Below are 115,343 nucleotides of genomic sequence, written 5' to 3'. Positions count from 1 at the left end.
AAGGTATAAAAGCAGCACTTAGAGCGGGTGTTGATTCAATCGAACATGGCTCTTTTTTAGATAAAGACACGGTTAAGCTTTTCAAAAAGCAAGACGCGTATTTAGTTCCAACCTTACTCGCTGGCGCAACAGTAAAAGAAGAGGTGCTAAATAACCCTAATATGCCAAAAGCAATTGCTGATAAGGTCGAAGTAGTAGCGCCAAAAATGGAAGCATCGTTTAAATTAGCGTTAAAAAACAAGGTTAAAATAGCCTTTGGTACAGATTCAGGCGTATCTAAGCATGGTGATAATGCTAAAGAGTTTGAGTTATTAGTTAAATACGGCATGACACCAAAGCAAGCAATTAAATCAGCCACCGTTGAAGCTGCTAAACTATTAGGTCAAAGTGATAACCTCGGTGACTTGAGTGTTGGTAAACAAGCAGATATTATCAGCGTGAATATGAATGTGCTTGATAACATTAGTGAACTTAGTCAGGTTCAGTTTGTTATGAAGGGCGGTAAAGTGCTCAAACAGTAAGGGTTACTATGGGCGGTAAAATTAAAGAGACGTTATTTAATCATTTAATTGATGCAGAGCGGCAGCTTCTTGAGCCAGAGGTACGGCAATCTGCTGAAGCGCTTGATGCATTACTTGATGATGATTTTATTGAAATAGCCGCTGATGGCACGTCATTTAATAAGTTCCAAGTTTTAACCCGCCTGCCAACTGAGGTGGTACCGCAGTTTTATAATCAACATTTTAAAGGCCGAATGCTCAGTGATGATATTGCACAGCTAAGCTATCAAGCGGCCTTTAGACGTTCAGCTCGCTCAGAGTTTAACTACTCAGTTCGTATGTCACTGTGGCGTTTTAATGGTAAACAATGGCAAATGGTGTTTCATCAAGGAACGCCTTGTGCTGTTTTTACAATTTCAATGGACGATGATTAAGCTTTAAAGAGTCCGTTATGCAAACCGATCCGGCGATCAGTCGCCTACTAATTTTAAGAAGCGCCGCAATCGCCGTGCAGTTTGTAGCTGTTATTGCGGTATATTTTCTTTTTGAATACCAAATCCCCTTACTGCCTTTACTTGCTGTAATTTGTATTGAAGCAATCTTTCAGCTGTTAAGTATATTCGCTTACCGAAATGTCACGAAAGCCAAGCCTGCAGCTGTGTTGATGCAGTTGACAGCCGACTTATTGTTTTTAACTATTTTGCTCTCCTTAAGTGGTGGAGCAACAAATGCATTTGTTTCGTTATTACTGTTACCGATAATGATAGCGGCGGTGACTGTTAATGCGAAAGGGCTTGCTTATACAGCTGTGCTGGCAATCGCAGCTTATAGTTTTTTACTGATAAAAATGCCCGAACATACCATGCACCAAATGCAGATGACTCATCATTTTATTGGTATGTGGATTAACTTTGTTATCAGCGCCATCGTTATTTCCTTTGTAATTGGTACATTAAACAGCACGTTAAGAGCCAGAGAAGCTACTATTGCACGTACCCGCGAGCAACAATTAAGGCATGAGCAGTTATTAACGCTTGATGGGGCAGCAGCACAAGTAACGCACCAACTTGCAACGCCGATAGCAAACTTACAGTTATTATTTGAAGAGCTAAAAGAGCAACAAGCTGATGACCCTATTGTGCAAGAAATGGCTAAGCCATTAGCACAGTGTAAAGAGCAACTTGCTCATTTTAGGTCACTTTCAAATGCACTAAGAACCGGTGAAACACAACAAGTGATTAGTGCTAAAACACTACAAAACACGATTCAAGATGCGATGACTCTGCATTTTCCTGAGCAAAACTTACAATGGCTAAATGAGGCCCCTGAATGTTCGATTTTAAGTGACGCCATGCTGTTACCGGCTATTTTAAATTTACTGCAAAACGCCGTAGCGGCAAACAACCATAATCAGCAACACAACATTGAGGCTAAGTGGCAAATCGATAAGCAAATACTTTCATTGTCGTTACGTGATTTCGGTCAAGGATTTAGCGAGCAACAAATGGCATCATTAGGCGGTCAGCTCATGCCAAGTAGCGACGGAATGGGAATGGCAGTTATGCTTTCTAATGTAACCTTAGAGCGCTTAAATGGCTCATTAACACTAAGTAATCACCCACAGCAAGGCGCGATTGCGATGGTTAGTTTAAAAATTGTATGAAACTTTTAATTATTGAAGACGATGTAAACCTAGCCAGCACGCTTGCGAGGCGCTTTACAAAACAAGGCTTTACATGTGAGCTCGCTCATAACGCTGAGCAAGCTTTACAAAAAACAACCACTTTTGAGGCAAGCCACTTTCTGGTGGATTTAAAACTTGGGGATGATAACGGCCTTGCGCTAATTAAACCTTTAAGAGAACAATTTCCTTCAGCTCGTATCGTATTGCTCACGGGGTTTGCCAGTATTGCCAGTGCAGTAGAAGCGATACGTTTAGGTGCTGATGACTACTTACCAAAGCCTGTCGATTTTAATTCATTATTAAAAACAATCTTGGGTGATGTTGAATCAGGCGTTTCGTTGGAGAGCACAGAGCCAAGCCAAATAATGTCGCCAGAGCGTCTTGAGTGGGAGCATATTCAACATGTATTGCATAGCAACAATGGTAATATCTCTGAAACTGCGCGCCAACTGAATATGCACAGAAGAACCCTACAGCGTAAATTGCAGAAAAAACCCGTACAACACTAAATTGATTGTTTATTAAACTGAAATAATTCTGCGGTTAATCCTAAAGTATGGTTTAGATATTAATAGGTACAAAACTCAGCCTTTTTGATTTGCTGCATCGCTGATCCTTAACTAAAGTCAAATTAAACCTGTTAGTTGTATGAGTCTGGCGTATGCATTTTTCAGAACTTAATTACTTCGCGATCTTTTTTGCTGCCCTTGCATCTTTCTTATTGGGCGCTGTGTGGTATTCACCTTGGCTTTTTAAACGTATTTGGATGGAAAGCTGTGGTTTAACTGAACTTGACCTTCAGAGCATCAATCCGGTTATGGTGTTTGGCGGCAGCTTTGTTTTATGTTGTTTAATTGCATTTAGTTTATCGTTATTTATTGGCGCAAATGTCAATGTGGGAGTGGCTGTTGGCACAGGGTTTATTATTGGCTTGTGCTGGGTTAGCTGTGCCTTAGGTATTGGCTATATTTTTGAACAACGCCCATTAAAATTGTTCTTAGTTAATGCAAGTTATTCAATATTACAGTTTTCTGTTATCGGCTTAGTTTTGGGGCTTTGGCCTTAACATGTTAAGGTAAGGTTTTATTTTAGCAATGTAGTTGTAATGGCAAAACCAAACAAAAAAGGCCCGACCAAAACAGTCGATATTTTTTGCTCACAATGTAAAACCCAGTTATTTAAATACCGCAAAGGCGGAAAAGGGGCGTTGGTTAAGTGTTTTGTTGAACGTATTAGCCAAGACTTTACCAATGAAACAGGTATCTGCCCTGACTGCCAACGTCAATTCGCCCGTGAAACCATGATCCGCGGCGCACCTGCTCTAAAAATTATCGGTGGTAAGGTGACCCATAAATAGAATTAAAATACGGACATTTATCCTCGTTTATCCCTCATGCTCTGATACTATTGACCGGTTTGCTGTTTCAATGAATGAAAACAACCCTCCCCATGGATTGGGCCAGTTGTATGGGTATAAACACATGAACAAAATGGACTCACGCACGTGATAGCACTTTTATTTGATATTATTGGCATGACAGGCACATTCTTAGTGGTTGGTGCTTTCTTTTTATTACAACTGAATAAAGCATCGCCAACCGGCCTTGTGTATAACATGATGAACTTAACAGGCGCGATTCTGTTACTAATTAGTCTTTGTTATAACTTTAACCTTGCTAGTTTTGTTATCGAAATTTTCTGGATAGCGGCGTCACTTATTGGTTTATATAAGTACATCAAGGCAAAGCGTACTGCTAATGTTGAAACAGCTTAATTAAGCTTAGCTCAATAAAATTAAAACCCATTTTTAGCTGAAAGTGGGTTTTTTTGTATCCACTTTCGAGAACTCTTCAACTAAAACTATAAAAACATTGCAAGCTTGCCAATCTTTTGTATTAATAGTGTAAACAAGGTGTTGCTTTTGCAGCATAGGCTATTAGTACAGGTATCTCGCAGCGTGAAGCTTTTAAGATGTTCAGCACTTTTTTCAATTGCAGTTGCCTCAACCATTCCATTGGTTGCAAACGCGACTGACGAGCAAGACTTATTCTCTTTAAGTTTTGAAGACTTGCTTAATGTGCAAGTCGATATTGCTAGTAAAACCAGCGAAACCTTGTCATCTGTTCCTTCAACCATGAGTGTATTTAGCCGTAAACAAATTCAAGCGCTTGGTGTTGATAACGCCTATGAGGTAATGAACTTTGTGCCAGGTATGCAATCAACCCGTGGAGATTGGGTGGGTGCTGTGCCTAAAGATCATGCTCGGGGTGTATACCTTGATAGCGGCAATGTACTGGTGATGATCAATGGTGAGCGTGTCAATGAATCATCATTTGGTAAAGCCTCTGTTTACATGCCTTATATTCCTATTGAAATCATTGAAAAAATAGAGTTTATTCGCGGTCCTGGCTCGGCGCTGTATGGCAGTAATGCGTTTTTAGGGGTGATGAATATTGTTACCTCTAAAGAGCGAAATACTCTGCAACTTGTGGTTGGCAACAATGGTCGCTACGGGGCAACAGGGCAGTTTAATACCTCTTTTAGTGATGATACCGCACTCTTCGCGAGTTTTTCTTATGATCAAAAAGACGGCGAAAGCTACCCGCAAGGTGTAAAAGATCCTCTTGAAGCAATATACCTAGAAGCAGGTGTTGATTACAAAAAGCTGCAATTACGTGCTCGTTACAACGAAACATCCCTTGATGAATTTTTAAACCTTGCTGGCTATTCAACACAAAATCAACACACCAGTGATAACACTTTTGTTGGCATTAAATATAACTGGATTAATAACGACAAGTTAAAGCTGGATTCTAGTTACTCGTACACTAAACATAATATCTCTAGTGCTGGTTTAATCGCTGCTTTTGACGATATACCTGACTTTTTACTTGGCCCAGCTTGGCAAACAACTGATAGCAAATTTGAGACTGAACTGAGTTATCAATTTGAAAACCAATGGCAGCTTGCAGCAGGTATAGAATACGCAGAGGCTAAACAGGTCGAGGCTGGGGTGCGTACTAATTACTATGATGATGAGTCGATGTTAGTCATTATTGACCCCGCTTATTATCAGCAAGGTATTGTGACTGTGATGGACTTTCCTGAATTTGCATCACTTAAATATACCTTCGAAACATATAGCGCCTACGGGCAGTTAAAAATACCTTATTCAGATTCACTTACTTTATTTGTAGGGGCACGCTATGACGATGTGAAAGACATCGACAGTAAACTTTCGCCTCGCCTTGCGGGCGTTTATGTAATAAACCCAGAGCATACCGTAAAAGTGCAATATGGCGAATCGTTCAGAACTCCGGTTACTAATGAGCTTTTTTCAAATGATGATGTCACCGTAGGTAACTCGTCACTTCGCTCTGAGTCGGTCAAAACCACTGAGCTTGTTTGGCATTATCAAACCTCAGAGTTACAAGCTAATGCGGTGCTTTTTTATAATGAACTCAATGATTTTATAAACATTGAGCCAACGCAATCTAATGATGCCTTGTTTACTTTTACAAACTCATTTAATACTCAAAACAGTGGTATCGAGCTTGATGGTACTTGGCAATCAAGTAAAGAGTTTTCTGTAACGGGCACTTACACGCAATACTTTGAAGATCCAATTAATGCGAGCTTTAAGCGTTTTGCAAGCTTAGTGAGTAGTTATAACTTATCTGACAGCTGGCAAGTGAGTTTAAACTTATTGTGGCGTGATAAAGTTGAGGTAAGTTCGGTTACCGGTGCTCACTTCAAACAGTCTGCCTATAGCTTATTAGGTGGCAGCTTAAAGTGGCAGTTAAACGCTAACAGCCAACTTATGCTGAAAGCAGAAAACCTGTTAGGCAAAAAATATAACGTGTTTGATCCACGAATGGACAATGGCGCTGTCGCTGGTACAACAGAAGATTTATCGTTACACTACCAGTTCAATTTCTAGTTGCGCTGCTCGCAAAGGTTTGAATGTCGTCATTAAGTAAAAAGTTAGTTATTGCAGGTGCAATGCTTTTATTGTTGCTTGTGTTAGTTTTTTACGTTGGACGCGCTCACGACTATCAACAAGCAGAGCAACAAAGCCGTGTTCAAGCTACTCAGTTAAGTCATTACTTTTCAAGCGAATTAGCCCGATTTAAAACAATTCCGACCTTAGTCAGTGCCAATGATTTAGTTAAATCTTTTGTGGTTAAGCAAGGTATAGGCGAGCAGGCTGTTAATTATTATTTAGAAGATATCCAACGTGCTAGTGGTGCATCTGACGTCTATTTAATGGATTTAACAGGCTCGGTGGTGGCAAGTAGTAACTGGCAAGTTGATTACACCTTTTTGGGTAGTAACTTTGCTTTTCGACCTTATTTTTATTTAGCCAAGCAGGGTGAAAAAGTAGCTTATTTTGCTTTAGGTATGCGCTCAAGTGAGCGGGGCATTTACTTTTCAGAGCCGGTTATTGATAAAGGCAAAGTTATTGCCGTTGTCACTTTAAAAGTGAATGCTAAAAAGTTTGAACAAGACCGCCAGCTACTTAATGCATCAGACAGCACCCACTTTTATATTGCACTAGAAGATAGCGTTATTGTGATGTCAGACGTTGAGGACTGGCGATTAAAGTCACTTGAATCGCTTAACGACGAACAAATGACTGCTTTGGTTAAGTCGCGCCGCTACTTGTCTCATAAACCGAGTTTACTTAATCACAATCATAAGCCTTTAAGTGAACAAACCGCACAGCAAAATATTCAGCTTAATAGCAAGCAAGCGCGCTTTATTAGTGCCACAGAAACAATAGACATTATAAACGCCAAAGCCAGTGTGCTGGTGGATGTAACTAATGTGGAGCTTGCGCAAATACCTCGACTGCTTTGGTTTAGTGTGTTTTATGCTATTGCTGTTGTGCTTATTCATATGGCGATGGTGCGCTTTGCAGGTTACAAAAAGCTCTTGTTTTCAAGACATAGCCTTGAGCAAGAAGTAATTGAACGAACCCAAGCGCTCGAAAAAGCGCAAAAAGCACTGATCCAAACAGCTAAGCTTGCAACGATAGGTCAATTAAGTGCGGGCATTAACCATGAAATCAATCAGCCCTTAAGTGCCATGAACACTTATTTAGTAAGTGCAAAGAGGCTGCTTATTAAAGGCAATATTGAGCAAGCCAGCGAAAATTTAGTGCTGGTGCAATCTCTAATAGAGCGTGTTCACAAAATTGTCGCTCAGCTTAAGCATTTTAGTAAACCCGCACAAACCCAACTTAGGCAGCAAAGCTTAGCGAGCATGTTAAAAAATGCGTTAATGATCGCCAGCGCCCAGTTAAAGCAAGACGATATCGAGGTAAAAGCTGCTGATATTGATGCAAATATAACAGTGTGGGTCGATAGCGTTAAGTTTGAACAAGTCTTGGTTAACGTGATCACCAATGCTAGCCAAGCAATGAGTGAGTCTGAAAAGCGTGAATTAAGTTTTGATCTCGAACTATTCGACGATCGAGTGAAGCTATCAATTCTTGATACAGGACCAGGTATTGATCAACATGCATTGGGTAACATCTTTGAGCCATTTTACAGTACTAAAACCAGCAACGGTTTAGGTTTAGGTTTATCTATTTCACGGCAAATTATCGACTCATTTAACGGTCGATTATCTGCGCATAACCGCCCTGAAGGCGGCGCACAATTTATAATAACCTTACAAACAAATAAGGAACCATCATGAGTGTAGTTGCATCGACCTGTAATCAGGTAATCGTTATTGATGACGAAGCGGTGATACGCGATTCATTAAAGCAACTCCTTGAGATTGAAGGTTATCAAGTTCAGTGTTTTAGTGAGCCAACGGCGGCACTTTCAAAATTGAGTCGTCGCTTTGAGGGAATTGTATTAAGCGACATAAACATGCCCAAAATGGACGGTTTGGCATTTTTAGAACAAGTTAAGGCCTTTGATAGTGAGCTACCGGTTATTTTTCTTACCGGCTTTGCCGATGTATCAGTGGCTGTTAAAGCCATGCAACTTGGCGCTTATGATTTATTCGAAAAGCCACTCACAGAGCAATTGTTAGATTGTATCGCCCGCGCTTCAGAAAAACGTGCTTTAGTGATGGAAAACCGCGCATTAAAAATCGCAGTAGAAAAAACCTCTGCGCCCGGTGTGCGAATTTTAGGTGAAACTGAGCAAATGCAACAAATGATGCATTTACTGAATGCGGTTATCGATACTCCCGCTGATGTTTTAATAGAAGGTGAAACTGGCACAGGTAAAGAATTAGTTGCCCGTTACTTGCACGATCAAAGTAACAGATCAGCGGCTAATTTTGTTGCCATAAACTGCGGCGCAATCCCCGAACAGCTAATCGAAAGCGAACTCTTTGGTGCAGCCAGTGGCGCATATACAGGTGCTACGCAATCTCGCCAAGGTAAGTTTGAATTTGCTAAAGGCGGTACTGTTTTTTTAGATGAGATAGAGTCAACGCCTGCAAGTTTACAAGTAAAGTTATTAAGGGTGCTTGAAGAGCGTAAAGTAACGCCTGTAGGTGATAACCACGCCATTGATTTAGACGTGCGTATTGTTGCTGCCACCAAAGTAGACTTAATGACACTAGTCGAAGCGGGGGAGTTTAGAGCCGATTTATATTACCGATTAAACTTAGTTAAAGTGAGTATTCCGGCATTACGAGACAGAAAGGCCGATATTCCACTGTTGTTTAAACATTTTAGCTCGATAGCGGCAACACGTTTTCATAAACCACCTGCACCACTAAGTAGTGAAGCAAAACAACGACTTCTTGCCTACGATTGGCCGGGTAATGTACGAGAGCTTAGAAATCAGGCCGAACGTGCGGTATTGCTAGGCTCTGATCTGGCCTTTGCCTCGTACAGTGATGCAAACAGTGACAACGAGCTTGCTCAAGACTTAAGCCTTGCCGAGAAGATTAGCTTTTATGAGCAGTCACTTATCGAAGAAGCGCTAGAACGAAACAACGGCAGCATAAAAGAGACCATGGTCACATTACAAATTGCACGTAAAACCCTCTACGACAAGATGACCAAATACGGTATTAATCGCGAAATGTTCAAAGACTAAGCAACTCTTTCACATTAAACTCTTCACAATGGGTGGAACTGGTGACAGCACATTTTTAAAAATGTGTGGATATCCACCCATAAAAAACAGCCTCTTTTACGTCAATAAAGTTAATTTACTGTTATTTAACAGCTTTTTTAAAATTAACTAAGTTGGCAACCAACTTGCCTTAACAGTTAGGAACAACAATTTGAACCTAATAAGGGGCGCATAATGACAACAATATTCACTCAGACAAAAACACGCGTAGCAGCGGCTGTGATTTTAGCGAGCACAGCTGGCTCAGCAATGGCAGCAGACTACGCGGTATACGGTAAAGCAGAAGTTCAAATAGCAAACACAGATACAGGCGTTATGCGCTATGCAGATGAAGGTACGCAAATCGAAGCACCTTTTTCTCGTATTGGTATTAAAGGTAGCCACAAACTAACTGAGTCGCTAAAAGCAGTATTCAAATACGAAGTTCAAGTAAAAGGCTTTGAGCATGACGATACCAGTGAGCCATTTTCAGCTCGTAATACCTACTTAGGCCTTGCAGGCGATTTTGGTGAAGTGGTTGTCGGCCGTAACGACACCCGTTTTAAATACTCAGAAGGTAAAGTAGACGGTTTTAACGAAACCCAAGCTGATATCGCTCAACTGATCCCTGGTCAAGACCGTATCGGCGATACCATTACCTACAGCTCAAAAACATACGGTGGCGCATCTCTAGCGCTAACTTATGCACCTAAAGATGACAGTAGCAACGATGAAGATGGTTTTGCGGCAACGGTTATTTATGGTGACCGTGCATTAAAATCTAAAGACTATTATGTTGCTATCAGCCATGTTGATGCACTTAATAAGTTAACAGCAAGCCGCGTTGTTGCAGCATGGAAACTTGATAACCTACAGCTAGCGGGTTTATTCCAGCGCAGTGAATCAACCGACGGTACGAAAGAAGGCAATGGCTATGCACTTAGCGCAAGCTATGCAATCGATAAATGGGTACCTAAGCTGCAATATGTTAAAGACGACTCAAAAATTCGCCATGCTGAAGAAGGTAAACAATGGACAGCAGGTGTAGACTATGTTTTTGATAAACAAACCACAGCATACTTATTCTATACTGATTTAGATTTAGAACTTGAATCAGACAATAGCGTTGCAATTGGCCTTAAATACAAGTTCTAAGGAGTCGGTATGTCATTAGTAAATCAAACAAAAGATGGCTCACAGCCACGCCCATTAATGAGCACAGTAATGTTACTGCTAGGCCCATTAGTGATGTTATTAACTTGCTTAATCGATCCACCAGCGGGTATGAGTGTATCAGCATTACGTACCGCAGGCCTTGCATTTTGGATGGCTACTTGGTGGGTAAGTGAAGTTGTGCCAATTCCTGCTACTTCATTATTGCCACTGGTTATATCACCTCTTGCTGGCATTGCAGCAATCAAAGGGGTCGCATCACCTTATGCACACCCTTTGATCTTTTTATTCTTAGGCGGCTTTTTGATCTCAATCGCGATGGAGCGTTGGGGTTTACATAAGCGTATTGCGCTTAATACCATGCTTCGTGCTGGTACTAAGCCAAGCCTACAAATTTTAGCCATGATGTTAGTAACGGCATTTTTATCAATGTGGATGTCAAATACAGCAACTGCTGTGATGATGTTACCGATTGCTATGTCGATTACTATGTTGGTTAAACAGTCTAACCCTGAAAATGATCAATTTGGTAAAGCGTTGTTATTATCAATCGCTTATGGTGCAAGTATCGGTGGTATTGCTACTTTAATTGGTACCCCACCAAATGCACTTATGGCTGCGTATTTATCAGACAGCTACAAAATTGATATTGGCTTTGCACAGTGGATGAAAGTAGGTGTACCACTTGCAACTGTTATGCTGGCTTTATGTTGGGTTTGGTTAACTAAGTTTGCTTATAAAGTAGATACCGATTGTGCCAAAGCAGCAAGTAAAGATACTAAATCGTTATTCTTATCGCAGTTACAAGAGCTTGGTGCAATGCAGCGCGCTGAAAAAGGCGTAGCAGCCGTGTTCGTTTTAGCGGCAGTATGCTGGATCTTCAGACCTGTACTTGCCGACTTATCGGGCTTAAAAATCTCTGATACCGGTATTGCTATTGCTGCAGCATTATTATTGTTCGTGTTACCGGCAAACAAAGGTGATGGTGAGCGTATTCTTGATTGGGAAAGTGCCGCTAAAGTACCGTGGGGCGTGTTACTACTATTCGGTGGTGGTTTAACACTGGCTGCGCAAATTAAATCATCTGGTCTTGCTGAATACATTGCTCACATGATTGAAGGGGCGAGTGCAATTCCATTGGTGTTAAGTGTTCTAGCAGTGGCAACCTTAATTACTTTCTTAACTGAGATCACTAGTAACACAGCTACAGCGGCAGGTTTCTTACCACTATTAGGCCCAGTTGCTGAGTCAGTATTTGGTACACCGCTGGTATGGGTAATTCCTGCGGCTATTGCGTGTAGCTGTGCGTTCATGATGCCAGTTGCGACACCGCCTAATGCAATAGTGTTCGGCTCTGGGCAAATTCAAATGCGCGATATGATCCGCTCAGGCTTTGCACTGAACATAATTGCTATTGCGATGATCACGGTAGTTACTATGACTATTGCCGCATTGGTATTTGGTTTTTAGTTAAGCCTTTAAGTTTTCAACCTATTCCAACCAATAACAGCGCTCACTATGAGCGCTGTTTTTACATTTATTAAGTTGCTCAGATAAATATAGCTAGTTATAGTGGCTAAAATCGTTTATCAAGAGATGATGTTTTGACTGATATACACGCACAATTACAGAGTGAATTTATAAAACTCAACGATGCTTTTATGGCCGAGCCTTATTTAGCGATTGATAAGCGTATTAAGCTGTTAAAAACGATTAAATCCCGCCTAATTGAAAATGAGCAAGCCCTAGTTGCAGCAACAAGCAAAGACTTTGGTTACCGTACTGAGTTCGATACAGTACTGGGGGATTTACTGCCAACGGTAAAATCATTAACTGACATCATCAAGCGCTTACCCAAATGGTCACGAAACGAATCACGCAGTGTGGGTATCAGTTTATGGCCTTCATCGGCACACATTCATTATCAGCCTAAAGGAGTCGTGGGCGTTATTGCGCCGTGGAATTACCCAATTCAATTAGCATTAGTACCGGCTATTAGCGCATTAGCGGCGGGTAACCGCGTGATGTTAAAACTGAGCGAATTCACCCCACATACCAATACTGTTATTAAGCAGGTAATGGAAGGTGCACTTGCTGAGCACTGTATTATTGTTGAAGGCGAAGCCGACACTGCCGCCTCTCTTTGTGATTTACCTTTTGCTCATTTACTATTTACTGGCTCAACATCAGTAGGGCGTAAAGTGATGCAAGCGGCCAGTAAAAACCTCACCCCAGTTACCCTTGAGTTAGGTGGTAAATCACCGGTTGTGATTCTTGATGGTGTGAATATCAAAGAGGCTGCAAAAACCCTGTTATTCGGCAAGCTAAATAACGCAGGGCAAATATGTGTTGCTCCTGATTATGTGTTTGTACCTAAAAAGCTTGAGCATCAGTTAGTCTTACAACTTAGTGAATTGTATAAAAAGCATTTTAAACAAGGTGTTGAAGGTAAGAACCTCACCTCGATTGTCTCTGATAGGCAATATCAACGTTTAATTGCGACATTAAATGATGCAAAAGACAAAGGGGCTCAAGTATTTGAGCCAATAGAAGGGCATCAAGTCGATGAACTTAAACATCGCATGGGTTTGCATATTTTAACGCAACTAAATGACGATATGCGGGTAATGCAAGAAGAGATCTTTGGCCCTTTACTGCCAATTATGAGTTATGAATCACTGCAACAGGTGATTGACACTATCAACGCCGATTCATCACCGCTTGCCTTGTATATTTTGGGTCATGACAAAGACAAAATCAGTAAATTAAGTTCATCAATCAGAAGTGGTACATTGGCAATTAACGATGTACTGATGCAGGTAACAGCCGATCAGTTACCATTTGGTGGTATTGGTGAGTCAGGGATGGGGCACTATCATGGTATTGAGGGCTTTAAAACCTTTAGCCATGCACGAAATACCCTAGTATCAGGTAAGTTTAATCCACGTACCAGCTTGTTGCTAAAGCAAAATAAGTTGCTGATCAAACTATTAAAATGGATGTACTTGCGCCGTTAAGCGCAAGTACACTGCTTGTTATAGACGCCCATCAGGTGCGTATAAACCAGCCTGAATTTTTGCATAAATCGCGTCTGCTTTTTCTTTTGCAGCTTCAATTTCTGCAGGCATCATATTGCGCTCATCAAGCTTACGGCTATGGCTTGCATCCATGTTGCCGTTGTATTCAGCAATGGTATTCCAAATGTATGATTTCTCGAGATTCTTAGGAACACCTAAACCCTCGTAATACATCAACGCCATATTAAACTGAGCAAGAGTAAAGTTATTTGCTGCCGCTTTTTGGTACCAGCTAAGCGCTGTTCGGTAATCTTGAATTACCCCTTCACCATTAGCGTACATAACCCCTAAATTAAACTGAGCTGCTGGGTGATTTTTTTGTGATGCCATTTCATATAATGAAATGGCTTTTTCTTTATCAAGTTTTACACCTTTACCTTCTTGATAAAGTACACCTAATGCAAACATTGAATCAGCATGTACTTTTTTTACTGCCTTCTCGTACAACTCTGCTGCTTTACGGTAGTCGCGTTGCACACCAAAGCCACCTTCGTACATTTTAGCAAGCTCATACATTGCAGGGGCATAACCTCTGTCTGCAAGGTAATTAAATTCATGAAGCGCTTCTTCAAAACGACCTTCATTTGCCGCTAATTGGGCATCTTCAAGACTGGCATTTGCTAAAGGTGACAAGATTAACGTGCTAGCGAGCAATAGTGATTTAAAATTAGGCTTGATCATAGTCTGCCTCCAAATGTGTGTTAGGTATCAATAACAAAGCATTGAGCTATTGATAAAATGCATTGCCAAACAGCCACTGAGCAAAACATCACTTTTAGTTTAGACCCAACAGCTGCAAATGCCCAATTTATAGACAGCGGCAAGCTTTGCAATTAACAAGTAGGCTTAAGATACAGATTTTACAGAAAAATTAAAGAAATAAAAAAAGCCCGTAGCGGGCTTTTTCGTGTCATATCTACCGTCACCGATATGAGCAATGTAGCAAGTAAAGTGTAACGTTTTATGTCTATGTTTGGGTCGAGGAAACAGGTGACAATCAAGAGTTACGTCTTGAACTAACTTGGTTAAACAGCATCAAAGCCTTTAACAGTATGATGTTGCTGTGAGAATAGTTTAGCTAACCAAGTTGTTGATAACGATTATTACTTAGGTTTAGCTGTTCGTCAATACTTAAATGATAATTAATTTCATTTAATTGCTATTGCTGAATATTTGTTCTCGGTGGTATGTTTACTTTGTTTTGAAACAGGATTTGAAAAAACTACAATGAAAAAGCTATCAAAGTATCTAATCGTATTTAGTTTGTTGTTCACCGTTGCTGGGTGTTCTCCTAGCTTCACTTACAATAACTTAGGTTGGTTATCAGGGTTTTGGATTGATGATTATGTTGACCTCAACAGTGACCAAGCTGATAAATTTAAGCATATCGTCAAAACCAGCCGCGATTGGCATCGAGAAACACAACTCCCTTTATACAAACGTGATCTTGAAAGCTTAAAGTCCATGTTAGATAAGCAAGTTGATCATAACGAGCTTAAAGCACACTTCGTACAAGCAAAGCAGCATTGGCAAACGCTGGTTGATAAAATCGAGCCTGAACTTATTGATTTAGCAAACTCTCTTTCATATGAACAGCGAGTTGAGTTTGTTGCTGCACTGCAAGAAAACATTAACGATGAGTACAAAGAACACGAAGAAAAATCGCCTGAGCAACATAAAAAAGAACGTTTAGAAGAAAACCTTGAAAACTATAAAGAGTGGTTCGGTACCAAGCTATCTGCACAGCAACAAACACTGATAGAGAACTCATCAAATAATCGAGTCAGTACATTTTTACTGTGGATGCAATACAAACAAAAGCGTTTAGATACATTAAAAACGCTGTTTATGCAAAAGCAAAAACCAGCAGATTTTAACCAACAACTTGCTGTTATTATTAATGATCGTTTTGCATTTATGAGCGATGAGTTAATTGCTGCCGATGATAAAAACCTTGATAACTACGTTAACTTGTTATTGGAGCTAAAGCCTACATTAACCGACAAACAGCGTAGTAACGTACGCGATGAGTTTGATGAGTTAATTGAAGAGGTTAGTGACTTGATTAATGATTAGCTGCTAGTTGATCGCTGTGTTTGGACGCGCTTTAAAATCGCTTCTTGTTAGCATCGTGTACCTCATTGCACATTTTCTCATTTGAAAATCAAAGTTAAAAAGTATTAGTTTTTCTGGTGTTTATGTAAACGTTTGCATTTTTATGCAAGTTTGCTTAATAACTTGTTCCTATAATTCTTGTTTCGCGTTAAAATTAGGCAACTTAAACAATAACGAGAAACCTGATGGATATTGGGGCGCTAAGAGGCACTCAAGCATTACGAAATAACGTTCTTAAATGGATGGGCTTTTGTTTGGGTGCATTGGCAGGAATATTCGCCGGTTTTAATCTTTTTATTAATGACTTTTTTGTCCTTGGGGCATTAGAAGTCGTTTTTGCATCGTTTTGTTTTTATATCTTTTTTTATACTCGAAAACGCAATGGCCATCTTTGGCAGTCGCTTACCTTATGCGTGTTTTTAACGCTACTCATCACATTGGGCACGTATCTCAGCAATGTTAAAAGCTTGCTGTTTATTTGGACTTGCTCATTACCGGTTTTATTTTATCTATTATTAGGTAAACAATACGGCAAAGTCTTGTCGCTGATAGTGGCTGTGCTACAAGGTGTTATTCTATTAACCAAATCAAGTCTTGAACCTCTCAATAGTGTCAACTTTTTACTTAATTTTTCATTTACTTACATAAGTATTTGGGCAGTGTCTCATACCTTTGAAAATAGTCGTGCTGAATATGGTAAGCGGCTCGAAAACTTAGCATTACTTGATCCTTTAACCGGGGCAGGTAACCGCTTGGCGATGACCCATTATTTTGAAGTTGAACTAAAAAACAAAAATGGTTTGTTCATCTTAATGCTCGACTTGGATTACTTTAAGAATATTAATGATCAGTATGGCCACGATGTGGGCGACCGCATTCTCATTGAAGTCACCAGTTTCTTTAGGCAACGCATTAGTAAAGGCTACGTATTTCGTATCGGCGGTGAGGAGTTTGCTATTTTCTTACCTGACAGTGACCCGCAAAGCGCTTATGAATTTGCAGATATGCTGCGCGAGCACTTAGCAACAACCATCCACAACATTGATGAGGAAGCAATCAATCTGACCATTAGTATTGGTGTTGCTTGCTACATGCCAAATCAAACCCTAAAAAACTTTATTAAGCGTGCTGACGATGCGCTATACCAAGCCAAACAGCAAGGTCGAAATAGAGTGGTAACGGCTTATGAGTTAAGCCAACAAAATAAAGCGAGTTAACGTTTTAAACTTAACCTTTGTACATAGTGTCAAAGTCAGGAATGTTTGCTTCCCATACTGGAATATCTTTGCCTATGTATTCACGCATAGCATCAAAGAATAAACGTGTTCTTACAGGCAAGTCTCTGTGTGGGTAAACCGCATACACCGCGCTGTAATCGAGTAATTCCATATCGGTTAAAATTGGTACGAGATCGCCACGTTTAACTTCATCATCAAGAATAAAGGCCGGTGCTAAAACATATGCATTGCCTGAGATAGCCTTCATCAAAAGTACTTCGGCATCGTTCGCACGAAAGACGCTTTTGATATTTTGCTCAATAATATCGCCGTCGCCATTGCGATAACGAATACCACTAATACGTTTACTCGGGCTTGAATAGCTCGCAGCAGGTAGCTCTTTTAAATCCTCAACATGTTTTGGCATACCGTAGGTTTCAATAAACTCAGGTGAAGCAAGCAATAACATACGATTGCGGGCAATTTTACGGGCAATAAATGATGAGTCTTTTGGTTCGCCAACACGGAAAGCCAAATCATAGCCCTCTGATACTAAGTCAATCAGTCTGTCGTCTAAACGAAGCTCCACTTCAACTTGCGGGAAACGTTTTTGAAAGTCGTTAATGACTGGTTGGATATAACGCTTACCGATAATACTTGATGAGGTAATTTTTAACGTACCACGGGGTTCTTGGTGGTAATTCTCTGCCAGTCTTACGGTATCTGATAACAAATCTCTGAGTTCAGCTGCTTTTTTTACCATTTCTGCGCCAGCAGCAGTCAATGAAAAAGATCGTGTAGTACGATTAAGTAAACGCACCCCTAATTCATCTTCAAGACGGCTAATTTGTTTTGAAATGACTGAGCGGTCTATATTTCTAGACTCAGCAGCTTTAGCAAATGAGCCTCGTTCAATCACTTCAAGCAACATTAATAAACGGCTGGTGGTATCCATAGCAGTTCCTCAAACTTTATTGGTGCCATTCTGGCATTAATGAATTTAAAAATCTATCATTTTTATCCGCTAATTAGTTCCGTAACATTGTCTCCAATCTATTAACAGGAGAGTCGTGATGAACAAATCTATTCTTGCAGTGGCAGTGACCATTGCGAGCTTAACGCTTGCAGGGTGTGGCACAGAAGCCAATCAAGCAGCGCAGCAACAGCATTTACAACCAATCGATGTAGCACAAGTGCTTGTTAAGCCGGTACAAAATTGGCACACCTATACAACGCGTTTAGAAGCACCACAAGAAGTCGCGCTTATGCCGCGTGTTTCGGGTGTTATCGATAAAATTAACTTTAAAGAAGGTGACAGCGTTAAAGAAGGCGATTTGCTTTTCACCCTTGATGCTCGTCCATTTGCTGCCGTAGTAGATAGCTTAAAAGCGCAAATCGAAAGTGCTAAGGCAGCACTTGAGCAAGCTAAAAGCGAAGCAAAACGCGCAGATCGCTTAACTGAGCGTAAAGCGATTTCAACGGAGCAAGCTGAGTCTCGTAAATCAACACTAAGACAACGCGAAGCGCAATTGTTAGCTCTTCAGGCTGAGCTTACTGCCGCAGAGCTTGATTTAGCATTTACGCAAGTGCGCTCGCCAATTGATGGCGTTGTATCGCGCGCGAATATCACCAAAGGTAACAACGTGCTTGCAGGTCAAAGTGTATTAACAAGCATTGTTTCAAACCAGCAAATGTATGCTTATTTTGATATTGATGAACGCACGTGGAATCGGTCATTTGCTGATGTGACAGCGCAAAGTGAACAAGCTGTTGTGATGCAAAAAGTGGGTCAAACCAGCTTTAACTACAATGGCAAAATCAACTTCATTGATAACCAAATCAACGAAACTACCGGCACTCTTCGTGTACGTGCAGTGTTTGAAAACGATGAACAACAATTACGTGCAGGTTCATTTGCTCGTATCAAACTTGCTGCCAATAAAGTGAGCGAAAAAGTAATCGTGCCAGAACGTGCAATTGGTACTGATTTAAAGAATCGCTTTGTACTTACCGTAGGTGAAGGCAATGTTCTTGAATATAAATTAGTGACTGTGGGTGAGCGTTACGGCAGCTTACGAGCGATTACATCGGGTCTAAACGAAAATGATGTGATTGCTGTGAATGGCCCGGCGCGTGTTGGTCCTGGTATGCCTATTTCACCAAACACAGTCACTATTAATAGCGATGGAATTGCATTCACTCTTTCAAATAATCACTCAGATTTGGTTGCTAAACAGTAGGTCAAAATGAAATTTTCACACTTTTTTATCCAGCGACCCATCTTTGCAGCGATGCTGTCGCTTATCTTTCTCATCGCAGGGGCAATCTCGTTATTTCAATTGCCAGTGAGTGAGTACCCAGAGGTAGTGCCTCCAACGGTTGTTGTGACGGCAAGTTACCCGGGTGCAAACCCAACAGTGATTGCCGAAACGGTAGCAACGCCGCTTGAGCAAGAAATCAATGGTACTGAAAACATGTTGTATATGTTTTCGCAAGCGACCAGTGATGGCCGTATGACTTTAACAGTAACCTTTGCATTAGGGACTGATTTAGACCGTGCGCAAGTCCAAGTGCAAAACCGTGTTAACAGTGCGCTTCCACGCTTACCGCAAGAAGTTCAGCGTTTAGGTGTTGTAGCTGAAAAATCATCACCAGATTTAACCATGGTGGTGCATTTATATTCACCAGAAAAAACGCATGATACGACCTACTTAGCGAACTATGCTGATTTGTATATCAAAGACCAAATTGCACGTCTTCCGGGTGTGGGTGATGTTCGTATGTTTGGTGGTGGTCAATACTCAATGCGTGTTTGGCTTAACCCTGATGCGTTATCGGCACGTGACTTAACAGCCATGGACGTAGTAAATGCATTACGCGCGCAGAACCAACAGGTTGCTGCGGGTAGTTTAGGTGCACAACCAACTTCGAAAAGTAATCAATTTCAAATTCTGATGAATGTAAAAGGGCGCTTAAGCTCACAAGAAGAATTTGAAAATGTGATCATCAAAGTAGGTGAGCAAGGTCAGCTTACACGTTTAAGTGATGTTGCACGCCTAGAATTAGGCCAGGACACTTATGCACTTAGAGCGATGTTAGATGGTCAACCAGCACTTGCTATGCCTGTATTCCAACGCCCTGGTTCTAATGCGATAGAGCTTTCTGATCAAGTGCGTGAAACCATGAAAGTATTATCAAAAGACTTTCCGGCAGGTGTTGAATACGACATTGTTTATGACCCAACTGTATTCGTACGCGGCTCAATTGATGCTGTTATTAAAACGCTACTAGAGGCAATCGCGTTAGTGGTTATTGTTGTAGTGGTATTCTTACAAACGTGGCGTGCATCGGTTATCCCGCTTATTGCGGTACCGGTATCATTAATTGGTACGTTTGCGGTAATGCAATGGCTGGGGGTGTCGATTAATACGTTATCGTTATTCGGCTTGGTACTTGCCATTGGTATTGTTGTTGATGATGCCATTGTTGTAGTTGAAAACGTTGAGCGTAATATCGAGCAGGGCTTATCACCGCTTGAAGCAACCCGTGTCGCGATGACCGAAGTAACAGGGCCAATTATCGCCATTGCACTCGTACTGTGTGCCGTATTTATTCCTACAGCTTTCATTACGGGTTTATCTGGTCAATTTTATAAGCAATTTGCCTTAACTATTACAATTTCGACGGTTATCTCAGCGTTTAACTCGTTAACTCTATCACCTGCATTATCAGCGCTGTTACTAAAAGGTCATGATGCAAAACCAGACCGTTTAACTAAGTTATTAAACCGCGTATTTGGTAACTGGTTATTTAAACCTTTTAACCGCTTGTTTGATAAAGGCGCTAATGGCTACGAGAAGCTCGTGCAAAAGCTAATTCGTATGAGTGTTATTGTATTAGTTGCGTATGTTGCGCTTGTTGGTGGCACAGTTAAATTGTTCGATGCTGTACCAGGCGGCTTTATCCCACAGCAAGATAAGCAATATTTAGTGGCTGTGGCACAGCTACCCGATGCGGCAAGTTTAGACAGAACTCAAGAAGTCGTGCAAGAAATGGAACAAATTGCATTACAAGTACCGGGTGTTGCAAATACAGTATCGTTTCCTGGCTTATCGGTGAATGGTTTCACAAATAGCCCTAATAGCGGCATTGTATTTACACCGCTTGCCCCTTTTGAAGAGCGTCAAGATCCGAGTATGTCGGCAATGGCTATTGCGGCTCAGTTAAATCAAAAGTTTGCTAGTATTGATGAAGCGTTTGTTGCGGTATTCCCGCCACCGCCAATTCAAGGCTTAGGTACTACGGGTGGCTTTAAACTACAAATTGAAGACCGTGCTAATAAAGGTTTTGAAGCACTCTTTAATAGTTTACAAGCAACCATTGCTAAAGCGCAGCAAGACCCTGCATTAATGGGGCTTTACTCGAGCTTTAGAATTCAAGTGCCACAAATGGATATAGACATTGACCGCGAGCAAGCACTTATTCAAGGTATTCCACTTGATGAAGTATTCAATGCCTTACAAGTGTACTTAGGTTCTGTGTACGTAAATGACTTTAATTTGTTTGGTCGTACATATCAGGTGAATGCGCAAGCTGATGCCGATTACCGTCAAGATCCTGAGCAAATTTTGAATCTTAAAGTACGTAACCGCATGGGTGAGATGGTGCCATTAGGCTCTGTATTAACGGTCACACCAACAACAGGCCCAGATCGTGTGATGCACTATAACGGTTATCCAACAGCTGAATTAAATGGTAGCCCAGCGCCAGGTTATAGTTCAGACCAAGCACAACATGCGATTGAGGTAATCCTTGCCGATACACTACCAAATGGTATTGAGTTTGAATGGACAGAAGTAACGTATCAGCAAATATTAGCGGGTAATACCATGGTGTATGTTTTCCCACTGGTTGTATTACTTGTGTTCATGGTACTTGCTGCGCAATACGAGAGCTTAAGATTACCACTGGCTATTATTTTGATTGTACCTATGACGATTTTCTCGGCCTTGTTAGGTGTGTGGCTTGTTGGTGATGACAACAATATTTTCACGCAAATCGCATTAATAGTATTGGTTGCACTGGCAAGCAAAAACGCCATCTTGATGGTTGAATTTGCACGAGATCAGCATAAAACGGGGCTGTCTCATCTTGAAGCTATCATCAAAGCGTGTCGCTTACGACTTCGCCCAATTTTAATGACGTCAATTGCTTTTACAGCAGGTGTTGTCCCCCTTGTTTTAGCTACTGGTGCAGGTGCAGAGATGCGTCATGCCATGGGTAACGCGGTATTCTCAGGTATGATTGGTGTAACCGTGTTTGGCTTATTGTTCACCCCGGTGTTTTATATGTTAGTCACTAAAAAATCGCAGAAGGAGCAACATGATGCATAAGCCTCTTCAAGCAATCTTTAAACACGGCAAACTAGTTAGTGCAATGCTGTTAGCCGGAGCACTGGCAGGCTGCGCACAAAGCGTCGATATGCAAGAGCAGCAAGTGAGCCTGACACAATTTGTTAGCGATACACAAATTGGTGAACAAAACGAAGGTGCGAGCGAGAATAACTGGTGGCGCCGTTTAGATTCAACCCAGTTAAACAATTTAGTGACTGATGCATTAGCAATGAATCACGACCTAAAAACCAGTCAACTTCAACTTGATGCAGCCATTGCCCGTTTAGGTGCAGCCCGCGCGGATTATTATCCGCAGGGCAGCCTAAGCGTGGGCGCAGAGCGCAGCAGCTTAGATGGGGCAATTACGCGCCAATCAAACGCTGGTGTTAATGTTAATTGGCAGCTTGATTTGTTTGGCCGTATTACAGCGTTAGTCGATGCTGCTAATGCAGGTGCACTAAACCAAGCAGAGCAGTTAAGAGCATTACAGGTTGAAGTGGTTTCAGCCGTGGTGCAAGGCTATGTAAGCTATCAAGGTAATGTGCAAAAGCAAGCTATCATTGAAATGCAAATCGAGGCGCTCGAGCAAAGTATTGATGTGCTCAAAGCGCGAGTAGAAGAGGGGGTTGCGAATGAGCTTGATCTTAACCGTACTCTTGCGCAGTTAAAGCAGCAACAAGCGCTTATTCCTGAGCTTAGTTATTTGCAATATCGTGACCTCGCAACCCTTGCGGTACTAACTGGTCGACTTGCAAGCGATATAACACTGATTGAAGAGCCTGAGTTATTAAGCCACGAATTTAGCGTGTCGTTTAATAAAGCCAGTGAAGCAATGGCACTGAGACCAGATATCACCAGTGCTTTGTATCAGTTTAGTCAGGCTTATTCGCTAAGTGTTGCCGCCTCAAAAGCATTACTGCCAGATATTAGTCTGGCAGGGTTTGCAGGTGTGGTGAGCTTAACCAGTAATGGCTTAGAAGATACCGTGCAACAATGGCAAGTAACGCCAAAACTTGAATGGTCATTACTAAGCTATCCTGCATTATTAGCGCAGCGTGATGCACAGCAGTTTTTAAGTGAAGCCGCTTACAGTGACTATCAAAGTAAAGTATTAAAAGCCATTAGCGATAGTGAACTTACTTTACAAAGGCTAGTCAAACAACAGCAACAGTTAAGTTATGCTGATCAACGTTTTAATTATGCGAATAAAGCATTTGGTCAAGCTCAAGCAATGTATCAAGAAGGACAAATTCCTTACTTAGAGTTGTTAGATGCGAGACAGGATGTTTTAATAGCGCAAGAGAACGCTGTTGATTCAACAATTGCTTTATTACAGGCCAAAGTAAGTGCTTATCAAGCATTTAATGGTCGTTGGAGCTTTGAACTAAACAACCTTTAACCCAGAGTATTAAATGTCACATATTCAACAAACTACAGATCTTCCGTCAACAATGCGCGCGCTTGCACTGCTTGAGCCAAATGACGCGATTGCGTTATCTGAGCTCTCTGTGCCAGTACCGAGCCCTGAAGGCAACGAGCTCTTGATAAAAGTTGAATATGTGGGCTTAAATCATGGTGATGCCAACTTTGCAAAACAAGGCTTTTGCAAATGGCATTACCCCCATGTATTAGGCCATGATGCTGTTGGGGTGGTTGTTCAAGCCAATAAAGGTGTATTCCCTGGTGTGGGGGCACGTGTGGTATGGCACGCCAGCCTTGGTGATCAAGGCGTGTTATCTGAATACACAACGGTACCAAACTATGCGGTATCGGTTGTGCCAGATAACGTATCACCGGCAGACGCTGCAACCTTACCTTGTTCAGGTATGACAGCATTAATTGCTCTTGATAAGTTACAGCTAAGCGAAGGGGATTCACTGTTTATTGATGCAGGTGCAGGCGGCGTTGGCCAATTCGCTATTCAATTTGCTAAGCAACGTGGTGCCACCGTGTTTACGACTGCAAGCAAACACAATCATAAGTTACTTAAGCAATTAGGTGCTGATGTGGTGTTTGATTACAAAGACCCAAAACTTGAAGATAAAATTCGCCGTGAATTAGGTCCGCAAGGTTTTGATGCAGTGCTTGATTGTATTGGTGGCGATACCACCATTCGTAATGTTGAGCTAATGCGCTTTTGTGGCCGTATTGCCTGTTTAAATGAATTACCTAAATTTGAACAAGAACTAATGTTTAGGCGCGCACCAAATATTGGCATTGTATCGTTAGGCGGAGCATGGCTTGCAAATAGCTTATGTGCACAGCAAAAGCTGAGCTTTATGGGTAACTTATTACTCGATAATGCAGCCCGAGGCGAGATCAAACTGCCACAAATTCATGCCGTTGATTTTTCCGCAGAGGCTGTTTCAGCAGCTTTAAATAAACAACTTGCTGGTGGTTTTACCGGAAAACAAGTAGTGCAAGTAAGCGGTTGATTTTGCAAACTCACTGCCCAGTCATCTTGTTTGATGGTCAGTGCAACCTGTGCCATTTTTGTGTGCAGTTCATTCTTCGCTTTGATAAGCAAATAACCTTTAAGTTATGCCCCATGCAAAGCGATAAAGGTGAACGTTTATTAAAGGCGTATCAAGTTGACGATCCACTTTCCTCAATGTTAGTGATTGATAAAAACCAGCTATATAAACAAAGTGACGCTGTGTTATTTATCGCAACTCAATTAGGTTTTCCATTCTCTTCGGCTAAGGTGTTCAAGCTACTGCCAAAAGGTTTTCGCGATCGTATCTATGATTGGGTTGGCCGTCATCGTTATCGTTTTTTTGGCAAAAGGACACAGTGTAAGTTACTGACCGAAAAACAAAAGCAGCATTTTTTATAAACATTTAGAGTAAAGCTTGTTATTCTCGTTATTGGGAACAAATCACAATAATAAGAATATGAACATACTCTTTCTAATCTTTAGTTCGGTCTACATTGCTTTATTGCTATTACAACCAGCATTACCTCAGCCTTTTATGGCGCTATTTAAAACATTACCAATCGGCCTGTTGATTGTGGTGGTGTTAAAAGAGCGCAGTCAGTTACAAAATCGCACTTTTATTACTTTATTATTCGCTCTTAGTTTTTCAGCACTAGGTGATGTGTTGTTAGCCCTTGATACGGGGCAACTGTTTATAGGCGGTTTAGCGGCATTTTTTGTCAGCCACGCTTTTTATACCATTACAATGTTGCCAATTAAAAACTGGCGACTAGACGTTGTATTTCTTTATCTATTTTTGGCTATCATCGTTTTTTGCTTATTCTATCCAAACTTAAATGACCTGCTCATTCCCGTGCTTTTTTATATGTTGGTGCTGACCATAATGGCAAGCCTTACTTGGATGACTGATAAATCTAACGGCTTTTTAGTGTTAGGAGGGGCATTGTTTGTTGTATCAGACTCTATTCTTGGCCTTAACCGTTTTTATTTAGAAATAGCACATGCAGATATCGCAATAATGATAACGTATTACATTGCACAGCTTTGTTTGGTGACAGGATTTTTGCAAGCAACCGGTAAACATAAATAGCCGCAGTGGCTCAGTGGTGATTGCCGTGATAAAATACGCGCGTTTTAATTTTCGAGATTTCCCATGGCAAATACAGCGCACGCACTGCACATTCTTGTTAAGCACAAAGAACAAGCTGAAGACATTATCAAGCAACTAAAAAAAGGTGCTAAGTTTCAGACTTTGGCTAAAAAATATTCAACATGTCCGTCAGGTAAAAAAGGCGGCGATTTGGGTGAATTCAAACGCGGGCAAATGGTGCCACAGTTTGACAAAGTAGCTTTCAGCGGCGAAATCTTAGAGCCACATCTAGTGAAAACTCGCTTTGGTTGGCATGTAATCAAAGTGCTATACAGAACTTAAAGTTTAAAGCCTGCCTAAATAGTGTAAGACATGTTGTTAGTCTTATACTTTTCATCTCAGTGAGTTAAAGCGCTAGGTTTAACTCACTTTGCCCAAAATCAGACCGTTATAGTTTGTAATTCAAAGGGCTATTTTAAGTCCTTTATTTTATTAACTTGTTATATTTCTTTAAACTCAGGTTTTATTAAACCAAAACACTTTAAATCATGGAATTCGTTTTTCCAGAAACCACTTGAACGCCTAATTCCTTCCTCTTTGAAACCTAGCTTTTTTAACACTGACTCAGAAGCAGCATTTCCAATCATAATGTCACCTTGGATCCGGTAGAGTTCGCCTAAAGGTTGGTCATTAGAGAATGCAAATTGGATAATCGTGTTAACAGCTTCGCAAGCATAGCCAAGTCCCCAATACTTTGAGGATAACTCATAGCCAATACCTGCATTTTTCATCTTCAAGTTTATTGAGTTAAATCCACACGTACCAATTAGTTTTCCCGAACTCTTAACTCGAATAGCCCAACGAACACCTACTTTGTCAGCAAAGCGTTGATTAAAAAAATCAATTAACTCCAATGATTGTTTTTCTGAATTAAAAACATCGATATCGTAATATCTAACAACGTTTTCATCAGTGAAAATATCAAGTAAAGCCTGTCCGTCACTTTTTGATAACTTATTAAGAATTAAACGAGATGTTTCTAACTCTGGAAATTGCACTTAGTCTTCCTTGAAATAAAACGCCGTTTTAAGCGGCAAAAATAGTTGGCTATAATTTGTGACGAATGAGCACAAGCCAGTTTTTTTAATCAGCTCTTGATTGCTTCGTTATGCTACTAAAACGCTTTAAACTGTATATCACTAAAAAACTCTTCTGCATTTTGAGCTAATTCAGGATATTCTTTACCCTTATAGTGACGTAGAGAGTATTCCGTATGCACACCAATAGATTTTTTAAATGGGTGTATGCAATTATATCCAAGATACTCTATCAGCATTACGGCTGTTTTATTGCCACCGACTTTAGCACTGTTATCTTGAGAAATAGTTTTGTGCTTGATGCACGTTGCACCATTAAGTTGTACCAACTCTTCTGAGTTTTCCACAAGATCAAACCTGCCAATATCCGGTGAGTTTGCTCGATGTTTGACTACATGCGAAAGAAACTCTTCACCGGAGGCAAACTCGGGAATTTGATAGAGTGACAAATTTATAATGCCACTGCTGTCATCATTCAGCTTAGTTCCGAGAGCAAGCTGATACCCTGTTGACGTAATGACAGACCAACTACCATTTTTAGGTGATAACGAAGAAACACCATAAATATTAACAGGAGTACCTGAATTAAGCTGTGGGGAAGTTGATGCGCACGACGTCACAAACAACAACGATATTAAAATAGTGGTAAATTTATACATTTAACTCTCCTTGTAGCACAACCTGTTTATAGCGAGCGAATCAGGCGTTTTTCTAGCATAGCGTCGGCGGAAAACCAGAGCGAAGCGGTGGTTTTGATGTCGGGTGCCTTTACTCGTTAAATCTGCACTGGAACGAAGCATTGAAATACTCAGCTTTATAAGAGCAATTTGACTCTAATACTTTTATGAACTCCTGCATTTTGCTGAAAGAGTTTAATGCTAATTCACATTCGGGTGCAGTGTGAACTTGCATAGAATATAGCTCCAATGAACTATACCTATTTGGCGCTGCAGTAAATGCATACTCATTTGTTGCCAAATCAGTTACGAGTAACTGATTTGATTCTACGACTTTACCAGACAAGCCAATTTTCTCTAACTCACCAATAGCGCAATCCCAGCCACCTTCATATTTTGGTGTTATTGGAACTATTAGGCCATAAGATGTATCACAGCCGGCTACAAATAATATGCTTAACAGTATGATGTATTTAATTGTGCACTAACTCCCTTGTTAATCGGCAAAATTTAGTTGGCTATAATCTTGAGCGATGCGACTTCAGCCAACTGGTTTTTGTCCGCTTTTTTAAGTAGTTTTGTTATATTTCAACTACACCATAATAGAGCATGATTATTGCCATAGATGTTACTACTAATGGTGAATATTAATATACCAACCACTTACGCATAGCTGAGACTTGACCCTTTCGGTAAATTTTATAACTTTTAATTGAGTAATTAATACTGCAACAATGCAGGCTAAAAAGCTAAATGTAAATAGCCCTGACCAAATGTTTGGAATGGCGAAACAAAGCCAACGTAATTTTATCCACTTTAAACAGTTTGTTAGGCATCTTCATCCGGCTCGGCATCGAAGGACCCAGGAATATGCTCGTCACATGTTTCATAAGCAAAAATATCTTCCGCATCCCAGATATCAAACTGTTCTATTACACTTAAATAGCAAGCAGATTTACGAACATTGATAGTTAAATATGTTTCATCCCATCTTTCCAATGAACAATCCAAATTGCGAATTTTTTCGATATAAAAATCTTGTTTATCTCTATCAATTGATTTGTCAAAGATTATTCTCAGCGTGCGGTTACCGCTTCTTGTTATGACATTTTCAATTTCCAAAATGCCGTTGTCGCCTTTAAAAGCTTGTACTTCATCCTTGAAATTTAACGAGTATGCAAAGAAAGGGACATTTTCAAGCCGAAAAATATTATTCCCTAGGGGCTCTGCCCACATAGACTCGCCGCCAATCATCCAATGATTGGGTAAAGATACGTGAACTTTAACTAATCCTTCATTGCTCATTTAGATGCCTAACAATTTAATAGTGCGCAAATCGCGTATATTTCTACCAAAAATCTACCCGTTTTATCATTTCTATATTTTTATCAAATTAGCCAACCATTTGCTAGCTAACAAAATATTTTTATATTGGTAAAGTGGCCTGATGACAAATATGCGCTAATTGCTCATTTTCCTGAATATAGGGGAAAGTTGTAACTTCAGAATCTAAAAATGTATAATAGAAAATATTCAATGTCCGCTCATAGCAGACTTTTAAAGTAATTACGTTAACTCATCCTGGGGTAGAAGCAAGTTACGGCTTATTTTCTGATTTGTGTACAGAGCCACCCTTCAATACCAACTCATTTCTAGCTAAAAACGTGTTGCTACAAATTAGTTTATATGAAATAAAAAAGCGCCAGGGCGCTTTTTAAAATCAACTAAGTTAATTTAGTGTGGGCTGTACATCTAAGCCATAGCCAAACATTACAGCTAATACTAATACAACCGATGCTGCGACCATTAGTTTGATCAGTAGTGGTAAACAGAATCTAAACCAATGGCCGTAAGGCACACCTGCCATCCCTAAAATACCCATAAGTACGGCGTTGGTTGGAATGATCATATTTGAAAAGCCATCACCAAATTGATAAGCAAGCACGGCAACTTGTCTTGGTACACCCACTAAATCACCTAGTGGGGCCATTAATGGCATGGTGACATAAGCTTGCCCTGAACCAGATGGAATAAAAGTATTGAGTAGGGTTTGAATAACCAGCATACCAATTGCAGATATTTCAGCTGATACATAAGAAAGCGGTAACGACATGCCATGTACAAGGCTATGTAAGATTTGGCCGTCTTCTAAAATAAGGGCGATACCCCGTGCAACACCAATTAACACTGCGGTGGTAACAAGATCAGATACGCCTTCTATAAATTTGTTTGCTGCTTCATCAGCAGATAGTTTGCCTAAAATGGCGACAACCACACCCCAAGCAATAAAAACACCACCTAGCTCGTATAAGTACCAGCCCTTAGTTGCGATGCCCCATACTGCAATTGCTAAAGTAATAATAAAGCTACCTAAAACTAGTTTATGGCGCAGGGCAAGTGCTGGGTAACTTGTTGCTGTTTGATTTTCCAGTGGGCAAGGCACGCCAATCATCATCGATTTAGACGGATCGTTAGCTACTTTTTTGGTGTATTGCCAAACATGATGAAAACCAATGAGCACAAATGGAATGAATATAGCTAAACGTAACCATAGGCCAGAGTAAACTGGGATACCTGCAATTTGCTGTGCGATTAATACCGTAAATGGGTTAAATGCCGATACCCCATAACCAATACCATAACCAGCGACTATCATACCTACGGCGGTCATTGCGTCTAATCGCATTGCCTTACAAAGCGCAACGAGAATAATAACAAAAGGAATATATTCGCCGGCGGTACCAATACTGCTTGATGCTAAGGCAAAGCAAAACACCACCATAAAGATTAATCGTTGCGGTTTTTTACCGTGTCGCTCTAAAAGCCTACCAATGAGAGCATCAACAGTGCCTGTGGCACGTGCAACAGCTAATACACCGCCAACAATTAAAACAAAGAAAATAACATCTTGAGCAGCAGCAAAAGCGCGAGGTATGGCTTGTAATAAATCCCATGGGGTTAAGTAATGGCGCTCAGCAACTGTTTGATAGGTGCCCGCAACAACCATTTCACGGCCTGATTCACTTAATGTAGTAGTGAAAAAACCTTGTGGTACTAACCAAGTAGCAATAAGCGCAACAACCATCATGCCCAGCAGCAGTATCAGGGTATGTGGAACTTTAAAACGTAAACCCATTTATTCTCCGTAATTATGTTAGGTTAAATTCTTGAAATCATAACATGATAAAAGCGGATTGGTTGTCTCTAAAATATACACACTGTTAATGATTGTAATAATTCAGATACAAAAAAGGCCAGAAAACTGGCCTTATAAAGTTTATTTGAATTTTATTTAGCTAACCCAAATGGGTCATCAATGCTATGAGCAGGCTCGGTAAACCAGCGCGGACCTTCGTCTGTCATATAAAAGTGATCTTCTAAGCGAATACCAAACTCATCCGGTATTACTAACATGGGTTCGTTACTAAAACACATACCTGTTGCAAGTGGGGTAGGGTTACCACCAACAAGGTATGGCCATTCATGAATATCTAAACCAATGCCATGGCCTGTTCTGTGTGGACAGCCTGGTGTTTGATACTCTGGCCCCATGCCATTTTCGGCAAGATACTGTCTTGCAGCATCGTCTACTTTGCCACATGCCACACCATTTTTTGCGGCAGCAAAAGCAGCAAGTTGGGCATTTTTCTCGTGCTGCCAAAACATGCGTTGGCGATCGGTTGCTTCACCAAATACATAGGTACGGGTAATGTCAGAGAGGTAATCATGTACTTTACAGCCAGTATCAATCAGTACCACATCACCTTTTTTAAGGGTTTGCGGATCTTTAACACCATGTGGGAAAGAAGACGCAACACCAAATAACACAATACAAAAATAGTTACCCGGCGCGCCGACTTTTTGGTGCGCTTTTTTAATAAAGGCTTCAACCTCAGTGGTGGTGATACCTTCATAAAGCATACTTGCCGTTGCTTTGTGTACTTCTAAAGTCATGTCCATAGCACGTTGCATTAAGGCAAGTTCACTGGCTGATTTATGCATGCGGCAGTGAGCTGTTACGCACTGTGCGTTAACAATGCTGTAATTGCCGTTCGCTTTATTAATACCGTCGTAGATAAAAAACTGTGCGCTTTCATCAATACCAAGGGTGCCATTTTTGCTAATGCCCATTTCTGTAAGAACATCTACACACAATTGATAAGGGTTTTCGTGCTCTTGCCAGCCACGAATTGGGCCATCAATCACCATAAAATCGTTTAAGCTGCCGATTTCAAAAAACGGTGCTATGTATTGCACATCACCTTTTGCAGGTAAAATAGCGCCAACTAAACGCTCGCTTGCGTACCAACGCATACCCGTAAAGTAGGCTAGGTTAGTGCCTGCATTTAAGTATATTGCGTCAATATTGTTTGCTTGCATATACGCTTGTGCTTTTGCGATACGCGCATGAAATTCGTCATTTTGAATAGGGGTTAAATCTGTTGTCATATCTGACAAAGAGTCAAGCGCCTGCTCTGGCGTTTGTGTGCCAATACCATATGTTGTCATTGTGTACTCCTTGGTTTTTTGTGCATTGTGGCTTGAGTAAACAGTTGATGCAAACTCACTGCGACTAATCGCATAATATTCGTATTTATGGACATAACTGTTAGCATGCGCAAAAAATAAGGAGCGACAATGCAAGTTAATTACTTAAAAAGACAAGCTGAATTTAAAGCCTTGCTAGAGCAGCAAGGTTACAGCGCGATGTTAGTACTTGGTCATGAAAATATTCGTTACTTAAGTGGATTTAGCGGTAATGCTGCTTATGCATTAATTACTCAAAATGCGTGTGTGTTGATCACTGATTACCGATACCATCAACGTGCAATTGCTGAAACAACAGGATTTGAAGTTGTTTGTCGAGACAGAGACAACGAAACCCTTGGCCATTGTATAAATAGACACCTTAACCCAAACAGCCATCTCGCATTTGATGCAAGCTATGTCACGGTAGCAATTTGGCAAGGTGTGGCAGATGAGCTAAGCGGCCACACTCTAACAGCGGTAAACGGTTTAATTGAAAAACTAAGACGCGTTAAAGATAGCTGGGAAGTGGCGCAAATTAAAGCTGCTGCAGCCATCGCTGATGAAGCATTAGCACAAACGCTACCTTATTTTAAACCGGGTGTAACTGAGCGTGACCTTGCCTTAGAGCTTGAATTTAGAATGCAAAAACTCGGTTCAGAAGGTATGTCGTTTGCAACCATTATGCTGTTCTCAGAGCGCTCTGCCTTGCCGCACGGTAATCCATCAGATCAGGTTTTAAAGCAAGGTGACTTTGTAACCCTTGATTTTGGCGCGGTTGTAAATGGCTATCGCTCTGATATGACTCGTAGTTACATTATTGGCGAAGCATCAGAAAAACAAACCCGTATTTATAATACTGTTCTTGATGCGCAAAATGCGGCACTTGAAATGGTCAAACCGGGCGTTAATTGTTTAGATTTAAATACCATGTCAAACAAGGTGATTGCTGATGCAGGTTTTGGCGAATACGCGGGTAAAGGCCTTGGCCATGGTTTAGGGCTATTTTTGCATGAAGTACCATTTATCAACACACTGACAGACTACAGCCTTGAAGTTGGTAATGTGATCACCATTGAGCCTGGCATTTATATACCAGGCTATGGTGGTGTGCGCCTTGAAGATGACATAGTTGTCACCGAATCTGGCTTTGAGGTGTTAACCCATGCGCCTAAGCCATTTGTAATCTAGTTCTTAAATTAAAGGTTATTTTTTAGCATAAGCTAAGCGGGCTAAACGTTCAGTTACATGGTAACTATCAAGCCCGCTCACTGCGACTGTATCAATAGCTTCAATATCGACAAAGCCATCTTCTTGCAAGCAAGCCTCATCTAAGTAGATATCGGTTATTTCACCTATGATCAGCTCCGTGCCATTGATGGCAAGGTGGTGGTGTTCTTTCAGTTCAAGTGCATATTTAAGCTTACTTTCTTTAACAAAAGGCGCTGTAAATTCATTTAGGTATTCAGTACTGAGCCCTGTTGCATCAAATTCAGACTCGTCTTTGTCGTAGCGTGCCGATGTTTGATGTGCTTTGTTGTAAATGTCTTTGTTTACATGATTAATCGTGTACTGCTTGGTGGCTAATAAGTTTTCTAGGGTATGGCGAGGCACTGAATGGGGCCTAATTATCATACCCACTAAAGGGGGATGTGCCCCAAGGTGAAATACTGAACTTACAATCGCTAAATTAGTTTGGCCATTATTATCTTGTGTGCCGACTAAGTTGGCACTTTTAAACCCCGACAAACTATTAATTAGATGGGCGCGGTAGCGGTTTTCTAAATTAGCAATGGCTTGTTTTGTTAAATGCATAAATTTCCTGTTACCAGTCTATGGGTTTTCCTTGCCAGTCAAAGTAGGCAGGGTTGTGTGATTGTTGTAAATAGTCAGCATCACTTATCAATGAATACAATTGCTCGGCTACAAACTCAGGGGTAAATAGCTTTCCTTTGGGCACATTTGCCTGAAAAGGTTTTGATAATGGCGTATCAGTAGTACCTGGGTGAAATAACACGCAGTGGCATTTTTTATAGCGTCTGCTAAGTTCAATCGCTGCAGATTTAAATAACATATTTAATGCCGCCTTCGATGCCCGATAGCTATACCAACCGCCTAACTTGTTATCACTAATGCTTCCAACACGTGCACTAAGAGCACACACCACAGTTGAAACTTTTGGCTTCAAAAGCGATGAGAATAAAGTCACACAGCGAATTGGTAGTAGAGCATTTGTCGTCATGCTATTTATAAAGTGCTGCTCAGATATTTGTTCAAGTTTACGTTCAGGGGCATTATCTGGATCATGCAATAGGCCGTTAAATATCATCAACTGTGCCAAATCATAGTGGCCACTGGCTAGTTCTTTAGCAATGCCACTCAAGCTTTGCTCTGAGTAGTCAGTAGTAAAATGCTGGTGGCTTATCTCATTGCTTGATGACTTATTAAAACTTGCCTTAAATTCACCTCGACTGATGGTTACGATATGACCCCTGTTTATTTGTTTATTTAGAGTGGTGAAATAGGCATTTGCAATTTCACTGCTTGCACCGCACAAAATATAGAGTTGCATTTTTGACCTGTTCTAAAAATATTTGAAAATTTTTTCGCTCAAACTCTCACCAACTAATAAAATGATAGTAGCTCTGTTTGTCTTGATCTAACCCTATAAACACATAAAAAAGGCTGGTAAAAATTTGACCATGCGAACTTTAAGGATGCCTTAAATTACGGGGATTTTACCTTTTAAATTGGTAAGTCCATTTTACCAATTGAGCTAGCTTTAACGCTTTGTAGCTGACTAAGCTGCGTATTTATTACACTTTTATGTTTATAGATTGGTTATTCTTTTTTACGAGTATGTTAGAAAATTCGATCTATTAAATTAACGCTGACAATGATATTAATAAAAGGGATCAGTATTTAGCTGCGTTCGTGCTTGGCTAAATACTGTGCAGTAAGTACTTTCAACTTAGTTAAAGAAAGGAGTATGAGAATGAGTGAACAATACGCTGCACTTCGCGGTAATGTTAGTATGCTTGGACAAATGCTGGGTCAAACCATTAAAGATGCACAAGGACAAGCCATTTTAGATAAGGTAGAAGAGATTCGCGCTTTATCTAAATCGTCACGTAGTGGTAACGAAGCCGACAGACAAGCGCTTATCGAAGTACTACACGCTCTCACAGATGAAGAACTATTACCGGTTGCACGCTCATTTAATCATTTTTTGAATCTTGCTAATGTTGCTGAACAATTTCATACCGTATCACGCTTTAATGATGTTGGTTTTTGCCAACTAAACCCTCTCACTCAAACATTAAAAGCGTTAGCAACAGCATCAAAGCAAGGTCAAGTTGATCCTAATCACTTGGCGCAAACACTCTCAAAACTCCACATCAATTTAGTTCTGACGGCTCACCCAACTGAGGTGACACGCCGTACAATGATCAATAAACACGTAGAATTAAGTGATTGCCTTGCCTCTTTAGAGCGTAAAGACAACTTACCTAGTGAACGTGCAGATTTATTAAACCGCATTGCCCAGCTTATTAGCCAAGCGTGGCATACTGACGATATCCGTCGCTCACGCCCAACGCCAATTGATGAAGCTAAATGGGGTTTTGCGGTTATTGAAAATAGCTTATGGCACGCTGTTCCGCGTTTTTTACGTGAGTTTGGCGAAGACGTAAAAGCAGAGCTTGATTTAGAGCTACCTATTGATTTCAGTCCAATTGAATTTACTTCTTGGATGGGCGGCGACCGCGATGGTAACCCGTTTGTAACTGCTGAAGTCACACAGCAAGTACTTGATCATGGCCGCTGGATGGCGCTTGATTTGTATTCTCGTGATATCGAAACGCTAAGCAATGAGTTATCTATGTCGGATGCAAGCGATGAGCTTATTGAGCTTGCAGGTCAAGACTTTGAACCTTACCGTGCGGTACTTAAAAAGTTAAAGAATCAAATTGCTGAAACTGTGACGCATTTGGGCGCTAAAATTAAGAAAAAGCGCACTGATTCTGAAGATTTAATTACTGATATCGCGCAAATTAAACACCCAATCGAAGTGTGTTATCGCTCGCTTATTAAAACCAACATGAAAGTAGTTGCCGATGGCTTGTTGCTTGATGTTCTGCGCCGTATTAATAGCTTTGGTCTACGCCTTGCAAAACTCGATGTACGTCAGGATTCATCGCGTCATGGTGATGTTTTCTCTGAGTTAACACGTTATTTAGGGTTAGGTGATTACCATCAATGGCAAGAAGAAGACAAACAAGCGTTTTTACTTGCTGAGCTAAACTCTCGACGTCCGCTAATTCCAAAACATTGGCAACCAAGCCCAGAAGTACAAGAGGTTCTAGATACATTCGATGTAATCGCAGCGCAAGATGCTCAAACATTTGGTTTGTATATTATCTCGATGGCACGTACCGCATCTGATGTGCTGGCAGTACAGTTACTGCTTAAAGAAAGTGGTTGTAAGTTTAACTTACCGGTTGCGCCATTATTTGAAACGTTAGACGACTTAAATAATGGTAAAGAGGTTATCGAATGTTTACTTGATAACACTTGGTACCGAGGTCATATTCAAAACCAACAAAATGTCATGATCGGCTACTCAGACTCAGCAAAAGATGCAGGCATGATGGCTGCTGGTTGGGCACAATATGAAGCTATGGATAAACTGGTTCAATTAGCCGAAAATCGCGGTATTGAGCTTATTTTATTCCACGGCCGTGGTGGTACGGTTGGTCGCGGTGGCGCGCCAGCTGCCCAAGCACTGCGCTCACAGCCTCCAGGTTCATTAAAAGGTGGCCTACGTGTAACAGAACAAGGTGAAATGATCCGCTTTAAGTTTGGTTTACCTGCTGTTGCTCTGCAAAGCTTAAATATTTATGCCGGTGCAGTTCTAGAAAGTAACTTGTTGCCGCCACCAGAGCCAAAGAGCGAATGGCGTGATGTTATGGAGCTTATTAGTGCAGATTCGTGTGAGCATTACCGTCAAGTTGTGCGCCATGATGAAAACTTTGTTCCTTACTTTAGAATGGCAACGCCAGAACAAGAGCTTTCTAAACTGCCACTTGGTTCTCGACCTGCGAAGCGTAACCCGAACGGTGGGGTAGAAAGCCTTCGTGCTATTCCATGGATCTTTGCATGGAGCCAAAACCGTTTAATGCTGCCAGCTTGGTTAGGTGCATTAACAGGCCTTAAAGCTGCGTTAGATAAGTATGGTATCGAGACACTTCATGAAATGAGCTTAAAATGGCCATTCTTCCGTGCTCGTTTAGAGATGCTAGAGATGGTATTTAGTAAAGCTGATACATGGTTAAGTGCGCATTACGATGATGCACTAGTAACTGAACAATATAAGCCATTAGGCGTGAAGTTACGTCAAGAATTGAGCGAAGCTATTGAGCTTGTTCAATCGCTTAGCCCACAAAAGAGCCTGCTTGCAGACCAACCTTGGATCAAAGAGTCAATCGCGCTACGTAACCCGTACACAGATCCACTTAACTTATTACAAGTTGAGTTACTGCGTCGTTCACGCGAAGCAGATGAAAGCTCTGCAGGCGATATTGATAATGCCTTGATGATCACTATGACAGGTATCGCTGCAGGTATGCGTAATACCGGTTAATAGCTAGTGTCATCGATTAACCTTGCATCAATTGGCAAGCTAATCACAAAACGAGCGCCGTGTTTACATGACTCGGCGCTTATTTTCCCTCTAAGATTATATTTTACCGCATTAAATACTACGTTTAAGCCAAGCCCTAGATGGTTTCCACCTAGATTTGTTGTATAAAAAGGCGTAAATATTTCATGTAGGATCTCATCATTGATACCGACACCGTTATCTTGGTAGGTAATTTCAACCACATGTGTATAGGCTTTAACTGTTACCTCGACAACACCTTGATCAGAATTCACAAAGCCATGCTCGCAGGAATTAATAACCAAGGTTTTTAATACATCACTTAAGATAGTTGGATATGACGTAATAACTGCTTCATCGCCATGAATTTTAAACTCAATTTGTTTACCAAGGTGTTTACTCAAAGGGTATAAACGATGACTAATAAAGCTTGGCAGCTGTATTTTGCTCATTGGTTTATCAAGGTGAATAGACACATTGAGCGCTTTGAATTCTTCGACGATGCCGGCAAGTCGATTAATGCTACTGATCACTAGCTCTTTAGCGCTATTGGTATCGGTAATAAACTTATGAAAATGTTTGCTAGAGAGCTCTCGGGCTTTAAATTTTTCTTCTAAACCTTCCATGTAATCATCTATTAATGAACTTGCTGTCACTATGGTGCCAATAGGGGTATTAAGTTGATGCGCCATACCAGATACCAGTGCTGTTAAAGAGGCTATTTTTTCGATTTCAATCAGATGATCTTGTGTATCTTTTAACTGCTCTAATGCTTTAGTTAATTTTTGTTTTTGTTTGTCTATGCTGTTAATGGCGATAAGTGAGCCAAATAAAATAACAACTAAACAGATGCTTACTACAATCGTGAGATCTTTAAATGCATTGGCTTTAGTGGCTTTTATTTGCTCAGCACGAGTTAGGTTAGAAATTCTTACTTCTTTTGCGGCAACATCGGCTTCTGCAAGCGCTTTTGCTAAATTCACTTTGGCTTGTCTGGTTAAAATAGCTGCGTTAATGAACGAATATTGTTTATAAGCGCTAAGTGCATTTACATAATTTTTTTGTTGCTCGTAAAGCTCTGCAGTTAATTTGGCAATCGATAACAGGGCTTCAAAATTAGTATGGCTAACAGTGTGAGTATCAACGGATGCAAGCGTTGTGAGTGCTTTATCAGTATGTCCTTGTGCTTCATACGTTTCTGCTAAACATAAAATAATATTAAGTTGCTCATTCTCAAGCTGTTTATTTTCAATAAGCGTCGAAGCTTCGTTGAGTACCTTTTCTGAGTCTTTTAAAAAACCCTGAAAACGTAATACTTTGGCTTTTAGAACCAGGCTTGAAGCAAGGTGAGTGGTGTAGTTGTGTTGGCTTTGCAGCCCGATAGCTTCATTGATAATCTTGAGTGCTTCTGGATACTGTTTTAACCCAATTAAAGCTAGCGCTAAATTATTACTTGCAAATGATTCGTTGAGAGTTTGATTTTTACTGTGGGCATAATCTCGATAGTATGTGAACGAGTCGGCAGCTTCTTTATAACGGTTTAAACGTAGCTTTACCAAAGCGATATTATTTTCGGTTTGATAAACTAAACGCTCATCTCGAGATTGTGCAAATGGCATGGCATCGCGATAGTACGCTAAGGCTTCTTCATATAGACCTAAGCGTGCATAAATCCCACCAGAAATATTGAAATAGCCATACATGAGGTCTTTTTCATCAGATTGAGAAACCATATTCATGTACTTAACAATGGTTTCCATGGCTTGTTCAAGCCTGTCAGTCTCAAGCAAAAACCAAGCTTTATAATTAGTGACTATAATCTTTTGTTCTAGCGTTAGTTCGGTAGTTTCAATTAGCGCATTGACAAACTCAAGCCCTTCTTGAGGTGAACTGGCGTAGCTTTGCCTTATTGAGGTTCTAAGCTTTTCAAATTCTTTAATGGGCATCGCTTTAGGTGTTGTTGAAATTAATAAAATCAACAAGGTAAAGCCAAATAATATAACCAATCGCGCTTTCATGACACACCAATCCATTTAAAAGTGAGCTTAAAAAATGCTCACCCATTTTGCTGTCTAAATAACGCTAAATATTATAAATTTTAACTAAATATAGGTTTATCTGAAAAAGCTGATTCTATGAAAGGAAAACTCATACTTGTGTCTAAAGTAAATAAGATATGAATTTGCATAACAACTCTTTAAAGTAGATCTAATCCTAAAATCTGAATTTTACAACTGGTCATACCTATTTTATTGCTAGGTATTGACTAGAGAGGCGATATTAATAAAATAGCCCAGCTTTTTGATTCAGCTACCGTTAAGCCAAATCAACCCCACGCTTTTTTTAGAGTAACTTATGCCAAACGTGTCTACTTGCATCACTTATGATGCATCGACGTCACTCGTGATGATGACGTTAAGAGGGACTGCTAGTGCACAGGATGTGATAAATTTTTACCAAATTGCCCAACAATATTCAGAATTACATGGGTCAGAGAAAATACTCGTTGATGTGTCTGAGATGACGCACAATTTCGCACCTGCTGATTTATTCACCATTATGCCGGAAGTGGCAAACTCTTTAAAAAAAGCTGTTGTAGCAATAGTTGTAAGTTTTGATGGTTTTATGCACGACTTATTTATGCAAAAAGCAAAGCGCTATAACTTACAAGCTGAAAACTTTGAATGTTTTAACAAAGCAAAAAATTGGCTGGTTCGTCAATAATTGGTCGAGCTAGTCATCGCTATTTTGTTGTGTATATCTGGGCTTACAAATACCGCTAATTTTTAGCTTTTATTGTGCGATTTACCTTGATGTTTACTCCCAAAACCTAGCAATTCATTACGTAACCTTTTAAACTGTTTAGCCAATTAATAATTATAATTTGTTATGACAGCAACTAGGATAGATGCAAGCAAACTAGCTCAAAATTCAGAGCCGTTTAGCTTCAATGATCAACAAAAAAATTCTCTTTTTGCCCAGCTTAAACAGCAACGTGGCATCTTATCTCAATCTGATATTTCTTCTCTTTGTCAGCAGTTTCAAGTTAGCCAACTTGAGTTACTAAAAGCCTGTGTACCCGTCGCAAGTTTATTTTCTGTCGCGCCTATTTCTAAATTCTATGTTGGCGCTATTGCTGTAGGGTTAAACAAGCAAGGCGAAACAAATTTCTATTTTGGCGCAAATGTTGAGTTTTCTCATCAAGCATTGAGTTTAGTCGTTCATGCTGAGCAATCAGCCATTAATAATGCATGGCTTAATGGCGCGCAAGCAGTGTTAAAAATTGCTATTAGCGATGCACCTTGCGGTTACTGCCGTCAATTTATGAATGAACTGAGCACCGCAGATTCACTTGAGATTTTATTGCCTGAACGCGATTTTAATCTTCATGAGTTATTACCTTATTCATTTGGCCCGAAAGACCTAGGCAATGAAGCGTGTTTATTTTCTAATAAGCAAAGCGATAAACAGTTTACTGAGCTTTCGATTGATGATGCTAAACTTATTCAACTGGCACTCAATGCATACGTGCCTTACACAGGTAACTTTAGTGCGGTTAAATTAACGACTTTTGATGAAGGTGACTTTTACGGAAGTTATGCTGAAAATGCTGCCTATAGTCCCAGCCTTTCGCCATTACAAAGTGCATTGAGTCAGTTTTATCTTGCGGGCTTAACCTTTGATGATAAAACAGTTAAGTCAATCACCTTGTTAGAAACACAAGGGGCAGAAAATCAATATGAGGTGGCTAAAAGTGTGCTGGCAAGTTTTGCAAACCCACCAGCATTTGAGCACTGTGTTGCTGAACTAGTTGAAGGTTAGTCTAGCAATAGTTTTGCAGCTTCAATGACGACGGCGACTGATTTTTTCTCAATCTCGCCGTGGTCAACATTCGGAATTTCTTGTTTAGTCCGATTTACTAATACCCCTGCAACACAGGCTGCGCGTAAGCCAAGAGCAGCACACATAGTAAATAGTGTTGCTGATTCCATTTCGTAGTTCATCACGCCTAGTTTTTGCCACTCTTCACAGCTGCCTTGGAATGAGCGAGGAACATAGCCAGAATAAGTATCGTAACGTTCTTGACCCGGGTAGAACGTATCACTCGATGCAGTAATACCAATGTGGAAATTAATTCCTAGCTTATCACATGCATTTACCATCGCTTGTGTTGCAAAGAAGTCAGACACAGCAGGGTAGCTTAGTGGAGCGAAATGCTGGCTAGCACCATCTAAACGTACTGAGGCTTGGCTAATTAAAATATCGCCTTCGTTAATGTGTGGCTGAATTGCACCGGTTGTGCCAATACGCAAAAAGGTATCAATACCTAGCTGAGCAAGCTCTTCAACAGCAATTGATGTAGATGGGCCGCCAATACCGGTAGAACAAACTACAACGCTGTGCCCGTTTAGCTCACCTCGGTATACATGAAATTCACGGGTCTTCGCTAAGCATTCTGGTTTATCGAGAAGTGTTGAAATGCGTGCTGAGCGGTCAGGATCGCCTGGGACAATCGCAAGGGTTGCGCCGTTTAAGTCCTGACGAGTAAGCCCTAAGTGAAATACCTTTTCCATTATTAAACCTTATTTTTGTCTAAAGCGTAATACTTTAATCATATGTGTTTAAAGTACAGGACAGATGTCCTATTAGATCACCAATGTTGCAAGAATTGCACAGATAACCTAAACCTAAAGAAGTAACGATAAAAGAGGATATATTATGCCTGCTTCATCTTCTATGAGTAAACACCATGAGTTTGCACGCTGTTTAGAAAGCTCGAAAATTTCAATTGGTGCGCCTTTTCATTGGTTAGCACTTGCATTTAAAGATATCGCGAATGCACCCATACTGAGTCTAGTCTACGGATTAGTATTTACCTTGATACCTGCCACTATCATGTATTTTGTTTATCAGTTTGATACACACTTAGTTATATTACCTGCTGTAGTGGGCTTTGCATTAATTGGCCCTGCCTTTGCTGCCGGACTTTACGATGTTGCTTGGGAGCTTGAAAAAGGCCACAAACCCACCTTGATGCACAGCCTTAAATCGATGTTTAGAAACCCAGCAGGTGAATGGGGCTTTGCAGTGTTATTAATGGTAATTATGATCGTTTGGATGCGCTTAGCTGCGCTTATTCATGCATTGTACCCGAACGTTGTTAACCCAAGTTTCGAGCAGTTATCTGCGTTTTTAACGCTCGGTAGTATTGTCGGTGGTATCTTACTGGTCACTGTATTTGCTATCTCAGCGTTTACTCCACAAATTATGATGGAACGCCGTGTTGATATTATGACTGCGGTAATATCTTCGATGAACGCGGTTAAAACAAATTTTGGTGCCATGGTTGTCTGGGCTGGTTTGATACTATGTTTGGTATTTGTCGGCTTTATTACAGGCACTGCTGGGTTTATCGTTATTATGCCTTTATTGAGCTACGCCAGCTGGCATGCATACATTGCCGTTATCAAAACTAAGAAGCCAAGAGGCTACGAATAATGAGTATTCACTTCGTTTGAATATAAATCTATAGCGGCAATCACCTAGGTTGCCGCAAAATTTGACTTTCTTTTCGCGCATGTTATACCTGCCAAAATACAGCGCTCTTATTTGACTAGAGCAGTTTAAATTCATCTGCATTAAAATTATAACCATTTAATATCAGTAAGTTATAGGTTTGGTTGAGCAAGTGATTGTTGAGTCTCAAAAATCCAGACTATACACAAACCTGATTGCGTAAGTTTTTTAATTACGCATGAATATGCAGATAAAGATCAGCGGAGTAGAGATGAGTAACACACAAAAAGCCTTCCACGAAAAACTAAGTCAGTGTCTTTGTCCTCCTGGCGATGGCGTATTTACAGTTAATACAGCAAAAGAACGTAAAGATGCGCTGCGTACTAAATTATACGGCCAAACAGATAATGTTGATGTGCTTTGGAAAGAGTCACTTGAAACACTGGCAGAGTCTGAACACAAAGCGGTAATTTTAGGTATTAGCTCTGATTGTGGCGGTGGTATTTTACGTGGTGCTAACTGGGGTCCACTATTTTTACGCTCTACCTTGATTGATCAACAACCACAAGCGCGCGCTTTTGATTTAGGTGATGTTCGTGTGATCCCGCATTTATTACATGATAAATACCTTAACGATGCAACCATTACAAACTGTCAAAAAGCGTTATATGCTGATGAAGACAGCCAATATCATGTATCGCCTTTGTCTATCACTGAAGATGTCTGTGATGGCTTTTATGCAAATTACCCAGATAAGGGTATTTTTGGTATCGGTGGCGACCATTCAATTAGCTACCCGCTGACTAAAGCTTACTTAAAAGCAAAACGTGACGCAGGAAAACGCACTGCAATCATTCACTTTGATGCTCATACAGACTTATTAGTTGAACGTTTAGGTATCGATTTATGTTTTGGTTCGTGGTGTACACATATTCTTGAGTACTTACCAGCTCCACGTAACTTAATTCAATTTGGTATTCGCTCTAGTGGTAAGCCTAAACAACACTGGGAAGACACGTTTGGCGTTAAACAACATTGGGCACACGAAATCATCGAACGTGGCGCTAAAGCTGTTGCTGAAGAAGTTATTGCGCAGCTAAAAGCAGATAATGTTGATGAGCTTTATGTGAGCTTTGATATTGATGCACTTGATGAAAGCTTTGCTTCAGCGACAGGAACACCAGAAGCCGGTGGTTTAACACCTCAGCATGCATTAGACATTCTAGTTGCATTGGCTGACGAGTTCCCAATTACTGGTGCTGACATGATGGAAATTGCACCATTCACAGATAGCTCATTAATCGGTCAGACAAGTTCTGAAACAACTCTAAGAGAAGGCGCTAAAATCTCAGCATTTTTAATAAATGCAATGAATAAGTAATTGACTCTAGAGCGGAAACACCCTGTTTCCGCTCATTCCTTTTTACTAAAAAATATTTCAATATCTGCAACTCCGAGCTATATTATTATAAAAAATAATTATAATTTATTTGGTATCGCTCATTATGCGCTCAATTATCACCTTGTCATTGCTGCTTTTTCTGCAACCTTGTTTTGCAGCAATTACTGTGGTGACCGAAAATTTCCCTAATTTCCAATACCTAGATGAAAATGGCGAATTAACTGGCACTGTAGTTGATAAAGTTAAATCAGGTTTAGATAAAAGTGGCGTGGATTATGAGGTGTCAGTAAATTCTTGGTCAATTTCGTATAACGCTGCATTGCGTGATAGCAATACCTGCATCTTTTCTATGGCAAGGCTTCCGGCACGCGAAGATAAGTTTACTTGGGTAGCGAAAATTGGTGGCTTTTCAGCGTCATTCTATTCGTTTAAATCTGAGCAAGTAAAAATAGCGAGCATAGACGAAGCTAAGAAATACCGAATTGCTGTATTAAAAAATAACTATTCACATATTTACTTAAAAGAAAACGGCTTTGATGAACGTAATCAGCTGATCTTACTTGATAGTTTTGACAACATTTATGATGTACTGAAAAGCAGACGCTCAAGTATCGATTTAGTCATCCTTAGTGATGAGCAGTTTAAACATGAACGTAATAATGATAGCACCCTTGAAGATTTAAAACCGATATTTAAACTGCCCGTTGGCACACCTCAGTTATACTTTGCCTGCAATAAAAATATCAATCCTGTGACTCTTGAAAAATTAAATAAAGGCTTTGCTATTAACGATTAAAAATAGCACTTGTTGATTACTACAAAGTGGCTATAATCAGCTGCTTTTTGTCCATTCTCGCCAAACTCTCGCCAGCCTAAACGAGCAAAAAGTTGTTTGCATTCAACACTCTGAATGCGCTTAATTATTAGGAGCTACAATGAGTGATTTACTCATTATCATGATTTTAATTTTGATCAGTGCATTGTTTGCAATGAGCGAAATAGCGATTGCGGCATCTCGTAAGATCAAATTACGAGTGATGGTAGACGAAGGGAACAAAAAAGCCCAAGCAGTGCTTAGCTTGCAAGAGCAACCTGGGGCATTTTTTGCCATGATACAAATTGCCCTGAACGCAATTGCCATTTTAGGTGGTATTGTTGGTGAGCAAGCATTATCTCCTTACATAGAACAAATCTTAGGCATGATTTATCAAGGCCCGTTATTGAGTCAAATCAGCTTTTTGATTTCGTTTTTGAGTATTACCTCTTTGTTTATTTTATTTGCTGACCTATTACCTAAACGGTTAGCCATGATTATGCCAGAGGCGGTTGCGGTAAACGTGGTGTCCATTATGCGCTGGGTGACCTTTGCGCTCACTCCTTTTGTTGTTTTCTTTAATGGTATAACTAATTTGGTTTTACGCGCTTTTAAAGTACCTGCTGAGCGAGAAGATATTGTCACCACAGAAGACATCGTTGCGATGATGGATGCAGGGGCAGAGTACGGCAGCTTACAGCAACAAGAATATGAGCTAATTGGCAATGTATTTGATTTAGAAGCACGTTTTTTATCGAGTGTGATGACTCCTCGCGATCAAATTGTGTATTTTGATGTAAAAGCTGATGCTCAAGAAGTTGCAACCAAAATTATTGAGCACCCTCATAATCACTTTTTAGTGTGTGATGGTAGTTTAGATAAATTAATTGGCTCGGTTGAATCAAAAGATATCCTACGTAAGGTGCTAAAAGGGCAAACCGCTGAAATCGACAATGAATTAATAAGCCAAGATATTTTTTATCTGCCAGAAACATTGAGTCTTTCAGAGGCGCTAAATACTTTCAAAAAAGCGGCAGAGCCGTTTGCCGTAGTGGTTAATGAGTACGCGCTAATGGTAGGTATTGTTACTGTTAAAGATTTAATGAAAGGATTTATGGGCGACTTAATTAGCCACCAGGGTGAAGAGTTAATTATTCAACGTGATAATTCATCTTGGCTGGTCGATGGTTTAACACCTGTGGTTGAGCTTGCTAAAGTCCTTGAAATTGAAGAGTTCCCTGAACAGTCTCATTACGAAACAGTCGCAGGGTTTTTGATCTACACCATGAAACGCCTGCCTAAACGCGCCGAGTTTATAAACTATGCTGGCTATAAGTTTGAGGTTGTTGATGTTGAAGGGGTGAAAGTCGAGCAACTACTCGTTACTCGCATTTCGGAACATGTTTAGCATAGTGTTTAAGGCCGCCGATTGCGGCCTTATTCAAAGGCGCCTTTAACAAGTGCTTTGCCTTTGCTTATCATATGAACACCCTTTGACCAGCATTCTGTTGGCGCAAGCGTTGTTTTATTAAGTAACACAAGATCGGCATCTGCATTTTGCTTAATTACACCTTTATTGATACCCAGTATCTGTGCAGGGTTTGATGTAATCGCCATTAAAGCGTGTTCAATCGAAACATTGTATTTTTGCACAGCTTCTACAAACGAGCCATGCAATGTGGACTCTTTGCCTACTTCAAGGCCAAGCAGGTTAAAGCTTTTGTCAAAAATAGGAAGGCTTGCATGGCCATCTGAGCTCATGGTTAGTTTTGTTGGGTCGACTTTATTCTCTAGGCAGTAAGCTAGTGCGTGTGCGGCAGAGTATTCACCATGAGCAAGGTCATACTCGGTTGTACTTGTTGTAAAGTCGATAGTGCCACCGGCTTTACAAAACTCTACCCCAGCATTAAGTAAGTCAATATTGCGATTCATGTGAGTTGGGTAAAATTGTGCTAGCGAAATATCGGTTAGCTTATCAACCTCATGCAATAACGATAAATGTGTATCAACAGGGCCAACATGAATGCTGACAGTGCCTTTTTTACCACTTAACATGCCAGCTACTTTTGACTCAGCGGCAAGCTCTGCCAGCTGTTGCACTGTGGGTTGGCTGCTACGATGATCCGATATAGCAACTTCTCCCACGCCAATAAACTCATCTATGTACATTAAATCGCTGGTGATAGAGTCTGTCAGTGTTTTCGCAGGTAAATGATATGAGCCCGAATGACAAAAAACGTTGAGCCCAAGCTCTTTCAGCTCTTTTGCTTTAGCAATCAAATTACTATGAGTTCGGCTACTTGAGTCAGTGCCAAGAGCTGCAATAACGGTTGTTGTACCATGCAGTGTTGCATCAGTCAGGTTCATTTCTGGTGTTCTACTTGCAAAGCCAGCTTCGCCGCCTCCGCCAGTTATATGAACGAGTGAATCTACAAACCCCGGGGCCAAAATACAATGAGTGCCATCAATCGTGGTAATCCCCTGATAAGTATCGATAGTTATTTCAGGCTGTATATCAACTATTTTAGTGCCAGCAATCAGAACATCTTGAATACCTAAAGGTGAGGGGGCGAAAACGTCTGCGCCTTTTATAAGTGTTAACATAATTAAATCTTTTACTGATAGTTAATAAAGTGTGCGAGAAAAATAAAACCACTGGCAAGGCCGAACAAAGCTAAAGTGAAGCGCCAAATAAAACGTGCCCATTCACTCCAATCTAATTTAACAATACCTAAACAGCCAATAAGGCTAGCAGAAGTCGGAATAAAAATATTCGTTAAACCATCACCCAACTGAAATGCCAACACCACAATTTGACGTGAGATATTTAACAAATCACCAAGCGGCGACATTAGCGGCATTGTTATGGCTGCTTGTCCTGAACCTGACGAAACAAAGAAGTTAAATACACTTTGAAATAATAGCATGCCCCAAGCAGCAATATAATCGGGCACAACTGAGATGCTGGTGGCACTATAATACAGCAAGGTATTAAGGGTTGAAGGCGACGTTAAATCGCTACCGCCAAGTATTAAAATAACGCCTTTTGCCAAAGCAACCAAAAGCGCTGCAGGTAAGAGCTCTTGGGCACCTTGTTTAAATGCGTTTGCGCTTTCATTGGCAGTTTGTTTTTTGAATAGGCTGGCGATTACAGCGCAAGCAATACCAAGACAAAAGAATTGCGCTGATAATTCAGGAATATAATACTGCCTAGCCATCACACCCCAAATAACCCAAATAATGCCAGCAATAAAAGTAAGTAAGATTAGTTTATCTGCGTTATCTAAATTTATTGCACTGTCTTTGTGTTGGTTAGATTGTTGTTTAGTTGCTCTGATAGAATTGGCATAGCGAATGGTGAATACAAGGCCAAATGAAGTAAAAACAAGCCAAGCAACCATTCTGAACCCCGCGCCAGAAAAAACGGGAATTTCAGCTATAGACTGAGCTATGGCAATGCTAAATGGGTTCATCCATGAGGTGGCAAAGCCAATTTGTGTAGCAACATAGGTTGTTAATACGGTAACTTTTGCGTCATAACCAAGTTGCTTCATAATCGGGAATAACACAATACAAAAGGCGATGGCTTCTTCACCCATGCCGAAAACCGCACCCCCTAAAGAGAAAAGCACAAACAAGAGAGGAATGAATACCCACTCAATATGTTGTGTTTTATTAATGAGTGCCATTATGCCGTTATTTATCGCACCGGTTTTTAAGATAATCCCAAACGCACCGCCAGTGATTAAAATAAACGCCATCACACCAATCGCTGCGCCATACTTATCACCTGACACTAACCCTTCAAATAAAACATTAGCGAGGCCAATTTCACCACCTTCTGCAAAAAATGCTGGCGGGGTATGATCTGAGGCTATTTGATATTGTGATAATTCAACGCTATGGCTATCTTTTTCGGCATTAAACACACCAGGGGTTATAAATAGGCTGGCAAAATAGGCGATAACGGCGACGCACAACAAAATGATGCTCGCATCTGGCATCGCAAACTGTTTGTTTTTCATAAAGTCACTTAAAGGTCATTCGACGTTTATAAGATAAGCAAGGTATTGTAGCCCTTGCTAAGAAAGAATAATACTGAGAGTCGTTAGTTTAAGATAACGTAAGCTCAAAAGTGTGGGCGACTATTAAGTCGCCCATACCTTGCTAAAAGCGATAGCTCAAACTTAACGTATAGCGACTACCATAAGCATTATGATTTATAGAATCAAAACCTCGGCTTGAACCATATAGTTTAGGCGGTTCTTTATCGAAGATATTATCGATACGAGCACGGATTGATAATGCATCATTGATAAAATACCCGGCAGATAAATCCCATACTAGCCAGTCATCAACATCGCGTTTTAACTCATCATTAAGCTCGCCAAGTTCTTCTAACTCATCTATTTCACGGCCACGTAGCCCTTCAATATCATCCTCATAACTACTGGTATAATTGGCACCTAGATTTATGTAATAACTCTCGGCATCCCAATCGATAGAGAATCTGCCTACATTTTCAGGGTAGCGATAAGTGCCGATTAACTTTTCGATTGCATCTGAACCGGGTTTGTTTCGCTCAAACTCTAAATAGTGTGTACCATCGAAAGCGAGTGTTAAGTTGCCTGTTGCAAAAAGAAAACGATGATCGAACTTAAAGTCGATACCCGCTAAGGTTTGTGTGCCGGTATTTTCCAGTGGAATAACATGGTCTCTAAATAGCGGCAGGAATAGCTCATCTTCTCGCGGATTAAACTCACTAATATAGTTTGTTAGGATCTCTGAAAGATTAGCGCCATCATTTTCGATATTAAGGCCTGCATTATCGGTTACTTCACACAGCTGCTGCTCGTACGAAATACCTTGTTGGCCTAGTGGTACTAAGCCACAGTGACGAAGAGAAGCATCCGTGATTGCTCTATCTAGTACGGCAGTCATATTGGTATCGATGACTTGCTCATGATCAAAATGCCAATAATCGACAGTGAGATTGGTATTTACAGATGGGCTCCATGCAAAGCCAATACTGAGCGCTTCAGACTCTTCGGCTTTGAGTGCTTGATTACCTAGTTCTAGGCTGTTAACACTGACTTCTGTACCATCGCCCATACAGTATAAATCTGCAACAGCCTGATTTGCGCCACAATCAAAGCTTGATTGTGTGGTACGTAATTTTACGCCAGCTTGAGTTAATGAAGGTGCTCTAAACGACGTTGACCAAGAGCTCCTAATAATTAGAGAATCTGAAGGGCGGTAGCTTAAACCTACTTTAGGGTTAAACGTTCCACCAAAGTCATCGTAATGATCGTAACGCCCAGCAACTTGCAGTTCTAGCTGCTCAGTAACTGGCATATTCAACTCTACAAATGCAGCGTACTGCGTACGGTCTGCTTCTGATAAGCTCGAGCCAAAACCAAAAACATCGACTAAATAACCATTTTCAGCACGCGCTTGTGAGTCTAAAGACGGAATATCTTTTAACTCTTCTCGGCGAGCCTCAATACCAAATGCAGCATAAATGGGTAACTCATTAAATGTAAATAAATCGCCATTAAAGTTTAAGTCCCATCCGTAGACTGTACTCTCACCATTTCTACTTGGGTTTGCTTTTGCAAGCTCAAGCACCGCATCATTATTAGCATCACCCTGTAAAAAAGGGTTGTAGAATGGCATTAACTGACCTTGCGCACAATTGAGCTGTGTTCCATCGTATGTAGCAGTTGAACCGTCGGAGCATAATTCACCAGTGATTGCAGCATGAAATTGGTAGCGGTTGTAAATACCATCAATCGCTTCTTGCTCTGACTTAGAACGAGAAAATGTTATACCTGACTCCCAACTCCAGTCCCCAATGTAACCAGCTAGGCTACTGACTAAGCGAAAGTTTTTAGTTTCAACTTCAACTGTACGCGGTGAATTAAAACGTGCATCAAATGCAAAGGCATACACTTCTCGACCCGCTTGAGTGGTAAATGGATCAATATAAAGCTGGTCCATTAAGTCGTTACTGCCATCAGCGTTATCATAAATGAATAGCGCATCCTCTATGATATACGGACCATCATCGTCGTTTATTTGATTGATTGGTGCAGGTGATGAATAGGCTTTTGATTTAGTTTGGCTATAGAAGAAATCGGTATGCCAATCTAAATCACCTAAGGTGCTGTTAAACATAAAGCCAGTTGAAAGGCTTTCAAATGGGGTTTCTAGGTAATCATCTTGGTTTGCATAGTAAGCACAAATTTGCTCACCATACTCAGTCGTGACAAGCTCTGTTTTACAGTTTGGCGCTGGTAGTTCATTGCCATCTCGGCTGCTGTAATAATAAATGTTTGGTGAGTTCTCAAGTTTCGGTAAATATGAGTAACCATTCACTAGATTAGGTGTTGCGGTATAACTTCTGTCTGTCGCTTTAAAGGCATTGCGGTCGTAAATATCAGCAAATACCGTTAAGTTACTTTCACCGATAATGGTTCCGTAGACTAAGTTAAGTTGTTTCTTAGCTTCGTCATGACTGTCAAAACTATTGGTGTAAGAAGTGTTTACTTCAGCTCCTTGATAGTCATCTTTGAGAATATAGTTAATAACACCAGCGACAGCATCAGCCCCATAAATTGCTGATGCGCCAGTGGCTAAAATATCAATGCGCTCGATTGCAGCAAGTGGAATTGAGTTCACATCGACAAAGTTTTCAGTGCCTGCTGCGAACGAGCTTGGTGCAACACGGCGGCCATTAATCAGCGTTAATGTTGCAGAAGGACCCATACCTCTTAAGCTTGCAGCGGATTGACCCGCTGGCGTTGAGGTTGATGTACCACCACTTTCAGATGTTGAAAAGGTACCGGATCCGCCTTTAAAAACGGATAAATCTTTTAATAATTCATGAATAGTGTTCGCTCCTGAGCGCTTTATTGCATCTTGGTCAAGCACTGTAAGCGGGATGGTTCCTTCTAAATCAACCCCTTTAATTCGTGATCCTGTTACTTCTACTCGTTCAATTTTTTCTGATTGTTGGTCGTTTTGAGCATACACAGCTTGTACTGGGCACAGCACAGCACTGATTGCTACAGCAATTGATAACTGACGAAACATATTGATTTACCTTTGTCTTAAAAAACACACGGCAAAACCGTGACGTTTTGAATAATTGTTATAATTTTTTAGACAGGGCAGTGGGTTATAGACACAACTAGCCCCTCACAGGAAGTGAGGTGTGGCTACTCGTCAAACCACTCCGAAAGGTAGTGTGGAGAGTAGAAATATGTGCAAAGCGATAATGCGTTTTTCAACATAATTCCAATCCGTAAGGTCTTTTGACAAAGCTAGCGATACAGTGCTAGCTTACTCGCGTTTTTAAATGTTCCATTTTTTTATAGCAAGCAACAAAAAGCTGCGCAAGCAATTTTCTAATATTTTTTTACAAGAGTGTAACAATATGAACATCCTTAAGGAGCAAAAGACTAAATATCAAACTTCAGCTTTTTCTTTGGTATTTGGTTTGTTTTTCGCATCATTTGGCAGCAAAGTCTATGCAAATGATCAACAGCAAACGCTGGTCTTAGTCGGCGGATCTTTGACCACCTGCTCAAGTATGAGCCCTAAAAACTGTCTTTCGAGTAAACAGATTAGTGGTAAACAGAATAATCAATTTCGATTAAATAATGATGCTTTATCTGCAATAAAGACAAATTGGCCAACCAAGAATAAAAAAAATCGTCAGCAAACGCTTAAGGTATTAGCACAGATTGCACGTGAAAAGTCAGGTGTGATCACTAAAAGTGATATTTTATGGGCATGGCGTGATTTAGATAACAAGTTACTAAACGAACTCACAGATTCCGAATACAACTTTGTCATAGACTCACTTGAAGTTGCTGTAATAAATACAGATTCTACCCGTCAAAAAGAGCAGGTTAGTACAAGCGATAATAACGAACGTGCAGCCAATGATATTTTAGACTTTGTTGCTGCCTCATTAAAAACAACCACCGAATCACCAACAATTTTAGCGGTTACGGCTTCAAGCAGAGACCCATATGAATCAGCTGACTTTTATGAAGGGTTATTAAACTTTAAGGGTGTTGAATCAAGCTGGTTACCTCTAACCCCCGCCTTAGCAAAAGCGATTACCAGTAAGCAATGTGAGAGTTTGGATTCTTTACGCACTGACTCTATGGGCGTTTTTAATCGTGAGACAATTTACCCTGATCGAATTAAGGCCGAAAAAGCGCTTTGTGATAAAGGGGTAGATCATTTAGTTAAACTGATTGAAAACGCGACGGGTATTATGTTTAACGGTGGCGATCAGAGTTTAACCAGAAAAGTACTGTTTGATGATAACGGTAAGCAATATCCTTGGACTCACGCAATTTTGCAAAGACCATTACTTGTTGGCACAAGTGCAGGTACAGCGGTACAAAGTGGTAGTAAAAATGCCTATGGCACAGTGCCGATGATTTCAAATGGTACAAGTTTATCGGCAATGAGAGAAGGCTCGTTTGCGGTGTCTGCGCCGAGTGAGCGCTGTGAAAATGAATGCGGTGATAAGATTTCGGCTGACAGTCTTACCTATGAAAAACAAGGTGGGCTTGGCAGTTTTACTTATGGTGTCCTTGATACACACTTTAGCGAGCGCAACAGAACAATGCGTTTGGCAAGATTACTGGCAGATACCGGGCAACAGCATGGCTTTGGCATTGATGAGACCACCGCCCTTGTATCAATTCGTGCTGGTGAAACCGCACTAATGACGGTGATTGGTAAAAGCGGTGTCGTGCATGTTAAATCTGACGCTAAAAACAACGGAGCAATCAGTTATTGGCCTGCTGGTGCAGTTATTGATGTAACAAAGGATGGTTTTACTCTAGCTAAACGAACTGTTGATAATGCACTCCCTAGTATTAAAATTCCGCCACTGCCGATGCAGCGTTTTGGCACTATTTTTTCAGATGCTAAATTACGTTCGCTTGTACAAGCTATGTGCTTAACACAAGAGCAACAAGCAGTCGCTCAGCATGATGAGTTTTTATTAGATTTAAATGCCACAGACAATACTCATTATTACCGTGTAAACACGAGTAGTACAGGCTGTGCGGTAGAAAACCTAGCCTTTAAAGTTAAGACATTTTAACGATGTAAGGTATTGAAAAAGTAGTGGATTATTTGTTCGTTATTAGTTAGCGTAAGGCTAATAATGAACAAACCATGGAATGGGGTTATGAAATATAACGTACTACTTTTATTTATTTTTGGCTGTTTATTTGCCTATTTATCTATACCAGTCATAGGTTATGGCTCGGCTATTGCGATTCCAACCGAAGTACTTTCAGCCCTTTATGACTTGTCACCTAACTTTGCTTTATCAATGGTTGATATCGTGACTTTAGGCCTTCCTTTGTTAGCGTTACTTTTAGTATTTTTACTCATTAGTAAGTCTCTGTACCTTAAAGATAAAGCGTATTCATACTTTATATTGCTGACACCATTTTTAGCGCTGCATTTATATTTTGCTGTTAACACCTTTTCTGCAAATATTGATAACACCACTTTACTGACTAGTCTGCCTAAGTATGTATTACTAGTGCTATTTGTTGCGCTTTTTTCTACGCATAAAAAACCAAGTTTTAGTTGATGTAAGTCATACGCGAAACTTCAACATATAAGCTAATCTGTAATTAATCAGTGAACGAAGTTGGTAACACAATGAAAAAATTACTGCTATTAACAAGTGGGGGTGATTGCCCTGGGCTCAATGGGGTGATCAGAGCGGTGGTTAAAGCAGCCGAACATGATGGCAATTGGCAGGTGTATGGTAGCCGAAGAGCATATTGTGGTGTGCTTGAAAAGCCATATGATATTATACACTTAACCAGTGAAGTTGTGGCGGGTATTCATGTTCGTGGTGGAACAATTCTCGAAACTGTTAATAAAGGGAATCCTACCGCATTTCCTGCTGAAATAGCGGGTGAACAAGTGTTTATTGACCGCTCTGATGAGTTAATCAGTATTATTAAGCAACTTGGTTTTGATGCCGTTATAAATATTGGTGGTGATGGTTCACATAGGGTATCTCAGCATTTATTTGAGCATGGCTTAAATATCGTTGGGGTACCAAAAACTATTGATAATGATTTATATGGCACTGATTACACAATTGGTTTTCAGACTGCTGTCGACACCGCCACCGAAGCCATTGATCGTTTAATACCAACAGCGCAAAGTCATAACCGAGTGATTGTGACTGAAGTAATGGGGCGCGATGCCGGTTGGATTTGTTTGCATTCAGCCATTGCAGCTGGCGCAGAAGTCGCACTTATTCCAGAGATTCCTTACGATATTGAAGCGATTAAAGCCAAACTAACATCACGTTTTGATAAAGGTCACGGATTTGCCAATATTGTCATTTCAGAAGGAGCAAAACCTGTTGCTGGTGGTGTTGTTAGTAAACAATCAAATGAACTTGGTTACGAAAACCCAATGCTTGGTGGCATTGCTGAGCAGCTTGCTTCACAAATACGTGTGGCGCTTGATCTTGATGTAAGAGTAACCGTATTAGGGCATATTCAACGTGGAGGCACACCTAATGCGTTTGATAGGGTGCTTGCAGCAGAGTTTGGGGTGCAAGCATTCGAGCTAGTAAAGAAAGGCCAGTTTGGTTTTATTCCTGTCAGTAAAGACGGTGAAATTAAACCAATCAGTTTAAAAGAAGCTACTTCTGAATATCGCGTCATCCCTCTAGAACATTGTTTAATAGCAAGTGCCCGCGCAATGGGCATGTGTTTAGGCGAATAATCTGCGAATTGATATAACTTCAATTCGCATAACTAATAGTTTTAAAACAACTTTCTCAGTTACATTCGTAATAATTCAATTAGCAATTTATTTATTGCGCAAAATTCATGCGTTAAAGCAAGCATTTTATTTAATGTAAAGTTCTTTAAAGATGGTTGATCTGTGCCTTTTTTGGTTTAGAATGATCGTTCACTCTAAACTAAGGAACTACACATGCAGCGCTCTCGCATTCCATTTTTTGCAGTGTCAGCTTTGGCTGGTGCTGTTTTATTATCAGGCTGCGGCCAATCAGAATCGGCTCAAGGGCAAACGCAGGCAGCTCAAGCTGTTCCTGTTGGTGTTATTGAGATGCAAAGCAAACCACTTACGCTAACTAAAGAATTACCGGGTCGTGTGGCTGCTTCACGTATCGCGCAAATTCGTCCGCAGGTTAACGGTATTATTCAATCACGTATGTTTGTTGAAGGTGCTGAGGTTGAAAAAGGACAAGCTTTATATCAGATTGACCCATCTACATTTGAAGCTGAAGTAGCGACTAGTAAAGCCGCTATTACTAAAGCTCAAGCAAGTATTGCAAATGCCAAGGCAAAAGCAGAACGCTATAAAGAGCTATTGAGCATCAAAGCAGTAAGCCAACAAGATTACGACGAAGCTGATGCAGCATACAAAGGTGCAAAAGCAGACTTACTAACGGCTCAAGCACAGCTTAAAACCGCTGAAATCAATTTAAACTACAGCAAAGTGTTAGCGCCAATTAGTGGTCAAATTGGTAAATCAGATGTCACTGCCGGTGCCCTTGTGAGTGCTAATCAAGCAACAGCATTAGCAACCATTACTCAATTAGACCCAATCTATGTTGATTTAACCCAGTCAAGCAGTGAACTAACACGTTTGAAAAAAGCCATTGCTGCGGGTGATCTTGATAAAGATGCCGCTTTACATTCAAAAGTTGAATTAAAGATGGAAGACGGCAGTACTTATCAACATAAAGGTACATTGCAATTCTCTGAAGTGACTGTTGATCCAAGCACAGGCTCAGTAACCTTACGTGCTGAATTTCCTAACCCAGAAAAATTACTACTACCAGGTATGTATGTTCGTGCAGTGATTGTTGAAGGTGTGAAAAGTGATGCGATTTTAGCACCGCAACGTGGCGTAAGCAGAAACACAAAAGGTGAGCCTACTGCCATGGTAGTAAGCAAAGACAATACCGTAGAAGCACGTGTGCTTAAAACTGATCGTACTGTTGGTTCAAACTGGTTAGTGACAGACGGCCTAAACAGTGGCGATAAGTTAATTGTTGAAGGTTTACAGAAAATCCGCCCAGGTGCACCAGTCAATGCAATGCCTGCAGAATCAGCAGCTAACAGCCAGTAACGGAGAAACTTAATGTCACGATTTTTTATTGATCGGCCCATATTTGCTTGGGTGCTTGCTATCGTTGTTATGCTGGCAGGTATCTTAGCAATTAGAAGTTTGCCGGTTGCGCAGTATCCATCAATTGCACCACCTGCAATTAGTATTCAAGCCACATACCCTGGTGCGTCGGCCCGTACTCTAGAAGATACGGTTACACAGGTTATTGAACAAAAAATGAAAGGGCTAGATGGCTTGCTCTACATGTCTTCAACTCTGAGTCTAACGGTTCAGCGACGTTAACCTTAACCTTTAGTGCAGATACAGACCCTGATATTGCACAGGTTCAAGTACAGAACAAATTGTCGCTTGCAACACCGTTATTACCAGAAGAAGTACAACGTCAAGGTGTGTCGGTTGCAAAATCTGCTCGTAACTTCTTAATGGTTGTAGGCTTTGTATCTGAAGACGGCAGTATGAACAACATCGATATCGGTGATTATGTTTCATCAAACGTGCTTGATATTGTCTCGCGTGTAAACGGTGTAGGTGAAGTGCAGCTGTTTGGCTCTCAATATGCAATGCGTATTTGGTTAGACCCAGCTAAATTACTGAAGTACTCATTAACTCCTGCTGATATTAGTGCTGCAATCAGTGCTCAAAATGCGCAAGTTTCAGCAGGTCAATTAGGTGCGTTGCCAGCAGTAAGTGGCCAACAATTAAATGCAACGGTAACTGCACAAAGCCGCTTACAAACACCTGAGCAATTTCGAAATATTTTTGTAAAAACCAATGCTGATGGTTCAGTTGTTCGTTTAAGTGATGTTGCTGATGTTGAATTAGGTGGTGAAAACTACGGTGTTGTTGCGCGTTTTAACGGCAAACCGGCATCAGGTTTAGGTGTTAAGCTTGCCAGTGGTGCTAATGCACTTGATACAGCAGATGGCGTAAAAGCGGCCCTTGCTGAACTTGAGCCTTTCTTCCCTGAAGGTTTAACAACGGTTGTTCCTTACGATACGACACCATTCGTATCACTTTCGATTGAAAAAGTTGTCAGCACTCTAATCGAAGCTGTTGTGCTGGTGTTCTTGGTAATGTACTTATTCTTACAGAACTTCAGAGCAACACTTATTCCGACTATTGCAGTACCTGTTGTATTGCTAGGTACGTTTGCTATCTTGCAAGTGTTTGGCTTCTCAATTAATACCTTAACCATGTTTGCGATGGTACTTGCCATCGGTCTGCTTGTAGATGATGCAATCGTCGTGGTTGAAAACGTTGAACGTGTAATGACCGAAGAGAACTTATCTCCTCTTGAGGCAACACGTAAATCAATGGATGAAATCAAAGGTGCCCTTGTTGGTATTGCGATGGTGCTTTCTGCAGTATTTGTGCCTATGGCGTTCTTCCCAGGCTCAACAGGGGTTATTTATCGCCAGTTCTCAATTACCTTGGTAACTGCGATGAGTTTATCAGTGCTTGTTGCATTGATTTTAACGCCAGCTTTATGTGCGACAATGCTAAAACCAAGTCATGTACATAACGATAAGTCTTTATTTGGTCGTTTCTTCCTTGGCTTTAACCGTGGTTTTGACAGAACGAACTCGGGTACACAAGGTTTTGTGTCTCGCATGATCAAGCACAGTAAACGCTACTTACTTATTTACGGTTTAATCGTGGGTGGCATGGTGTTTATTTTCTCACAATTACCATCGGCATTCTTACCAGATGAAGACCAAGGTATTTTGTTTAACCAAGTAAGCTTACCTGCCGGTGCAACAACAGAGCAAACTTTAAAAGTTGTTGAAAAGATGGAACATCACTTCTTAGAAGAACAATCAGAAGCGGTTAAGTCTATCTTTACGGTAACAGGATTCAGCTTTGCAGGTTCTGGTCAAAACGCGGCAATCGGCTTTGTGGGTTTAAAACACTGGGATGAACGTCAGCGTCCTGATCTAACCGTCGGTGCGGTTGCGGGTAAAGCCATGGGATACTTCTCAACGATTAAAGAAGCGTTCGTATTTGCTTTCCCACCTCCTGCGGTTGTTGAGCTTGGTACTGCAAACGGTTTCACCTTGTTCTTACAAGATAGGGTTGGTCTAGGTCACGAAAAACTACTTGAAGCACGTAACATGTTTTTAGGTATGGCTGCACAAAACCCGGTGTTATCAGGTGTACGTCCAAATGGTCAAGAAGATAAACCTGAGCTAGAGCTTGATATTGATTTGGCAAAAGCCGAAGCATTAGGTCTTACTCAAGCAGATATCAATAATACGTTATCAACGGCTTGGGGTAGTAGCTATGTAAATGACTTTATTGACCGTGGTCGTGTGAAAAAAGTGTACTTACAAGGTACGCCTGAATCACGCATGGTGCCAGAAGACTTAGATGAGTGGTATGTACGTAACGCCAATGGTGACATGGTGCCATTTACTGCCTTTGCTCATTCTTATTGGACATATGGCTCACCACGTCTTGAGCGTTATAACGGCTTTTCAGCGATGGAAATCCAAGGTGCGGCTGCACCGGGCTACAGTACTGGTCAAGCGATGGCTGAAGTTGAGAAAATGGTTAAGAAATTACCACCGGGCGTATCGTTCGAATGGACAGGAATTTCATATGAAGAACGTTTAAGTGGTGGTCAAGCGCCATTACTTTATGCACTTTCATTGTTGGTGGTATTCCTATGTTTAGCGGCGTTATATGAAAGCTGGTCAGTTCCTGCTGCAGTTATGCTCATTGTACCGCTTGGTGTATTTGGTGCGTCGATTGCGTCATTTGTATTTAATTTATCAAACGATATTTATCTCCAAGTGGGTCTATTAACCACCATAGGTCTGGCATCAAAAAATGCCATCTTAATTGTAGAGTTTGCTATTCATAAAATGGATGAAGGTATGAAACTTGTCGATGCCGCGGTAGCAGCTATTCGTCTACGTTTACGTCCAATCTTTATGACATCAATGGCATTTGTGTGTGGTGTACTACCACTGGCAATTGCATCAAGTGCAGGCTCAGGTGCACAAAACGCACTCGGTATTGCTGTTATTGGCGGTACTCTTGCGTCATCGACCATTGTAGTAATCTTTGTGCCGTTGTTCTTTGTACTGGTGCGCAGAGTATTCCCAGGCAAAACAAAGTCAACTAATGAGGAGCAGGCATAATGAAAGCAAAACTTATCTCAGTGTCTGTTGCTGCACTTATGTTATCTGCCTGTAATATGGCGCCAGATAGGGAGCAACGTGAATTACCCGTTGCTCAAAACTATGATATCCAAGGGACAGCGGGCGATATAAATGCGCTCAATTGGCAGTCATTTTTCAGTAATGCGCAACTTCAACAGTTGATTGCGCTAACGCTGGAAAACAACAAAGATATTAAAACTGCTGCACTGAATGTGCAGCAGGTTAGAGCAATGTACCAGATTGAAGATTCAGCGCTTTACCCAAGCATAGACCTAAATGCATCGGGTACACGTCAGCGTCTTCCGGCAGATTTATCTGGTACTGGTCAAGCAACTATCTCTGAAAACTATTCAGCAACTGTAGGCCTAACCGCTTATGAGATTGATCTTTGGGGCAAAGTACGCAACCAATCAGAGCAAGCATTACAAAACCTATATTCGGCTGAATACAGTTTGACTAGTGTGCGCATTAGTTTGATTTCAGAATTAGTGAATGCATGGCTTAACTATGCGACGGACAAAGAGCTTTTGGCACTTGCAAACGAGACTTTAAAGTCTCAGCAGGAGTCTTTAGAGCTAACCCGTAAAACATTTGCTCTAGGTGCTGCTTCTCAGTTAACGCTATCGCAACTTGAAAGTACAGTAGCAACCGCTAAGGTCGATATTGCAAATTATCAGCGTTTATTAAAGCGCGATAAAAATGCCCTCGATTTTCTAGTGGGTAAAACCGTCACTGCAGATTTATTACCGAGTGAAAGTATAGATGATGTACTTAGTTTGCCTGATGTGCCAGTAGGGTTACCGTCTGAGCTATTGACTCAGCGACCTGATATCAAAGCTGCAGAGCATGATTTATTGGCTGCCAATGCAAACATTGGTGTGGCAAAAGCGGCTTTCTATCCAAGCATCAGTTTAACCGCGAATGCGGGGACAGCTTCAGCTGACTTGAGTAATCTTTTTGATTCAGGTTCTGGGACTTGGAGCTTTGTGCCTTCGGTAAACTTGCCTATTTTTAACATGGGTCGTAATCAAGCTAATCTCGATGTTGCAAAAGCTCAGCAAGAAATAGCTATAACCAGTTACGAGCAAACCATTCAACAGGCATTTAAAGAAGTATCTGATGCCCTTGCTGACCGTGAAGGTTATATGCATCAGCTAGATGCCCTGAATGACTTGTATCAAAGTAATGAGCTATCTTTTACTTTATCGGATGCACGTTTTCAAAAAGGCGCCGACAGCTACTTGCAAGTATTGGATGCACAACGAAATTGGTACAGTGCAGGACAACAGTTAATTTTGGGTAAGCAAGCGTATCTGGCGAGCCAAATTAATTTGTATAAAGCACTAGGTGGCGGCTGGAACGCACAAAAAACTGTGCAATAAATCAGCAAAAGCATAATTTATTTAAGGTTTTGCAGGTTCTTAGTTGTTTTGACTCTCCTCAAAGATTAAGATCCTGTAAACCTTGTTTAAATTAAAGTTAACCCTAGTCAGTAAAGCTTGGAGAAACCATGACGCAAAAAACGAAAAGACACAATGACCCTGCGCTTGCTGAGGCAAGACGTAATCAAGTGCTTTGTGCCGCAGCGGATTGTTTTCGACGTAAGGGTTATCATGGCGCGGGAATGGCCGAAATTTCTAAAACCGCGGGTATGAGTGCTGGCCACATCTACAATTACTTCGCCAGTAAAGAAGCGATTATAGAATCGATTGTTGAGCGTGATATGGAAGAAATGTTCTCAATCTTTAAAGAGTTTGCTGATAAACCCGGCGATCGTGTCACTGTATTGCTTGATGGTCTAGGTAGAGGCGTTGAGCGCCATACCGATTTGAATCAAGGTGCGCTTGATTTAGAAATGCTCGCCGAAGCTGCACGCAATGAAAAAGTGGCTAACTTATTACGTGAGTCAGATAGCCACGCTCGTGATTCTATGCGTGAATTATTAGTGGGTGAAAGAGGGCCATTACAAGGTACTGCACTTGAAGAAGTGAATGCCCGTATTGAAGTGATGTTTTCAGTAATGGGTGGCTTGTTACTGCGCAAAATGCTCAACCCTGATTTAGATATTCATGAGTTACTTAAAGCGCTACGTCCAACAATGAAAACCTTATTGTTACCCTTTGAATAAAGCGCTTATTAAAAGCGCTCTATAGACCATTGGATTGCCATAATGGCAATTAGCACTGAACCTGCTGGCATAATGGCTTTTTTGTACCAGGGACTATTTCTAAGTAGCATTAGTAGTGGTAAACAAATTGCTAAAATAACCAGTTGACCAATCTCAACCCCTAAATTAAAGGCTAAAATACTCATTAGCTGGTATTCATTTGATAAACCAAGCTCACCTAAAACACTCGCAAACCCCATACCGTGTAATAGTCCAAAACAGAATGTGATCCAGCCTAAGCGCACAATCATTGGCCAAATATTATTTATTGCAGCAAATAATACAGAAAGCGCGATACCTAATTCTACCCATCGGGTGTTTGGCGATATGATATTCATAGCAGTCGCTGTTAGGGTAATTGAGTGAGCAAGTGTAAAAGCGGTGATGATCCAAGCTGTATCAATTAGAATTTGTTTTTTAGACTCGACACGTTGCCACTCGCCTTGCTTACGAACTAACACACAGCCCAGTAATAGCGCGATTAAAAACAAAATATGATCGGTGCCCATCCAAATATGTAATATGCCTTGATGTACATATTTAATAAACGTTGTGCTGAAGCTTTGCTCTTTAAAGTTTATAACTTGTTTTGGCGTATTTTGTTCAAATACGCGGCTTGATTTAGCAATGGCAGCAATTGCTTGATGATGCTCATCTATATCAAATAGGGCTGTGTAATTAACTGTTATAGAACTATCAGATGGACAATCAACTTGTAGTGGCACATGGATATACGACTGATTAAAGTGGTTATCTATACTGAGTGCACCATCAATCGTGACCTTGCAGCTTTGATTTTGTTGTAACACATTAAAATGGCTATTTAGATAGTCTAATACTGCTTGCTGCTGTGATGTAATTTCATGCCATGTAATTACATTATCCTGATTTTTATCGAAGTTGAGCGCTTTATCGAGATCATTCACCGAGGCTTGCCAAGAGCCTACTAGCAATAGCTTATTGCTCGTTTGTTGTTCTAAATTAAGATAAGCGGTGCTTTGCTGGTGGGCGTGACAGATAGAGCTAAAAATTAATAGAAATAGCGTAAACAACAACGACTTTTTCATTTTTATTCCTAAGATAATACAAGGAGATGAGTCTAATACTCGAATTACCGCCTATTTTTTAAAGCGGATATAAAAAGAGGCTGTAACTATAGCAAGTACAAAGGTTTATCGAATAGGTCGTTTATCTTAGAAATAATGGCTTTGCTCGTATTTATATTGTTTCTAGTCTGTGTATGATTAGTTCGCATCGAGTACGGCTGTATAAATAATTTCGCTTGGGCTACCTGATTGTGAGCCGCCAATTGGCTCACGGCTTATTGCAAGTAAAGTGATATTTTGTGGTTTAAATAATGCATTTCGGGCAATTTCTTTACTATCTGATTTTGGTAGTAAAGCAATAGGGATGGCGCTCGGGTAGCCTTTTAAACGGATCCACAACTGGTAATCATAATCAGTTTGTAAACTCATGCCGCTAGCTGCTTTAAGTAAAATACTGTGATCGCTTATATCTAAATTCCAAACTGGCTTATTTGCTGAGTCATAAAACGTTACCGAGTGATTTATTTTATCACTAAACGACTCTTGCGGTTGCCAAGTAATTAATACCAACACAATACAAACCGCTGTTGCAATAGCAGCCCAAGCCTTAAATATTCCATATTTAGGTTCTTTTGCTTTCTTCTGTGTTGGTAAAAAAAGTGGGTCAATCCGTTTTGTTATTTTATCCCAAACTTGCTGATCAGGTGGGTTAGATTCAATCGCGTTTTCTAGGTTTTTTATATGTCTTTGCCATAAGGAGGTTGCGTATCGGGCTCGAGGAGAGGTACGCATTAGGCGGCTAAATCTATCTCGGGCATGGCCATGTAAAGTGCCTAAAACATATTCTGCTGCAAGTAAATTAAGTAGCGTTTGGTCATCGTATTTCATAACGAATTAGGCTCGGGTTGATTTAAATTTTTAACGAAAGCTCTACTAAAAACCTGTCATTATTAGGCATGGCTTTTAACTTAGACTAGCAGGGAAAGAGTACTTGGCAAATCTATCAAATTGGTTCTATGTAAATTATTGTAAGTTATTCATAAAATTGTGAAAAAATGTCCTAAACTAAAATGGTAAGCTTTTTTATAAATGCTAAGTTACTGATTTTAAATAGCCAGTAGGGGTAATTGAACGGCTTTTACTGGAGTGAAACTTGCAACGTGGTATGCAATTAGAATAACAAGGAGTGATTATGTGGGCAGCATTTAGTTACTTAGCTTTAGCGATTGTATTTATAATTGCGGCTATTCGGGTAGAAACTGTTTACTTTGCGCTGTTTTTTTATTGGACGGCTTTGTCGTTACTTTTGGTTAGTGGCGCATATTTTTTTAATATTGCACGTATTTTTAGAAAACGTGAAAATGGCGTTATTCCTATCTATATTCGTTGGGCTTTTATTCCATTTTTATTGGGTGCACAACTTTACAATGCTTGGTCGAGAAAACACGATAAAGTGCCACCATTACAACAAATTAATGAGCATTTATTTTTAGCCTGTCGTTTATTTCCTTCAGATATAGACACCATGAAAGAAATGGGTATTACAGCTATTTTAGATGTAACTTGTGAGTTTGATGGCCTTGAATGGTCTTCTACGCAAGAGAATATTCGTTATTTAAATATCCCTGTACTTGATCATAGCGTGCCAACACGCGCGCAACTACACCAAGCGATTAATTGGATTGACCATCAAGTAAAAGCAGATAGACGTGTCGTAGTACATTGCGCCTTAGGGCGTGGCCGTTCAGTTTTTGTGATGGCAGCTTACTTACTTAGCCAAAACAAAGATGCCGATGTACACCAAGTACTCGCACAAATTAAAGAAACTAGAGAAACTGCAAATTTAAACAAGCGCCAGCTGCGTCATCTTGTGCGTCGCCATCGTAGAGGTGACTTGTTAATCAAAAATAAAGCTGTGCTCATCGCTAATCCTGTTTCTGGTACAAAACTGTGGGAAGCTAAACGTAAGCAAATTACCTCTCGTTTGTCTGAGTATTACGATTTAACTGTTTACACCACGTCAGAACAGGTAAATGGTACTGAGTTGGCCAAAGAAGCACTTGAATTGAACCCTGATGTAGTCATCGCCTGTGGTGGCGATGGCACAGTAACAGAGGTGGCAAGTGTACTTGTAAATACAGAGTGTAAACTGGGTATCATTCCTTTAGGTACTGCCAATGCGCTCGCTCATGTGTTGATGGGTATACAATCGAAGCTTATTCCGGTTGAGCAGGCTTGTGAGCTGATAATTGAAGGGCAGGCGAGTCGGATAGATACCGCTGTGTGTAATGGCGAGCGTATGTTATTACTTGCAGGAATTGGTTTTGAACAAAAGATGATTGAAAAAGCCCATCGTGATGCTAAAAATGAGTCTGGGCAATTAGCTTATTTACAAGGATTTTGGCAAGCATTAGGTGAGCATGAAGCGCAAGACTATGTTGTTACTCTTGATAATAACGATGAGCAAACAATCAATACCACCAGTTTAATCATCGCCAACGCAGCGCCATTTACTACTTTACTTGCTCAATCTGCAGGTCAGCCAGATCACCAAGATGGTTTACTTGATGTTAACTGGCTAACACCTAGTGCCGATTCTAAAGCGAGTACTTTAAGTATTGCGGAGTTAGTGTTCTCGAGTATTACGCAAACTAGTTTTGCTATTAACAGTCACCACACAAATGCTAAACGAGTGACAGTAAGCGCAGAAAAAGGGTTGACCTATGTTATTGATGGTGAAGTTAAAACTGCAGATAAACTAGAGGTGGAGATATCACCGAAATCGCTTTCGGTGATTGTAGCAGCTGAAGATTAAGTGGTTACCTTTTGATGCTTTTCCATTGGAAAGTGCCATCATCAGCTTGGTCATTATCGATAAAGGTATCAATATATAACTGCTCTACTTTTTCTCGTGCCCAAGGGGTCTTTCGTAAAAATTTAAGACTCGACTTCACACTTGGGTCATTTTGAAAGCAGCGTACGTCTACGTGCGCTGCCATACCTTGCCAACCAAGTTTTTCTTCAAGTTTAGTAACGATGTCGGCTAGTTTAACGCCATGTAACGGATTATTTGGTTGATTGTCCATGATAAATCTTAGGTTATTTGCAACCGCGCAATAGTACCCTATCTGTGCGTTTTAAGCTAATTGACGTGAATCGTTTTCGCTTGTTTAGGGTAAATAATCTCGCCATTAGCATTTAGTCTGAGCCAAGCCAAATCACTGTTTGAAAAATTAGGCTGTTTAGCAGTGCAAATTAACGTAATATCGCCAACGGCAATATAGGCACCTTCGGTATAGCGTTTATTTTCATACCAACACACTTTTTGATTGTTTAATGCCTCTTGACCATCAAGTACGATTAGTGGTTTTTCCTTTGCTAGTGCTTGGTTTAGAAACCCTAAAGTAAACAAAGTACTTAACAGTAAAATTTTCTTTAACAAAATACGCCTCCCGTTGGGCAGATCTGTATAACTACACTAAGCTTATGACAAGGAATAAATAATAAAAAGGTGAACACATGCAATTTGATAAAAATATGATCGACGAACTAACCCTGCTTGCAAAATTTCCTCGCAACTCTCAAATGCAGGGAATTAAAATTCATTCCGATGCCGAAAGCTCAATTAAAGATGCAGCAAAACGTCTTTATGATAAAGGTATTACAGATAGTCCTGATGGGGGCTACTTAACCGACTTAGGGCTCGATTTAATAAACCATGTGAGTGTGATTAACTCAGCGCTTAGATAACAAATAAAAAAGGCCCGAAGTGTTCGGGCCTTTTTAACTACAAATCTTAAAGCTTAAATTGCATCTGGCTGATTTTGTGGTGCAGCATCAATAAAGGCATCAAGCTTATTACATTGCTCATATACCGCAGCAATTTTAGGGTACTTGGTCATATCAACTTTAAAGCGCAAGGCATTAAATACTTGCGGCACTAAGCACACATCAGCAAGCGTTGGTTTGTTGCCCACACAAAAAGTATTCGCTTCATTAAGTAGCTTTTCAATACTCTCAAAGCCAACTTCTACCCAATGCTTATACCAGGTCGTTTTTGCTTCTTCATCAACACCAAGATCGTTAGCCAAGTACTTTAATACACGCAAATTATCGATAGGGTGGATATCGCACGCTACGGCATAACATAAATTACGGATCTGAGCTTTTTGCCATGCATCACCCGTTAAAAGAGGCGTTTCTGGATGAGTTTCTTCTAACCACTCTAAAATAGCCAGCGATTGCGCAAGTACACCTTGATCAGTTTCAAGTGCTGGCAATAACCCTTGTGGGTTTTTAGCTAGGTACTCGTCACTTTGTTGCTCTGATTTTAATAAATTAACCGTTACTAACTCGTGATCAATGTTCTTTAAATTAAGCGCAATGCGAACTCTGTATGCAGCTGATGAACGAAAATAGCTATAAAGTTTCATTATATGTCCTGGTTACCTGTGAAATGTTTTTTAATAGTGCGCCAACAGTCAGTGTAATTAGGCTGACGCTCTTTACCTTCAAGGGCATATTTAGTTGGTGATATAACGTAACGCGATTCGAACATAAATGCCAAAGTGTTTTCGTAGCGTTGTGGTTCAAGCTCAGCATTTGATGCTTTTTCGAATACATCTGCTTCTGGACCATGTGGCGACATACAGTTATGTAAGCTAGAACCACCTGGTACAAAGCCATGCTCTTTGGCATCGTACACACCTTCGATTAAGCCCATAAACTCACTCATAATATTACGGTGGTAATAAGGTGGGCGGAATGTGTTCTCAGCCACCATCCAACGTGGAGGGAAGATAGCAAAATCGATATTAGCGACACCTTCAGTACCCGATGGTGATGTTAATACAGTAAAGATTGAAGGATCTGGGTGATCGTAACTTACTGTATTCATAACATTGAATCGAGCAAGGTCATACTTGTAAGGTGCACTGTTACCCGTCCAAGCAACCACATCTAATGGCGAGTGGCCAATATCACAACGGAACATATTGCCATTGAATTTAGCTACGAGTTCGAAATCACCTTCTACATCTTCAAAAGCCGCTACAGGGTAGTGGAAGTCACGGTCATTGGCATAACCATTGGCACCCACTGGGCCGCGCTCTGGTAAAATATAGGCATGGCCATAGTTTTCACAGATGTAGCCACGGGCTGTATCAGTGAGCAAATCAACTGCGAACTTAATGCCACGAGGAATTACGGCAATTTCTCCTGCACGAACGGTTAGTTGCCCGCACTCAGTTCTAAGTAATAGCTCACCTTGTTGCGGCACAAATAACATTTCACCATCAGCATTATAAAAGTAACGCTGTAGCATTGATTTATTAGCGACATAAATATGAATACCAATACCTGTTTGTGCATTGGCACTGCCGTTGGCAGCCATAGTGACTAAACCATCTATAAAATCAGTTGGCTGTGCTGGAATTTCGATTGGATCCCAACGTAGCATTGTCGGGGGTGTTGGCACTTCTGTAATAGGAGCAGTGCGAATAAGGCCATTATCAATTGGCGTGTAATCACCTTGTATTACTGACGGGCGAATGCGGTAAAACCAAGTACGACGGTTATCAGCACGGGGCGCTGTAAATGCCGTTGTGCTGAACTGCTCAGCATATAAATCGTATTTAACTTTTTGCGGGCTGAATTGACCGATAGGTAATGCACCGGGTAATGCTTCGGTTTCAAATTCATTCCCAAAGCCTGTCATATATTGTAATTCGTTATTCATCACTAGACTCCTGAAAGGTTTTAGGTAAGATACTCTCATGTGAGACTAAATTCAAACTACATTGAATTTACATGTGTAAATATTATTTGACAGTAGTGCAGCCATGACGACAGATAAGCAAACAACGCTCGATTTAAAACAGTTCTTACCTTATTCATTAACCAATATTGCAATGCAAATGAGTGAGCAGTTTAGTGAGCTATATCAACAGCAGTTCGATTTAACCGTGCCACAATGGCGGATAATTGCGAATTTGGCCCAATATGGCGAGCGCACTGCCAAAGAATTATGTGATATGGCACAAATGGATAAATCAACGGTGTCTCGTGCAGTAAAGTCGCTATTGACCAGAAACCTTATAATAGCCAAAGAAAACCCTAAGGATAAACGCGCAAGTTTGTTATCACTATCCGTTGATGGGAACCGTTTGCATGAGCAAATTGTGCCATTAGCAAATGCGTGGCAAGCAGGTTTAGTGAGTGACTTAGATAGCCAAGAACTTAAACAATTTATGAACACTCTTAGTAAGCTTTCCAATCACTTAAATAAAAATGTGTAATTCTGTAATCAAGGCTTTATAGCAATTGATTTAGACAATCGATACGTATATGATAATGGCTATCATTTACAATTAGAAACTTGGATGTCCCCCCTATGAAATTAGCGTTAAACACCGTTAAAACACTAGGTCTTAGCCTAGTATTAGCATCTACTTTTATTGCCCAACCTGTATTGGCAAATGGCCCAATTGGTGAGCACGTTAATCATCTTAAAGAAAATTTAAAAGATTACTCAGAAGACGTTGAGTGGATGATCGGTAAAGTTGACACCATGGTTACCGATTATGAAACAAAAGGCGCAAAAGCAGTTAAAAGCGATGATTTAATTGAATACTGGGAATCAGTAAAGTTTCACAGTGCGATTGAAACGAATTATGTGCCGGTTTATGCATCAATCTGGCAAGGCATTTATGGTATCAAAATGGCCATTGATGACAAAAAACCAGCAAGCGAAGTACGTAAGCACCAAAAGGCCTTAAATGCTGCCTTGTGGCAGGGTCTTGGAGCTGTTAAACTTGCTGCCGACTTCCAGCAAAAAGGCTTATTAAAAGCTGTAAAAGCAACTGCTTCTGAAACAATGACGCAAAGCGCTACTATCGATGAGATCAAACATAAATTAGACCGTGTTGTTGCAAAATACGCAGAACGTTTAAGCGATGAAGCAACCCAAATTGTACACGATACTTACCTTCACTTATTCGAAGGTGTTGAAGGTACACTTATCGAAAAAGATGCGAAGTTAGTAGAAGTTCTCGAAAAAGATTTTAACGTAACCCTGCCTAAAGCTATTTCTGACAAAGGGTCTGTTGACCATGTACGTGCAGTGGTTGTTGATATGCAAGAAAAACTAGATCGCGCTAAGGTGTTACTAGAAGAAGCCGAAAAAGCACGTAAGGATGTATTTTAGTGAAGCGTAGGACCTTTATTCAAGGCCTGGCTGCGTTTGGGGTGGTGGGCGCAATGCCGCTACCTCTTTCTCGTGCCTTTGCAGCCTCTGCTGCAAGCCCAATTTCAGTGAAAGACTTACCCGCCCTAGAGGGTGACTTAACCTTATATTTAGGCCGTGGTGAAGGTGGTTTGTACGAAAACGTACTGCAATCAATCCAAAAGAAAAACCCTAAACTTAATTTATCAATTCGCCGTGGCCCAACTGCTGCGCTTGCCAACATGATTGTGGCTGAAGCGAAAGCGGGTGTTAAACGTGCTGATTTATTTTGGGCCGTTGATTCAGGTGCGATTGGCTTAGTAACGGATGCAGGTTTAGCTAAAGCTTTACCATCTGATTTAGAAGCGCAATTACAACCGCAGTTTCGCTATCCGGGCTGGGCACCAGTGACAGGTCGTATTCGTACATTACCTTACAACACTAATCGTTTATCAAAAGATCAGATCCCAGATAGCATAATGGCTATTGCCGATAGCGATTTATCAATTGGTTGGGCACCGGCTTATGCTTCTTTCCAATCATTTGTCACGGCAATGCGTATTCTTGAAGGTGAAGATAAAACGGCTAAATGGCTTAAGAAAGTTCAAAAACGTTCGAAAACCTATGCCGGCGAGCTTGGCGTAGTGATGGCCGTTGAACGTGGTGAAGTTGATATTGGTTTTGCAAACCATTATTACACCTTACGTCTTAAATCAGGTAAACCAGATGCAAACCTTGATCTTGCTTTTACCAATCAAGATGCCGGTTGTTTAGTTAATGCATCAGGTGTGTTATCGCTGACAGATAACCCGAACGCAATGAACTTTATGCGCTACTTACTAAGCTCAGAAGTACAAAGCTACTTAGCACGTGAAGCCTACGAAATTCCATTGATCCAAGGTATTGATCAGCCGGCAGGATTACCAGCCTTAGCGGATGTGTCACCGCCGAAAATCGATTTAACTCAATTGGCAGATTTAAGGCCAACACTCGACCTTATGCGCAGTAGCGGTGTTTTATAATGCGCATACCTGCTTCTTATCCCATGGCGCTGCTTGCAGCGCTTTTGGCGTTAGTGCCAGTTTATATTCTGATCACTTTAGCCAGTGATGCGACGGCTGTTTTTGATAGTCACAATTTAAAAATTCTTGGTAACACTTTATCACTTATGGTGTTAACTGTTTTAGGCTCTATTTTAATTGGCGTGCCTCTGGCGTTTATTAGTGCCTATGTTCAACTTCCTTTTAAAAAGCTTTGGCTTGTTTTGTTTGCAGCTCCGCTTGCTATTCCAAGTTATATTGGCGCGTTTACCTTGTATGCAGCATTTGGCCCCGGTGGTGAAATTAATCAGCTGTTGGGCTTTGAAACGCCGCCTATGTATGGCTTAACGGGTGCTGCCATTGTAATGACGCTTTATACGTTTCCGTTTGTAATGCTTACAACGCGTTCGTCTTTACTGAGCCTTGATGCCAGCATGGTAAACGCGGCTCGCACTTTAGGTATGTCGATGCCGATGAGTGTGTTTAAAGTCATATTACCGCGTGTAATAAACGGTATAGCAGCGGGCTCATTACTGGTTGCGCTTTATACCTTATCAGATTTTGGTACACCGGCGATGATGCGCTTAGACACTTTTACTAGGGTGATCTATGTTGAATATAACGCCTTTGGTCTAAGCCGAGCAGCGATGTTATCGCTACAATTAATGGTGATAGTAGGCTTTTTACTGTTCATCGAATCACAAATTAAAACAGCTTCTGAGCGCCACGGTAGACCGCTGATGTTATTCCCATCTAACGGGCAAAAGTTAGCAATGCTGGTAACTTTTCTACCGGTTTTATTATTGGCTATTTGTTTACCGTTAGCCATTTTTACCCTTTGGCTTGCCCGTGATGGTGTTGCTGATTTTGATTTCAGCATAGCGTGGAATTCTGCTTATGCATCTGGCATCGCGGCTATTGTCGCTGTTGTGGTTGCTGTGCCTGTAGCGCACGCTGCACTAAGCGGTAAAGTAGGGTGCATTATGGAACGGGTTACTTATTTCGGATTTGGTATCCCGGGTATAGTGATGGGTACTGCACTTGTTTATGGTGGCCTGCAATTACCGCTTTTATACCAAACTCTGGCATTATTAGTGATTGCCTACGTGCTACGCTTTTTACCGCTGGCAGTTGGCTCTGTACGTACCAGCACTGAACACTTAGATTCGAGTTTAATCAAATCAGCACGCGTATTAGGTGCCAGCCCTCGTGAAGCATTTATGCGTATTACCTTGCCTTTAACACTACGCGGTATCATTGCTGGTGCCGCCTTGGTATTTTTAGAATCAATGCGAGAGCTTGAAGCGACCTTATTACTTGGTCCAACAGGCTTTGAAACCCTATCAACTTATTTATGGCGTGTTTATGAAGCCGGTTATTTCGGTCGTGCTGCCATTCCTGGGCTCTTGTTAGTAGTGATATCAGCATGTGGCTTAGCTATAATGCTCTCAGGCGAAAAGCGCAGTCAATTAGAACATTAAGGATCAGTTTAATGCTATCAGTTAGTAAGCTGTCTATCGATTATGGTAGCAATCGTGTGGTAAGTGAACTTAACTTATCACTTGGGGAAAGTGAGATCCTCATGCTAGTTGGTCCAACTGGCTGTGGTAAAAGTACAATTTTACAAGCGTTAGCTGGGCTTATTCCTATCAGCGAAGGCGAAATTAATTTAGGCTCATGGCGTGCAACACCCAAATTAAAAGTACCACCAGAAAAACGAAAAGTGGGTATGGTCTTTCAAGATTTTGCGTTATTCCCGCACTTAACAGTGCAGCAAAATATTTGCTTTAGATTAACCGATACCTCAAAAGCTGATCATTGGATTAAGTTACTGGGTCTTGAAGCATTTCGTGATAAAAAGCCCGCTACCTTATCAGGTGGTCAAAAGCAGCGTGTAGCACTTGCGCGTACACTAGCTCACGAACCTGACTTCGTATTACTTGACGAGCCTTTATCAAACTTAGATGCAGCTTTAAAAGACACCCTTCGTTGGGATATTCGTAATGCATTAAAAGATGCTGGTGTACCTGCTATTTGGGTAACCCATGACCAAGAAGAAGCCTTATCTGTAGGTGACCGTGTTGGTGTACTTAAAGAAGGGATTATTCAGCAAATAGATACCCCTGAACGCTGTTTTAGCTTACCAAGCAATCGCTTTGTAGCGCGTTTTTTAGGTGAAGCAAGTTTCATTGCCGGCAATTGTGAAGGTGATATTGCCACCACTGATTTAGGTAATGCACCAGCTATTAGGGTTGATCATGATACTGCAAAAGTTGATGTATTACTTCGCCCTGATGATATTCACCTTATTCAAAATGCAGCTACTAGCAATGGTAAAGTGACATGGGTACGTTATGAAGGTGGCAGCCGTTTATGCGCGGTTAAATTAGCGTGTGATACTGTAGTGACAAGCCGTGTTAGCCATGAAGTGATGGTTCGCCCTGGTGATGCAGTGCATGTATCTATTAACACAACACACCCACTTGCGGTTTACGCAGCTTAAATAAAAATATCTGTGCAGGTCTAAATGGCCTGCATTTTTTAGAAAGCTTTCAGCCATCAGCTGTCAGCCATCAGATGCAATATGAATACGAGTTTTTAGCCCTCAGCCATCTGACGCGATGTGAAATCGCTGCTACCTAGCAACTTGCTAACTTTCCCCTAGAAGCTTTACTCTCGTAACTCTTATCTCGTAACTCTTATCTCGTAACTCATTTCAATAACCAAGCCAGTCCTACGAAAAGATTTATCAGGTATTAGGCTCTAGGCTCTAGGCACTAGGCACTAGGACGCGATGTAAAATCGCTGCTACTAGTAAATTTCTAACTTTACTCTTGGAGCTTTACTCTTGCTAACTTTCCCCTAGTAGCTTTACTCTCGCAACTAGCAACTCGTTAACTTCTCTAAAACGTAAAAAGCCCGCCAGTAGGGGCGGGCTTTTGTTTTATAACAAGGTTAACTCGTTATTAGAATGTGTAACGTACACCTACACGCATTTCCCAAACTGATGCGCTGCTTTGAGTTGCAGTTTTACCATTGTTAGGGTTGAAGTCTGAGTATACGTAACGACCTTGGTCATCAGTTTTTACTGTAACCATGCTGTTACCAACAAAGCTACCTTTCTTAAGTACGCCCCAGTCATCGTTTAACATGTTTGTTAAGTTATCGATAACGAAGAATACTTCACCTTTGTGACCAGGCATGAAACCAGGTAACTCTTGAGTCATCTTGAAGTTAACTTTAGTGAACCAATCAGCATTTTGACGGTTACGACCAGAGATTTCACCACGAGCTAAACCTTGAGCAGAAATCCACTCGTTAAATTCATTAACCTCATCTGCAGTCATGTCGTAAACAACGTTAGGGTCATTCACTTCAGGGATATACATTAGCTGACGGCCGCCGTTTGAGTTGCTATCACCCCAAACGCCGTCTGAATCATCAAATGTATAGCTGTAAGGAAGACCTTTGTATGTTTCACTGAATAGGTTGAAACGTGTGTTGTAACCATCGAACAGCTCAGTTGTGTAACCTAATGTCATGGTAAAGCGATGTGGGATCTCGTAATCAGATGTGTGTGCACCTGGGTTAGTTGGATCGTATGTCGCTAAGTTACCGTAGTTTGAGCTCGCTACCGAGCTAGTCATAGGGTTAACATCTGTTGAATCAGTGTAAGCGTAAGCTAGTTGTACGCTAATGCCGTTATCAAAACGCTTGCTCATTGCAGCAGAGATAACATGAGACTCACCGCTATCGCCACTTACGTTAGTAAGAAGTAAATCGCCACGACGACCTTCTTTAGACTCAAGAATTGGACGACCATCAAACGTTGTTTCACCTGAATCTTGTAACGCGATATCTTCCAGGAATGCAGCATCTTTACGTTTAGTGAATAAGTAATCTAGTGAGAATACATACTCATCTTCAGTTGTGTATGTTGCACCAACTGAATATTTCCACTCAGACGGCATTTCGAAGTCTGGGTCAACAGCGTTTACAGATGAATCACCTGAACCAATTACTGTGTTTGCAACTTCATCGTACAAGCTTTGTGGTACTTCGTAACCTGGTGTGCCGCCGTTCACGTTTGGCGTAGCAAATAGGTCAACACCACCTCTGATTGATGTACCAATGTTAGTGATACCATCATTCGAGTATGAGTTAGATAGCCATACATTCGGGTTACCACCAGAGAATAAGCCAACACCTGCACGTACTTCTAGTGCATCTGTTGCGTACCACTCAAAACCAACACGTGGTTGAATTAAATCGATGCCGTCGAATGTTGCTTGGTTGCTGAAACCGTAGCGGTTAGTAAAGTTTTCATTGTAGTTAGGTTTGTCGTCACTTGTGTATTTGTCGTAACGAAGACCAAACGTTAATGTTGCATCTAAATCTGTGAAGCTGTACTCATCTTGCACATATAAAGTGTGTTGTGCATAAGAGAAGTTAGCCGCAGCATCTGTTGGATCGTTAGTACCAGCCGCATTGTTGTAATAAACACGATCTGCAAAACCGGCTTCAAAATCATCTACAGATTTAAAGCGCCACTCACCTTGAGTGTGCTGAACGAATTGGTTGAATACGTCTAATTCTTCAAATTCATAGCCAGCAGTAATCGTGTGTTGATCAAGGTAGTATGTACCCGCAATTTTTGCTGTCACTGTTTCGTAGCTAAGAGCATTTGATTGACGAGAATCATCTGGACCGATATAGATAGTACCACCGTCTTCTGTACGAATTTGCATTTCACCGAAGCTGCTTGCTGCATCTAAAGAGCGAACAGTCTGATCTAACTCTGATTTACCTAAACGAATCTCAGTTGAAAATTCATCTGACCAATCAGAGTAAAGTGAACCAATGATTGATGTAAATTCAGCACTTTGCTTGAAGAAGTGATTATCTAAAGTAACAGTGTTGCTGTAAGCATCTGATTGAGAAAGTGTAAAACCATCGTTGTAGTTATAGATTAAGTTTGCACGGTGGTCATCATTGATGTTCCAGTCTAACTTAACTAAGATTTTTTCATCTTCAACAGGTGCGCTTGATGGCATGCCACCTGCGTCATAACCGTAAACGTCTTGAGCGATTTGTTGTACACGAGAAACATCTGCTGCTGTAACACTACCAGTGTCTAGGCCGCCGTAGTTGTATTGTTTTACACCTTCAAGTTTTTCGTAAGATGTGAATAAGAAAAGGCTATCTTTAATCAGTGGTAGACCAACGTTGAAGCCGTAACGTTTTTCAGTGTAATCACCGTTATCGTAGTCTTCACCTTCGATTTTGTCGCCTTTCATTGAATCATTTGTGTAATCGAAGAACATACCGCCGTGTACTTCGTTACCACCTGATTTAGTAACAGCGTTGATGTTACACGATGTGAAACCACCATATTGAACATCAAAAGGTGCAAGCTCCACTGCCACCTGCTCAATTGAATCGAAAGAGAAAGGAGCGCGGATTGTAGGGTAACCGTTTGAGCTTAAACCAAAGTTATCGTTCATACGAACGCCGTCAAGCGTTAAGCTGTTAAAGCGAGGGTTACCACCACCACAGTTGATTGAACCACGGCTATCATCAATTGTTACACGTGGGTCGATACGAACGATATCTTTTAAGTCACGGTTGATAGCTGGTTGGTTTTCTAAATCTTCAAGTGTGAACGTTGCAGCTGGGCCTGTACCACCAGACATACGGCTGATAGGACGACCAGTAACTACGATTTGTTCTACATCAGATTGTCTCTCTAACGTAACATTAACTGGGTAGTCAGCACCCACTTGTAGGTTGATGTTGTTGAATGTTTGATCTGCGAATACGTCAGAATCTACAACAACGCGGTAAGGACCACCTACACGTAGGCCTTTTGCTGTGAAGTAACCCGCATCGTTCGTTTCAGTTTCTTTAGTTGAACCTGAAGGTAAGTGAACGATAGTAATCTTAGTGCCTGCAGCTGGGTTGCCGCTAGGACCTTTGATTTGACCCTTGATAGCAGATGTTGTTTCATTTGCTAACGCTGCACCACTCACACCAACACATGCTGCAATAGCAAGTGATAGAGCTGTTTTGCGGAGTTGGATTTTCATTATGTTATTTCCCGTGTTAGAGGTTATGTTTCATTTATAGTTTGCTGTCAGTTGGCATCTTAAGTGCCTTTACTAACGGTTTTGCTGATTTATCAAATAAGTTATTTAATAAACCTGCCAATCTTATCCCGCCTTGTTGTAGGCGAGTTTTAACAATCGGTAAGTTTTTATAGATATAACTATAACTTACGTTTGTTTCATTTTCTTTATACAGAGAGTTTGCAATATTATTTGATTCGATTAACCAATCGCTAGGAGAACCGGCAAGATAGTCCGTTATTAACGCTTGATTTGTTGTATTTATAAATTGCGCAAACTCAGTATAGGACAAATTTTCATTTTCAATGAGTTTCGTGTCCCACAAGCTATGTAAATTGGTATCTTGACCGAAGAATGTGACAGAAATATTGTTGCCGCCACGATCTTCACCGCGACCGGCATGAAAAGGTTGATGGCTATCGCCAACAAGATGAACTAAAAAACGCAGTGCGAACTGTTTTTCACCTAGAGAAGCTTTTTGGTTTTGTAATACTGAGATTGAATATTCCATGCCTTCGAGGATATCTGACACGGTTTCTTTGTTATGGTGGGTATTTGAGTCGTAATGAGGTTTGGCTTCACCTTCTTTAAAGTTAATGTAATGCCAGCGCGAAGATTTCTTTTGCCAGAATTTTTCTGGAGCAGAACGCATTTCATCAGCCCACGTTGCTACCTGTGGTAAAGAATCACCATCAAGTAAAGGAACTAATGCTTGCTTGGTGGTGTCTGTAATATGCTTAGATGCAATTTCACCAATAATACGGTGGCCATTCTGACCCCATGCATTAGCAGGGTTACTTAACACCGCAGAAATAACTGGTGTCGATAACAGCAACATTTTTATTGTTTTTTGTAACATTGACTCAGTGTCCAAAAATGAATGTGCCCTGAAGCACGATTTCTTGATGCATATTTTCCTGAATTTAAAAGCAAATAGAAAGGACTCAATAAGATTCATAATTTCTTGTTCATATATGTTATTTATCAATAACTTAAAATATTCAGGTAAAATTACTTGTTGTAATAAGTAAGAATAATTGTTCAAATAGAGACAACGGAGCGTTGTTGGCTATTAAAATTGAATTTAAGAACAATACTAATAAAAAAATCGTCGATTGTTACATTTTTGTTTCTAGCAGTTATTTTGTTTTTTTATATCGGAATTTTGCAGGGCAAACCGGCTGTATCTGATATAGATGCATTTATTGAAACGTCTTTTCAATGTGATACTAAGTCAGAGGTTAACCTTAACGAGTTGGTGGTGTATTCATCAGGCAAAGTATTGGCTGAGGATGTAGCTAAAACTTTGTGCGCTGATGACATCATTAGTAAACAATACGGCAAGGTCACCTCTTATTGGGGTTATAAAACTTCAGACACAATTGAGTTTTTAGGTAAAGGGATTGCAGATTTGATCCTGGCTAAAGAAAACTTGATTAATGCCTTTATGGCCGAGTCAACATATAACTACCAAGCAGTTGTTGGCTTTCCTGACTACACAGCTTATTTAATTTCTAGTAAAGAAAAGCCACGCATTGAAAAAAGCTACTTTTTAGATAAACGTATTGGTTTGCTTGATTACCCAACGAGCCGCTCTGGACACATTCTCCCTAAACAATTATTTAAAAAATTAGATATCAACCTAGAAAACCTTAATATCACTTACGCAAGTTCGCATAGTGAATTAAGAGAGCTGCTTGCAAGTGGTAAGGTCGATTTAATTTCTTCTTATTGGCAAGACAGCGACCAGCAACGTTTTTCTAAAAACTACATTACGCCTATACGCGACAATATAAGTGGTAGTCGTTGGTATTTAAAAATGCAGGATGAAAACACCGACCTTTTATGTGCAGTTCAAGCGCAGTTAACCCAATTGGCACACAATCAAAATTCTCACTACTTTAATCATGTTGAGTCTTTTTGGAAATGTGAGTCGACTCAGCAAACAATGAAAGTAGGGGATAGCAATGCTGCCAATTAGAGTAAAACTTGCTTATGGCGGAGTATTTATAAGCTGTTGCCTGGTTTTATTTGCCAGCTTTATTACAGCAAAAGCTTATAAGACAACAACTAATGATGCCCTGACTCTAGCAAAAGTTGAAAACCGCATTGCCCTTGATTTAAACCATTTAAATTTACCTGATGATTTTTTAAAGCATTCAGGTAGTAAAGATATGGTACTCAATTATATCGCGCGTCTTAATGCACAATTAGCTGACTCAGGCGTGATGGTTTACTCCATTGAGGGGATCTCTGATTATCCTGCTCGTGCAGATTTAATCACTAAGCAATTGCATGCACCACAAAAATCATTAACGGTTAGCTTTGTTGTGGCATCGTCTTTATTTGCTAAAGATGATATCGCAGTGTTTATTTTGGTGTGTTTATTTGCCGCGGCATTTACTTACTTATTATTTATAAGTGAACGCACTAAAATCCAAATTGCTAAACACGAACCAGAAGTTGCAATTCAGGCAGAAGAAAAGCCTAAATTGATAGTCGATCTTCAAAATAAAACCTTGGCTGCTAGCTGTGCTGTTGATAAAACGGTTGCACTTGCTAATAAGCCGCTGTGCTTTTACCTTGCATTGGTTGAGTTTTGTATTGAACATCCAGATGTAGTGCTTAATCAAAATAAAGATGTACCAGAAGAATTACTGACTTTAGCGAACAAGTATTTTTACCGGTTAGTAGAGCTTGGTCACACGATACGTAAGCGCCCAAACTTTACCAATAGTTTAGAAAAAACATTAAGTGAAATTCGGGCTGCACTTGATGAAGTTTGGCAAGAGCAGCCTGAGATAAAAGAAACCTATTATCCACCTAAGGCCCATGGTGAAGGCTCCCGTTCTCGATTACATCATTACGGATTGAAAGCGATCGAGATTGCCGATATTGAAGTCATTGGGAAGTAATCTAGTTTAAAAGTAAAAAGGGAAGTCACTGGCTTCCCTTTTTCTATTTAAGTAGTCTTTATTTAGGGGCGTAATCAGCCGCTTTAACAGGACTATTTTGCTCAAAGAAACGTTTTAATGCCTGTGCATCTGTATCATCTGTACTCACAAAGCCTTTTTTATTGGTAAGAGTAGGATAGCCATCACCACCAGAGGCATTATAGCTGTTAATGCTCATGCGATAAGTTTTAGCCATATCAAGTGGCTTTCCAGCAATTTTAACATCAGATAAAGTGTCGTTAATGCGTTTAAAGCTTAGCTTATAATATTGTAAGTAGGCACCTGAATCAGGTGGGAAAGAAGTAACAACTTGTAAGTAGTCAAATAGCTCTTGGCCTGTCATATCAATATAGGTGATACGGTTTTTAAAAGGATGAACTTTTAAAATATCTTTATAACTTACATCGCCTGCTTGAATGCTATCGCGAATACCGCCACCGCTTATCAAACCAAAATCAGCACCCACTGACTGCATTTGTGCAGCAATAATAACGCGTGCTAAGTTTACTTGCTCATAGCGTACTTTATTGCGATCACCTTCAAGTTTTGCATCCACGTTACCTATTTTACCAGCAATTTGTGCTGCGCCTTTTTGCTGATAAACCGCAAGGATGTCTTGTAAGTTTTTGTTTGGTTCAATGTACTCAGCCGCTAGCTTTTTATTACCGTTTTCATCATCGATATAAAGATTTACAGGAATAAGTGAGTAATTGAGCAAAGTTAATTCATCGTTTTCTAATTTGAATTCAGCTTTACCAACATATTTACCCCACTCATGGGCTTGCATGATCCAAGTACCATTTTGTTGGTCAGGCTTACACTCTTTACCTGGCATAAAGCTTTTGTCAGCAACATTGGCTTCTTTCATACACACAGGCTCTTGTGAATGACCGCCAACAATAATATCAAGCATCCCTTTTGGTAAATTGCGCGCCATAGTGACATCACCGGGTGCGTTAATACCAAAGTTAGCATCAACATAGTGACCCATGTGAGTAACAGCGATGGTAATATCTGGGTTGTATTGTTTATCAATTTCTGGAGCTAACTTTGCAGTAACGTCTGTAGGGTCTTTAAATTCTAGACCACCGATATATTGCGGGTTACCGATTTTAGCGGTATCTGTGGTGGTTAAGCCTATTACAGCAATTTTAAGTCCATTCTTTTCAAAGATTTTATAGCCTTGGTAACGAGTTTCACCGGTTGTTTTATCGATGATATTTGCTGATAGAAAAGGGAAGTTTGACCATTTTTGTTGTTGATCAAGTACTGCCAGTGGATTATCAAACTCATGGTTACCAATTGCCATGGCATCATAACCAATTACCGACATACCTTTAAAATCGGGCTCCGCGTGTTGTAAGTCAGACTCTGGAATACCCGTATTGATATCGCCACCAGAAAGCAGTAAAACAGCATGACCTTGTGCTTTGGCTTCGGCTTTTAGTCGATCAATTAAAGTCTTACGAGCAGCCATGCCATATTCACCTTGTTCGTTATGCCAAAAACGACCATGGTTATCATTAGTATGAAGCAGAGTTAAATATTTGGCTGAATCAGTATTATTAGAAGAGGAGCTACATGCGGTTAGGGTAACCAGTAGCGATGTTAGTAAAAAAAAGCGCATAATTGTTTGCCTGAATAGAGCAGTAGGTTAATTATGCGCTTAGTTTAAACGACTTAAGTTTAAATTAAATGTCTTTTATAAACTTTTGTCGCTATTTTCTGTATTTAGTTGTCCTGTTGCGGCAAGTTGTCTGCGTTGTAGTTCTTGTTCTGCGTAATGAGACTTTTGATGATTATTGCCGACCATCCAATTTAAAAAACTAGCGGGTAACTTACTATAAGGCTCACCTTGGTGTAGGCCAAAATCGCATATTGCGTTCTCTTCATTCGCCATGGTTCATTCCTGTGTGTTCATTGTTGTCGTGCAGATACTAACAAACTGAGCCTATTTGATAAGACGATTTTGATTTATTCTTTAAATTTTTTATAACCATAATGAATACACGGTGTAAATTAATGTAACTGAGATGTAATTGCTTTGGCGCGTTTTGTGTAACTGTTTTGTTTGCTATTTAAGCGTCTGTCTATTTTGTTTAAGCTTCTTGCAGTTATATAATAAAAATTATCAGGAAAGATAAACAATGAAAAAACATCTACTTGCAACTGCTTTATTGGCTAGCTGTTTTACAGCCAATGCTACTATTGTTGAAATGCAGACAGATCTGGGCAGTATTACTGTTCACCTTTATGATCAACACACACCTATTACCGTTGAAAACTTTTTAAACTATGTTGCAGATGGCAGCTACGACGGTACGGTTATCCATCGCTCAGTTGATAACTTTGTATTGCAAGGTGGTGGTTTTAAGTTTGATACTGATTTTGAGGCGATAGAAACTGCTGACGCTATTACCAATGAGCCAGAGCTGTCGAATGTTAAAGGTACCATTGCAATGGCCAAGCTTGGTGGTAATGCTAATAGTGCGACAAGTCAGTGGTTTTTCAATTTAAAAGATAACAGCGCTAACCTCGACTTACAAAATGGTGGCTTTACTGTTTTTGGTGAAGTAACTGTACAGAGTATGGATGTTTTAGAACAAATCACCTCTTTAGTTCATTGTGGAGAAATCCCAGTAGTAAATCTTAATGAAGAGCAGTGCCCAGATACAACATCAGGTTTCAGTGGTGAAAACTTATTTTACATTAACAGTGTGACTGTGATTGATGATGATCCGAATTCGTCTGCTTCTTTATCACCAAAAGAGAACACGCTAATTGATGAAGATAACTCTTCAGACAATGATGGTAGTAGCTCAGGCGGGAGTCTTGCGTGGATGCTATCTTTATTAGCTCTTGCAGGCTTTAGTCGTCGTAAATGATTCCGTATACCCAAACCACCTCAAGATGCGAGTTTCAGTTGGAATTAAAAGCGATTTAGGCAAGGCATTGATTGCAAGTAATAGAGGTTCTATTGTTAAAATCAATAACGCAGTATAAATCGCTTTTAAACCAACCCTCTGGGCGCTTCACAGGCACTTACTCTCATCGTTGTTACTTCTTAAAAGGGGATGCCATTCTTGCAAAGTAACGCCTTGATACTAAGCACCTGTGAAACGCTGAATTCTGCATCTTGAGGTGGCTTGGGTATATATAAGGCGCTTAAAAGCGCCTTATTTCTTTGTATTGATGATTATTAGAAAATTCTAACTAAAATCAGCACCCACATTATTAGCATTATAAAGCTACTGATAACGAAACTATAATAGCGCGCCTTCAAGGTGTTTGAAGTTAAGTGTATTACGCTATGAATAATTCTTAATGCAACATAAACCCAAGCAAGGGCAACAAATACAGTACCAACAGCATTGACTTGCAGAGCTGTTAAACACGCAATAAAAAACAGCACAGGCATTTCGAATTGATTGATAAAGTTACGATCTGCCACGCGAACATTATCCCCAGCCTTTTCAAGCTCCATTGTTAAGAAGTCTTTCATCTCGATGGTTTTTTGTTTTGCAGCACGAAAACGACGCTTACCCATAATGTACATGACTGCAAAAGTCAGAAAGACCTGAGTGAACATTGCTACAATTAGCCACTTTTCCATAGCTCATCCTTTGTTATAGTTATTGCTATTAATCTTAACCGTAAGTATTGCATTTTCACAATGTGTTACAAAGTTTTGCTGTAACTTAGCTGAAAAGCATTGAATTGCGGCGCTCGAAAACACATGATAAATAAAAATTTATTCAATTTCTAATGGATACAAAATAATGAAAAAAATAATGGGACTCAGTGCAATCGCTTTTGCAGTGTTAGCTGGTTGTTCTTCTACTTCTACCACAACGCCTCCTGCAGCTAATACTAACCTTATTCCTGACTCGTTAGTTATCAGCCCAAACGACACCCGTGAGTACAAAACATTAAAACTAGATAACGAAATTGATGTAATTTTGATTTCAGATCCTAGTGCTGAAAAATCAGCTGCTGCTTTGAGTGTAGGCGTTGGTTTATTGCACGACCCTATGTCGCAACAAGGCATGGCGCACTACCTAGAGCATATGTTGTTCCTTGGTACAGACCGCTACCCAGACACTAAAGGTTATAGTGATTTCATGACCAAAAATGGTGGCGCACATAACGCTTACACCTGGTTAGATATCACAAACTACATGTTCAAAGTAAACAATGATGCCTACGACGAAGCACTTGACCGCTTTGCTGATTTCTTTAAATCACCAAAGCTTTACCCTGAATACACAGACAAAGAAAAAAATGCGGTAAACGCAGAGTGGTCAATGCGTCGTGAAATGGACTTTTTTGGCCAATTTAAACTGGCACGTCAAATGATGGGCTCACACCCTGCAAACCGTTTCTTAATTGGTAACCTAGAAACTTTAGGTGACAAAGAAGGCAGCAATCTGCATAAAGAAACCGTTGCTTTCTATAACAAATATTATTCATCGAACATTATGAAAGTGGCGATGATCTCAAATCGTCCACTGGCTGAAATGGAAGCAAAAGCTAAACAGTATTTCGCTGATATTGAAAACAAAAAAATCGAAAAACCAACGGTGACTGATAAGTTAGACTTTTCTGTTGCTGGCGGAAAGCGTGTTTACTACTCACCAAATGAAGATGTAAAACAACTACAGTTAGAGTTCACAATTGCTGATAACAGTTCACAGTTTGCGGTTAAACCAAATCGTTTTGTTTCATACCTTTTAAGTAACGAAATGCAAGGCAGCCCAGCACAAATACTACGTGATAAAGGTTGGGTATCAGGTTTATCGTCTTCTGCTTCACCAACGCAATATGGGAACTACGGAAGCTTAACAGTTGATATTGAATTGACTGATGCCGGCATGCAAAACCGCGAAGAAATTGTTGCTATGGTTATGCAATATATTGCACTTATCAAAGATCAAGGTGTTGATAGCAAATACTTTAATGAAATTCGTACATCGTTAAACAATTCGTTTCAATTCCTAGAAAAAGGAGATGAGTTTGGTTATGTAAGTAACTTAACTGATAGCATGCAAAAGTTCCCTGTGAACAACGCAATTAACGCACCTTATTATTATGCAAAGTTTGATGCAGATGCGGTGCAAAATGTCCTTTCGCAATTAAACGAAGATACTTTACGTATTTGGTATATTTCAAAACAAGAAGAGACAGATTCACAGCTGCATTTTTACGATGGTAAATATCGTATTGAAGATATCAGTGAGTCAGAAGTTGCAAGCTGGAATAAACCAAGTGAATACGCGTTAGCATTACCAACAGTAAACCGCTTATTACCTGAAAGCTTTGCAATTAAAACAGCTGAGTTTAAACAACAAGCGCACCCTGAACTCGTATTTGATAAGCAAGGCGTTAAAGTTTGGCGTCAAGCAAGTCAGCAGTTTGCTGAGCAGCCTAAAGGTCTTGTTGAAGTTTACATTAATACGCCAGATGCCCTTGTGAATGTAAAATCACAGGTTCTTTACTCAATTTGGGCTGATCTTTATAACTTACAACAAAGTAAATTAAGCACAGAAGCCGCTGTTGCAGGTATGAGTTTAGGGTTACAGCCAAGTAATGGCCTTGTGTTATCGCTTAGTGGTTTCACTGATAAACAAGATGTCCTTTTAGCTCAGGCGCTTGAAAATCTAACCTTAGAGGTGTCTGAAGAAGGTTTTGCCCAAGCAATCGATCGTTTTAAGCGTGATTTACTAAATCAGCAAAAACAGTTCCCGTTCTATCAAGCATTCGGTGAGTACTCTAAGCTTACTCGTAGTGGTAAATTTAATACTGAAACCTTGATTGCTGCGGCAGATGCGCTTACCTTAGATGATTTTACGGCTATTAAGCAATCAACACTTGCTGCCAATGACTTACGCGTATTCACGTTTGGTAACTATAACCAAAATGATGTTGACGCTATTGCGAGTAAACTAACCGCTATTTTACCAAAAGGTCATGAAGCGACTGAGTTTGCTAGAAGTAAAGCCTGGTTGCCTCAGCCTGGTGAGCGTATCGTTTTACAAAAAGATATTGATGTAGCTGATGTAGCAATCATTGACATGGTTGTTCACCCAACCCCTGGCTATAAACAAAAAGCACAGGCACAAATTTTACAAAGCCACTTTAGAACCGTAGCGTTTGATAAGTTACGTACTGAAGAGCAATTAGCTTATGCGGTTGGTGCGTTAGCGCGTCCTATTGAAGATTACTCTGCATTGGGCCTATATATTCAAACACCGGTTAAAGGCCCTAAAGAGATGCAAGCGCGTTTTGATGAGTTCAAAAAGCAATACGCTGTTGAGCTTGATAACATGACAGAAGAAACATTTGCACAACTTAAAAATGCAACGCTTGTGTCTTTAAAAGAGCAACCTAAGAATTTAAGTGATGAAATGTCACCGCTTATTTCTGATTGGTACCGTGAAAACTTCAACTTTGACTCTAAAGAAAAGCTTATCGCTGAAGTTGAAAAAGTGACATTGGCTGATCTAAAAGATTACTACAAGAAAACGATGCTAAACAATGAAGCTGCGCGTTTAAACATTCAAATGCGTGGTAGTAAGTTTGCAGATAAGCCATTTGCTGATCTTAAAAACCAAACAAAAGTTGAAAACTTAGAGACGTATTACAAAGGCATTAAATTGCAAAAGTAACTTTATAGTTGATAAACAAAAGCCCAAGCAATTGCTTGGGCTTTTTTTTCGAAAAGGAAGCTTAGGAGAAATAACCCTGAGTATTAATTTAGTCAATAACAATTTTTATTGGAGTGATAATTACTTTACACTCATCAATAACGTCACTTTTTATTAATTGAGCAAATGGGTTATGGCATTTTCAGATACTTACAGACTCAGTAGCCATGCGGTTATCACCAACAACCAAGGTCAGGTGTTATTACTAAAAGCTGATTACGGTCAAAAAAGTTGGGGGCTACCTGGCGGAGCTTTAGATAAAGGTGAAACCATTCACCAAGCGTTGCTTCGTGAATGCCAAGAAGAGCTTAACTGTGATGTAGATATCGCTTATTTAAGTGGCGTTTATTATCACACAGCATTTAACTCTCATGCGTTTATTTTTCGTGCTTATATAGCTGATGACGCTGAGATAATGTTGAGTAATGAGCACACTGAGTATGGCTATTTCGATATTGACGAGTTATCTAAAGTACAAAAAGAGCGTGTTCTAGACTGCCTTAATTTTACCAATGATGTCGTTAGTAAGGTGTTTTAATATATGTTAGATATATACTTACGTGCCGGGCAGCCTGATGATGCGACTTTTATCGTTGAGCTTTTGAACCAAGCAACATTTTTAGAGCACATAGGAAATAAAAATATTAATACGCCCGCACAAGCTGAACATTATATTCAACAAACATTTATAAATAGCCACCAGCAATTGGGCTTTGGCAGTTATATTGTATGTTTAGCTGATGATACACCGGTTGGAATGGTAGGTCTCTTTCAGCGCGATGCGCTAGCTATTCCCGATTTAGGATTTGCCTTGTTAGCTAACTATGAAGGCAAGGGTATTATTACATCTGCTGCTCGGTTATTGATGGCAAAAAAACACGTATTAGAGCTTGGTGTGCTTGCTGCAATAACCTCGCAAACAAATATTGGTTCACAGAAGGTGTTACAGAAACTTGGTTTTGAGTTTATAGGCGATATCATCATTAACGATGACAATCAGCCTCTAAAACTCTTATTAAAGAGCAAGCTTTGATACTTCGTTTGCAACCTGTTTGTTGACCTTTAGCCACGTTGACTCAAGTGTTGCGACAAGCCCTTCGTAATCACTGTCTTGTAGTGGTGTAAGCTCATTAAAGTAATTGACCGCCTTTAACTTTCGGCCAGATTCAGGGTTTGTGTAGTACAAACGCCAAAGCCCTGCAATGTTGGCATTGCCTTGCTCATCGCCGTTGAAGTGATGTAGCTCATATTCTAATTCATAGAAACTTTGCTGATCTAAATCGGTGATCACCGGTAAACCTTTTATTACCATCCAATTACCAAGCTCAGTGTAAAGCTGTTGATGGGCACTGGCGGTTAACATTAAATCAGGTGATTCGCTCCATAAATGGTAGTTAGCAGCATTGACTCGGTTGTTGTCGAGAACCATAGCAATACCACGATTATTAAGCGCACCACGTAGCTGTACGGTATTAATTCTGAGCTGAGCTTGTGTATTCTCAGCTAAGCGCTGCATTGCAATAATTGGCTGCGAAAATTGATAATACTCAATAGTCGAGAATGACGTTTGACTGCAGGCCGAAAGTAATAGCGCTGATGCAACTGAAGCACAGAGTTTATAGTTCATTATTGTTTCCTCGGCGTTGGGTCTGCTGGTAGCTCTTTATCAAAGATCAACATATTAGGTTGCTGGTTTAAACCTCTTGTGAGTGGCTGCAGCTCTTCACTTAAACGTTTAAATTCAGATAAAGTTGTTTGCAACTGCTGGTGGAATGTTGAGCCTTGCTCATAACTTGCCATAGTTTTTTCAAATTGTTTCATTGTTTTATCGAACTGTTGCATGCTCTTAGTCATTTCTGCAAAGTTGCGATTAATATCACCCGGTAAGTCTTGTGTATCTTGCTTATTTAGTAGCTCTCTCATGTCATGAGCAAGCGCTTGGTACTCGGCAAAGGTGGTCTGCATTTGTGCCAAGCTATCTTCAATTTTAAGGTTATTTACTTTATTCAATACATCAGAGACTTGGTCGGCTATAACTGTAATACCGCTTGATACACTCGGGAATACGGTATATTCAGCTATCGTCTTTAACTCGGCGGGTTCTGCGTTATCGTAAATATCTAAGTCAACATACACCGCACCAGTGAGTAAGTTACCTGGCTTTAAAGAGGCTCGAAGACCATTTTTGATCCAGCCATCTAAACTCGAATACCAAAACTCGCGTGCTGCTGCACTGTCGTGGTAGAGGCGCCCATACTCAATTTTTATCAGGGCAGGTACTGCGGTGTTATCGGTTCTAAAGTGTGCAGGCTTACCATCTATTATCACACTTGCAGGTGCTTCAACTACACTACCGATGCGCATACCTCGGTATTCTACAGGAGCGCCAGCGCGTAAGCCGCGAATTGATTGCTCAAAGTCGATTAAGTAGTAGTCAAAATCGTAAAAGCGTTCTTCAAGCGCGGCTTTGTAACTATTACTTAATGAAAAGCTATGGCCGTTACTGGCAACTTCACCGGGCGCTTGTTGCTCAGGAATACCAACAGAAATACCGCCTTTGAGCAATTTACTTAACGAGCCTGTATTAACATTAATACCATCTGCAGAGAGGTCTATTTCGATGCCTGAGTTTACCCAGAAAATAGAGTTTAAGGTGATCAAGTTTTGATATGGCTCATTGATAAAAATGCCATATTTCATCGCTTGATTCTTCCAATCAAAGGTGGCGGTTTCTATTTGGCCAATTTTGTAATCTTTAAAGTAAATACCGGTACTCACATCAAGCACTTCTGCGTTATAACTTAATAGGGTGAAGCGCCCACCTTTTACATCTTTACCAATTAGAGCCGGTTCATCTTGTAGCTCAAATCTTTCGGCCAGCTTTTTACTCTCTCCCGGTGCAAATTCTAAATACACACCAGAGAGTAGGGTACTCATGCCGCTTATGCCGGTATCGTCAATCCGTGGTTTTACCACCCAAATTTTCGCATCATCTGTGAGTAAATCGTCGTAATGTTTATCGATTTGCGCCCGTGCGATAACGCTATTTTGTTTATCTGATAAACGAACATGGTCGATTTGGCCAATCTTCACGCTACGTACTTTTATTTCCGTTTTACCGGCCACAATACCTTCTGCATGAGGCATTTTGATAAAAATGGTGGTGCCTTTATTTGCTTGATACTGGTACAACATCCATGCGCCGATTAATAAGGCAATAACTGGAATGATCCAGATTGCTGATATATTTGGCGCTGTTTTTATTTTAGCGGTTTCGCTCATGCCAAGGTCTCTTGTTTCGCAGTACTTAAGTTATCTGGGTTATCCCACAATAAACGTGGATCAAACGCATGGGCTGCCAACATCTGGCAAATAACCATGGTTGTAAAAAATATTGTGCCAATGCCAGGTGTTACTGACATTAAGTTTCCGAGTTGCACTAAGGCTACTAGAATCGCCACAACAAATACATCGATCATTGACCATTTACCAATAAATTCAGTCAATTGATAGATACGTGTATAGCTTTTAGTTTGTCTGTTTGCTGGCCTCATCACCATAAAACATAAAAAACTTAATATTAGCGCTTTGGCAAGGGGAACAACCACACTCGCTAAAAAGATGATCATTGCGATAGGGTACGAACCACTATTCCATAAAATCATTACGCCACCAATAATAGTTGATGGAGTTTCATCGCCAAGGCTTGTGGTGTACATAATAGGATAGACATTGGCTGGAATATAACAGGCCACTGAGGTTAATAACCACGCTGCGGCTTTTTGCACACTAAAAGGATTACGACTGTAAGTTTTAGAGTCGCAGCGTGAACAGATTTCGGTCGCACACAGTTGCCCACAAACATGACATGCTCTTAATCCTTGATCAATAGCACGCGTGTTTGGCTTTGTTTGCTCTATGTATTCAGGTTCTTTTAATTGTTGCCATAAGGTGTGCTTATTTAATTTTGCTGTGGCTGCCACATAACAAATAACAAAAGCGCTATAGGCCCAAAAGCTTACACCAAATTCAATATCGGCCATCGACATGATTTTTACCATACTGACCATCACGCCAATTAAAAAAATCTCTGACATGATCCAAGGTTCTAACGCAAAGGTGGTTTTTAACAGTCTTTTTCCCCATTGATATGGTAACGCTTTTAGTAAGCCTAGGTGTAGTGGAATTATGAGTACTAATAAAAGAAGGGGCAGACCAATAATACTGGTGTCGATGAACAAACCTAAAAAGTCGTTGTCGTAATTAAAGAGAATACGAGCGGCATCGGGTAAGGTGATTGTTTGGGTAATACCACTACTGGTAAAAGACAGGAATGGATAAAACATACTACTCAGTAGCATAACAATAGCACTTAAACTTAGTGCGACCACCATACTATCTTGGTTAGCTTGCGATGCCGAAAGCTTTGTATTGCAATGAGGGCATATTGCCACTTGTTTTGCACTTAAGTGTGGGATCTCAATGACAAGATCGCAGCTAGGACAGGCTGTTTGCAAACTTTGGGTCTCTTAAACAAGAACTTAGTTAAGTTTGCATCAAATAGTGTATAAATTCAAATGCACCTTTGTTTAATATAAGCTAATATTTGTACAAAGCGATTACGCTTTTTAATACATTTAATTCTTTAAGGTGAGCAGTGAAGCAATTATTTATCCTTTTAATGTTGTTTGTTAGTGTTAAAGGTGAGTGTTTATCTGAGCCAAATACGCAAAAAACCATTGTTGTTGCTGCGAGCGCCTCTTTACCTCCTTATGTTATAGAAGACACTAACAGTGGCATTCAACTCGAAATATTGAAAGCTGCTTTCAAATCGCAAGGCATTTCTAATATCGATATCCATTACATGTCTAATAAGCGTGCTGAGCAGCAACTTATGCAGGGCAAGGTTGATATTGCGCTGAACTTTCCACCTGTACTTACTTCACATGTATATAAGAGCGATGAACTTCTCCGCTATCAAAATGTGGCGGTTAGCCTTGCTGATAAAGATCTTAAGATTAGTAGTATCTACGATTTAGCAGGTAAAAGCGTGCTTGCCTTTCAAAATGCGACTAATTTCATTGAAGCACCTTTTAAATCGGTTACTAACATTTTGCGTTCTTACGAAGAAGTAGTTAACCAAGAAGCGCAAGTTGATCACCTTATGAAAGGCTGGGTCGATGTAATTATCCTAGAGCGCCGAGTGTTTTTATATTATTTAGAAAAATATAAACAAAGCGCTGAGGTAAAACCTTTTATTGTGCATGCAATTTTTAAAGAAGCACCAAGACCTGCGTTTTTTTACAGTAAAACGTTAAAAAACACGTTTAATTTGGGTCTTGGTGAGATCATTGAGTCAGGCCAGTACCAAGCAATTATTCGCCTTGATGGTACTGAGTACGCGCAACTTTCAAAGCCTGAGTTACGCGAATAACGCGACGGTTTGGCGGCTCAGCGCAATTAGCTTTCCGCTTTCACTCCAAATACAACCATCTTCTAGCCCATAGCCATCCTTACTATGATGTGTAACTGCTTCGTAGCCAATCCAAGCATCATTGGCAATTGCAGGCTCTTCAACAAATTCTATGTACCACGACATGCTACTTGCTGGTGCAGGTTGCTTATACATCTGTAATAAGGTTGGTGGCCATGCATCTGTTAGGGCGATGATATGGGCTTCAGTCATTTGCTCTGGTACATGTTTGAATTTCATCCAACCACCTAAATGTGAGGTGTCTGCTCCAGAGAATGGCATATTACCGTCTTGTAAACACAGTGCCACATGTTGGAAAAATGCCGGCATCACGCCTTCTTTATAAGGTAGGATGAAACGCTCATCAACCGGTTTTAGCTGCATAGTTTTAGTTACATCTACACGAACATTGGACTGACGCTCAGCCCCAAAACAGGCTTGTGTAATAACACAAACATCGCCATTTTGAATCACTTTTGCTAGTACCTGCGCACTGTTTTTGCCTTCACGTAAGACTTCAACGTCGATTGAAAAATCATTGTCAGCGATTAACGGGCCAACAAAGTTAGTGCTTAAAGATAGTAAGCGGCGAGAGCTATCGATATGCTGACGTATAGCTTGATATAATAAAGCTGCAGATAATCCACCAAACGCTGTGCGGCCTTGGCACCAGTTTTCTGGAAACTGCATTACTTTTGTTTTGTCTTTGCCTAGTTCAGTTGCCATGGCGAGTAATTGTTCAAAATGCATAATTTTCCTTAACATTTATTGTTATGGTGTTTGTTATAGCATAGCCAAAGTCATCAGACTAGTTTGTTTATCCTGCAAGCAGGCTGAGAAAACAGCGCTTTTTGTGGAAAAAACGTCCATTTCGAAAATATTTCAAAAAAAAGTAATTTTTTTTCATTTTTACAGTTGAATTCAGTTTCCTGCACCCCTATCTACTAGTCATCGAACGTTTTAACGAATTTTGAAGTTGGAGAAGATTCATGGGTAGAATTATTGGAATCGATTTAGGTACTACTAACTCTTGTGTAGCAGTACTAGACGGTGATAAAGCACGCGTTATCGAAAACGCGGAAGGCGATCGCACAACACCATCGATCATTGCATATACGCAAGACGGTGAAACATTAGTTGGTCAACCTGCAAAACGCCAAGCAGTAACTAACCCAACTAACACATTATTTGCAATCAAGCGTCTAATTGGTCGTCGTTTTGAAGACGAAGAAGTACAACGCGATATCGGTATCATGCCTTTTAAAATTGTAAAAGCTGATAACGGTGATGCATGGGTTGAAGCACGTGGCGAGAAACGTGCTGCACCACAAATTTCAGCAGAAGTGCTGAAAAAAATGAAGAAAACAGCAGAAGACTTCCTAGGTGAAGCTGTTACTGAAGCAGTAATCACAGTACCTGCATACTTCAATGACTCACAACGTCAAGCTACTAAAGATGCTGGTCGTATTGCTGGTCTTGAAGTTAAACGTATCATCAATGAGCCAACTGCCGCTGCACTTGCATACGGCATGGACAAAAATAAAGGTGAAAACGTTGTTGCAGTATATGACTTAGGTGGTGGTACTTTCGATATCTCTATCATCGAGATTGATGAAGTTGAAGGCGAGCACACATTTGAAGTTCTAGCAACTAACGGTGACACTCACTTAGGTGGTGAAGATTTCGATAACCGTGTTATCAACTACTTAGTTGAAGAGTTTAAGAAAGATCAAGGTATCGACCTTAAAACTGACCCACTTGCAATGCAACGTGTTAAAGAAGCTGCTGAAAAAGCGAAAATTGAACTTTCTTCTGCACAACAAACAGAAGTTAACTTACCGTACGTGACTGCTGACGCAACAGGTCCTAAGCACATGAACGTTAAAGTTACTCGTGCAAAACTTGAGTCACTTGTTGAAGACTTAGTAACTAAGTCAATCGAGCCACTTAAGCGCGCACTAGCTGATGCTGATTTATCAGTAAGCGACGTAAATGACATCATCCTTGTTGGTGGTCAAACACGTATGCCTCTAGTACAAAAAACAGTTGCTGAGTTCTTTGGTAAAGAGCCTCGTAAAGATGTTAACCCAGATGAAGCAGTTGCAGTAGGTGCAGCGATTCAAGGTGGTGTACTAGCTGGTGACGTTAAAGACGTACTACTACTTGACGTATCTCCGTTATCACTAGGTATCGAGACTATGGGTCAAGTAATGACAGCTCTAATCGAGAAAAACACGACGATTCCTACTAAGAAATCACAAGTTTTCTCAACAGCTGAAGACAACCAATCAGCGGTAACGATTCACGTACTACAAGGTGAGCGTAAGCGTGCAAGCGATAACAAATCACTAGGTCAATTTAACCTAGAAGGTATTCGCCCAGCACAACGTGGTACTCCACAAATCGAAGTAACATTCGACGTAGATGCGGACGGTATCTTACATGTATCTGCTAAAGATAAAGATACAGGTAAAGAGCAGAAGATCACAATCCAAGCTTCTTCAGGTCTAAGCGACGATGAAGTAGAAAAAATGGTTCGTGATGCTGAAGCGCACGCTGAAGAAGATAAGAAATTCGAAGAGCTAGTAGCAACTCGTAACCAAGCTGATGCAATGGTTCACGGTACACGTAAGCAAATCGAAGAAGCGGGTGATGCATTACCTGCAGAAGATAAAGAAGCAATCGAAGCTGCACTTACAGAGCTAGAAGCGGCGATTAAAGGTGATAACAAAGAAGAGATTGAAGCGAAAACGCAAGCTCTTGCTGAGAAGTCACAAAAGCTAATGGAAATTGCACAAGCTAAAGCACAGCAGCAACAAGGCGGTGCGGATGCAGGTGCTGAGCAATCTTCTGCAAAACAAGACGACGATGTTGTTGATGCAGAGTTCGAAGAAGTGAAAGACGACAAGTAATTGCTTGTTTCGCTTCTGCCTAACGCAATAATGGCTGCTTTGTTTAGCCAATTAAGTTAGGATGAAATGATTGAGGCGCGCCAGCGATTTCGCTTGACGCGCCTTTTGCATGTATATAAACGGTAAATTGATAAGTTGCTAATCCTCTTAAATGGTTATGACCATAATACGATTTGTATCAGTCGATTTATCTTACGCAGTGTAGCTGCAGTAAAAAGAGTAGTGTGATAGATATGTCAAAAAGCGATTATTATGAAGTTCTCGGCGTGAGCAAAGATGCCAGCGAACGAGACATAAAAAAAGCGTATAAGCGCTTAGCGATGAAATATCATCCAGACCGTACCGCAGGCGATAAAGACCTTGAAGCTAAATTTAAGGAAGTAAAAGATGCCTACGAAGTACTAACTGATCCGCAAAAGCGTCAAATGTATGATCAGTACGGCCATGCAGCCTTTGAACAAGGTGGTGGCGGTCATGGCGGTGGCTTCGGCGGCGGTCATGGTGATTTTGGTGATATTTTCGGTGATGTGTTTGGAGATATCTTTGGTGGTGGCGGTGGTCGTCGTCAATCGCGTCAACAACGTGGTTCGGACTTACGTTACAACATGGACTTAAGCCTTGAAGAGGCTGTTCGTGGTAAAGATGTCGAAATTAAAGTACCAACCTGGGTTAGCTGTAAGCCATGTGACGGTAGCGGTGCAAAAGCTGGTTCTAAACCAAAAACATGTACTACCTGTCATGGTGCAGGCCAAGTACAAATGCGCCAAGGTTTCTTCGCGGTTCAGCAAACTTGTCCTACGTGTCAGGGCACAGGTCAAATTATTTCTGATCCATGTGACAGCTGTCATGGTCAAGGTCGCGTAGAAAAAACTAAGACCTTATCAGTTAAGATCCCAGCAGGTGTTGATACAGGTGACCGTATACGTCTATCGGGCGAAGGTGAAGCGGGCATGCATGGAGCACCAGCAGGTGATTTATACGTTCAGGTTTCTGTACGTGAACATCCGATTTTCCAACGTGATGGTAATAACCTGTATTGTGAAGTGCCTATTGGCTTTACAACAGCAGCCCTGGGCGGTGAAATTGAAGTTCCGACACTGGATGGCCGTGCAAAACTGAAGATCCCATCAGAAAGCCAAACGGGCAAGATGTTCCGTATGCGTGGTAAAGGCGTTAAGTCTGTACGTAGTGGCGCTCAAGGTGACTTGATCTGTAAAGTGGTTATTGAAACGCCGGTTAATCTTAATGATCGTCAACGTGAATTGCTTGAAGAACTTGAGCAAAGCATGGGTAAAGATGGCTCTAAAAACCGTCCAAAAGAAAAAGGTTTCTTTGACGGTGTTAAGAAGTTTTTCGATGACCTAACTAAGTAACTCTAGTTAAGTAACTTTAGTTAGAGAGTAAAAAAGGCGCTAATAAGCGCCTTTTTTTATTGGTAATTGCCTACTTTAGTGATCTAAGAATAGGTAGTTTTGCCAACTTTTCATTCTGATCAATACTTTACGCATTACTGATACGTGCTCGAAGTGTTCTGAATAAACAGCGACTTCTGTGCTTGTCCCCTGTGGTAGGTGATATTCACTCATGTCGTCTGTGATTTTTAAGGTGACAATTGCGCGGCCTTGGCGAGCAAAAAACTCAGTGCCCATCAGTGTGCCTTGTGCTTGTACTTGTCCTTCACCAATAGCAGGTAATACATCGATTACTTCACCCGCAAAGGTTTTGCCAGGAATAGCTTTAAAGATAAAGTCTGCTTTGTAGCCTGGTTCAAGTCTTAATAGTGAATTTTGTCTAAATGCAGCGACGTAAACGGTATCTTCTTTGTGCACAAAGGTCATTACTGGGCGTAGTGGCATTGGTACTGCAATCATCCCAGGGCGTAATGTTAGTTGTGTAACATAGCCATCGGTAGGTGCATAAACGCTTGTGCTGTCTAAGTTAAATTGAGCTTGCTCTAAATTAGCGCGAGCTGCGGCAATTTTAGTTTGTTCGCCGTTTATTTCAGACTCAAATGCAAGTTTTTGACGTAACTCTTCGGCCTGTGCTGCTTCGTAACTTGCCTTTGCTGCTAAGTATACACCTAATTTATTATCAACTTGGCCTTTTGAGTAAGCACCGCTTTTTGCGCCTTTTTCATAACGTTCGTATTCTTTCTTACTACGATCATATTCAGCTTTAGTCATTAGGGCACTGGCTTGTGCTGATTTATAGGCCGCTTCTAAACCGAGGACTGACTGTTTTGCATCTTGCAAAGCGGCAATCGCTTGATTTAGTTTGGCTCGATATAAGGTATCGTCTAGGCGAAACAGTAAGTCACCTTTTTTAACAGGCTGATTTGGTTTTACTGCAACTTCTTCAACGGTACCGCGTACATTTGGCACAATAGGTGTTGTGACATAGGCACTGCTGGCCATATTTGAATGTGGATGGTTATAGTTCATTAACAGGATCAAAGCGCCGATCAGCACCACACCACCAAGTACCGCGGTGGGTACCGTCCATTTATTAAGTGGGATTTTAAAAACTTTAAAGATACCAATGCACAATGCGGTATAAGTGAGTATTAATAACAAATCCATAGTTTATTTCTCTTTATTATTCGATTGAGCATTTATTTGTGCTTGTAGCGCTGCCACTGTGGCTGTCAGGCTAGCTACTTTTTCTGCTAAGTCTTCTTGTTCCTTTTGGATCTGGTTAAAACCCCAGCCGCGGTCATCACGCCATAATGTCGCCCAAACCCATAAAAACGGCCATAGTACGTGTAGGGTAAATAGACTAACCCAGCCTGCATAATGGATGGCATCTTGATGAGGGTGATTACGTTTCTTTGCAATTTCGTAGGGAATATCGTGAATGGCAATAACACCATAAAATATTACTACCGTTACAAACACTAGCATGACCAGTGCAAAGTAGTCTAAAAACATGTACTTTCCTTTGTTTAACTTATAATCAATTTAATAATACGTGAAATTTACCTAATTCCTAGTCGGTATTTTCAGATTTAGTTCAGCACAACGTAGTAGTCGGTATCAGCAAGACAACGACATAAAGTCACATCCTCTGAAAACGTAGTGTTTTGTATTCGGCCTTTTTCTAAGCCAAGCGTATGGCATTTGCTTTGACAATCCATGTAGGCATTCCATGCTAGGTATTCGTTGCACACAAAATTCACTGCATACAATAGGGTGAGTATGATAAATAATTGTTTGGCTAGATAGAGCCCTGTGTGTCTAGACATGCTGGTTACCCTGCCCAGGATTCATTACTTTAGTGTAGTCGAATTAGGCCTATTTAGTGTGTTTTGTAGCGGTTTTTCTATTGCCTTATATTCCATGTTCACGGTATGTTTCATAAAGTGACTACTAATTAATTAGTTATAGGAAAATCAATGACGCCGGCTATAAACTTACTGAAGAAGAAAGGTATTAGCTTTGATGTGCTCAGCTATCAGCATGAGCCTTCGCAACAACAGTTTGGCCTTGAAGCGGTTGAAAAGCTAAAGCTGCCCGCTGAGCAAGTATTTAAAACCTTAGTACTTGAAGATGCTGACCACCAGCTTTTGGTTGCTATTGTGCCAGTTAGTCAACAAGTTAACCTGAAAATGCTGGCAAAGGCGGCAAAGGTTAAAAAAGTACAAATGGCTCCACAACAAAAAGTCGAAAATACCACAGGTTATATTTTAGGTGGAGTAAGTCCGCTAGGTCAGAAAAAGCGCCTTAATACCTATGTGCATCAATCTGCAGATAGCTTTGACGTGATGTATGTTTCAGCTGGTAAGCGAGGCCTTGAGATTGCATTGGCCCCTAAGGATTTATGCAGTTTACTAAATGCTAAGCAGGCAGACTTTTAGCAATGTATTTTTGGTAGGTTATGCCAGCGGGTTGTGTAATGAGGCGATAAGTACGCGCGTTTCATATGCCAGCGGGTCGTAGGAGTTTCGCTGGCTATGGCAAGGGTACCCACGCCATAACGGGTGTTAATGTTATCAAGACACTTCATCAGTTTAGGGTTATCGATAGGCGCTTGAAATAGATCAGGTTGCTGAAATATGTGGCTTGATAACTCAAGAGCACCTACACCACATTTATAAAATCGTACCCCAGGTTTATAGAGATGATCAAATACCTCACTAATAGCATTGGCGAACACACAACTATCGGCGGTGGCGACACTAAACTCATAAATATAGGACTTTTTATAATAGCCATCTTGATGAGGAGAGCTGGCCACAAACATTAATAAACGTTGAGTCTGTGAGCCTTGCGCACGTAGTTTTCTTGCTACAATCACACAATGATTGATCAGTGCTGTTTTCAGCGCTGTGGCGTCAGTGATACGCTCTCCAAAACTACGGGTCGAAAAAATCTCTTTTTTGTCTTGGCGTACTTCATCCCAGGCTAAACAGCTTTTACCGCGTAACTCGTTCACTGTGCGCTCTAATACAATACTAAAAAGGCGCTTTATTTTTCGTGGTTCTTGTTCGGCTAAATCAAAGGCCGTATTGATATTCATTGCTTTGAGTTTTTTAGCTAAACGCCGACCAACGCCCCAAACATCTTGTACGTCCATGGCTTTTAGAATGGCTACCCGTGAAGTTTCAGAGTCAATCACTGCAACGCCATCAAAGCCGGGGAGTTTTTTCGCTGCATGATTGGCGGCTTTGGCTAGGGTTGCTGTTGGGCCAAATCCAACCCCAACAGGTAGCTTTGTTTCGCGCCATACGGTACGGCGAATATCATGGCCATAGCGATGCCAATCATGAATAAGTTTTTTGAAACCAGTAAAGTTTAAAAATGATTCATCAATAGAGTATATGTGCTGATTATCGCAAAAGCGGCCAATCACGTTCATCATCCGCTCGCTTAAATCCGCATACAGCTCATAGTTAGATGAGCGGATCACCACTTGGTTATCTTCGAGTATTTTCTTTACTTGAAAATAGGGCTGAAATTTTGGAATAGCCAGCTTTCGTGCAATAGGGCACACGGCACAAATACAGCCATCGTTGTTAGTAAGAACCACAACCGGTTTACTACGAATAGCCGGATCAAATACTTTTTCGGCGCTGGCATAAAAGGCCACCGCATCGACTAAGGCGTACATGCTAATAGCTCTTTACTACTGCGATGTAAGCGAATTGAGCGAGTGACCACGCCTTCTAATTGAAATTCATCAGATTGGCGTAGTTGCACTGCGGGGTATTTAGGTGAGGCTGATAATAACTGTGCATTGTGTTTATCTAATAGTTTACAAACAAATAAACCATTTAGATTCGCGACAATGACATCGCCATTTTTAACGTCTTCGGCGCGATCAACCAGTAATAAATCACCATCAAAAATCCCCACACCTTGCATTGATTCGCCAGAGGCAATACCAATAAATGTTGCATCAGGGTGTTTAATCAATAGCTGATCTAATGATAAGCCTAGCTCTTTGTATTGTGCTGCCGGTGATTCAAAACCACATACGCCAGCTTCGATATAAATAGGAATAACACGCATAACAAAACCACTATACTGTACGTTTGTACAGTATAGTGGTTTGTGGTTATCTTGCCAATAAGATCACGGGGTGTTGTGATTGATATTTTCGATCATGGTTGTGGCAATAGCGATAAAATCACGTACTTGATGATCAGTTAAACCGTGGCAAAGTTTGGCATCAACCTCTTGCTCTGCACCTTCTAAACGCGAGAATAGGGCGTTACCTTGATCAGTAAAGGATAAAATTAAACAGCGCTTATCGTTTTCGTCGGCACATTTAGAAACCAGTTCAAGCTTTATAAGCTCTTTTACTAAGCGTGCTATTTGTGCTTTATCACGACCAGTTTTGGCAACAATATCATTGGCAGTACAGTGCTGTGTTTCGGCAATAATATGTAAACAGCGTACATGCAGTGCGTTAAGACCAAGCTCGTTGGCGTTAATGGCTTCGCGTACAGTGACACGGTAACTTTGTGCCAGTGTAAATAAAGCTGAAGAAAGAGAGGTTTGTGGCATGATTCACCTAAGTTAAGCAAGTTTGCATTAGTTGACAAAGTCAATTAAAAGCGTATAGTTGACTATATCAACTATTGGGGCGTTGTGCAATTTAACCAGCTAGGAGACTAAGATGGCTAGAAAAGTTCGTCGTGCAAACGTATTAAGTACTACACGTATTTCCCCGCATCTACAAAGAATTGTTGTTGGCTCAAACGAGTTTGCCGATTTCCCACAAGATGCAAAAGGTGCGTACGTAAAGGTATTACTCCCGCATGCCGGTGAATCTAAGGTTGAACTTGATTTACACGCTGAGCACCCAGCATTAATGCGCTCTTACACTATTCGTGATATCAACCCCATTAGCGGTGCAATTACCCTCGATTTTGTGGTTAACCAGCATCAAGGTGTGGCAACCAACTGGGCACAAAATGCATGTGTAGGCGACGAGGTAGGTATAGCAGGCCCAGGCCCTAAAAAACTCACTGATTTTACGCAAACACATTATTTAATGCTGGCAGATTTAACCTCTGTAAATGCGATCAATGGCTACTTACAAGCCCTGCCACAAGATGCCACTGTCGATGTCATTATTCATGTTGCTGATAAAGCCGACATCATTGAACTTGAGCAAATTAAAACACATACCCAACACAGTGTTGAATGGTTAGTTACAGATGAGCCAGAAACAGATTTACTCGACCAAGTAACACGCTTATGTGCTGGCTATAACACGCAACCTATGGTGTTTATGGCATTAGAAGCAAACTTGGTGAAGGCAATTCGCCGTTTAATAACAAGCAGTTTTGAAATTGATCGTGAACACATTGTTGCATCAGCTTATTGGAAGCGTGGTATTGATGCCGATGGCCTAAAGGTGGAAAAACAGCAACAAAGCCGTGCCTAATTAGCATTTGAAAAATAGCCATTCGCTCTCATTAACTAATTATAAAGAGTTAAATTTTGGAGAGCGAATGTCAGATCTTAGCAACACACCTTTTTCATTGCTTGAATTGAGCCCAATGAAAGAGCACGAAACCGTTTCGCAAACACTAGCTAACACTGTTACCTATGCACAAACAGCCGACAAACTGGGTTTTAATCGGTTTTGGATGGCAGAGCATCATAATATGCGCGGTATCGTGTGTGCCGCAACTTCAGTACTGATAGGTCATATCGCAGGTAAAACTCAGAATATCCGCGTAGGTGCAGGTGGGGTGATGTTACCTAACCATCCACCGCTGGTGGTTGCTGAGCAATTTGGCACCCTAGAGAGTTTATACCCCGGTCGCATTGATTTAGGTTTAGGCCGAGCCCCAGGTAGTGACCCAATTACCAGCCGTGCTTTACGCCGTGACGAGCAACGTGCTGAGCACTTCAATGATGAGGTAACGGAGCTGCAAGCTTTACTTGGCCCATATAAAGGTGACTCTCCAGTACGCGCAATCCCAGGTGAAGATACAAATGTACCAATCTGGTTACTGGGCTCAAGCCTTTATAGTGCTGGACTTGCGGCAAAAAAAGGTTTGCCATATGCATTTGCGGGTCATTTTGCGCCACGCTTTGTTGAAGATGCCATAGCATTGTATCGCAGAGAATTTCAGCCATCTGAGGTATTAGATAAGCCATACGTCATGCTTGGTTTACCTGTTGTTGCCGCTGACACCGACGAACAAGCACAGTTTTTAGCAACCACAGCGAAACAACGTATCTTAGCACTTATGCGCGGCAAGCCACTTTGGCTTAAAGAGCCTGTAGCAACAATGGAAGGATTGTGGACAGCACAAGAAAAAATGCAAGTAGAAAACTTTTTAGGGCTTTCTGTTGTTGGCGGTCAAGCGAGCGTTAAGCATAAGCTGAGTATGATTAAACAAACGCTACAGGTTGATGAGTTTATTTTTACAAATGACCTGTATGAATTGAGTGACAGACAACATGCGCTGGAAATATTAGCAAGCATCATGCACTAATACGGTTTGGCAAATAGTGAATGCGTGTAATGAGTTTTTTATGCGCATTGCTTAAGCCCTGACACTCATTTATTAAACGGTTTTATAGATTAAATCAATTTATATAATCCGTTTTAAGGATTGAAATTAACTTAATACAATACATTTATTAACCATAACCCTAGGAAGGTGCACCGTGAAATCTCAAACAATTGCCGCAGTAGAACCACAAACAAAAACAGCATTAATCGCTGAGGGTGGTGGGCAACGAGGGATTTTTACCGCAGGTGTACTCGATGCGTGGTTAGAAAATAATTACGATCCATTCGATTTATTCATTGGCACATCGGCAGGCTCACAAAACTTAACAAGTTATTTAGCGCGTCAAAAAGGCTATGCAAAACGTTTGATCAGAGGCCTTTCTCGTCATAAACGTTTTTTCCAACTTGGCCGCGGGCTGTTTGGTAAAAGCATTGTTGACCTTGATTGGTATTTTGATAAAACCAAAGAGGTAAACCGTGCCCTTGATTTTAAAACAGCAACACAAAGCCTAGGTAAACGCGAACTGTTGATCACAACCACAAACGCGGCTGACCGTAAACCGTATTATTTGAGCCCAAATGGTGAAGATACACAATGGTTGGCCTTGTTAAAAGCATCAAGCGCATTACCCTTTTTATATAAAGACGGCGTTAACTTAACACCTTGGTTAACAACAAAGGCCGCAAACGATGCCATTATTCAAAGCTCTAATACTGATTTAGTGCATGATATGTATTTAGATGGTGGCTTAGCTGCACCTTTGCCTGTGAAAGAAGCTTATAACCGTGGTGCTCGTGATATTGTGGTTATTAGAACTGTTGATGAAAACTTTCAAGTACAATCTGAATGGGTAAATAAGATAAAGTCACTCGTTTGTGTATCAGGTTATTGCCCTAAAACCATTGATTACTTGGTTCAACACGAACAAGCTTATCAAGATGAACTGGATTTCATTGCCAACCCACCAAGTGATGCCCGTATCACACAAATTTTTGCAGGCGATAAATTACGCAGTAAGCTACTGGGTAGCACAGACTATGATCTTCGCTATGATCACAAATTAGGTTTAGCGGCAGGTCGTGCCTTTTTACAGCAACAGCTGCTAAATTAGTTGGGAGCAGGCTCGGGCAATTAATCCCATTGCCTACTTGAGATATTTGTAAATAGAGTTAAAGTGGTTAGCTATTCACTTTTTGTGATTTTTTATCTATAAGAACAATAAAGGCTTGCCATGTTTAACAGTGCTGTATCGACAATCAATGGTCTTCTTTGGGGAGAAGGCCAAATTCTTATCTATATTCTTCTGTTTGCTGGGATCTGGTTTTCGGTCAGGTTAAAAGCGATTCAATTGGTTAAGTTTCGCCATATGTTTAGCTTATTAAAGTCGAGTAGCAGCACCGATAAAAACTCAATTAGTTCATTTCAAGCTTTATGTACAGGTCTTTCAGCACGTGTAGGTACCGGTAACCTTGCAGGGGTTGCCGTTGCTATTTCGTTAGGGGGCAGCGGTGCAATATTTTGGATGTGGGTGATTGCCATTTTGGGCATGGCCACAGGTTTTGCCGAAAGCGTACTTGGTCAAGTCTATAAAGTTAGGGATGCTAATGGCGAGTTTAGGGGCGGGCCTGCTTATTATATTCAGCAAGGCTTGGGAAGCAGAGCGCTAGCGGTATGTTTTGCCTTTTGCTTGTTTCTTGGTTATGGCTTTACGTTTAGTGCCATGCAAACGAATACCATTACCGACGCCCTCAATTACGCATTTGAAATTCCAACACTCTATTCAGGTATTGTGATCACGATACTGGCAGGCTCTATTATTTTAGGTGGCTTTAAAGCTATTGCCCGCTTTGCTGAACGCATTGTGCCAGTTATGGGCATTTTATTTGTACTCGCCGCCATTATTATTACTTTATTGAATATCGGTAAAGTGCCTGCGATGATTGAAGATATTTTACTTTCTGCCTTTGGCTTACAAGAAGCAGGCGCAGGAGCTATGGGCGCCGCAATTAAAAATGGTATTCAGCGAGGGCTATATTCGAATGAAGCCGGAGCGGGGAGTGTGCCACATGCATCTGGCTGTGCATCACCCGTACCAAATCACCCAGTCACTCAAGGCTATATTCAAATGCTAGGGGTGTTTTTCGATACCATTGTGCTGTGTAGTTGTACGGCGGTGATTATTTTATTGGCTGATATTGATATTAGCGGCGAAATGGAAGGGATCCGCTTAACTCAATCTGCGATGACAGCGCATATGGCCGCTGGTGGCATTTACTTTGTAGCGGCTGCAATTTGTTTATTTGCGTTTACTTCTGTGGTTGCAAACTATGCCTACGCAGAAAGTAACCTACATTTATTTAAGCTAGATAATAAACTCGGCCGAGGTATTTATACCTGTTTATATTTATCCATGATGATTTGGGGCGCATCGGCCACCATTAAACAAGTGTGGGATCTTGCAGACATTGCTTTAGGTTTAATGACAGTGGTGAACGTTATCGCTATCATACGCTTAACGCCAACCATCTTATCTGTGACAAAAGACTACCATAGTCAACGTGAAGCAGGGCAAGAACCGAGTTTTGATTCTGAAAAAGTGCAGGTTCAAGGTCAAACAGAACAAGGGATTTGGCGCAAATAATCAAAAACAATAACGAGAAAAGTGACCATGATAGATATTTACGCAGGGCCTAGTGCTGCAAAAGTAATTCAAGAGCAAGGCCTGTCTGCCGATTTGTTTAATACCTTTTTAGGAGCAAGCGGCGGGCCCAAGTGGTTTACATTATTTGGTTTGGATAAATATCTATTTGGTGAATTTTTTAAAGACCGTACCACACCTTTAAACTTATTAGGGTCAAGTGCTGGGGCATTTAGATCTGCCTGTTTTGCACAAAATGACCCTGTTGCTGCGATATCTCGATTAGCAAAGTCTTACTCTGAAACACGCTATTCATCGAATAAAGCAAAACCAGAAGAAATAACAACAAAAGCGCGAGAGTTATTAAGCACAGTTTTTGCTGAAAATGGTATTCGAGAAATCATTAACAACCCTATTTTTAAAGCCCACTTTATAGTTGCAAAATCGAATGGCTTTACAGCATCAGAAAATAAAGTGATGCAGTTAATGGGGTTATCTAAAAGCTACTTAGTCAATCGAATGAATAGACGCTTGTTAAGTAAGCAATATGAACGTTATGTATTTCAGCCTGCGGATAGTCAGTTATCTTTTTCCGATAATAATACCTTTAATACCCATACTATTGAGCTAAGCGAAGATAATTTAGCCGATGCGTTACTTGCTTCAGGGTCGATTCCATTAGTCATGCAGGGCATTAAAAATATAACAGGCACACCGCCTGGTATGTATCGTGATGGCGGTATTATCGATTACCACTTTGACCTAAGTATTCATAATGATGGGCTTATTTTATATCCGCATTTTAATAACAGCCCTAAAGCAGGTTGGTTTGATAAGAGCCTAAAGCGCGGTATTACCCCGAGTAACTATGATAACGTAGTGATGATCACTCCATCAGCTGACTTTGTTGCTTCATTACCTTATGGCAAAATCCCTGATCGTAAAGACTTTACAGAACTTGATGCTGATACACGCATTAAATATTGGCAGCAGGTATTCAAAGAAACAGAACGGCTAGCAGAAGCATTCGATGCGGTGTGTACTAATAAGCACACACCGAAAATAAACCTTATTAAATAGTATTGCTTTCGCTACTTAAACTGATTAATCAAGGAAGTTTGCTCTGTCACTTTACTGAGGAGCGCTTCGCAAAGTTGCTGCGAAGTATGGCCAAGCTTTGTACACTCATGAGCAAAGTCTTGTGCTGACGTTAAGTTGGTAGCAATAACTTGGCTTGCTGTTAGTTGTTCGTTCATTGCATGCGCTATGATGCTATTGAGTTCACTTAGTTTGATAGACTGAGCTTTAATATGGTCTAAACTATCACCACTTTGATGTGCAAGCTCAACACTTTTAGCCGACAAATTAAGTCCATCTTTCATGGCAAGTTGTGCTTGTTTCGAAGCGTGAGTGAGCTGATTTAATACATTGTTTATTTCTTCTGTAGATTGCTGAGTTCGTGAGGCTAATGCACGTACTTCACCAGCAACAACGGCAAAGCCACGGCCATGATCACCCGCACGGGCAGCTTCGATGGCCGCATTTAAAGCAAGTAAATTAGTTTGATCAGCAATCGCATTTATCTCAGATAAAATTGCCACAATGTGTTGATTGCCTTCAATTAAGTTTTCTACTTGGCTACTCGCTGCTTTGAGTTTTTCATCAAGCTCACTGATTGAAGTTATCGTTTGTTTCACCGCAAGTGAGCCTTCTTCGGTTGCTTGGTTTGACTCTTCAGCAGCTTGATTAGATTGCATTGTGCTAGATGAAAGCTCATTGATTGAGGCCGTCATTTGCTCTGTGGCAACAACAATTTGTGAGACTTCATCTGTTTGTTTATTTAAAAGTTCAGTCACGTTATGACCAGACTCAGCACATTGTTGCGCGTTGTGATTAACGCCCATAGTCACATCATTAACACGGCCAACAACGGCTTTTAATTTAGCTTGTTGCATCTCAAGGGCAAGATGTAAAAAGCCAGATTGGTCATTAGTACCTGAATACAGATAAGCCATTAATGGATTATCGTAGACTTGTTTTGCTTTATTTATAAGCGCTAAATATTTTTGACGCCAAAAATACATAAGCCCATTAGCTGATGCTAAAAATAGGACTAGTAGACAATTAAAAATATCAAACCCAGAACTAAAAACGGCAGCCAGCGAACCTAAAAAACTTATGAATAATAGGGCACTTATGTACAGAGTGGCATCGAACTTAGCTGCTGTAGCATGAGATTTTTGATTATTGTTTATTTTTGCATACTCAGCGGTCGCTCTTTGTACGACCTCATCACTTTGTTTAGTTCTAACTGATTGGAACTCAAAAGTACGACCACTTTTATCTTTAATCGGTGTTACAAAGGCATTAACCCAATAATAATCACCATTTTTACAGCGATTTTTAACAGGCCCCATCCAAGATTGACCATTTTTGAGATGTTGCCATAAATCTGCAAAAGCCAGTTTCGGCATATCAGAGTGGCGAACAAGGTTATGAGGCTTACCTACCATTTCGTCTAGCGTGAAACCAGCTATTTTGCAAAATTCATCATTGGCATAGGTAATATGGCTTTGCAAATCAGTAGTCGATAGGAGGATATCAGATTCAGAAAATTTAACTTCGGTATCGGTATTAATTCTATGTTTCACGTTAAAATCACCCAAGTACAGCTTTAAATTCAGAAAGTAAATTAGCGGAATAAAAACAGTCTGAACCAGAAAGAGGTAGTGTTAATTTGATCACTAATGTTTATAAACAATTTAGCGATAAATTCGTGAAAAAGAACTAGGAAAATTCAGGTTTTATGTTAAAAAAGTTAATACCTTTTAACTGAAATAAGCTAGATGGCGGGTTAAAGGTTAGAAAAAATTGTAAATTTAGTGCCATTTCCAACCTCAGAGTGACAACTGATTGTACCTTTTAGCTTCTGAACGATAAGGTTATAAACAATATTCATTCCAAGACCACTACCGCCAGCCCCACGTTTAGTCGTGTAGAAGGGTTCAAATATCTTACTCTGTACTTCTTTCGTCATGCCTTTACCATTATCTTGAAAATCAACTCTAAGTTTTGAGCCTTCAAGGTCTGCAGTAATCGTTATCTGACCTTCTTGTGTATCTTCAAAAGCATGTATTAAAGAGTTTAAAATAAGATTGGTGAATATATGTGCGATAACACCAGGGTCAACCTTGATCACTAAGTCATCGCTACAATCAATTTGGATAGTATGATGACTCTTTTTAAGAGCAGGAGATAAACTGCTGACTAAATCTGTTAAGTATTCTTTTAGATTAATTTCACGCTCTTCATCGTTACTGGTATCAACAGCGACTAATTTAAAGTTGGCAACCAGTTCGGCTGCTCTATTTAAGTTACGGTAAACAATAGAACCTGCCTCATTGATATTCGTAATACTAGAGACAAAATCTTTTCGAGTCAGAGTTTGTGCTTCGAAAGCGATACGGAGTTGTTCGATTAATTCAAGTAGATTTGAAGAGGCTGTGACACTCACACCTAAAGGGGTATTAAGTTCATGGGCAACACCTGCAACTAATCGACCTAATGAAGCCATTTTTTCTGATTCGACTAAATGATTTTGCGTTTGTTTTAATTGTTTTAGTGATTCTTCTAAATCATTAGTTCGTGCAATGACCTTTTCTTCCATTTGGCTATACAGGACTGAATTTTCGATTGAGATTGCCATTTGACCAATCAATAAATTGAGCATGTCTAAATGGTTTTGGCCAAAGGCATCAGTAGTGAGTTCATTCTCTAAATAGACAATGCTGTTGATTCGATTCTTGTAGATAAGTGGTAAGCATAAAATAGATTTTGGTTGATGCTTCTCAATGTAAGGGTCGTTGGTGAAAACCGAATCGACAGACACATTACCAATTAAAGCCATACATTGTGTGCGAATCACATATCGTATAACACTAGCAGGTATATCAGTGGATTTAACGTAAGGTGAAGGCTCAAATTGGTAATTTTGATTATTCAAAATACCAATATTTTCTACCCACCATTTTGAATTTTTCTTAAGTAATAAAGCAACTTTTGAGGCGCCAGAAAACTCCATAACAATGGCAATTAATTTATTCAGTAATTTATCTATAACCATTTCTTCTGAAAGTACATTAGCTGCCTGCATCATAGAATGAAGCGCAATTGAACTAGTCGACACTTCTAAAGATGCATTAGTGGGTAGCATAGAAATTCCATCGTTTATTGAAGATGAGTTTGCTGTTTTTACATTGACTGATAAATGATTATATATAGTCTGAGAATTTTGCTGGTGGTGCATGACATATTCAAGTTTACTTTGCTTCATTAGGTAATTTGCGAGTAACTCATTTGCTAATGCCTCAATCAGTTTGTAATCGGTAGCTTTAGCAAGCTCGATTGCTTGATGGTAAAGAGCAAACACCTCATAGAAAGGTAGGTTATTCAAACTTGCTAATTCAGCCTCTATCAATTTTACCTTATGAAGAAAGTTACCTTCACACGAGTAACTCCACGTTTTCAAGCGTTCAAACATGTGCTTAAACATGCCCTGATATTTACTCGAATCTAAATAAGTTTCTGGTTTAGCGAGCAGAACTAAACACGAATAAAAATAAGCTTCAGGTGTTTTTATTTGTCCTGGCACACCCATTGGGATGATATGAATATGGTCAATAATTGCTAGAGCTTCGTCATATAGGCCAATTAAATAGAGCGCTCTGATTTTTGCATAATAATACCAAGCTTGAATAATCGGTGAGTCTTTGGCATAAAGTTGGTGTTCCTGTTCATCAAAAACATCACAGTCAAAGCTATTATGGCTATCACATTTACCCATTAAGTGCAGTAATGGGACATATGCACCAGGTATGAAAAAGCTTTTAGTTGATTCTTCATTTTTTTCTTTTAAAAAACTTAAGTACTTATTGGCTTCCGTTAAAACGTCATCACAGGGCAGGCCTTCTATTATTAAGTTTGAAATAATATTAACTGCTGCGTAGCTTGCGTATGTCCAATCTCCAGCTTGACAACTGAATTGATAGCTTTGCCGAAAGCTTTTAGTAGAGAAGGAAAGATGATTACTCCAATGGCAAATTGTTAAGCCATACATAAAGTAAACTTTGCCGCGTAACGCTAGGTTTGGATAGTTATCAGCAATTTTTAGTGCAACTTTGCCAAATTCATCCGCTTTTTTGAATTCATTCAGCCGATTAACACAAACAAAACCATAAAGAATATAAGCAAAGGAAGATTGTTCGCACCTACCATGTTCAAGGCAAAGGCTACACATTTTTACTGATGCCCATTGCACAACATCCTCATCAGATAATAAATATGCTGTGATCCAAAGGCTGGTCAGAATATCGAGTAATAATAAAATCTGTTCATCTTCTAAGTTATTAGAATCATAGAGACTATCAATAGAATGCTGTGCAAGGTATGTATCTATGAGCGTAATCTCGTTAACAATTTGAGCATCTAAGTTCTCTAACTCAGAAGGCGGCGTTAGATTTAATACTTTTAACGCTAGATATTGTGTATCTAGCGCTTCTTGATAGAGACCTTGTTGGTGGAAATCATCCATTTTCACCAGCAGTACCCGCGCATGATCTAAAGCTGTATGTTTATATTTTAGTAATAGAGTATAAAATTCATCGGATTCATTATATTTATTTAAAATACAATTTACTTTACATAACAACAGTAAGGTCTCAAACGTTACACTATAGTTAACTTTAAAATGTTCTATTTTTAATAATCTCTTAGCAAAGATAAGATAATTATAAGCGGAGCTATATGCCGCCGAGTCAAACGCTTTTCTTGCAGCTAAATAGTTGACTTCAATAACTTGCTTTATTTCAAGAGGGTTACATATAAGCTCTATTGCTTTATTAAATTGGTTTGCTAGATCAAATAAACTTTTATCTAGAATGTTATTGTTAAGTGCATACTGATAAAGCAGTCTGGCAATATTAATATGAACTTGCTGACGCTCATTTTCAGGGATAAGTGAGTATGCGGCTTGCTGCACACGGTCATGTAAAAATTTTAATTGCACACTTTCATCAACGGCCACTTGTGAAGGAATGACATGTGAAATCGATTGCGGAGTTAAAATAAGTTCTCTATCGATAGCAGGGATCAAATTATTAATTATCTGCTTGGCTGTGTATTGATTATCAGAAAGCGCTACTAACATATTAGTGTCGAATGTATTACTAACACTTGCAGCATACTTAAGTAAATCACAGGCTTGATTTGGTAGCTCATTAATTTTTTCTGCCATAAAATCAACAACATTATCGGTGATGTTTTCTGCCAAAATAGTTTCTTTATCCCAGCACCAACAATCTTTTTCTAGGTTGTGATATAGAAGACCTTTTTCATATAACTCTGTCGTAAATTGTAAAACAAAAAAGGGGTTTCCTAATGTCTTCTTAAATATTAGTTCACTTAAAGGAATACATTCTATTTCAGGGGTGTTTATTGTGTCACTGATTAGAGTATTTATTACATCTTGTGGTAAGTTATTCAAAAAAGCCTGGTTTACAGGTACGTTTTTATCTTTAATTTCGGTGATAAATTTAGTGAATGGGTGTTGGGTGTCAACCTCATTATCTCGAAATGCTTGTATTATTAATAAATGATGTAATTGTACATTATCAAATAAAGATGCTAATAACTCTAAAGATGCTAAGTCAGCCCATTGCATATCATCTAAAAATAAAATTAAAGGGCGGTTTCTACTGCAAATTGCAGTCATGAGGCTTAAAAATAAACTGTGTAATAGACTTTTATCTATGTTTTTTTTCGGTATATCTACATCTTTAATTTTCAGAATTAGGTTTAAGTCAGAAATTATATTACACAAATATACTGCTTTATCGGTGAGGTGGTTGTTAAAAATATCGCGCCAAAGAATTAATTCATCATTAGGTTCTGTTAAAATGTAACGACAAAATTTATTTAAGGCATCAGTGATGGCAGAATAAGGGATATTTCTCTGATACTGATCGTACTTACCAGAACTAAAATATCCATATTCTCCAGTCATTGGTTTATAGACTTCTTTCACCAGAGCAGACTTTCCGACACCAGAATAACCAGATACTAAAAAGATTTCACAACTACCTTGGGCGACTCGCTCGAAAGACTGCAATAAATCATCTATTTCTTTGTCACGACCATATAACTTCTGCGGAATATTAAATTGCTCTGATGCTGAGAAGTTTACATTTGGTAATTCAAAGTTAGTGAGAGATGGAGCATTCTCAAACTGAGCTGAAATTAGTTGCAAATCTTTAGCTAACCCCCAAGCTGATTGATAACGATCTTCTGCATTTTTTTGAAGTAGGTTACTAATAACATCAGCAATAACATCGGGAATGTTTGTATTAATTTTATTAACTGGCACAACTTTTTTAGCAATATGACAGTGCACAAGTGCTAGTTGATCCTGTTCACTAAAAGGAGGTTTACTAGTTAGCATTTCATAAAAACTGGCGCCTAAAGAATAAAGATCACTGCGGCAATCTATTTTTCGATTAATACGCCCGGTTTGTTCTGGTGATAAATAAGCGAGGGTACCCTCTAAAACTGCTGGGCTAGTTAAGTTTTGTGAAGACTTCGAAAGTGAGGTCGCAATATGTAAACCAAATAATTTAAAGCTACATAAATCATCACTAATCAAAATGTGATGGGGGTTAATATCTTTATGAATTAATTTTTTAGAGTGCAAATATTTGACTGTTTCTGCCAGCTTAACAGCTAATGGCAGAAACTCATTTACTGAAATAGGGGCTTTTTGTAAAAGTTTAGAAAGAAGCTTGGCAGGAAAATATTCATAAATGATGGCTGTACAGTCATCTTCGTTAATGAAATTAATAGGTTTTAAAATATTAGGATGGTCTAATTTATCTGAAAATGCATGCTCAAGTAAGAGCTTGTTTATTGTATCTTTGTCTCTACTTACTTCTTTTAGTGATTTTATAAGAACTAAGTCACCGTTTTTTAGTGACTTAGCACTATGAAGTAAGAAGTAACCACTATTGTCGATACAATCAACTAAACTATATCCTGGAACCGGCAAGAGAACTCCTTACTAAAAAGAAACAAGCTACATATAGCTACTACTAATTTAGTATAGTCAAAACTTACCTATCTTCCATCTTATTTATTAGGCTGATTCATGTGTTAAATCAACAAATTAGTGTATATAAAAAACTACTATTTCACATAAGGATTTATACAATCTAATCACGTAATATGAAATCACTCTG

97 protein-coding genes and 1 pseudogene (2 of these 98 running past the window's edge) are annotated in these 115,343 nt (G+C 40.3%); 59 read left to right on the top strand and 39 right to left on the bottom strand.

Features of this window, described 5'->3' with window-relative positions:
- The 13 genes from AADY36_RS18975 to AADY36_RS18915 form a co-directional block, all read left to right on the top strand.
- A protein-coding gene (locus AADY36_RS18975) for a metal-dependent hydrolase family protein (protein WP_287200722.1) crosses the window boundary here: on the top strand, nucleotides 1–521 show its end. It extends 790 nt beyond the left edge of the window; the window shows 521 of its 1,311 coding nt (coding positions 791–1,311); the start codon falls outside the window, past its left edge; it ends in the stop codon at nucleotides 519–521.
- An 8-nt stretch (nucleotides 522–529) separates the two neighbouring features.
- Nucleotides 530–934, top strand: a complete 405-nt coding sequence (locus AADY36_RS18970; protein ID WP_054563972.1) for a nuclear transport factor 2 family protein — start codon at nucleotides 530–532, stop codon at nucleotides 932–934.
- A 17-nt stretch (nucleotides 935–951) separates the two neighbouring features.
- Complete coding sequence (locus AADY36_RS18965; protein ID WP_342409484.1) at nucleotides 952–2,163, top strand: sensor histidine kinase; 1,212 nt, start codon at nucleotides 952–954, stop codon at nucleotides 2,161–2,163.
- Complete coding sequence (locus tag AADY36_RS18960; RefSeq protein ID WP_285221193.1) at nucleotides 2,160–2,693, top strand: response regulator transcription factor; 534 nt, start codon at nucleotides 2,160–2,162, stop codon at nucleotides 2,691–2,693. Before AADY36_RS18965 ends, AADY36_RS18960 begins: the two co-directional genes overlap by 4 nt.
- Before the next feature lie 152 nt (nucleotides 2,694–2,845).
- Complete coding sequence (locus AADY36_RS18955; RefSeq protein ID WP_054563975.1) at nucleotides 2,846–3,250, top strand: DUF1761 domain-containing protein; 405 nt, start codon at nucleotides 2,846–2,848, stop codon at nucleotides 3,248–3,250.
- Between the two features lie 39 nt (nucleotides 3,251–3,289).
- Complete coding sequence (locus AADY36_RS18950; RefSeq protein WP_054563976.1) at nucleotides 3,290–3,541, top strand: hypothetical protein; 252 nt, start codon at nucleotides 3,290–3,292, stop codon at nucleotides 3,539–3,541.
- A gap of 147 nt (nucleotides 3,542–3,688) precedes the next feature.
- Nucleotides 3,689–3,958 carry a CBU_0592 family membrane protein gene (locus tag AADY36_RS18945; protein WP_054563978.1) on the top strand — a complete coding sequence of 90 codons (270 nt, stop codon included), beginning with the start codon at nucleotides 3,689–3,691 and terminating at the stop codon, nucleotides 3,956–3,958.
- A 183-nt stretch (nucleotides 3,959–4,141) separates the two neighbouring features.
- On the top strand, nucleotides 4,142–6,124 hold the full coding sequence (locus AADY36_RS18940; protein ID WP_342409483.1) for a TonB-dependent receptor plug domain-containing protein: 1,983 nt from the start codon (nucleotides 4,142–4,144) through the stop codon (nucleotides 6,122–6,124).
- A 23-nt stretch (nucleotides 6,125–6,147) separates the two neighbouring features.
- Complete coding sequence (locus AADY36_RS18935; RefSeq protein WP_342409482.1) at nucleotides 6,148–7,887, top strand: sensor histidine kinase; 1,740 nt, start codon at nucleotides 6,148–6,150, stop codon at nucleotides 7,885–7,887.
- Complete coding sequence (locus AADY36_RS18930) at nucleotides 7,884–9,254, top strand: sigma-54-dependent transcriptional regulator (protein ID WP_342409481.1); 1,371 nt, start codon at nucleotides 7,884–7,886, stop codon at nucleotides 9,252–9,254. The genes AADY36_RS18935 and AADY36_RS18930 overlap by 4 nt, the downstream gene beginning before the upstream one ends.
- A 213-nt stretch (nucleotides 9,255–9,467) precedes the next feature.
- Complete coding sequence (locus AADY36_RS18925; protein ID WP_342409480.1) at nucleotides 9,468–10,427, top strand: porin; 960 nt, start codon at nucleotides 9,468–9,470, stop codon at nucleotides 10,425–10,427.
- A 57-nt stretch (nucleotides 10,428–10,484) separates the two neighbouring features.
- A complete protein-coding gene (locus AADY36_RS18920; protein WP_342409657.1) occupies nucleotides 10,485–11,915 on the top strand; it encodes an SLC13 family permease in 1,431 nt (476 codons plus the stop codon).
- Nucleotides 11,916–12,106: 191 nt separating this feature from the next.
- Nucleotides 12,107–13,462 (top strand): coniferyl aldehyde dehydrogenase, encoded by a 1,356-nt coding sequence (locus tag AADY36_RS18915; protein ID WP_342409656.1) that lies wholly within the window; start codon nucleotides 12,107–12,109, stop codon nucleotides 13,460–13,462.
- An 18-nt stretch (nucleotides 13,463–13,480) separates the two neighbouring features.
- On the opposite strand, the gene AADY36_RS18910 is transcribed toward AADY36_RS18915, so the two are convergent.
- Nucleotides 13,481–14,203 carry a tetratricopeptide repeat protein gene (locus AADY36_RS18910; RefSeq protein WP_054563984.1) on the bottom strand — a complete coding sequence of 241 codons (723 nt, stop codon included), beginning with the start codon at nucleotides 14,201–14,203 and terminating at the stop codon, nucleotides 13,481–13,483.
- 546 nt (nucleotides 14,204–14,749) lie between these two features.
- Here AADY36_RS18910 and AADY36_RS18905 point away from each other — a divergent pair.
- Together AADY36_RS18905 and AADY36_RS18900 are read left to right on the top strand one after the other, a co-directional pair.
- Nucleotides 14,750–15,598, top strand: coding sequence for a DUF6279 family lipoprotein (locus AADY36_RS18905; protein ID WP_342409479.1), 849 nt, complete (start codon nucleotides 14,750–14,752; stop codon nucleotides 15,596–15,598).
- A gap of 224 nt (nucleotides 15,599–15,822) precedes the next feature.
- Complete coding sequence (locus AADY36_RS18900; RefSeq protein ID WP_342409478.1) at nucleotides 15,823–16,854, top strand: GGDEF domain-containing protein; 1,032 nt, start codon at nucleotides 15,823–15,825, stop codon at nucleotides 16,852–16,854.
- Nucleotides 16,855–16,864: 10 nt separating this feature from the next.
- Here the strand turns inward: AADY36_RS18900 and AADY36_RS18895 are convergent, their stop codons facing one another.
- The gene (locus AADY36_RS18895; RefSeq protein ID WP_054563988.1) at nucleotides 16,865–17,809 is read right to left on the bottom strand and encodes a LysR family transcriptional regulator; all 945 of its coding nucleotides are present in this window, start codon (nucleotides 17,807–17,809) and stop codon (nucleotides 16,865–16,867) included.
- Between the two features lie 118 nt (nucleotides 17,810–17,927).
- Here AADY36_RS18895 and AADY36_RS18890 point away from each other — a divergent pair, with 118 nt between their 5' ends.
- The 7 genes from AADY36_RS18890 to ppiC all read left to right on the top strand — a co-directional run bounded on the left by AADY36_RS18890 (nucleotide 17,928) and on the right by ppiC (nucleotide 26,116).
- Nucleotides 17,928–19,094, top strand: a complete 1,167-nt coding sequence (locus AADY36_RS18890; protein WP_054563989.1) for an efflux RND transporter periplasmic adaptor subunit — start codon at nucleotides 17,928–17,930, stop codon at nucleotides 19,092–19,094.
- Nucleotides 19,095–19,100: 6 nt separating this feature from the next.
- Nucleotides 19,101–22,247, top strand: a complete 3,147-nt coding sequence (locus AADY36_RS18885; protein ID WP_342409477.1) for an efflux RND transporter permease subunit — start codon at nucleotides 19,101–19,103, stop codon at nucleotides 22,245–22,247.
- Entirely contained in the window at nucleotides 22,240–23,646 is a 1,407-nt protein-coding gene (locus AADY36_RS18880; protein ID WP_342409655.1) for a TolC family protein, read from the top strand. Before AADY36_RS18885 ends, AADY36_RS18880 begins: the two co-directional genes overlap by 8 nt.
- A 13-nt stretch (nucleotides 23,647–23,659) precedes the next feature.
- Nucleotides 23,660–24,682 (top strand): zinc-binding dehydrogenase, encoded by a 1,023-nt coding sequence (locus AADY36_RS18875; RefSeq protein WP_342409476.1) that lies wholly within the window; start codon nucleotides 23,660–23,662, stop codon nucleotides 24,680–24,682.
- Nucleotides 24,679–25,083, top strand: a complete 405-nt coding sequence (locus AADY36_RS18870; RefSeq protein ID WP_342409475.1) for a thiol-disulfide oxidoreductase DCC family protein — start codon at nucleotides 24,679–24,681, stop codon at nucleotides 25,081–25,083. Before AADY36_RS18875 ends, AADY36_RS18870 begins: the two co-directional genes overlap by 4 nt.
- A 58-nt stretch (nucleotides 25,084–25,141) precedes the next feature.
- Nucleotides 25,142–25,774 carry a lysoplasmalogenase gene (locus AADY36_RS18865; RefSeq protein WP_342409474.1) on the top strand — a complete coding sequence of 211 codons (633 nt, stop codon included), beginning with the start codon at nucleotides 25,142–25,144 and terminating at the stop codon, nucleotides 25,772–25,774.
- A gap of 63 nt (nucleotides 25,775–25,837) precedes the next feature.
- Entirely contained in the window at nucleotides 25,838–26,116 is a 279-nt protein-coding gene (gene ppiC, locus AADY36_RS18860) for a peptidylprolyl isomerase PpiC (protein ID WP_342409473.1), read from the top strand.
- 158 nt (nucleotides 26,117–26,274) lie between these two features.
- Here the strand turns inward: ppiC and AADY36_RS18855 are convergent, their stop codons facing one another.
- The 5 genes from AADY36_RS18855 to AADY36_RS18835 form a co-directional block, all read right to left on the bottom strand.
- The gene (locus AADY36_RS18855; RefSeq protein ID WP_342409472.1) at nucleotides 26,275–26,832 is read right to left on the bottom strand and encodes a GNAT family N-acetyltransferase; all 558 of its coding nucleotides are present in this window, start codon (nucleotides 26,830–26,832) and stop codon (nucleotides 26,275–26,277) included.
- A gap of 116 nt (nucleotides 26,833–26,948) precedes the next feature.
- Nucleotides 26,949–27,530: a hypothetical protein gene (locus AADY36_RS18850; RefSeq protein WP_287200699.1), complete on the bottom strand. Its 582-nt coding sequence runs from the start codon at nucleotides 27,528–27,530 to the stop codon at nucleotides 26,949–26,951.
- A gap of 846 nt (nucleotides 27,531–28,376) precedes the next feature.
- Nucleotides 28,377–28,853 (bottom strand): DUF4265 domain-containing protein, encoded by a 477-nt coding sequence (locus AADY36_RS18845; RefSeq protein ID WP_342409471.1) that lies wholly within the window; start codon nucleotides 28,851–28,853, stop codon nucleotides 28,377–28,379.
- A gap of 424 nt (nucleotides 28,854–29,277) precedes the next feature.
- Nucleotides 29,278–30,684: a YfcC family protein gene (locus AADY36_RS18840; RefSeq protein WP_175080086.1), complete on the bottom strand. Its 1,407-nt coding sequence runs from the start codon at nucleotides 30,682–30,684 to the stop codon at nucleotides 29,278–29,280.
- Between the two features lie 152 nt (nucleotides 30,685–30,836).
- Nucleotides 30,837–32,057: a M24 family metallopeptidase gene (locus tag AADY36_RS18835; protein WP_342409470.1), complete on the bottom strand. Its 1,221-nt coding sequence runs from the start codon at nucleotides 32,055–32,057 to the stop codon at nucleotides 30,837–30,839.
- 129 nt (nucleotides 32,058–32,186) lie between these two features.
- On the opposite strand from AADY36_RS18835, the gene AADY36_RS18830 reads away from it, so the two are divergent.
- Nucleotides 32,187–33,266: a M24 family metallopeptidase gene (locus AADY36_RS18830; RefSeq protein WP_285221178.1), complete on the top strand. Its 1,080-nt coding sequence runs from the start codon at nucleotides 32,187–32,189 to the stop codon at nucleotides 33,264–33,266.
- A gap of 15 nt (nucleotides 33,267–33,281) precedes the next feature.
- Here the strand turns inward: AADY36_RS18830 and AADY36_RS18825 are convergent, their stop codons facing one another.
- Nucleotides 33,282–33,890, bottom strand: coding sequence for a flavin reductase family protein (locus AADY36_RS18825; protein WP_342409469.1), 609 nt, complete (start codon nucleotides 33,888–33,890; stop codon nucleotides 33,282–33,284).
- Between the two features lie 10 nt (nucleotides 33,891–33,900).
- Nucleotides 33,901–34,647, bottom strand: coding sequence for an SDR family NAD(P)-dependent oxidoreductase (locus tag AADY36_RS18820; RefSeq protein ID WP_342409468.1), 747 nt, complete (start codon nucleotides 34,645–34,647; stop codon nucleotides 33,901–33,903).
- Between the two features lie 423 nt (nucleotides 34,648–35,070).
- On the opposite strand from AADY36_RS18820, the gene ppc reads away from it, so the two are divergent.
- Nucleotides 35,071–37,716 carry a phosphoenolpyruvate carboxylase gene (gene ppc, locus AADY36_RS18815; RefSeq protein ID WP_054564093.1) on the top strand — a complete coding sequence of 882 codons (2,646 nt, stop codon included), beginning with the start codon at nucleotides 35,071–35,073 and terminating at the stop codon, nucleotides 37,714–37,716.
- Here ppc and AADY36_RS18810 read toward each other — a convergent pair.
- Nucleotides 37,713–39,752, bottom strand: a complete 2,040-nt coding sequence (locus AADY36_RS18810) for a tetratricopeptide repeat-containing sensor histidine kinase (protein WP_342409467.1) — start codon at nucleotides 39,750–39,752, stop codon at nucleotides 37,713–37,715. The genes ppc and AADY36_RS18810 overlap by 4 nt on opposite strands.
- A 337-nt stretch (nucleotides 39,753–40,089) precedes the next feature.
- On the opposite strand from AADY36_RS18810, the gene AADY36_RS18805 reads away from it, so the two are divergent.
- Entirely contained in the window at nucleotides 40,090–40,458 is a 369-nt protein-coding gene (locus AADY36_RS18805) for a hypothetical protein (RefSeq protein ID WP_062565518.1), read from the top strand.
- Nucleotides 40,459–40,623: 165 nt separating this feature from the next.
- The gene (gene cdd, locus AADY36_RS18800; protein WP_285221175.1) at nucleotides 40,624–41,556 is read left to right on the top strand and encodes a cytidine deaminase; all 933 of its coding nucleotides are present in this window, start codon (nucleotides 40,624–40,626) and stop codon (nucleotides 41,554–41,556) included.
- On the opposite strand, the gene udp is transcribed toward cdd, so the two are convergent.
- A complete protein-coding gene (udp, locus tag AADY36_RS18795) occupies nucleotides 41,553–42,308 on the bottom strand; it encodes a uridine phosphorylase (RefSeq protein WP_342409466.1) in 756 nt (251 codons plus the stop codon). The genes cdd and udp overlap by 4 nt on opposite strands.
- Nucleotides 42,309–42,453: 145 nt before the next feature.
- Here udp and AADY36_RS18790 point away from each other — a divergent pair, with 145 nt between their 5' ends.
- The 4 genes from AADY36_RS18790 (at nucleotide 42,454) to AADY36_RS18775 (ending at nucleotide 46,875) form a co-directional block, all read left to right on the top strand.
- Nucleotides 42,454–43,233, top strand: coding sequence for a DUF2189 domain-containing protein (locus tag AADY36_RS18790; RefSeq protein WP_054564098.1), 780 nt, complete (start codon nucleotides 42,454–42,456; stop codon nucleotides 43,231–43,233).
- Nucleotides 43,234–43,522: 289 nt separating this feature from the next.
- Nucleotides 43,523–44,632: an arginase family protein gene (locus AADY36_RS18785; RefSeq protein WP_342409465.1), complete on the top strand. Its 1,110-nt coding sequence runs from the start codon at nucleotides 43,523–43,525 to the stop codon at nucleotides 44,630–44,632.
- Between the two features lie 124 nt (nucleotides 44,633–44,756).
- Nucleotides 44,757–45,449: a substrate-binding periplasmic protein gene (locus AADY36_RS18780; protein ID WP_055021854.1), complete on the top strand. Its 693-nt coding sequence runs from the start codon at nucleotides 44,757–44,759 to the stop codon at nucleotides 45,447–45,449.
- Between the two features lie 139 nt (nucleotides 45,450–45,588).
- On the top strand, nucleotides 45,589–46,875 hold the full coding sequence (locus AADY36_RS18775; RefSeq protein WP_055021855.1) for a hemolysin family protein: 1,287 nt from the start codon (nucleotides 45,589–45,591) through the stop codon (nucleotides 46,873–46,875).
- Between the two features lie 29 nt (nucleotides 46,876–46,904).
- Here AADY36_RS18775 and iadA read toward each other — a convergent pair whose 3' ends face one another.
- The 3 genes from iadA to AADY36_RS18760 form a co-directional block, all read right to left on the bottom strand.
- Nucleotides 46,905–48,071, bottom strand: coding sequence for a beta-aspartyl-peptidase (gene iadA / locus AADY36_RS18770; protein ID WP_239963457.1), 1,167 nt, complete (start codon nucleotides 48,069–48,071; stop codon nucleotides 46,905–46,907).
- A gap of 11 nt (nucleotides 48,072–48,082) precedes the next feature.
- On the bottom strand, nucleotides 48,083–49,492 hold the full coding sequence (gene yfcC, locus AADY36_RS18765; protein ID WP_342409464.1) for a putative basic amino acid antiporter YfcC: 1,410 nt from the start codon (nucleotides 49,490–49,492) through the stop codon (nucleotides 48,083–48,085).
- Between the two features lie 142 nt (nucleotides 49,493–49,634).
- The gene (locus AADY36_RS18760) at nucleotides 49,635–52,562 is read right to left on the bottom strand and encodes a TonB-dependent receptor domain-containing protein (protein ID WP_342409463.1); all 2,928 of its coding nucleotides are present in this window, start codon (nucleotides 52,560–52,562) and stop codon (nucleotides 49,635–49,637) included.
- Nucleotides 52,563–52,905: 343 nt separating this feature from the next.
- Here AADY36_RS18760 and AADY36_RS18755 point away from each other — a divergent pair, with 343 nt between their 5' ends.
- The 7 genes and pseudogenes from AADY36_RS18755 (at nucleotide 52,906) to AADY36_RS18725 (ending at nucleotide 62,930) form a co-directional block, all read left to right on the top strand.
- Nucleotides 52,906–54,600: a cyanophycinase gene (locus AADY36_RS18755; RefSeq protein ID WP_342409462.1), complete on the top strand. Its 1,695-nt coding sequence runs from the start codon at nucleotides 52,906–52,908 to the stop codon at nucleotides 54,598–54,600.
- Nucleotides 54,601–54,687: 87 nt separating this feature from the next.
- On the top strand, nucleotides 54,688–55,101 hold the full coding sequence (locus AADY36_RS18750) for a hypothetical protein (protein WP_054563048.1): 414 nt from the start codon (nucleotides 54,688–54,690) through the stop codon (nucleotides 55,099–55,101).
- Nucleotides 55,102–55,172: 71 nt separating this feature from the next.
- Nucleotides 55,173–56,261 (top strand): 6-phosphofructokinase, encoded by a 1,089-nt coding sequence (locus AADY36_RS18745; protein ID WP_342409461.1) that lies wholly within the window; start codon nucleotides 55,173–55,175, stop codon nucleotides 56,259–56,261.
- Between the two features lie 213 nt (nucleotides 56,262–56,474).
- Complete coding sequence (locus tag AADY36_RS18740; RefSeq protein WP_055198854.1) at nucleotides 56,475–57,638, top strand: efflux RND transporter periplasmic adaptor subunit; 1,164 nt, start codon at nucleotides 56,475–56,477, stop codon at nucleotides 57,636–57,638.
- 12 nt (nucleotides 57,639–57,650) lie between these two features.
- Nucleotides 57,651–60,781: pseudogene (locus AADY36_RS18735) on the top strand (efflux RND transporter permease subunit).
- A complete protein-coding gene (locus AADY36_RS18730; protein WP_342409460.1) occupies nucleotides 60,781–62,184 on the top strand; it encodes an efflux transporter outer membrane subunit in 1,404 nt (467 codons plus the stop codon). Before AADY36_RS18735 ends, AADY36_RS18730 begins: the two are co-directional and overlap by 1 nt.
- A gap of 128 nt (nucleotides 62,185–62,312) precedes the next feature.
- A complete protein-coding gene (locus AADY36_RS18725; RefSeq protein ID WP_058584303.1) occupies nucleotides 62,313–62,930 on the top strand; it encodes a TetR/AcrR family transcriptional regulator in 618 nt (205 codons plus the stop codon).
- Between the two features lie 8 nt (nucleotides 62,931–62,938).
- On the opposite strand, the gene AADY36_RS18720 is transcribed toward AADY36_RS18725, so the two are convergent.
- Nucleotides 62,939–64,036, bottom strand: coding sequence for a HupE/UreJ family protein (locus AADY36_RS18720; RefSeq protein ID WP_342409459.1), 1,098 nt, complete (start codon nucleotides 64,034–64,036; stop codon nucleotides 62,939–62,941).
- A gap of 177 nt (nucleotides 64,037–64,213) precedes the next feature.
- Nucleotides 64,214–64,903, bottom strand: a complete 690-nt coding sequence (locus tag AADY36_RS18715) for an anti-sigma factor (protein ID WP_055198857.1) — start codon at nucleotides 64,901–64,903, stop codon at nucleotides 64,214–64,216.
- A 304-nt stretch (nucleotides 64,904–65,207) separates the two neighbouring features.
- Between AADY36_RS18715 and AADY36_RS18710 the strand changes: the two genes are divergently transcribed.
- Entirely contained in the window at nucleotides 65,208–66,830 is a 1,623-nt protein-coding gene (locus tag AADY36_RS18710; protein WP_054563056.1) for a diacylglycerol kinase family protein, read from the top strand.
- 4 nt (nucleotides 66,831–66,834) lie between these two features.
- Here AADY36_RS18710 and AADY36_RS18705 read toward each other — a convergent pair whose 3' ends face one another.
- Together AADY36_RS18705 and AADY36_RS18700 are read right to left on the bottom strand one after the other, a co-directional pair.
- Nucleotides 66,835–67,101: a VF530 family protein gene (locus AADY36_RS18705; protein WP_054563057.1), complete on the bottom strand. Its 267-nt coding sequence runs from the start codon at nucleotides 67,099–67,101 to the stop codon at nucleotides 66,835–66,837.
- Between the two features lie 56 nt (nucleotides 67,102–67,157).
- On the bottom strand, nucleotides 67,158–67,457 hold the full coding sequence (locus AADY36_RS18700) for a DUF1496 domain-containing protein (protein ID WP_054563058.1): 300 nt from the start codon (nucleotides 67,455–67,457) through the stop codon (nucleotides 67,158–67,160).
- A 77-nt stretch (nucleotides 67,458–67,534) separates the two neighbouring features.
- On the opposite strand from AADY36_RS18700, the gene AADY36_RS18695 reads away from it, so the two are divergent.
- Nucleotides 67,535–67,765, top strand: coding sequence for a TIGR02647 family protein (locus tag AADY36_RS18695; protein ID WP_054563059.1), 231 nt, complete (start codon nucleotides 67,535–67,537; stop codon nucleotides 67,763–67,765).
- Between the two features lie 53 nt (nucleotides 67,766–67,818).
- Here AADY36_RS18695 and maiA read toward each other — a convergent pair whose 3' ends face one another.
- Nucleotides 67,819–68,448: a maleylacetoacetate isomerase gene (gene maiA, locus AADY36_RS18690; protein WP_054563060.1), complete on the bottom strand. Its 630-nt coding sequence runs from the start codon at nucleotides 68,446–68,448 to the stop codon at nucleotides 67,819–67,821.
- The gene (hmgA, locus tag AADY36_RS18685; RefSeq protein ID WP_054563061.1) at nucleotides 68,448–69,752 is read right to left on the bottom strand and encodes a homogentisate 1,2-dioxygenase; all 1,305 of its coding nucleotides are present in this window, start codon (nucleotides 69,750–69,752) and stop codon (nucleotides 68,448–68,450) included. The genes maiA and hmgA overlap by 1 nt, the downstream gene beginning before the upstream one ends.
- 103 nt (nucleotides 69,753–69,855) lie before the next feature.
- Here hmgA and AADY36_RS18680 point away from each other — a divergent pair, with 103 nt between their 5' ends.
- The 5 genes from AADY36_RS18680 (at nucleotide 69,856) to AADY36_RS18660 (ending at nucleotide 74,780) form a co-directional block, all read left to right on the top strand.
- On the top strand, nucleotides 69,856–70,311 hold the full coding sequence (locus tag AADY36_RS18680; protein WP_055021862.1) for a MarR family winged helix-turn-helix transcriptional regulator: 456 nt from the start codon (nucleotides 69,856–69,858) through the stop codon (nucleotides 70,309–70,311).
- A 95-nt stretch (nucleotides 70,312–70,406) separates the two neighbouring features.
- On the top strand, nucleotides 70,407–71,219 hold the full coding sequence (locus tag AADY36_RS18675) for a hypothetical protein (protein ID WP_055021863.1): 813 nt from the start codon (nucleotides 70,407–70,409) through the stop codon (nucleotides 71,217–71,219).
- Complete coding sequence (locus AADY36_RS18670) at nucleotides 71,219–72,259, top strand: extracellular solute-binding protein (RefSeq protein ID WP_055021864.1); 1,041 nt, start codon at nucleotides 71,219–71,221, stop codon at nucleotides 72,257–72,259. The genes AADY36_RS18675 and AADY36_RS18670 overlap by 1 nt, the downstream gene beginning before the upstream one ends.
- Nucleotides 72,259–73,758 carry an ABC transporter permease gene (locus tag AADY36_RS18665; RefSeq protein WP_342409458.1) on the top strand — a complete coding sequence of 500 codons (1,500 nt, stop codon included), beginning with the start codon at nucleotides 72,259–72,261 and terminating at the stop codon, nucleotides 73,756–73,758. The genes AADY36_RS18670 and AADY36_RS18665 overlap by 1 nt, the downstream gene beginning before the upstream one ends.
- 11 nt (nucleotides 73,759–73,769) lie before the next feature.
- Nucleotides 73,770–74,780 carry an ABC transporter ATP-binding protein gene (locus AADY36_RS18660; protein ID WP_054563066.1) on the top strand — a complete coding sequence of 337 codons (1,011 nt, stop codon included), beginning with the start codon at nucleotides 73,770–73,772 and terminating at the stop codon, nucleotides 74,778–74,780.
- Between the two features lie 463 nt (nucleotides 74,781–75,243).
- Here the strand turns inward: AADY36_RS18660 and AADY36_RS18655 are convergent, their stop codons facing one another.
- Nucleotides 75,244–78,363, bottom strand: a complete 3,120-nt coding sequence (locus AADY36_RS18655; RefSeq protein ID WP_342409457.1) for a TonB-dependent receptor — start codon at nucleotides 78,361–78,363, stop codon at nucleotides 75,244–75,246.
- 34 nt (nucleotides 78,364–78,397) lie between these two features.
- Nucleotides 78,398–79,261, bottom strand: a complete 864-nt coding sequence (locus tag AADY36_RS18650; protein WP_342409456.1) for a S1/P1 nuclease — start codon at nucleotides 79,259–79,261, stop codon at nucleotides 78,398–78,400.
- A gap of 219 nt (nucleotides 79,262–79,480) precedes the next feature.
- Between AADY36_RS18650 and AADY36_RS18645 the strand changes: the two genes are divergently transcribed.
- Nucleotides 79,481–80,383, top strand: coding sequence for a hypothetical protein (locus AADY36_RS18645; protein ID WP_342409455.1), 903 nt, complete (start codon nucleotides 79,481–79,483; stop codon nucleotides 80,381–80,383).
- Entirely contained in the window at nucleotides 80,370–81,317 is a 948-nt protein-coding gene (locus tag AADY36_RS18640; protein ID WP_342409454.1) for a hypothetical protein, read from the top strand. The genes AADY36_RS18645 and AADY36_RS18640 overlap by 14 nt, the downstream gene beginning before the upstream one ends.
- Before the next feature lie 58 nt (nucleotides 81,318–81,375).
- Here AADY36_RS18640 and ushA read toward each other — a convergent pair whose 3' ends face one another.
- The 3 genes from ushA to AADY36_RS20890 all read right to left on the bottom strand — a co-directional run bounded on the left by ushA (nucleotide 81,376) and on the right by AADY36_RS20890 (nucleotide 83,556).
- A complete protein-coding gene (ushA, locus tag AADY36_RS18635) occupies nucleotides 81,376–82,983 on the bottom strand; it encodes a bifunctional UDP-sugar hydrolase/5'-nucleotidase UshA (RefSeq protein WP_342409453.1) in 1,608 nt (535 codons plus the stop codon).
- Between the two features lie 75 nt (nucleotides 82,984–83,058).
- A complete protein-coding gene (locus AADY36_RS18630) occupies nucleotides 83,059–83,256 on the bottom strand; it encodes a hypothetical protein (RefSeq protein WP_054563072.1) in 198 nt (65 codons plus the stop codon).
- A gap of 231 nt (nucleotides 83,257–83,487) precedes the next feature.
- Complete coding sequence (locus tag AADY36_RS20890; protein ID WP_350338400.1) at nucleotides 83,488–83,556, bottom strand: hypothetical protein; 69 nt, start codon at nucleotides 83,554–83,556, stop codon at nucleotides 83,488–83,490.
- On the opposite strand from AADY36_RS20890, the gene AADY36_RS18625 reads away from it, so the two are divergent.
- Entirely contained in the window at nucleotides 83,534–84,241 is a 708-nt protein-coding gene (locus tag AADY36_RS18625) for a peptidylprolyl isomerase (protein WP_446728750.1), read from the top strand. The genes AADY36_RS20890 and AADY36_RS18625 overlap by 23 nt on opposite strands.
- Nucleotides 84,242–84,555: 314 nt before the next feature.
- Here the strand turns inward: AADY36_RS18625 and AADY36_RS18620 are convergent, their stop codons facing one another.
- Complete coding sequence (locus AADY36_RS18620; RefSeq protein ID WP_054563074.1) at nucleotides 84,556–84,969, bottom strand: MAPEG family protein; 414 nt, start codon at nucleotides 84,967–84,969, stop codon at nucleotides 84,556–84,558.
- A gap of 166 nt (nucleotides 84,970–85,135) precedes the next feature.
- On the opposite strand from AADY36_RS18620, the gene AADY36_RS18615 reads away from it, so the two are divergent.
- The 3 genes from AADY36_RS18615 to AADY36_RS18605 all read left to right on the top strand — a co-directional run bounded on the left by AADY36_RS18615 (nucleotide 85,136) and on the right by AADY36_RS18605 (nucleotide 89,093).
- Entirely contained in the window at nucleotides 85,136–88,021 is a 2,886-nt protein-coding gene (locus AADY36_RS18615; RefSeq protein ID WP_342409451.1) for an insulinase family protein, read from the top strand.
- Nucleotides 88,022–88,193: 172 nt separating this feature from the next.
- Nucleotides 88,194–88,598, top strand: a complete 405-nt coding sequence (locus AADY36_RS18610; protein ID WP_054563077.1) for an NUDIX hydrolase — start codon at nucleotides 88,194–88,196, stop codon at nucleotides 88,596–88,598.
- Nucleotides 88,599–88,601: 3 nt separating this feature from the next.
- Nucleotides 88,602–89,093 carry a GNAT family N-acetyltransferase gene (locus tag AADY36_RS18605; RefSeq protein ID WP_342409450.1) on the top strand — a complete coding sequence of 164 codons (492 nt, stop codon included), beginning with the start codon at nucleotides 88,602–88,604 and terminating at the stop codon, nucleotides 89,091–89,093.
- Here the strand turns inward: AADY36_RS18605 and AADY36_RS18600 are convergent.
- The 3 genes from AADY36_RS18600 to AADY36_RS18590 are packed head-to-tail and all read right to left on the bottom strand — an operon-like array spanning nucleotide 89,076 to nucleotide 92,577.
- On the bottom strand, nucleotides 89,076–89,687 hold the full coding sequence (locus AADY36_RS18600; RefSeq protein WP_342409449.1) for a PqiC family protein: 612 nt from the start codon (nucleotides 89,685–89,687) through the stop codon (nucleotides 89,076–89,078). The two genes, AADY36_RS18605 and AADY36_RS18600, sit on opposite strands and share 18 nt — an antisense overlap.
- The gene (gene pqiB, locus AADY36_RS18595; RefSeq protein ID WP_055021213.1) at nucleotides 89,687–91,342 is read right to left on the bottom strand and encodes an intermembrane transport protein PqiB; all 1,656 of its coding nucleotides are present in this window, start codon (nucleotides 91,340–91,342) and stop codon (nucleotides 89,687–89,689) included. The genes AADY36_RS18600 and pqiB overlap by 1 nt, the downstream gene beginning before the upstream one ends.
- On the bottom strand, nucleotides 91,339–92,577 hold the full coding sequence (locus AADY36_RS18590) for a PqiA/YebS family transporter subunit (RefSeq protein ID WP_054563081.1): 1,239 nt from the start codon (nucleotides 92,575–92,577) through the stop codon (nucleotides 91,339–91,341). The genes pqiB and AADY36_RS18590 overlap by 4 nt, the downstream gene beginning before the upstream one ends.
- 140 nt (nucleotides 92,578–92,717) lie before the next feature.
- On the opposite strand from AADY36_RS18590, the gene AADY36_RS18585 reads away from it, so the two are divergent.
- Entirely contained in the window at nucleotides 92,718–93,494 is a 777-nt protein-coding gene (locus tag AADY36_RS18585; protein WP_235576247.1) for a substrate-binding periplasmic protein, read from the top strand.
- Here AADY36_RS18585 and AADY36_RS18580 read toward each other — a convergent pair.
- Nucleotides 93,483–94,283 (bottom strand): thioesterase family protein, encoded by an 801-nt coding sequence (locus AADY36_RS18580; protein WP_342409448.1) that lies wholly within the window; start codon nucleotides 94,281–94,283, stop codon nucleotides 93,483–93,485. The genes AADY36_RS18585 and AADY36_RS18580 overlap by 12 nt on opposite strands.
- 239 nt (nucleotides 94,284–94,522) lie before the next feature.
- Here AADY36_RS18580 and dnaK point away from each other — a divergent pair, with 239 nt between their 5' ends.
- Together dnaK and dnaJ are read left to right on the top strand one after the other, a co-directional pair.
- Nucleotides 94,523–96,445 (top strand): molecular chaperone DnaK, encoded by a 1,923-nt coding sequence (dnaK, locus tag AADY36_RS18575; protein ID WP_055021216.1) that lies wholly within the window; start codon nucleotides 94,523–94,525, stop codon nucleotides 96,443–96,445.
- A 233-nt stretch (nucleotides 96,446–96,678) separates the two neighbouring features.
- Entirely contained in the window at nucleotides 96,679–97,818 is a 1,140-nt protein-coding gene (gene dnaJ / locus AADY36_RS18570) for a molecular chaperone DnaJ (RefSeq protein ID WP_054563084.1), read from the top strand.
- 75 nt (nucleotides 97,819–97,893) lie between these two features.
- Here the strand turns inward: dnaJ and AADY36_RS18565 are convergent, their stop codons facing one another.
- From AADY36_RS18565 to AADY36_RS18555, 3 genes are all read right to left on the bottom strand, one after another.
- Complete coding sequence (locus AADY36_RS18565; protein WP_342409447.1) at nucleotides 97,894–99,024, bottom strand: HlyD family secretion protein; 1,131 nt, start codon at nucleotides 99,022–99,024, stop codon at nucleotides 97,894–97,896.
- Between the two features lie 3 nt (nucleotides 99,025–99,027).
- A complete protein-coding gene (locus AADY36_RS18560) occupies nucleotides 99,028–99,372 on the bottom strand; it encodes a DUF3302 domain-containing protein (protein ID WP_054552213.1) in 345 nt (114 codons plus the stop codon).
- 77 nt (nucleotides 99,373–99,449) lie between these two features.
- The gene (locus AADY36_RS18555; protein ID WP_130167504.1) at nucleotides 99,450–99,686 is read right to left on the bottom strand and encodes a hypothetical protein; all 237 of its coding nucleotides are present in this window, start codon (nucleotides 99,684–99,686) and stop codon (nucleotides 99,450–99,452) included.
- Nucleotides 99,687–99,836: 150 nt separating this feature from the next.
- Between AADY36_RS18555 and ybaK the strand changes: the two genes are divergently transcribed.
- The gene (ybaK, locus tag AADY36_RS18550; RefSeq protein WP_054563086.1) at nucleotides 99,837–100,298 is read left to right on the top strand and encodes a Cys-tRNA(Pro) deacylase; all 462 of its coding nucleotides are present in this window, start codon (nucleotides 99,837–99,839) and stop codon (nucleotides 100,296–100,298) included.
- On the opposite strand, the gene AADY36_RS18545 is transcribed toward ybaK, so the two are convergent.
- The 3 genes from AADY36_RS18545 to AADY36_RS18535 form a co-directional block, all read right to left on the bottom strand.
- On the bottom strand, nucleotides 100,295–101,551 hold the full coding sequence (locus tag AADY36_RS18545) for a Y-family DNA polymerase (protein WP_054563087.1): 1,257 nt from the start codon (nucleotides 101,549–101,551) through the stop codon (nucleotides 100,295–100,297). The two genes, ybaK and AADY36_RS18545, sit on opposite strands and share 4 nt — an antisense overlap.
- Complete coding sequence (locus AADY36_RS18540) at nucleotides 101,539–101,952, bottom strand: LexA family protein (protein WP_054552219.1); 414 nt, start codon at nucleotides 101,950–101,952, stop codon at nucleotides 101,539–101,541. The genes AADY36_RS18545 and AADY36_RS18540 overlap by 13 nt, the downstream gene beginning before the upstream one ends.
- 63 nt (nucleotides 101,953–102,015) lie before the next feature.
- Entirely contained in the window at nucleotides 102,016–102,450 is a 435-nt protein-coding gene (locus tag AADY36_RS18535) for a MarR family winged helix-turn-helix transcriptional regulator (RefSeq protein WP_342409446.1), read from the bottom strand.
- Between the two features lie 112 nt (nucleotides 102,451–102,562).
- Between AADY36_RS18535 and AADY36_RS18530 the strand changes: the two genes are divergently transcribed.
- From AADY36_RS18530 to AADY36_RS18510, 5 genes are all read left to right on the top strand, one after another.
- Nucleotides 102,563–103,336 carry a siderophore-interacting protein gene (locus AADY36_RS18530; protein WP_055198880.1) on the top strand — a complete coding sequence of 258 codons (774 nt, stop codon included), beginning with the start codon at nucleotides 102,563–102,565 and terminating at the stop codon, nucleotides 103,334–103,336.
- A 67-nt stretch (nucleotides 103,337–103,403) separates the two neighbouring features.
- Nucleotides 103,404–104,399: an LLM class flavin-dependent oxidoreductase gene (locus tag AADY36_RS18525; RefSeq protein WP_055021218.1), complete on the top strand. Its 996-nt coding sequence runs from the start codon at nucleotides 103,404–103,406 to the stop codon at nucleotides 104,397–104,399.
- Nucleotides 104,400–104,574: 175 nt separating this feature from the next.
- Nucleotides 104,575–105,531, top strand: coding sequence for a patatin-like phospholipase family protein (locus tag AADY36_RS18520; protein WP_342409445.1), 957 nt, complete (start codon nucleotides 104,575–104,577; stop codon nucleotides 105,529–105,531).
- A gap of 120 nt (nucleotides 105,532–105,651) precedes the next feature.
- Nucleotides 105,652–107,061, top strand: coding sequence for an alanine/glycine:cation symporter family protein (locus AADY36_RS18515; RefSeq protein ID WP_054552224.1), 1,410 nt, complete (start codon nucleotides 105,652–105,654; stop codon nucleotides 107,059–107,061).
- Between the two features lie 27 nt (nucleotides 107,062–107,088).
- A complete protein-coding gene (locus tag AADY36_RS18510) occupies nucleotides 107,089–108,138 on the top strand; it encodes a patatin-like phospholipase family protein (protein ID WP_342409444.1) in 1,050 nt (349 codons plus the stop codon).
- 11 nt (nucleotides 108,139–108,149) lie between these two features.
- Here the strand turns inward: AADY36_RS18510 and AADY36_RS18505 are convergent, their stop codons facing one another.
- The 3 genes from AADY36_RS18505 to AADY36_RS20885 all read right to left on the bottom strand — a co-directional run.
- Complete coding sequence (locus AADY36_RS18505; protein WP_342409443.1) at nucleotides 108,150–109,709, bottom strand: methyl-accepting chemotaxis protein; 1,560 nt, start codon at nucleotides 109,707–109,709, stop codon at nucleotides 108,150–108,152.
- 203 nt (nucleotides 109,710–109,912) lie between these two features.
- On the bottom strand, nucleotides 109,913–115,153 hold the full coding sequence (locus AADY36_RS18500; RefSeq protein WP_342409442.1) for an AAA family ATPase: 5,241 nt from the start codon (nucleotides 115,151–115,153) through the stop codon (nucleotides 109,913–109,915).
- A 163-nt stretch (nucleotides 115,154–115,316) separates the two neighbouring features.
- Nucleotides 115,317–115,343: the 3' end of a hypothetical protein gene (locus AADY36_RS20885; RefSeq protein ID WP_446728746.1), read on the bottom strand. 291 nt of this gene lie beyond the right edge of the window; 27 of the gene's 318 nt are visible here — the last part of the coding sequence; its start codon lies beyond the right edge, outside the window; its stop codon occupies nucleotides 115,317–115,319.

The sequence above is a fragment of the Pseudoalteromonas sp. D15MCD-2 genome, assembly GCF_038562745.1.
In the GTDB taxonomy this organism is placed as follows: domain Bacteria; phylum Pseudomonadota; class Gammaproteobacteria; order Enterobacterales; family Alteromonadaceae; genus Pseudoalteromonas.
This window is presented reverse-complemented; position numbering and strand designations above follow the sequence as displayed.

Bases quoted from the DNA above. Each gene is read 5' to 3' on its own strand.
- AADY36_RS18955 (WP_054563975.1), top strand. From the start codon at position 2,846: ATGCATTTTTCAGAACTTAATTACTTCGCGATCTTTTTTGCTGCCCTT.
- AADY36_RS18960 (WP_285221193.1), top strand. From the start codon at position 2,160: ATGAAACTTTTAATTATTGAAGACGATGTAAACCTAGCCAGCACGCTT.
- AADY36_RS18905 (WP_342409479.1), top strand. From the start codon at position 14,750: ATGAAAAAGCTATCAAAGTATCTAATCGTATTTAGTTTGTTGTTCACC.
- AADY36_RS18715 (WP_055198857.1), bottom strand. From the start codon at position 64,903: ATGAAATACGATGACCAAACGCTACTTAATTTACTTGCAGCAGAATAT.
- AADY36_RS18925 (WP_342409480.1), top strand. From the start codon at position 9,468: ATGACAACAATATTCACTCAGACAAAAACACGCGTAGCAGCGGCTGTG.
- AADY36_RS18850 (WP_287200699.1), bottom strand. From the start codon at position 27,530: ATGTATAAATTTACCACTATTTTAATATCGTTGTTGTTTGTGACGTCG.
- AADY36_RS18920 (WP_342409657.1), top strand. From the start codon at position 10,485: ATGAGCACAGTAATGTTACTGCTAGGCCCATTAGTGATGTTATTAACT.
- AADY36_RS18835 (WP_342409470.1), bottom strand. From the start codon at position 32,057: ATGACAACATATGGTATTGGCACACAAACGCCAGAGCAGGCGCTTGAC.
- AADY36_RS18775 (WP_055021855.1), top strand. From the start codon at position 45,589: ATGAGTGATTTACTCATTATCATGATTTTAATTTTGATCAGTGCATTG.
- pqiB (WP_055021213.1), bottom strand. From the start codon at position 91,342: ATGAGCGAAACCGCTAAAATAAAAACAGCGCCAAATATATCAGCAATC.
- ushA (WP_342409453.1), bottom strand. From the start codon at position 82,983: ATGCGCTTTTTTTTACTAACATCGCTACTGGTTACCCTAACCGCATGT.
- AADY36_RS18830 (WP_285221178.1), top strand. From the start codon at position 32,187: ATGCAAGTTAATTACTTAAAAAGACAAGCTGAATTTAAAGCCTTGCTA.
- AADY36_RS18745 (WP_342409461.1), top strand. From the start codon at position 55,173: ATGAAAAAATTACTGCTATTAACAAGTGGGGGTGATTGCCCTGGGCTC.
- AADY36_RS18695 (WP_054563059.1), top strand. From the start codon at position 67,535: ATGCAATTTGATAAAAATATGATCGACGAACTAACCCTGCTTGCAAAA.
- AADY36_RS18725 (WP_058584303.1), top strand. From the start codon at position 62,313: ATGACGCAAAAAACGAAAAGACACAATGACCCTGCGCTTGCTGAGGCA.
- udp (WP_342409466.1), bottom strand. From the start codon at position 42,308: ATGGAAAAGGTATTTCACTTAGGGCTTACTCGTCAGGACTTAAACGGC.
- AADY36_RS18515 (WP_054552224.1), top strand. From the start codon at position 105,652: ATGTTTAACAGTGCTGTATCGACAATCAATGGTCTTCTTTGGGGAGAA.
- AADY36_RS18655 (WP_342409457.1), bottom strand. From the start codon at position 78,363: ATGAAAATCCAACTCCGCAAAACAGCTCTATCACTTGCTATTGCAGCA.
- AADY36_RS18805 (WP_062565518.1), top strand. From the start codon at position 40,090: ATGCCAAACGTGTCTACTTGCATCACTTATGATGCATCGACGTCACTC.
- AADY36_RS18885 (WP_342409477.1), top strand. From the start codon at position 19,101: ATGAAATTTTCACACTTTTTTATCCAGCGACCCATCTTTGCAGCGATG.
- dnaK (WP_055021216.1), top strand. From the start codon at position 94,523: ATGGGTAGAATTATTGGAATCGATTTAGGTACTACTAACTCTTGTGTA.
- AADY36_RS18605 (WP_342409450.1), top strand. From the start codon at position 88,602: ATGTTAGATATATACTTACGTGCCGGGCAGCCTGATGATGCGACTTTT.
- AADY36_RS18760 (WP_342409463.1), bottom strand. From the start codon at position 52,562: ATGTTTCGTCAGTTATCAATTGCTGTAGCAATCAGTGCTGTGCTGTGC.
- AADY36_RS18720 (WP_342409459.1), bottom strand. From the start codon at position 64,036: ATGAAAAAGTCGTTGTTGTTTACGCTATTTCTATTAATTTTTAGCTCT.
- AADY36_RS18525 (WP_055021218.1), top strand. From the start codon at position 103,404: ATGTCAGATCTTAGCAACACACCTTTTTCATTGCTTGAATTGAGCCCA.
- AADY36_RS18660 (WP_054563066.1), top strand. From the start codon at position 73,770: ATGCTATCAGTTAGTAAGCTGTCTATCGATTATGGTAGCAATCGTGTG.
- AADY36_RS18565 (WP_342409447.1), bottom strand. From the start codon at position 99,024: ATGGATTTGTTATTAATACTCACTTATACCGCATTGTGCATTGGTATC.
- AADY36_RS18890 (WP_054563989.1), top strand. From the start codon at position 17,928: ATGAACAAATCTATTCTTGCAGTGGCAGTGACCATTGCGAGCTTAACG.
- AADY36_RS18750 (WP_054563048.1), top strand. From the start codon at position 54,688: ATGAAATATAACGTACTACTTTTATTTATTTTTGGCTGTTTATTTGCC.
- hmgA (WP_054563061.1), bottom strand. From the start codon at position 69,752: ATGAATAACGAATTACAATATATGACAGGCTTTGGGAATGAATTTGAA.
- AADY36_RS18895 (WP_054563988.1), bottom strand. From the start codon at position 17,809: ATGGATACCACCAGCCGTTTATTAATGTTGCTTGAAGTGATTGAACGA.
- AADY36_RS18710 (WP_054563056.1), top strand. From the start codon at position 65,208: ATGTGGGCAGCATTTAGTTACTTAGCTTTAGCGATTGTATTTATAATT.
- AADY36_RS18545 (WP_054563087.1), bottom strand. From the start codon at position 101,551: ATGTACGCCTTAGTCGATGCGGTGGCCTTTTATGCCAGCGCCGAAAAA.
- AADY36_RS18530 (WP_055198880.1), top strand. From the start codon at position 102,563: ATGGCTAGAAAAGTTCGTCGTGCAAACGTATTAAGTACTACACGTATT.
- cdd (WP_285221175.1), top strand. From the start codon at position 40,624: ATGACAGCAACTAGGATAGATGCAAGCAAACTAGCTCAAAATTCAGAG.
- AADY36_RS18730 (WP_342409460.1), top strand. From the start codon at position 60,781: ATGAAAGCAAAACTTATCTCAGTGTCTGTTGCTGCACTTATGTTATCT.
- AADY36_RS18600 (WP_342409449.1), bottom strand. From the start codon at position 89,687: ATGAACTATAAACTCTGTGCTTCAGTTGCATCAGCGCTATTACTTTCG.
- AADY36_RS18910 (WP_054563984.1), bottom strand. From the start codon at position 14,203: ATGATCAAGCCTAATTTTAAATCACTATTGCTCGCTAGCACGTTAATC.
- AADY36_RS18630 (WP_054563072.1), bottom strand. From the start codon at position 83,256: ATGGCGAATGAAGAGAACGCAATATGCGATTTTGGCCTACACCAAGGT.
- AADY36_RS18970 (WP_054563972.1), top strand. From the start codon at position 530: ATGGGCGGTAAAATTAAAGAGACGTTATTTAATCATTTAATTGATGCA.
- AADY36_RS18555 (WP_130167504.1), bottom strand. From the start codon at position 99,686: ATGTCTAGACACACAGGGCTCTATCTAGCCAAACAATTATTTATCATA.
- AADY36_RS18840 (WP_175080086.1), bottom strand. From the start codon at position 30,684: ATGGGTTTACGTTTTAAAGTTCCACATACCCTGATACTGCTGCTGGGC.
- AADY36_RS18540 (WP_054552219.1), bottom strand. From the start codon at position 101,952: ATGCGTGTTATTCCTATTTATATCGAAGCTGGCGTATGTGGTTTTGAA.
- yfcC (WP_342409464.1), bottom strand. From the start codon at position 49,492: ATGAAAAACAAACAGTTTGCGATGCCAGATGCGAGCATCATTTTGTTG.
- ybaK (WP_054563086.1), top strand. From the start codon at position 99,837: ATGACGCCGGCTATAAACTTACTGAAGAAGAAAGGTATTAGCTTTGAT.
- maiA (WP_054563060.1), bottom strand. From the start codon at position 68,448: ATGAAACTTTATAGCTATTTTCGTTCATCAGCTGCATACAGAGTTCGC.
- AADY36_RS18650 (WP_342409456.1), bottom strand. From the start codon at position 79,261: ATGTTACAAAAAACAATAAAAATGTTGCTGTTATCGACACCAGTTATT.
- AADY36_RS18880 (WP_342409655.1), top strand. From the start codon at position 22,240: ATGCATAAGCCTCTTCAAGCAATCTTTAAACACGGCAAACTAGTTAGT.
- AADY36_RS18825 (WP_342409469.1), bottom strand. From the start codon at position 33,890: ATGCATTTAACAAAACAAGCCATTGCTAATTTAGAAAACCGCTACCGC.
- AADY36_RS18610 (WP_054563077.1), top strand. From the start codon at position 88,194: ATGGCATTTTCAGATACTTACAGACTCAGTAGCCATGCGGTTATCACC.
- AADY36_RS18740 (WP_055198854.1), top strand. From the start codon at position 56,475: ATGCAGCGCTCTCGCATTCCATTTTTTGCAGTGTCAGCTTTGGCTGGT.
- AADY36_RS18810 (WP_342409467.1), bottom strand. From the start codon at position 39,752: ATGAAAGCGCGATTGGTTATATTATTTGGCTTTACCTTGTTGATTTTA.
- AADY36_RS18965 (WP_342409484.1), top strand. From the start codon at position 952: ATGCAAACCGATCCGGCGATCAGTCGCCTACTAATTTTAAGAAGCGCC.
- AADY36_RS18875 (WP_342409476.1), top strand. From the start codon at position 23,660: ATGTCACATATTCAACAAACTACAGATCTTCCGTCAACAATGCGCGCG.
- AADY36_RS18785 (WP_342409465.1), top strand. From the start codon at position 43,523: ATGAGTAACACACAAAAAGCCTTCCACGAAAAACTAAGTCAGTGTCTT.
- AADY36_RS18535 (WP_342409446.1), bottom strand. From the start codon at position 102,450: ATGCCACAAACCTCTCTTTCTTCAGCTTTATTTACACTGGCACAAAGT.
- AADY36_RS18510 (WP_342409444.1), top strand. From the start codon at position 107,089: ATGATAGATATTTACGCAGGGCCTAGTGCTGCAAAAGTAATTCAAGAG.
- AADY36_RS18930 (WP_342409481.1), top strand. From the start codon at position 7,884: ATGAGTGTAGTTGCATCGACCTGTAATCAGGTAATCGTTATTGATGAC.
- AADY36_RS18935 (WP_342409482.1), top strand. From the start codon at position 6,148: ATGTCGTCATTAAGTAAAAAGTTAGTTATTGCAGGTGCAATGCTTTTA.
- AADY36_RS18640 (WP_342409454.1), top strand. From the start codon at position 80,370: ATGCTGCCAATTAGAGTAAAACTTGCTTATGGCGGAGTATTTATAAGC.
- AADY36_RS18560 (WP_054552213.1), bottom strand. From the start codon at position 99,372: ATGTTTTTAGACTACTTTGCACTGGTCATGCTAGTGTTTGTAACGGTA.
- AADY36_RS18915 (WP_342409656.1), top strand. From the start codon at position 12,107: ATGGCCGAGCCTTATTTAGCGATTGATAAGCGTATTAAGCTGTTAAAA.
- AADY36_RS18900 (WP_342409478.1), top strand. From the start codon at position 15,823: ATGGATATTGGGGCGCTAAGAGGCACTCAAGCATTACGAAATAACGTT.
- AADY36_RS18615 (WP_342409451.1), top strand. From the start codon at position 85,136: ATGAAAAAAATAATGGGACTCAGTGCAATCGCTTTTGCAGTGTTAGCT.
- AADY36_RS18705 (WP_054563057.1), bottom strand. From the start codon at position 67,101: ATGGACAATCAACCAAATAATCCGTTACATGGCGTTAAACTAGCCGAC.
- AADY36_RS18865 (WP_342409474.1), top strand. From the start codon at position 25,142: ATGAACATACTCTTTCTAATCTTTAGTTCGGTCTACATTGCTTTATTG.
- AADY36_RS18845 (WP_342409471.1), bottom strand. From the start codon at position 28,853: ATGAGCAATGAAGGATTAGTTAAAGTTCACGTATCTTTACCCAATCAT.
- AADY36_RS18675 (WP_055021863.1), top strand. From the start codon at position 70,407: ATGAAATTAGCGTTAAACACCGTTAAAACACTAGGTCTTAGCCTAGTA.
- AADY36_RS18780 (WP_055021854.1), top strand. From the start codon at position 44,757: ATGCGCTCAATTATCACCTTGTCATTGCTGCTTTTTCTGCAACCTTGT.
- AADY36_RS18790 (WP_054564098.1), top strand. From the start codon at position 42,454: ATGCCTGCTTCATCTTCTATGAGTAAACACCATGAGTTTGCACGCTGT.
- AADY36_RS18665 (WP_342409458.1), top strand. From the start codon at position 72,259: ATGCGCATACCTGCTTCTTATCCCATGGCGCTGCTTGCAGCGCTTTTG.
- AADY36_RS18950 (WP_054563976.1), top strand. From the start codon at position 3,290: ATGGCAAAACCAAACAAAAAAGGCCCGACCAAAACAGTCGATATTTTT.
- AADY36_RS18820 (WP_342409468.1), bottom strand. From the start codon at position 34,647: ATGCAACTCTATATTTTGTGCGGTGCAAGCAGTGAAATTGCAAATGCC.
- AADY36_RS18680 (WP_055021862.1), top strand. From the start codon at position 69,856: ATGACGACAGATAAGCAAACAACGCTCGATTTAAAACAGTTCTTACCT.
- iadA (WP_239963457.1), bottom strand. From the start codon at position 48,071: ATGTTAACACTTATAAAAGGCGCAGACGTTTTCGCCCCCTCACCTTTA.
- ppc (WP_054564093.1), top strand. From the start codon at position 35,071: ATGAGTGAACAATACGCTGCACTTCGCGGTAATGTTAGTATGCTTGGA.
- AADY36_RS18620 (WP_054563074.1), bottom strand. From the start codon at position 84,969: ATGGAAAAGTGGCTAATTGTAGCAATGTTCACTCAGGTCTTTCTGACT.
- AADY36_RS18580 (WP_342409448.1), bottom strand. From the start codon at position 94,283: ATGCATTTTGAACAATTACTCGCCATGGCAACTGAACTAGGCAAAGAC.
- dnaJ (WP_054563084.1), top strand. From the start codon at position 96,679: ATGTCAAAAAGCGATTATTATGAAGTTCTCGGCGTGAGCAAAGATGCC.
- ppiC (WP_342409473.1), top strand. From the start codon at position 25,838: ATGGCAAATACAGCGCACGCACTGCACATTCTTGTTAAGCACAAAGAA.
- AADY36_RS18755 (WP_342409462.1), top strand. From the start codon at position 52,906: ATGAACATCCTTAAGGAGCAAAAGACTAAATATCAAACTTCAGCTTTT.